The sequence below is a fragment of the Gordonia sp. ABSL11-1 genome, assembly GCF_030315685.1.
GTDB lineage: Bacteria > Actinomycetota > Actinomycetes > Mycobacteriales > Mycobacteriaceae > Gordonia.
Window position 1 is genome coordinate 1 of sequence record NZ_JASXSI010000012.1, and the last position, 115,343, is coordinate 115,343.

The 115,343-nt window shown below is 67.8% G+C and carries 106 protein-coding genes, 1 tRNA gene, 5 pseudogenes and 1 riboswitch (1 of these 113 running past the window's edge); of the genes and pseudogenes, 57 read left to right on the forward strand and 55 right to left on the reverse strand.

Annotation, left to right across the window (positions count from 1 at the left end; genetic code table 11):
- The first annotated feature begins 155 nt into the window (after positions 1–155).
- The 19 genes from QSJ19_RS14230 (at position 156) to QSJ19_RS14320 (ending at position 18,654) form a co-directional block, all read left to right on the forward strand.
- Positions 156–410, forward strand: a complete 255-nt coding sequence (locus tag QSJ19_RS14230) for a hypothetical protein (protein WP_286321307.1) — start codon at positions 156–158, stop codon at positions 408–410.
- Positions 353–2,374 carry an HAD-IIA family hydrolase gene (locus QSJ19_RS14235; RefSeq protein ID WP_286321309.1) on the forward strand — a complete coding sequence of 674 codons (2,022 nt, stop codon included), beginning with the start codon at positions 353–355 and terminating at the stop codon, positions 2,372–2,374. Before QSJ19_RS14230 ends, QSJ19_RS14235 begins: the two co-directional genes overlap by 58 nt.
- A gap of 13 nt (positions 2,375–2,387) precedes the next feature.
- The gene (locus QSJ19_RS14240; RefSeq protein WP_502876181.1) at positions 2,388–2,747 is read left to right on the forward strand and encodes a hypothetical protein; all 360 of its coding nucleotides are present in this window, start codon (positions 2,388–2,390) and stop codon (positions 2,745–2,747) included.
- Positions 2,748–2,761: 14 nt separating this feature from the next.
- Positions 2,762–3,661: a TlyA family RNA methyltransferase gene (locus QSJ19_RS14245; protein ID WP_286321311.1), complete on the forward strand. Its 900-nt coding sequence runs from the start codon at positions 2,762–2,764 to the stop codon at positions 3,659–3,661.
- Between the two features lie 17 nt (positions 3,662–3,678).
- The gene (locus QSJ19_RS14250) at positions 3,679–4,692 is read left to right on the forward strand and encodes an NAD kinase (RefSeq protein WP_286321313.1); all 1,014 of its coding nucleotides are present in this window, start codon (positions 3,679–3,681) and stop codon (positions 4,690–4,692) included.
- 1 nt (position 4,693) lies between these two features.
- Positions 4,694–6,481 carry a DNA repair protein RecN gene (gene recN / locus QSJ19_RS14255; protein WP_286321315.1) on the forward strand — a complete coding sequence of 596 codons (1,788 nt, stop codon included), beginning with the start codon at positions 4,694–4,696 and terminating at the stop codon, positions 6,479–6,481.
- Between the two features lie 115 nt (positions 6,482–6,596).
- Positions 6,597–7,784, forward strand: a complete 1,188-nt coding sequence (gene steA, locus QSJ19_RS14260) for a putative cytokinetic ring protein SteA (protein WP_286321316.1) — start codon at positions 6,597–6,599, stop codon at positions 7,782–7,784.
- Between the two features lie 3 nt (positions 7,785–7,787).
- On the forward strand, positions 7,788–8,723 hold the full coding sequence (locus QSJ19_RS14265; protein WP_286321318.1) for a copper transporter: 936 nt from the start codon (positions 7,788–7,790) through the stop codon (positions 8,721–8,723).
- 126 nt (positions 8,724–8,849) lie between these two features.
- Entirely contained in the window at positions 8,850–10,598 is a 1,749-nt protein-coding gene (gene pyrG, locus QSJ19_RS14270) for a CTP synthase (protein ID WP_286321320.1), read from the forward strand.
- Positions 10,595–11,272 (forward strand): NUDIX domain-containing protein, encoded by a 678-nt coding sequence (locus QSJ19_RS14275; protein ID WP_286321321.1) that lies wholly within the window; start codon positions 10,595–10,597, stop codon positions 11,270–11,272. Before pyrG ends, QSJ19_RS14275 begins: the two co-directional genes overlap by 4 nt.
- Positions 11,269–12,210: a site-specific tyrosine recombinase XerD gene (gene xerD / locus QSJ19_RS14280; protein WP_286321323.1), complete on the forward strand. Its 942-nt coding sequence runs from the start codon at positions 11,269–11,271 to the stop codon at positions 12,208–12,210. Before QSJ19_RS14275 ends, xerD begins: the two co-directional genes overlap by 4 nt.
- A gap of 110 nt (positions 12,211–12,320) precedes the next feature.
- Complete coding sequence (locus tag QSJ19_RS14285) at positions 12,321–13,259, forward strand: ParA family protein (protein WP_286321530.1); 939 nt, start codon at positions 12,321–12,323, stop codon at positions 13,257–13,259.
- The gene (locus QSJ19_RS14290) at positions 13,256–14,200 is read left to right on the forward strand and encodes a segregation and condensation protein A (protein ID WP_286321325.1); all 945 of its coding nucleotides are present in this window, start codon (positions 13,256–13,258) and stop codon (positions 14,198–14,200) included. Before QSJ19_RS14285 ends, QSJ19_RS14290 begins: the two co-directional genes overlap by 4 nt.
- Positions 14,197–14,970 carry an SMC-Scp complex subunit ScpB gene (gene scpB / locus QSJ19_RS14295; RefSeq protein ID WP_286321327.1) on the forward strand — a complete coding sequence of 258 codons (774 nt, stop codon included), beginning with the start codon at positions 14,197–14,199 and terminating at the stop codon, positions 14,968–14,970. Before QSJ19_RS14290 ends, scpB begins: the two co-directional genes overlap by 4 nt.
- Before the next feature lie 5 nt (positions 14,971–14,975).
- Positions 14,976–16,043, forward strand: a complete 1,068-nt coding sequence (locus QSJ19_RS14300; protein ID WP_286321329.1) for a pseudouridine synthase — start codon at positions 14,976–14,978, stop codon at positions 16,041–16,043.
- Positions 16,040–16,726: a (d)CMP kinase gene (gene cmk, locus QSJ19_RS14305; RefSeq protein WP_286321330.1), complete on the forward strand. Its 687-nt coding sequence runs from the start codon at positions 16,040–16,042 to the stop codon at positions 16,724–16,726. The genes QSJ19_RS14300 and cmk overlap by 4 nt, the downstream gene beginning before the upstream one ends.
- On the forward strand, positions 16,723–18,174 hold the full coding sequence (der, locus tag QSJ19_RS14310) for a ribosome biogenesis GTPase Der (protein WP_286321332.1): 1,452 nt from the start codon (positions 16,723–16,725) through the stop codon (positions 18,172–18,174). The genes cmk and der overlap by 4 nt, the downstream gene beginning before the upstream one ends.
- Before the next feature lie 43 nt (positions 18,175–18,217).
- Positions 18,218–18,481 (forward strand): GlsB/YeaQ/YmgE family stress response membrane protein, encoded by a 264-nt coding sequence (locus tag QSJ19_RS14315; protein ID WP_286321333.1) that lies wholly within the window; start codon positions 18,218–18,220, stop codon positions 18,479–18,481.
- 99 nt (positions 18,482–18,580) lie between these two features.
- A tRNA-Pro gene (locus QSJ19_RS14320) sits at positions 18,581–18,654 on the forward strand.
- Between the two features lie 158 nt (positions 18,655–18,812).
- On the opposite strand, the gene QSJ19_RS14325 is transcribed toward QSJ19_RS14320, so the two are convergent.
- The 22 genes and pseudogenes from QSJ19_RS14325 to QSJ19_RS14430 all read right to left on the reverse strand — a co-directional run bounded on the left by QSJ19_RS14325 (position 18,813) and on the right by QSJ19_RS14430 (position 33,332).
- Positions 18,813–19,136 (reverse strand): hypothetical protein, encoded by a 324-nt coding sequence (locus QSJ19_RS14325; protein WP_286321334.1) that lies wholly within the window; start codon positions 19,134–19,136, stop codon positions 18,813–18,815.
- Position 19,137: 1 nt separating this feature from the next.
- Complete coding sequence (locus tag QSJ19_RS14330; RefSeq protein WP_286321336.1) at positions 19,138–19,455, reverse strand: hypothetical protein; 318 nt, start codon at positions 19,453–19,455, stop codon at positions 19,138–19,140.
- 79 nt (positions 19,456–19,534) lie between these two features.
- A pseudogene (locus QSJ19_RS14335) lies at positions 19,535–20,368 on the reverse strand (phage major capsid protein).
- 135 nt (positions 20,369–20,503) lie between these two features.
- Positions 20,504–20,713 (reverse strand): hypothetical protein, encoded by a 210-nt coding sequence (locus QSJ19_RS14340; protein WP_286321337.1) that lies wholly within the window; start codon positions 20,711–20,713, stop codon positions 20,504–20,506.
- A 5-nt stretch (positions 20,714–20,718) separates the two neighbouring features.
- Positions 20,719–20,886 carry a hypothetical protein gene (locus tag QSJ19_RS14345; protein ID WP_286321338.1) on the reverse strand — a complete coding sequence of 56 codons (168 nt, stop codon included), beginning with the start codon at positions 20,884–20,886 and terminating at the stop codon, positions 20,719–20,721.
- Between the two features lie 15 nt (positions 20,887–20,901).
- The gene (locus QSJ19_RS14350) at positions 20,902–21,453 is read right to left on the reverse strand and encodes a hypothetical protein (RefSeq protein WP_286321339.1); all 552 of its coding nucleotides are present in this window, start codon (positions 21,451–21,453) and stop codon (positions 20,902–20,904) included.
- On the reverse strand, positions 21,450–22,826 hold the full coding sequence (locus tag QSJ19_RS14355; RefSeq protein ID WP_286321340.1) for a phage portal protein: 1,377 nt from the start codon (positions 22,824–22,826) through the stop codon (positions 21,450–21,452). The genes QSJ19_RS14350 and QSJ19_RS14355 overlap by 4 nt, the downstream gene beginning before the upstream one ends.
- Before the next feature lie 12 nt (positions 22,827–22,838).
- Positions 22,839–24,314, reverse strand: coding sequence for a terminase large subunit domain-containing protein (locus tag QSJ19_RS14360; protein WP_286321341.1), 1,476 nt, complete (start codon positions 24,312–24,314; stop codon positions 22,839–22,841).
- Positions 24,315–24,774: 460 nt separating this feature from the next.
- Entirely contained in the window at positions 24,775–25,062 is a 288-nt protein-coding gene (locus tag QSJ19_RS14365) for a hypothetical protein (protein ID WP_286321342.1), read from the reverse strand.
- Entirely contained in the window at positions 25,059–25,289 is a 231-nt protein-coding gene (locus QSJ19_RS14370) for a hypothetical protein (RefSeq protein WP_286321344.1), read from the reverse strand. The genes QSJ19_RS14365 and QSJ19_RS14370 overlap by 4 nt, the downstream gene beginning before the upstream one ends.
- Positions 25,286–25,489, reverse strand: coding sequence for a hypothetical protein (locus tag QSJ19_RS14375; RefSeq protein WP_286321346.1), 204 nt, complete (start codon positions 25,487–25,489; stop codon positions 25,286–25,288). The genes QSJ19_RS14370 and QSJ19_RS14375 overlap by 4 nt, the downstream gene beginning before the upstream one ends.
- A gap of 155 nt (positions 25,490–25,644) precedes the next feature.
- Complete coding sequence (locus tag QSJ19_RS14380) at positions 25,645–27,015, reverse strand: hypothetical protein (RefSeq protein WP_286321348.1); 1,371 nt, start codon at positions 27,013–27,015, stop codon at positions 25,645–25,647.
- A 163-nt stretch (positions 27,016–27,178) separates the two neighbouring features.
- Positions 27,179–27,409, reverse strand: coding sequence for a helix-turn-helix domain-containing protein (locus tag QSJ19_RS14385; RefSeq protein WP_286321349.1), 231 nt, complete (start codon positions 27,407–27,409; stop codon positions 27,179–27,181).
- A 234-nt stretch (positions 27,410–27,643) separates the two neighbouring features.
- The gene (locus tag QSJ19_RS14390) at positions 27,644–28,744 is read right to left on the reverse strand and encodes a tyrosine-type recombinase/integrase (protein ID WP_286321351.1); all 1,101 of its coding nucleotides are present in this window, start codon (positions 28,742–28,744) and stop codon (positions 27,644–27,646) included.
- A 330-nt stretch (positions 28,745–29,074) separates the two neighbouring features.
- Positions 29,075–29,869, reverse strand: coding sequence for a tyrosine-type recombinase/integrase (locus QSJ19_RS14395; RefSeq protein ID WP_286321353.1), 795 nt, complete (start codon positions 29,867–29,869; stop codon positions 29,075–29,077).
- Positions 29,859–30,203 (reverse strand): hypothetical protein, encoded by a 345-nt coding sequence (locus QSJ19_RS14400; RefSeq protein WP_286321355.1) that lies wholly within the window; start codon positions 30,201–30,203, stop codon positions 29,859–29,861. Before QSJ19_RS14400 ends, QSJ19_RS14395 begins: the two co-directional genes overlap by 11 nt.
- Positions 30,204–30,321: 118 nt before the next feature.
- Positions 30,322–30,537 (reverse strand): annotated as a pseudogene (locus QSJ19_RS14405) (IS21 family transposase); the annotation flags it as partial.
- A gap of 114 nt (positions 30,538–30,651) precedes the next feature.
- Positions 30,652–31,325, reverse strand: a pseudogene (locus QSJ19_RS26795) (aldehyde dehydrogenase family protein); the annotation flags it as partial.
- Entirely contained in the window at positions 31,238–31,855 is a 618-nt protein-coding gene (locus QSJ19_RS14415) for an aldehyde dehydrogenase family protein (protein WP_286321356.1), read from the reverse strand. The pseudogene QSJ19_RS26795 and the gene QSJ19_RS14415, both read right to left, overlap by 88 nt.
- Positions 31,856–31,892: 37 nt before the next feature.
- Positions 31,893–32,339, reverse strand: a complete 447-nt coding sequence (locus QSJ19_RS14420; protein ID WP_286321357.1) for a carboxymuconolactone decarboxylase family protein — start codon at positions 32,337–32,339, stop codon at positions 31,893–31,895.
- The gene (locus tag QSJ19_RS14425; RefSeq protein WP_286321358.1) at positions 32,294–32,506 is read right to left on the reverse strand and encodes a hypothetical protein; all 213 of its coding nucleotides are present in this window, start codon (positions 32,504–32,506) and stop codon (positions 32,294–32,296) included. The genes QSJ19_RS14420 and QSJ19_RS14425 overlap by 46 nt, the downstream gene beginning before the upstream one ends.
- Complete coding sequence (locus tag QSJ19_RS14430; protein WP_286321359.1) at positions 32,499–33,332, reverse strand: SDR family oxidoreductase; 834 nt, start codon at positions 33,330–33,332, stop codon at positions 32,499–32,501. Before QSJ19_RS14430 ends, QSJ19_RS14425 begins: the two co-directional genes overlap by 8 nt.
- A gap of 103 nt (positions 33,333–33,435) precedes the next feature.
- On the opposite strand from QSJ19_RS14430, the gene QSJ19_RS14435 reads away from it, so the two are divergent.
- Both QSJ19_RS14435 and QSJ19_RS14440 read left to right on the forward strand, forming a co-directional pair.
- Positions 33,436–34,242, forward strand: coding sequence for a helix-turn-helix domain-containing protein (locus QSJ19_RS14435; RefSeq protein WP_286321361.1), 807 nt, complete (start codon positions 33,436–33,438; stop codon positions 34,240–34,242).
- Positions 34,243–34,864: 622 nt separating this feature from the next.
- Positions 34,865–35,953 carry an amidohydrolase family protein gene (locus QSJ19_RS14440; protein ID WP_286321363.1) on the forward strand — a complete coding sequence of 363 codons (1,089 nt, stop codon included), beginning with the start codon at positions 34,865–34,867 and terminating at the stop codon, positions 35,951–35,953.
- Positions 35,954–36,069: 116 nt separating this feature from the next.
- On the opposite strand, the gene QSJ19_RS14445 is transcribed toward QSJ19_RS14440, so the two are convergent.
- Entirely contained in the window at positions 36,070–36,705 is a 636-nt protein-coding gene (locus tag QSJ19_RS14445; RefSeq protein ID WP_286321364.1) for a TetR/AcrR family transcriptional regulator, read from the reverse strand.
- Positions 36,706–36,821: 116 nt separating this feature from the next.
- Here QSJ19_RS14445 and QSJ19_RS14450 point away from each other — a divergent pair, with 116 nt between their 5' ends.
- Together QSJ19_RS14450 and QSJ19_RS14455 are read left to right on the forward strand one after the other, a co-directional pair.
- Positions 36,822–37,820, forward strand: coding sequence for an ABC transporter substrate-binding protein (locus QSJ19_RS14450; RefSeq protein WP_286321366.1), 999 nt, complete (start codon positions 36,822–36,824; stop codon positions 37,818–37,820).
- Complete coding sequence (locus tag QSJ19_RS14455) at positions 37,820–38,809, forward strand: amidohydrolase family protein (RefSeq protein ID WP_286321368.1); 990 nt, start codon at positions 37,820–37,822, stop codon at positions 38,807–38,809. The genes QSJ19_RS14450 and QSJ19_RS14455 overlap by 1 nt, the downstream gene beginning before the upstream one ends.
- Before the next feature lie 328 nt (positions 38,810–39,137).
- On the opposite strand, the pseudogene QSJ19_RS14460 reads toward QSJ19_RS14455, so the two are convergent.
- Positions 39,138–39,719 (reverse strand): annotated as a pseudogene (locus QSJ19_RS14460) (dihydrofolate reductase family protein).
- A 94-nt stretch (positions 39,720–39,813) separates the two neighbouring features.
- Between QSJ19_RS14460 and QSJ19_RS14465 the strand changes: the two are divergent.
- Positions 39,814–40,395, forward strand: a complete 582-nt coding sequence (locus QSJ19_RS14465; RefSeq protein WP_286321369.1) for a dihydrofolate reductase family protein — start codon at positions 39,814–39,816, stop codon at positions 40,393–40,395.
- A 46-nt stretch (positions 40,396–40,441) separates the two neighbouring features.
- Here QSJ19_RS14465 and QSJ19_RS14470 read toward each other — a convergent pair whose 3' ends face one another.
- Together QSJ19_RS14470 and QSJ19_RS14475 are read right to left on the reverse strand one after the other, a co-directional pair.
- Positions 40,442–40,744 carry a hypothetical protein gene (locus tag QSJ19_RS14470; RefSeq protein ID WP_286321371.1) on the reverse strand — a complete coding sequence of 101 codons (303 nt, stop codon included), beginning with the start codon at positions 40,742–40,744 and terminating at the stop codon, positions 40,442–40,444.
- A complete protein-coding gene (locus tag QSJ19_RS14475) occupies positions 40,741–41,319 on the reverse strand; it encodes a recombinase family protein (RefSeq protein WP_286321532.1) in 579 nt (192 codons plus the stop codon). The genes QSJ19_RS14470 and QSJ19_RS14475 overlap by 4 nt, the downstream gene beginning before the upstream one ends.
- A 172-nt stretch (positions 41,320–41,491) precedes the next feature.
- Between QSJ19_RS14475 and QSJ19_RS14480 the strand changes: the two genes are divergently transcribed.
- Together QSJ19_RS14480 and QSJ19_RS14485 are read left to right on the forward strand one after the other, a co-directional pair.
- A complete protein-coding gene (locus tag QSJ19_RS14480; RefSeq protein WP_286321373.1) occupies positions 41,492–41,674 on the forward strand; it encodes a hypothetical protein in 183 nt (60 codons plus the stop codon).
- Positions 41,675–42,369: 695 nt separating this feature from the next.
- The gene (locus QSJ19_RS14485) at positions 42,370–42,573 is read left to right on the forward strand and encodes a hypothetical protein (protein WP_286321374.1); all 204 of its coding nucleotides are present in this window, start codon (positions 42,370–42,372) and stop codon (positions 42,571–42,573) included.
- 32 nt (positions 42,574–42,605) lie between these two features.
- On the opposite strand, the gene QSJ19_RS14490 is transcribed toward QSJ19_RS14485, so the two are convergent.
- Positions 42,606–43,226 (reverse strand): TetR/AcrR family transcriptional regulator, encoded by a 621-nt coding sequence (locus QSJ19_RS14490; RefSeq protein ID WP_286321375.1) that lies wholly within the window; start codon positions 43,224–43,226, stop codon positions 42,606–42,608.
- A 70-nt stretch (positions 43,227–43,296) separates the two neighbouring features.
- Between QSJ19_RS14490 and QSJ19_RS14495 the strand changes: the two genes are divergently transcribed.
- Positions 43,297–44,169, forward strand: a complete 873-nt coding sequence (locus QSJ19_RS14495) for an alpha/beta fold hydrolase (RefSeq protein ID WP_286321377.1) — start codon at positions 43,297–43,299, stop codon at positions 44,167–44,169.
- 169 nt (positions 44,170–44,338) lie between these two features.
- On the forward strand, positions 44,339–45,358 hold the full coding sequence (locus tag QSJ19_RS14500) for an LLM class flavin-dependent oxidoreductase (RefSeq protein WP_286321378.1): 1,020 nt from the start codon (positions 44,339–44,341) through the stop codon (positions 45,356–45,358).
- A gap of 12 nt (positions 45,359–45,370) precedes the next feature.
- On the opposite strand, the gene QSJ19_RS14505 is transcribed toward QSJ19_RS14500, so the two are convergent.
- Positions 45,371–46,987 (reverse strand): FAD-dependent monooxygenase, encoded by a 1,617-nt coding sequence (locus QSJ19_RS14505; protein ID WP_286321379.1) that lies wholly within the window; start codon positions 46,985–46,987, stop codon positions 45,371–45,373.
- 182 nt (positions 46,988–47,169) lie between these two features.
- On the opposite strand from QSJ19_RS14505, the gene QSJ19_RS14510 reads away from it, so the two are divergent.
- Positions 47,170–49,554, forward strand: coding sequence for a Tex family protein (locus QSJ19_RS14510; RefSeq protein WP_502876183.1), 2,385 nt, complete (start codon positions 47,170–47,172; stop codon positions 49,552–49,554).
- A 64-nt stretch (positions 49,555–49,618) separates the two neighbouring features.
- Here the strand turns inward: QSJ19_RS14510 and QSJ19_RS14515 are convergent, their stop codons facing one another.
- Positions 49,619–50,974 carry a glycoside hydrolase family 183 protein gene (locus QSJ19_RS14515; protein WP_502876184.1) on the reverse strand — a complete coding sequence of 452 codons (1,356 nt, stop codon included), beginning with the start codon at positions 50,972–50,974 and terminating at the stop codon, positions 49,619–49,621.
- A gap of 141 nt (positions 50,975–51,115) precedes the next feature.
- A complete protein-coding gene (locus QSJ19_RS14520; RefSeq protein ID WP_502876190.1) occupies positions 51,116–51,508 on the reverse strand; it encodes an SRPBCC family protein in 393 nt (130 codons plus the stop codon).
- Positions 51,509–51,555: 47 nt separating this feature from the next.
- On the opposite strand from QSJ19_RS14520, the gene QSJ19_RS14525 reads away from it, so the two are divergent.
- Positions 51,556–52,371, forward strand: coding sequence for a shikimate 5-dehydrogenase (locus QSJ19_RS14525; protein WP_286321382.1), 816 nt, complete (start codon positions 51,556–51,558; stop codon positions 52,369–52,371).
- A 28-nt stretch (positions 52,372–52,399) separates the two neighbouring features.
- Here the strand turns inward: QSJ19_RS14525 and QSJ19_RS14530 are convergent, their stop codons facing one another.
- Positions 52,400–53,233, reverse strand: a complete 834-nt coding sequence (locus QSJ19_RS14530) for an arylamine N-acetyltransferase family protein (RefSeq protein WP_286321383.1) — start codon at positions 53,231–53,233, stop codon at positions 52,400–52,402.
- Here QSJ19_RS14530 and QSJ19_RS14535 point away from each other — a divergent pair.
- Together QSJ19_RS14535 and QSJ19_RS14540 are read left to right on the forward strand one after the other, a co-directional pair.
- Positions 53,232–54,191, forward strand: a complete 960-nt coding sequence (locus tag QSJ19_RS14535) for an alpha/beta fold hydrolase (protein WP_502876185.1) — start codon at positions 53,232–53,234, stop codon at positions 54,189–54,191. The two genes, QSJ19_RS14530 and QSJ19_RS14535, sit on opposite strands and share 2 nt — an antisense overlap.
- A 185-nt stretch (positions 54,192–54,376) precedes the next feature.
- Positions 54,377–55,441 (forward strand): fatty acid desaturase family protein, encoded by a 1,065-nt coding sequence (locus tag QSJ19_RS14540; RefSeq protein WP_286321537.1) that lies wholly within the window; start codon positions 54,377–54,379, stop codon positions 55,439–55,441.
- 54 nt (positions 55,442–55,495) lie between these two features.
- Here QSJ19_RS14540 and poxB read toward each other — a convergent pair whose 3' ends face one another.
- Entirely contained in the window at positions 55,496–57,232 is a 1,737-nt protein-coding gene (poxB, locus tag QSJ19_RS14545) for a ubiquinone-dependent pyruvate dehydrogenase (RefSeq protein WP_286321384.1), read from the reverse strand.
- A 164-nt stretch (positions 57,233–57,396) separates the two neighbouring features.
- Here poxB and QSJ19_RS14550 point away from each other — a divergent pair, with 164 nt between their 5' ends.
- Positions 57,397–57,546 (forward strand): hypothetical protein, encoded by a 150-nt coding sequence (locus tag QSJ19_RS14550; protein ID WP_286321386.1) that lies wholly within the window; start codon positions 57,397–57,399, stop codon positions 57,544–57,546.
- Positions 57,547–57,670: 124 nt separating this feature from the next.
- Here the strand turns inward: QSJ19_RS14550 and QSJ19_RS14555 are convergent, their stop codons facing one another.
- The 3 genes from QSJ19_RS14555 to QSJ19_RS14565 all read right to left on the reverse strand — a co-directional run bounded on the left by QSJ19_RS14555 (position 57,671) and on the right by QSJ19_RS14565 (position 62,934).
- On the reverse strand, positions 57,671–58,057 hold the full coding sequence (locus QSJ19_RS14555; RefSeq protein WP_286321539.1) for a PIN domain-containing protein: 387 nt from the start codon (positions 58,055–58,057) through the stop codon (positions 57,671–57,673).
- A 65-nt stretch (positions 58,058–58,122) separates the two neighbouring features.
- Positions 58,123–59,592 carry an FAD-binding oxidoreductase gene (locus QSJ19_RS14560; RefSeq protein ID WP_286321388.1) on the reverse strand — a complete coding sequence of 490 codons (1,470 nt, stop codon included), beginning with the start codon at positions 59,590–59,592 and terminating at the stop codon, positions 58,123–58,125.
- A 156-nt stretch (positions 59,593–59,748) separates the two neighbouring features.
- Positions 59,749–62,934 carry an ATP-binding protein gene (locus QSJ19_RS14565; RefSeq protein ID WP_286321389.1) on the reverse strand — a complete coding sequence of 1,062 codons (3,186 nt, stop codon included), beginning with the start codon at positions 62,932–62,934 and terminating at the stop codon, positions 59,749–59,751.
- Between the two features lie 82 nt (positions 62,935–63,016).
- Between QSJ19_RS14565 and QSJ19_RS14570 the strand changes: the two genes are divergently transcribed.
- Positions 63,017–63,376, forward strand: coding sequence for a VOC family protein (locus QSJ19_RS14570; RefSeq protein WP_286321390.1), 360 nt, complete (start codon positions 63,017–63,019; stop codon positions 63,374–63,376).
- Positions 63,377–63,388: 12 nt separating this feature from the next.
- Complete coding sequence (locus QSJ19_RS14575) at positions 63,389–63,955, forward strand: mismatch-specific DNA-glycosylase (protein ID WP_286321391.1); 567 nt, start codon at positions 63,389–63,391, stop codon at positions 63,953–63,955.
- Between the two features lie 7 nt (positions 63,956–63,962).
- On the opposite strand, the gene QSJ19_RS14580 is transcribed toward QSJ19_RS14575, so the two are convergent.
- The 5 genes from QSJ19_RS14580 to QSJ19_RS14600 form a co-directional block, all read right to left on the reverse strand.
- The gene (locus tag QSJ19_RS14580; RefSeq protein WP_286321392.1) at positions 63,963–64,259 is read right to left on the reverse strand and encodes a DUF503 domain-containing protein; all 297 of its coding nucleotides are present in this window, start codon (positions 64,257–64,259) and stop codon (positions 63,963–63,965) included.
- A 41-nt stretch (positions 64,260–64,300) separates the two neighbouring features.
- Entirely contained in the window at positions 64,301–65,548 is a 1,248-nt protein-coding gene (locus tag QSJ19_RS14585; protein ID WP_286321393.1) for a polysaccharide pyruvyl transferase family protein, read from the reverse strand.
- A 42-nt stretch (positions 65,549–65,590) separates the two neighbouring features.
- Positions 65,591–66,427, reverse strand: coding sequence for a polyphosphate kinase 2 (gene ppk2 / locus QSJ19_RS14590; protein ID WP_187582908.1), 837 nt, complete (start codon positions 66,425–66,427; stop codon positions 65,591–65,593).
- Between the two features lie 65 nt (positions 66,428–66,492).
- Positions 66,493–67,485, reverse strand: a complete 993-nt coding sequence (locus QSJ19_RS14595) for a malate dehydrogenase (RefSeq protein ID WP_286321395.1) — start codon at positions 67,483–67,485, stop codon at positions 66,493–66,495.
- Between the two features lie 59 nt (positions 67,486–67,544).
- On the reverse strand, positions 67,545–68,123 hold the full coding sequence (locus QSJ19_RS14600) for an META domain-containing protein (RefSeq protein WP_286321397.1): 579 nt from the start codon (positions 68,121–68,123) through the stop codon (positions 67,545–67,547).
- A 40-nt stretch (positions 68,124–68,163) separates the two neighbouring features.
- Between QSJ19_RS14600 and QSJ19_RS14605 the strand changes: the two genes are divergently transcribed.
- On the forward strand, positions 68,164–69,387 hold the full coding sequence (locus tag QSJ19_RS14605; protein ID WP_286321398.1) for a hypothetical protein: 1,224 nt from the start codon (positions 68,164–68,166) through the stop codon (positions 69,385–69,387).
- A gap of 36 nt (positions 69,388–69,423) precedes the next feature.
- On the opposite strand, the gene QSJ19_RS14610 is transcribed toward QSJ19_RS14605, so the two are convergent.
- Entirely contained in the window at positions 69,424–70,926 is a 1,503-nt protein-coding gene (locus QSJ19_RS14610) for a hypothetical protein (protein ID WP_286321399.1), read from the reverse strand.
- Positions 70,927–71,238: 312 nt separating this feature from the next.
- On the opposite strand from QSJ19_RS14610, the gene secA2 reads away from it, so the two are divergent.
- The 8 genes from secA2 (at position 71,239) to gcvP (ending at position 81,142) form a co-directional block, all read left to right on the forward strand.
- Positions 71,239–73,710, forward strand: coding sequence for an accessory Sec system translocase SecA2 (secA2, locus tag QSJ19_RS14615; protein WP_286321400.1), 2,472 nt, complete (start codon positions 71,239–71,241; stop codon positions 73,708–73,710).
- Between the two features lie 119 nt (positions 73,711–73,829).
- Positions 73,830–74,432, forward strand: coding sequence for a CDP-alcohol phosphatidyltransferase family protein (locus QSJ19_RS14620; RefSeq protein WP_286321541.1), 603 nt, complete (start codon positions 73,830–73,832; stop codon positions 74,430–74,432).
- Between the two features lie 41 nt (positions 74,433–74,473).
- Positions 74,474–74,878, forward strand: coding sequence for a glycine cleavage system protein GcvH (gene gcvH / locus QSJ19_RS14625; RefSeq protein ID WP_286321401.1), 405 nt, complete (start codon positions 74,474–74,476; stop codon positions 74,876–74,878).
- Between the two features lie 332 nt (positions 74,879–75,210).
- Positions 75,211–75,666, forward strand: a complete 456-nt coding sequence (garA, locus tag QSJ19_RS14630; protein ID WP_187582894.1) for a glycogen accumulation regulator GarA — start codon at positions 75,211–75,213, stop codon at positions 75,664–75,666.
- 4 nt (positions 75,667–75,670) lie between these two features.
- Entirely contained in the window at positions 75,671–76,396 is a 726-nt protein-coding gene (gene ftsR / locus QSJ19_RS14635; RefSeq protein ID WP_502876186.1) for a transcriptional regulator FtsR, read from the forward strand.
- Positions 76,397–76,524: 128 nt separating this feature from the next.
- Positions 76,525–77,034, forward strand: a complete 510-nt coding sequence (locus tag QSJ19_RS14640) for a bifunctional nuclease family protein (protein ID WP_286321405.1) — start codon at positions 76,525–76,527, stop codon at positions 77,032–77,034.
- A 263-nt stretch (positions 77,035–77,297) separates the two neighbouring features.
- A complete protein-coding gene (locus QSJ19_RS14645) occupies positions 77,298–77,945 on the forward strand; it encodes a MerR family transcriptional regulator (RefSeq protein WP_286321406.1) in 648 nt (215 codons plus the stop codon).
- Between the two features lie 51 nt (positions 77,946–77,996).
- Positions 77,997–78,098: riboswitch (glycine riboswitch) on the forward strand.
- Between the two features lie 164 nt (positions 78,099–78,262).
- Positions 78,263–81,142 carry an aminomethyl-transferring glycine dehydrogenase gene (gene gcvP / locus QSJ19_RS14650; RefSeq protein WP_286321407.1) on the forward strand — a complete coding sequence of 960 codons (2,880 nt, stop codon included), beginning with the start codon at positions 78,263–78,265 and terminating at the stop codon, positions 81,140–81,142.
- 261 nt (positions 81,143–81,403) lie between these two features.
- Here gcvP and QSJ19_RS14655 read toward each other — a convergent pair whose 3' ends face one another.
- The 9 genes from QSJ19_RS14655 to QSJ19_RS14695 form a co-directional block, all read right to left on the reverse strand.
- Positions 81,404–82,669, reverse strand: a complete 1,266-nt coding sequence (locus QSJ19_RS14655) for a type 2 periplasmic-binding domain-containing protein (RefSeq protein WP_286321408.1) — start codon at positions 82,667–82,669, stop codon at positions 81,404–81,406.
- A 126-nt stretch (positions 82,670–82,795) separates the two neighbouring features.
- Positions 82,796–84,961, reverse strand: coding sequence for a malate synthase G (locus QSJ19_RS14660; RefSeq protein WP_286321409.1), 2,166 nt, complete (start codon positions 84,959–84,961; stop codon positions 82,796–82,798).
- 115 nt (positions 84,962–85,076) lie between these two features.
- Positions 85,077–85,979 (reverse strand): 3-methyladenine DNA glycosylase, encoded by a 903-nt coding sequence (locus QSJ19_RS14665; protein WP_286321411.1) that lies wholly within the window; start codon positions 85,977–85,979, stop codon positions 85,077–85,079.
- Between the two features lie 4 nt (positions 85,980–85,983).
- Complete coding sequence (locus QSJ19_RS14670; protein WP_286321412.1) at positions 85,984–87,063, reverse strand: hemolysin family protein; 1,080 nt, start codon at positions 87,061–87,063, stop codon at positions 85,984–85,986.
- Complete coding sequence (locus QSJ19_RS14675; RefSeq protein WP_286321413.1) at positions 87,053–88,555, reverse strand: hemolysin family protein; 1,503 nt, start codon at positions 88,553–88,555, stop codon at positions 87,053–87,055. Before QSJ19_RS14675 ends, QSJ19_RS14670 begins: the two co-directional genes overlap by 11 nt.
- A gap of 3 nt (positions 88,556–88,558) precedes the next feature.
- Positions 88,559–89,992, reverse strand: coding sequence for a GMP reductase (gene guaB1 / locus QSJ19_RS14680; RefSeq protein WP_286321414.1), 1,434 nt, complete (start codon positions 89,990–89,992; stop codon positions 88,559–88,561).
- Between the two features lie 19 nt (positions 89,993–90,011).
- On the reverse strand, positions 90,012–91,481 hold the full coding sequence (gene gnd / locus QSJ19_RS14685; protein WP_286321415.1) for an NADP-dependent phosphogluconate dehydrogenase: 1,470 nt from the start codon (positions 91,479–91,481) through the stop codon (positions 90,012–90,014).
- A gap of 53 nt (positions 91,482–91,534) precedes the next feature.
- Complete coding sequence (locus QSJ19_RS14690; RefSeq protein WP_286321416.1) at positions 91,535–92,485, reverse strand: M56 family metallopeptidase; 951 nt, start codon at positions 92,483–92,485, stop codon at positions 91,535–91,537.
- Between the two features lie 71 nt (positions 92,486–92,556).
- Positions 92,557–92,955 (reverse strand): BlaI/MecI/CopY family transcriptional regulator, encoded by a 399-nt coding sequence (locus QSJ19_RS14695; RefSeq protein WP_286321418.1) that lies wholly within the window; start codon positions 92,953–92,955, stop codon positions 92,557–92,559.
- A gap of 313 nt (positions 92,956–93,268) precedes the next feature.
- Here QSJ19_RS14695 and QSJ19_RS14700 point away from each other — a divergent pair, with 313 nt between their 5' ends.
- The 8 genes from QSJ19_RS14700 (at position 93,269) to QSJ19_RS14735 (ending at position 99,665) form a co-directional block, all read left to right on the forward strand.
- Complete coding sequence (locus QSJ19_RS14700) at positions 93,269–93,727, forward strand: PaaI family thioesterase (protein WP_286321419.1); 459 nt, start codon at positions 93,269–93,271, stop codon at positions 93,725–93,727.
- Positions 93,724–94,971: a DUF6986 family protein gene (locus QSJ19_RS14705; RefSeq protein WP_286321421.1), complete on the forward strand. Its 1,248-nt coding sequence runs from the start codon at positions 93,724–93,726 to the stop codon at positions 94,969–94,971. The genes QSJ19_RS14700 and QSJ19_RS14705 overlap by 4 nt, the downstream gene beginning before the upstream one ends.
- Before the next feature lie 117 nt (positions 94,972–95,088).
- Positions 95,089–95,391, forward strand: a complete 303-nt coding sequence (locus QSJ19_RS14710; protein WP_286321422.1) for an urease subunit gamma — start codon at positions 95,089–95,091, stop codon at positions 95,389–95,391.
- Positions 95,392–95,407: 16 nt separating this feature from the next.
- Positions 95,408–95,737 carry an urease subunit beta gene (locus tag QSJ19_RS14715; protein ID WP_286321423.1) on the forward strand — a complete coding sequence of 110 codons (330 nt, stop codon included), beginning with the start codon at positions 95,408–95,410 and terminating at the stop codon, positions 95,735–95,737.
- Positions 95,737–97,458, forward strand: a complete 1,722-nt coding sequence (locus tag QSJ19_RS14720; RefSeq protein WP_286321424.1) for an urease subunit alpha — start codon at positions 95,737–95,739, stop codon at positions 97,456–97,458. Before QSJ19_RS14715 ends, QSJ19_RS14720 begins: the two co-directional genes overlap by 1 nt.
- Before the next feature lie 66 nt (positions 97,459–97,524).
- Positions 97,525–98,142 carry an urease accessory protein UreF gene (locus tag QSJ19_RS14725; protein WP_502876191.1) on the forward strand — a complete coding sequence of 206 codons (618 nt, stop codon included), beginning with the start codon at positions 97,525–97,527 and terminating at the stop codon, positions 98,140–98,142.
- A gap of 117 nt (positions 98,143–98,259) precedes the next feature.
- Positions 98,260–98,946 carry an urease accessory protein UreG gene (ureG, locus tag QSJ19_RS14730; protein WP_286321426.1) on the forward strand — a complete coding sequence of 229 codons (687 nt, stop codon included), beginning with the start codon at positions 98,260–98,262 and terminating at the stop codon, positions 98,944–98,946.
- A 5-nt stretch (positions 98,947–98,951) separates the two neighbouring features.
- Entirely contained in the window at positions 98,952–99,665 is a 714-nt protein-coding gene (locus QSJ19_RS14735; RefSeq protein WP_286321427.1) for an urease accessory protein UreD, read from the forward strand.
- Positions 99,666–99,689: 24 nt separating this feature from the next.
- On the opposite strand, the gene QSJ19_RS14740 is transcribed toward QSJ19_RS14735, so the two are convergent.
- Positions 99,690–101,147 (reverse strand): NAD(P)/FAD-dependent oxidoreductase, encoded by a 1,458-nt coding sequence (locus QSJ19_RS14740; protein ID WP_286321428.1) that lies wholly within the window; start codon positions 101,145–101,147, stop codon positions 99,690–99,692.
- Between the two features lie 131 nt (positions 101,148–101,278).
- Positions 101,279–101,920: a GNAT family N-acetyltransferase gene (locus QSJ19_RS14745; RefSeq protein ID WP_286321543.1), complete on the reverse strand. Its 642-nt coding sequence runs from the start codon at positions 101,918–101,920 to the stop codon at positions 101,279–101,281.
- 113 nt (positions 101,921–102,033) lie between these two features.
- Here QSJ19_RS14745 and QSJ19_RS14750 point away from each other — a divergent pair, with 113 nt between their 5' ends.
- Genes QSJ19_RS14750 through recD form a run of 4 tightly spaced genes read left to right on the forward strand, consistent with a single transcriptional unit; the run spans position 102,034 to position 111,221 of the window.
- Positions 102,034–102,465, forward strand: a complete 432-nt coding sequence (locus QSJ19_RS14750; protein ID WP_286321429.1) for an acyl-CoA thioesterase — start codon at positions 102,034–102,036, stop codon at positions 102,463–102,465.
- A gap of 22 nt (positions 102,466–102,487) precedes the next feature.
- The gene (gene recC / locus QSJ19_RS14755) at positions 102,488–105,904 is read left to right on the forward strand and encodes an exodeoxyribonuclease V subunit gamma (RefSeq protein ID WP_286321431.1); all 3,417 of its coding nucleotides are present in this window, start codon (positions 102,488–102,490) and stop codon (positions 105,902–105,904) included.
- Complete coding sequence (locus QSJ19_RS14760) at positions 105,901–109,296, forward strand: UvrD-helicase domain-containing protein (RefSeq protein ID WP_286321433.1); 3,396 nt, start codon at positions 105,901–105,903, stop codon at positions 109,294–109,296. Before recC ends, QSJ19_RS14760 begins: the two co-directional genes overlap by 4 nt.
- Before the next feature lie 50 nt (positions 109,297–109,346).
- Positions 109,347–111,221: an exodeoxyribonuclease V subunit alpha gene (gene recD / locus QSJ19_RS14765; protein ID WP_286321545.1), complete on the forward strand. Its 1,875-nt coding sequence runs from the start codon at positions 109,347–109,349 to the stop codon at positions 111,219–111,221.
- Positions 111,222–111,291: 70 nt separating this feature from the next.
- On the opposite strand, the gene QSJ19_RS14770 is transcribed toward recD, so the two are convergent.
- Entirely contained in the window at positions 111,292–112,047 is a 756-nt protein-coding gene (locus tag QSJ19_RS14770; protein WP_286321434.1) for a PIG-L family deacetylase, read from the reverse strand.
- Positions 112,048–112,199: 152 nt separating this feature from the next.
- On the opposite strand from QSJ19_RS14770, the gene htpG reads away from it, so the two are divergent.
- On the forward strand, positions 112,200–114,179 hold the full coding sequence (htpG, locus tag QSJ19_RS14775) for a molecular chaperone HtpG (protein ID WP_286321436.1): 1,980 nt from the start codon (positions 112,200–112,202) through the stop codon (positions 114,177–114,179).
- A gap of 24 nt (positions 114,180–114,203) precedes the next feature.
- On the opposite strand, the pseudogene QSJ19_RS14780 reads toward htpG, so the two are convergent.
- Together QSJ19_RS14780 and QSJ19_RS14785 are read right to left on the reverse strand one after the other, a co-directional pair.
- Positions 114,204–115,134 (reverse strand): annotated as a pseudogene (locus tag QSJ19_RS14780) (BadF/BadG/BcrA/BcrD ATPase family protein).
- Positions 115,135–115,188: 54 nt separating this feature from the next.
- A protein-coding gene (locus QSJ19_RS14785; RefSeq protein ID WP_286321437.1) for a hypothetical protein crosses the window boundary here: on the reverse strand, positions 115,189–115,343 show its 3' portion. The gene runs 283 nt beyond the window's last position; only the last 155 of its 438 coding nucleotides appear in the window; its start codon lies off the right edge, out of view — the gene reads right to left on this strand; it ends in the stop codon at positions 115,189–115,191.

Genomic DNA, 115,343 nt, shown 5'->3' on the forward strand with positions numbered 1-115,343 from the left:
CCAACGGCCCTGTATTCGATTTCGATCGGATACAGGGCCGTTGGCATTTCCCGGGACGAGTGCACGAAAGCAGTTCGTGCACTGTTGAACTCCTCGTGGAATCATTTGCTGACGACCTTCCCGCTCCAGGCATAGATTGGCTGTTATGAACGACCGTGACCGCAACCCGCGACGTGATGGCGCGCCCCGCCGCGACGGTGGCCCGCGACGTGACGGCGCGCCGCGCCGCGATGGCGGACGTGGCCGGGACGGTGGATTCCGCCGTGACGGCGGTCCGCGGTCGGATCGATCGGCAGGCGGCGCACGGCCATCGCGGGGTACAGGTTCTGCGGGCCGTCCGGACGAGCCCGCGTTGCCGATCGACGTCGCTGCGTCCGATCTCGACACCGACGTCCGTCGTGATCTGCTGACGCTGGACAAGGCGAACGCCGAGAACGTGGCCCGACATCTGGTGATGGTGACGCGACTGCTCGAAGAGGATCCCGGGCTTGCTCTCGAGCATGCGCGGGCTGCGCGTCGCCGAGCAGGTCGCGTAGGTCTCGTTCGCGAGACCATGGGTATCGCCGCCTACAACGCCGGCGAGTGGCAGGAGGCCGTCTCCGAGCTCCGGGCCGCACGTCGTATCACCGGCAACACCGCGCTACTTCCGCTCATCGCGGATTCCGAACGTGGACTCGGCCGTCCCGAGCGGGCCATCGAGATCGCGCGGAGCGACGACGGCCGAGCTCTCACCGGTGAAGAAGCCACCGAGATGCGCATCGTCGAGTCGGGCGCACGGATCGATCTCGGCGAACCGGAGAAGGCTGTCGTGACCCTGCAGGCCGCGGACCTCAAACCCGGTCAAAGCGGCACCGGCCCCGCGCGCCTCTACTATGCGTACGCATCTGCACTGCAGGCTGCCGGCCGTACCGACGACGCGATGACCTGGTTCATGAACGCCGCATCCGCCGACGTCGACGACGTCACGGACGCCGAGCTCAAACTGGTCGAATTGACCGAGGGTCCCGTCGACGGAGACGCCACTGACGCCGACGACAATCCTGTGACCGACAGTCTCGCAGCCGACAATCGTGCAGCCGACAATCGTGCGGCCGAGACCTCCGTGGCCGTGAGCGCTGCCGAGCAGTCGTCGTCGGTGACGTCGTCTGCACCGACGACGGTGTCCGATGAGGTTGTCGCTCAGGAGGTTGTCTCTCCGGCTCCATCGGTCGCTCCCGAGTCCCCAGAGCCGGCAGATGCTGCGCTCGCTCCTGAATCGACGCATACGGTGGCTGCTCCGGGCTCCGTGAAATCCATCGTGAAATCCACAGAGCCCGTACCGACGGCGGATTCCCCGTCGGAGCAGGAAACCCCCGTCAGCACCGACATCGCTCTCGCCTCCCGCTATGATGCGCTGCTGCTTGATCTCGACGGCACCGTCTTCGCGGGCCACAAGGCGCTGCCCGGCGCGCGCGAGTCTCTCGAGAAGACCACGGCTGCACGGTATTTCGTGACCAACAACGCCAGCCGCCGACCGGCGGAGGTCGTGACGCACCTCGTCGAACTCGGTTTCGACGCCACCACAGACCAGGTCGTGACGAGCGCACAGTCCGCTGCGCGTCTGCTCGCCGAACACCTCAGCCCGGGTTCTCGCGCTCTCGTCATCGGAACCGACGGACTCGCTCAGGAGGTGCGCGAGGTCGGTATCGGTGTGACGCGCAGCGCCGACGACCGCCCGGCCGCGGTGATTCAGGGCCATTCACCCGAGACCGGCTGGGCACAGCTGTCCGAGGCGGCCCTCGCGATCAATGCGGGTGCACTCTGGATCGCGTGCAACACCGACGCGACACTCCCGTCCGAGCGCGGCAAGCTCGTCGGCAACGGGTCGATGGTGGCTGCCGTGGCCAACGCGACAGGCCAGCAGCCGCTGGTGGCGGGCAAACCGGCCGCGCCGTTGATGGCCGATGCGATTGCCCGCAGCAACGCGTCCCGCCCGCTGGTGGTCGGTGATCGGCTCGACACCGACATCGAGGGCGCCCACTCTGTGGGAGTCGACAGCGCGCTCGTACTCACCGGCGTCAGCTCGGCGACCGATCTGCTGATCGCGCCGCCCGAACAACGGCCGGCCTTCGTCATGGGCGATCTCACCGGACTCTTCCACGACGTGGATGCCGTCCGGATCGCAGCTCAGCCGGACTGGCATGTGTCGTTCGACGGGGACACCGCCACCATCGACGGCGATGGTCGTACCGAGTCTCTGGTCCCGGCACTCGCCGCTGCCGTGTGGCAGGCCATGGACGACGATCAGATCGATCCATCGCTGCTGCGGGTGGTCGGGGCGAATCCCGAGATCAGCGGCGTGCTGGAGTCGGTCGGCGTCGGGCGTGTGCGCTAGCGTTGGGCCCAACATGACCGACCACCTCGACGAGCCGAACCGTGAGCGCGGACCCGGCGACGGCGGGCCCGTCCCGGGTCCACCGCGACCCGGTCCGAACATGATGCCGCGGACCACCACCGGTCCCCAGGCATCGGTGAACTCGGATCCGCCGGTGCCGTACCCGACCACACCGCATCAGGATTCGACCATCGGTGAGTCTGACCCGGGCACCGTCACCGACGCCGTCGTCGAGTTGCTCCGCCAGGTAGACGAGGTCCGGCAGTCCACCGGTGACACCTTCGATCTCGACGCGCTGGCGCGCCAGACCGAACTCCTCGAGCGCGCTCATGAGGTGCTGACGTCGGCTCTCGAGGACGTCGATCCGCGATGACGGACAGCTGACACGTGGCTCCACGTGCGCGCCTCGACGCCGAACTCGTCCGTCGCGGCCTCGCGAGATCGCGGGAGCAGGCCCGCACACTCATCACCGAGGGCCTGGTCAAGGTCAACGGGGTGGTGGCAGCGAAAGCGGCCACCAATGTCGGCCGCGACACGCCGATCGTCGTTGTCGAGACCGTCGGTGACGACTGGGCGTCACGCGGCGCCCACAAACTGCTCGGAGCTCTGGATGCGTTCGTGCCGGAAGGACTCTCGGTCGCGGGTCGTCGGTGTCTCGACGCGGGCGCGTCGACGGGTGGCTTCACCGACGTCCTGCTCCGACACGCGGCGGCAGAGGTCGTCGCCGTCGACGTCGGGTACGGGCAGCTTGTGTGGCGACTGCAGGCCGACGCACGCGTCCGCGTCCACGACCGCACCAATGTGCGGCGACTGACGCCCGATCAGATCGATGGCCCGGTCGACCTCGTCGTCGCCGACCTGTCCTTCATCTCGTTGGCTCTCGTCCTACCCGCGCTGGCGTCGTGCACCCGGATCGGCGGGGACCTGCTCCCGATGGTGAAACCGCAGTTCGAGGTCGGCAAGGACCGCGTGGGATCCGGCGGGGTCGTGCGTGATCCGCAACAGCGGGCCGACGCCGTCCTGGCCGTTGCCCGTGCGGCCGCGCGGCTCGGGCTCGACACCCGTGGAGTCATTGCGAGTCCGCTGCCCGGACCGTCGGGCAACGTCGAGTACTTCCTGTGGCTGCGCAAGGAACGCGAGGCCATCGCCCCTGTGCACGACCAGTCCGACGCGAACCCGCCGCCGCCGGATAGGGTCGATGTCCGGGCGGACTCTACCGGGGGCTCCACGCACGACACGTGGCTGATCGACATGATCGGCCACGCCGTCGAGAACGGACCCCGCTGACAGACGAAGGGACCACTGTGGCCAACGACACGGTCGCCGATCGGGCGGGGCATCGGGAGTTCTTGGTGGTCGCCCACACCGGCCGGGAGATCGTCACGCGAACGATGGATGCGATCGCGCGCCATTGCGCGGCCGTCGGCGTCCGACTCCGGGTGGTCGATCACGACACCAAGGTGCGCGAGGAACACGGCACCCACGTCGAGACCCTGGTCGCGGATCCTCAGCGGCCCGAGAGCCACCCCGTCGATCCCGAACACCTGCGCAGCATCGGGGCCGCCGTCGAGGTGACATCCGCCGTGCCGGCCTCGGCCGAAGGATGTGAGGTCGTCATCGTCCTCGGTGGCGACGGGACATTTCTGAGGGCCGCCGAACTCGCCTATCCCGCCCAGGTGCCGGTGCTCGGTATCAACCTGGGTCGCATCGGATTCCTGGCCGAGGCCGAAGCGAACCGTGTCGACGAGGTGATGCGTCAGCTCATCGACCGTGATTATCGGGTCGAGCCGAGGATGACTCTCGACGTGTCGGTGATCGACCCGGCGCGGCCGGACGAGACCCCGATCCAGAGCTGGGCGCTGAACGAGATCGCGATCCTCAACCGGACCAACAACGGCGTCCTCGAACTCGTCACCGAGGTCGACGGGCGTCCTGTCTCTGCGTTCGGTGCGGACGGTGTGCTGGTGTCGACCCCGACAGGGTCCACCGCGTACGCGTTCTCCGCCGGGGGGCCGGTGATGTGGCCGGACCTCGAGGCGATTCTGGTGGTGCCGAGCAACGCGCACGCACTGTTCGCGCGCCCGCTCGTGACGAGCCCCCGGTCGCGAATCGCCGTGGAGATCGACAAGGGCGGTCGGGCGGCGGTAGCACTGTGCGACGGCCGCAGACGGATCGACGTCCCGGCCGGAGCGCGCGTGGAGGTCGTACGAAGTGAACGATCGGTGCGCTGGGTGCGAATCGATTCCGAACCGTTCACCGATCGTCTGGTGACCAAATTCGATCTACCGGTGACAGGCTGGCGGGGGAGGCTTACCTGACGTGCTCGAAGAACTGTCCATCGAGGGCCTGGGTGTCATCGAGCAGGCCTCGGCGCAATTCCATCCCGGTTTCACCGTCCTGACCGGTGAGACCGGTGCCGGCAAGACCATGATCGTGACGAGTCTCCATCTGCTCTCCGGTGCCCGAGCGGATGCCTCGCGGGTGCGATCCGGCGACAGCAAGGCCACAGTCGAGGGGCGGTTCCGGCTGTCCGGGACGGCCGATGACGACGACCCGATCTCGGATCCGGTGGTGGCGGAGATCCTCGAGGCCTCCGGTGCCGACGTCGACGACGACGGATCCATGATCGCGGTCCGATCGGTCAACTCCGACGGGCGATCTCGCGCCCACCTCGGTGGCCGTTCCGTGCCCGTCGGGGTGATGGGTCGGCTCACCAACCACCTGCTCACCATCCACGGGCAGAACGATCAGCTGCGCCTCCTCAAGCCGGAGCACCAGCGGGCCGCGCTGGACACGTTCGCCGGGTCGTCGGTCGCGGGTGCGCTGTCGAGCTACCGTGCTGCGCGCGACGAATGGGTGGCGGTGCTCGATGACCTCGACGCGCGGCGGACGAACTATCGCGAACTGGCACAGGAAGCCGACCGTCTGCGTTTCGGCATCGACGAGATCGCTGCCGTCGACCCTGCTCCCGGCGAGGACGCGGAACTCTCCGCCACCATCCGGCGGCTCTCGGACCTCGAGACGATCCGCACCGCGGGTGCCCAGTCGCACGAGATCGTCATCGGCGACGGCGCATCCGTCGTCGAAGGTCTCGGTCAGGTACGCAGCATCCTCGAGGCCACCGCCGACGACACGCTCCGCGAGTTGCTGCCGCGCGTGACCGAGGCGCTGACCGTCGTCACCGACGTCGGCGAGGAACTGACGTCATTTCTCGCCGATCTGCCTGCGGACGCCGAGGAACTCGACAAGTTGCTCAACCGGCAGGCCGAGCTGAAGGCACTCGTCCGCAAGTACGCACCCGACATCGACGGTGTCATCGCATGGCGCACCTCTGCCGAGTCGAGACTGGCCGAGATCGATGACCCGCACCGATCGATCACCGAACTCGAGAACGCGGCGTCGGCCGCGCGGGAGAAGGTGCAGGAGGAGGCGACGAAGCTCCACAAGCGACGCGCCACCGCGGCCAAGTCCATGGCGACAAAGGTGTCCGCCGAACTCGCCGGCCTCGCGATGGGCGATGCTCTGCTCGCCGTCGAGGTCGGGCTGGATCCCGCCACCGACGACGACCGCCTGGCCATCGATCTCGACGGTCGCAACGCACATGCGGGGGCCGACGGCGCCGATCGGGTCGAGTTCGCCCTTCTCGCCCACAAGGGCGCCACTGCGCTGCCCATCGCCAAATCGGCGTCCGGGGGTGAGCTGTCGCGCGTCATGCTCGCGATGGAGGTCGTGCTGGCCGCCCCGACCAGCGGGTCGATCATGGTCTTCGACGAGGTCGACGCGGGTGTCGGCGGCCGGGCGGCCGTTGAGATCGGCCGTCGGCTCGCCGGACTCGCCCGCGCCCATCAGGTCATCGTGGTCACCCACCTCCCGCAGGTGGCGGCGTTCGCCGACAACCATCTCGTGATCGGCAAGAACACCGGCGGTGCCAAGAAGAACCGACCGAACACCAGTACCGTCCGAACCCTCGATCGCGACGAGCGGGTGGCCGAACTGGCCCGCATGCTCGCCGGTCTGGGAGATTCCGACACCGGCCGCGCGCACGCCGAAGAGCTGCTCGCGACGGCGGAGAGCGAGAAGTCTGTCGCTGCGCCGCCGCGCCGCTGACATGACCACCTGACACATCCAAGCGCTGCGGCTGGTGTTACTCGTGTGACAAAAGTTGCGGATGTTGCGGCGCGCCTCCACGGATCGGAACGTCGATCCGTCAATCATGGGCGTCATGAAGATGCCCGCCCTGCTTGCCCGTACGACTGACGAACTCCCTGGCGTCACCGGAATAGCCAGGATCGACAAGAACACCCGCCGGCTCCTCGACCGAGTCGGCCCCGGCGACATCGCCATCCTGGACGAGATCGATCTCGACCGTGTCACCGCGGACGCACTGGTTGCGGCCAACGTGGTCGCCGTCGTCAATGCGTCGTCATCGATCTCCGGGCGGTACCCGAACCTCGGACCCGAGGTGCTGGTGGCGTCGGGCATCGTCCTGCTCGACAACGTGGGCGACGAGGTCTTCAAGCGGGTCAAGGACGGCGCCAAGCTGCGCGTCCACAACGACCGGCTCTTCGTCGGGGAACGCAGGCTGGCGCTGGGGACCGAACTCGAGGAACGCGACATCGCGGACATGATGATCGAGGCGAAGACAGGCCTGGTCGATCATCTGGAGGCGTTCTCGGGCAACACGATCGAGTTCATCCGCAGTGAGTCCCCGCTGCTGATCGACGGCGTGGGTGTGCCGGATGTCGACGTCGATCTCGCCGGTCGTCATGTGATCATCGTCGGTGACGGTCCCGACCGCGTGGCCGATCTGCGGGCATTGAAGCCGTTCATCAAGGAGTACTCGCCGGTGGTCATCGGTGTGGGTGCCGGCGCGGACACCCTCATCAAGGCGGGGTACAAGCCCGCGCTCATCGTCGGTGATCCGGACGACATGAAGACTGCAACGCTGAAATCCGGTGCGCAGCTGGTCCTCCCGGCCGACACCGACGGTCATGCCCCTGGTCTGGCGCGTATTCAGGACCTGGGCGTGGGCGCCACGACGTTCCCTGCGGCCGGTTCTGCCTCCGACCTAGCCCTGCTGCTGGCCGACTATCACGGCGCCGACCTCATCGTCACCGTCGGATACGGCGGAACACTCGACGACTTCTTCGACAGGTCTCGTCGCGAGAGCAATCCGTCGACCTTCCTCACCCGCCTGAAGGTCGGACCGAAGCTCGTCGACGCCAAAGCCGTTGCCACGCTGTATCGCAGCCGGATCTCGGGGGCGGCGATCGCCTGCGTGATCCTGGCCGCGCTCATCGCGGTCATCGCGGCCGTGCTGCTGTCCAACATGGGACCGGAGGTCACCGACTGGGCTGTCGCGCAGTACCACCAGGCCGTCGAATGGGCCAAGGGCGTCTGGAACAGGTGATCGATGATCTCTCCACGGCAGCACGCGATCTCGCTCGTCGCGGTCTTCCTGGCCCTCGCGGTCGGTCTGTTCCTCGGGTCCGGGTTCATCGGTGATCAGGTCAACTCGCTCACCGGATCCTCCAGGGACCGTCTCGGCGACCTCGAGAAGCAGCGCGACGAACTCAACGAGCAGGTCAACGCGGCCAACAGTTTCGGAGCGGCCGTAGCGCCGCGACTGATCGACGGCACGCTGAAGGGGCAGTCGGTCCTGGTCGTCACCACCCCGGACGCCGCAGATCCCGACGTCGACGCGGTGAAGGAGTCGATCTCGTCCGCCGGCGCGCGGTTCTCCGGTCAGATCGCCCTCACCGACGCGCTGGTGCGGGACCAGAACGCCGAACAGTTGCGCACGATCGTCGACCAGACCATTCCGCCGGGCACGACGCTGCGGGCCGAACTCACCGACTCGGGTGGCCGCATCGGCGATCTCGTCGGTGCGCTCGCCCTCCATCGCGACGGCCAGTCGGGCGCCACGGCCGGTGACACCCGACTCGGTCTGCAGGCGCTGCGTGAGGGCGGATTCATCCAGTACGCCGACAACGCGGTGTCCGAGGCCGATCTGGTCGTCGTGGTCGGTGGCGATGCACTCCCCGGCGACGCCGGTGCCCAGGGCCAACTCGTCGGCCGGATGGCGGCGGCCATGGCGGCGCGTGGTCAGGGCGGCGCGCTCGTCGGTCGCACGGGCTCGGCGACAGGCGGATCCCCGATCGCGGTCGTCCGTTCCGACCCGTCACTCGGCAACGCGGTCTCGACCGTCGACAACGTGGATCAGCAGACCGGTCGGATCACGACGGTCTTGGTCCTCGCGCAGGAGTCCGACGGCAAGACCGGCGCGTACGGCACCGGACCGGGTGCCCGCGCGATCACTGTCGGCGGGGAGCCCGGCCCGGCGGCGTGAGTGCCCGTACGTGGCGTACGGCACGCCGCCGGTGTGGCGGCAGTGGTTCGTCCCCCGAGGTGTTACCCTGGAGTCCCGTAGGTAATCAGGGTTTTCTGGCCTGAATCGGCCGACGGGAGACGCATTTTGCGACCACTTCGTGTGCACACGGACACCAAACACATCTTCGTGACGGGCGGTGTCGCGTCGTCCCTGGGAAAGGGACTGACGGCATCGAGTCTCGGACAACTTCTCACCTCGCGTGGCCTGCGGGTCACGATGCAGAAACTCGATCCGTATCTCAACGTGGATCCGGGCACGATGAATCCCTTCCAGCACGGCGAGGTCTTCGTCACCGAGGACGGGGCCGAGACAGACCTCGACGTGGGGCATTACGAGCGGTTCCTGGACCGCAATCTGTCGCAGTCGGCCAATGTGACCACCGGGCAGGTGTATTCGACGGTCATCGCCAAGGAGCGCCGAGGTGAGTACCTCGGAGAGACCGTCCAGGTGATCCCGCACATCACCGACGAGCTCAAGGCGCGCGTTCTCGCCATGCGTGAGCCCGGGGCCGACGGCGAGGCACCCGACGTGGTGATCACCGAGATCGGGGGCACCGTCGGCGACATCGAGTCGCAACCTTTCATCGAGGCAGCCCGTCAGATCCGCCACGACGTCGGTCGGGACAACGTGTTCTTCCTGCACGTGTCGCTGGTCCCGTATCTCGCCCCGTCCGGGGAGCTCAAGACCAAGCCGACCCAGCACTCGGTCGCGGCCCTGCGCAACGTCGGCATCCAGCCGGACGCGCTGATCCTGCGTTGCGACCGCGAGGTGCCCGAGGGCCTGAAGAAGAAGATCGCATTGATGTGCGACGTCGACATCGAGGGCGTCATCTCGACTCCCGACGCCCCGTCGATCTACGACATCCCGAAGGTGCTGCATCACGAGCAGCTCGACGCGTACGTGGTCCGCAAGCTGGGGCTGCCGTTCCGCGACGTGGACTGGACCGAGTGGGGTGAGCTGCTCAAGCGCGTCCACGATCCACGGGAGACCGTGACTGTGGCGCTCGTGGGCAAGTACGTGGATCTGCCCGACGCCTACCTGTCGGTGACCGAGGCGATCCGGGCGGGCGGTTTCGCATGGAAGGCCCGCACCGAGATCAAATGGGTGCCGTCCGACGAATGTGCGACCCCCGAAGGTGCGCAAGCCGCACTCGGTGATGTCCACGCGGTGCTGATCCCGGGCGGGTTCGGCATCCGCGGCATCGAGGGCAAGGTCGGCGCGATCAACTACGCGCGCAAGCGCGGTGTTCCGCTGCTCGGCCTGTGCCTGGGGTTGCAGTGCGTCGTCATCGAGGCGGCCCGTGCCGCGGGTCTGGACGGGGCGAGTTCCACCGAGTTCGATCCGGACACCCCGTTCCCGGTGATCTCGACCATGGCCGATCAGGCCGACGCCGTCGCCGGCGAGGCCGATCTGGGCGGCACCATGCGCCTCGGCGCGTATCCCGCGATCCTCCGACCCGGCAGCGTCGTCGCGAACGCATACGAGACGACCGATGTGTCGGAACGGCACCGGCATCGCTTCGAGGTCAACAACTCCTACCGGGACAAGATCTCCGAGTCCGGCCTGGTGTTCTCCGGCACCTCACCCGACGGACATCTCGTGGAGTTCGTCGAGTACCCGGCATCGGTTCATCCGTTCCTGGTGGCCACCCAGGCCCACCCGGAACTCAAGAGCCGGCCGACGCGACCGCATCCGCTGTTCCGCGCATTCATCGATGCGGCGCTGAAATACAAGGCGGCCGAACGCCTTCCGGTCGATATCGGCGATTACGACCGTCCCGCGGTGACCGGCGACGAGGTGGTCCTCGAGGACTCCGAGGTACGCGGAGCTTGAGCGGCGCAACGCAGGATCCCGGAGACGAGCAGAGCACGCCCGAGGCCGCGGGCAGTCACGAGTTCGACGTCCACGAGTCCCGGACCGTCTACGACGGTGCGATTCTCACGTTGCGGGTCGACGAGGTCGCCATGCCCGGCGGCCGGGTCGCCGAGCGTGAGGTCGTCGAACACTTCGGTGCGGTCGCCGTCGTCGCGCGCGACGAGACGGGCCGGATCGCGATGGTCCGCCAGTACCGGCATCCGGTCGGACGCAGGTTGCTGGAGTTGCCCGCCGGACTGCTCGACGGCGGACCGGGGGAGTCCCCGCTCGAGGCCGCGCGCCGTGAACTCGCCGAAGAGGTCGATCTGGCCGCCGACGACTGGCGGGTGCTGGTGGACCTGGCGCTGTCCCCGGGCTTCACCGACGAGGCGTTGCGGCTCTACCTCGCCGAGGGCCTGCACGCGCTCGACGCGTCCGAGCGACACGACGAGGAGGCCGACATGTCGGTGGAGTGGGTCTCCCTCGATGACGCGGTCGACCGAGTGCTCAGCGGCGAGATCGTCAACGCGACCAGCGTCGCGGGCATCCTCGCCGTGGCCACCTCGGACGCCCGCGGCACCACGCTGCGCGGAGTCGACGCGCCCTGGACCGACGAGCCGGTCGCCTTGCGCGACCGCCGCTCTCGCGGATGACCGGGGTGGCGGTGTCCGCGGTGAATCCCGCCGAACACATGGACCGCTACCTGGATCACCTCACGGTGGAGCGCGGAGCCGCGGCCAACACGGTGAGTTCCTATCGTCGTGACCTCGAGCGCTATCGGCTCTACCTGACGTCCCGGGGGATCGACCGACTCTCCGAGGTCGCCGAGAACGACGTCCGCGAGTTCCTCGTGGATCTGCGGCGTGGTGACGCCGAGGCCGGCGTGACGCCCCTGGCGGACAGTTCGATCGCGCGGACCCTGGTGGCGGTGCGCGGCTTTCACAAATTCGCCTCGGCCGAGGGTGTCGTCGACGTCGACGTCGCCCATGCGGTCCGTCCGCCGCGCCCGGCCCGGCGACTGCCCAAGTCGCTGCCCGTCGACGAGGTCCTGGCGATCCTGGACTCCGCCGGCGCTGCGGATCATCCACGCGCGCTTCGTGATCGGGCCCTGCTCGAACTCCTCTACAGTTGCGGCGCGCGGATCTCGGAGGCCATCGCCCTCGACGTCGACGACATCGACACCGGCACCCGCGCGGTCCGGCTGTCCGGAAAGGGTGGCAAGGAGCGGGTCGTGCCGGTCGGGGGCCCGGCCGTCGAGGCCATCGACGCGTATCTCGTGCGGGGACGCCCCGCGCTGGCGAGCCGTGCGAACCCGGCGCTGTTCCTCAACGCCCGCGGTGGACGGCTGTCCCGGCAGAGTGCATGGCAGGTGCTGGTGGACGCCGCGCAGCGCGTCGGACTGGACAAGGCGGTGTCACCGCACACCCTGCGCCACAGTTTCGCGACGCACCTGCTCGACGGTGGTGCCGACGTCCGCGTCGTACAAGAACTGCTGGGCCACGCGTCGGTGACCACCACCCAGGTGTACACACTCGTCACCGTGAACACGATGCGTGAGGTCTACGCCACGGCCCATCCCCGCGCCCGGTGATCGGCGATCCATATCTGCCCGGTCTCTTCGTCGGCGATGCGCCACGGGATCAGGGCGTCGACGCACTACGCTGGGACCAGCAATTCGGCGAAGAAGGGAGCGGCGGACACGTGAGCACCCCGGGGGCACCGCGGTCTGCCGACGACCAGTACCGGATCTCGGTGACGCCGTCGCACGACGTCGACGAGGACAGCGGCACCGAGAACGAGATCGGCCCGACCGGCCGGCCCTACCGCGAGATCCCCGAGCCCACCCCACTCGACCGGCACGGTCCGGCGACGGTCGTGGCCGTGTGCAACCAGAAGGGCGGGGTCGGGAAGACCACCTCGACCATCAACCTGGGTGCCGCTCTCGCCGAGTACGGCAGACGGGTCCTGCTGGTCGACCTCGACCCGCAGGGTGCGTTGTCGGCGGGGCTGGGCGTCCCTCACCACGATCTGGAGCAGACGGTCTACAACCTGCTCGTCCCGCCACAGGTGGAGACCGACGAGGTCCTCATGCGCACCCGCGTCGAGGGTCTCGACCTGTTGCCCAGCAACATCGACCTGTCCGCGGCCGAGATCCAGCTCGTCACCGAGGTCGGCCGCGAACAGTCGCTGAACCGGGCCCTGCACCCGGTGCTCGACCGCTACGACTTCGTGCTCATCGACTGCCAGCCGTCGTTGGGACTGCTCACCGTGAACGCGCTGGCGTGCGCCGACACCGTGGTGATCCCGATGGAGTGCGAGTACTTCAGCCTCCGCGGGCTCGCGCTGCTCACCGACACCGTGGACAAGGTCCGCGACCGACTCAACCCGAGGCTCACCCTCGGCGGCATCCTCGTCACGATGTTCGACGCCCGCACACTGCACTCGCGTGAGGTCATGGCACGAGTGGTCGAGGTCTTCGGTGACGCGGTCTACGACACCGTCATCAGCCGGACCGTCCGGTTCCCCGAGACGAGTGTCGCCGGCGAACCGATCACCTCGTGGGCACCCAAGTCGGCGGGCGCGAAGGCCTATCGTGCGCTCGCGCGGGAGGTCATCGCCCGCGATTCACGTTCCACATGATCGAGTCCGACGACGCGAGTGTGCTCGCCGAGGCGGGCGTGACCGACTCGGACGCACCCGGGCCCGAGGTGGCCGACCCCGAGGTGGCCGACCCGGACGTGGGCACAGAGGCTGCCGAATCAGCGGTGGGGGAGGCCGAGGCAGAGGAGAAGCCCACCGGTTTCCAGGTCAGGTTGCGGAACTTCGAGGGACCGTTCGACCTCCTGCTCAACCTGATCAGCCAGCACCGTCTCGACGTCACCGAGGTGGCCCTGCACGAGGTCACCGACGATTTCATCGCCTACACGCGCGAGATGGGCGCGGAGATGGGGCTGGAACAGACCACCGAGTTCCTGGTGGTGGCCGCCACGCTGCTGGACCTCAAGGCCGCCCGGCTCCTCCCGTCCGGCGAGGTCGATGATCCGGAGGATCTCGCGCTGCTCGAGGCGCGGGACCTGCTGTTCGCCCGCCTGCTGCAGTACCGCGCCTACAAGCAGGTCGCTGCACTTTTCGGAGAGCTCGAAGCGGCTGCGCTGCAACGCTATCCGCGCGCGGTGTCGCTCGAGAAGCAGTTCGAGGATCTGTTGCCCGAAGTGACCCTGGGCGTCGATGCCGATCGATTCGCGCAGGTCGCTGCATCGGCGATGACGCCGCGGCCGATACCCAGCGTCGGCCTCGACCACCTGCACGACGTCCACTCGGTGTCGGTACCGGCGCAGGCGCGTCGGATTGCGGAGCTGCTGACACTCAGTCCGGGTACCTGGCTCACGTTCCACGATCTCGTCGCCGGATGCGAGAGCGGACTCGAGGTGGTGGGCAGCTTCCTCGGACTCCTGGAGCTGTTCCGTGAGCGTGCCGTCGCCTTCGAACAACCGGAGGCGCTCGGCGACCTCCAGGTGATCTGGACCGGCGACCGGGACGTCGACGAACTGACGATGGACAAGGCGGAGGACTACGGATGACCGAGGACACCGGGAACGCGGCGAGCGGGCCGGGATTCGACGAGGACACAGCGCCGGGACAGGGGATCCTGGAGGTCGATGTCGACGACGAGCTGGCCCTGGACGACGACCGGCTGCGGTCTGCGCTCGAGGCCGTACTCCTGGTGGTCGACACACCTGTCACGGCGGCCGAGCTCGCCACCGCGGTCGAACAGGACGTGGCGCGTGTCCGCACGATGCTTGCGCGAATGTCCGATGAGCTCACCGCCACCAACAGCGGCATGGACCTCCGGTTCGCCGGCGATGGTTGGCGGTACTACACCCGCGCCGAGTTCGCGCCGTACGTCGAGCGACTCCTCCTGGACGGCGCGCGTTCCAAGCTCACCCGCGCCGCGCTGGAGACCCTCGCGGTCATCGCCTATCGACAGCCCGTCTCCCGGGCACGTGTCAGCGCGATCCGTGGCGTCAACGTCGACGGCGTGATGCGCACCCTCGTCGCGCGCGGCCTGATCAACGAGGTCGGGACCGACCCGCAGACCACCGCCACGATGTACGCGACCACGGAACTCTTCCTCGAACGACTGGGACTCGCGTCACTCTCGGAATTGCCGGACCTGGCACCGTTGTTGCCCGATGTGGACGTCATCGACGATCTCGACGAGGAACTGTCGTCCGACCCGCGATTCGCCAAACTCGACCGTCACCGGTCAGACTCGACAGAGAACGATTCATCAGGATCGGCCGCCGACGATACGTCGGTACCCGTCCCGGACAACGACACACAGGACTGATCACCATGGCATCCGCTAGCCGAGACGGCACACCGGGCCCGCGCAAGAAGTCGTCGCGCGTGCAGAAGACCGGCAAGAACGCATCGTCACAGAGTCCCTCTGCTCGACAATCCTCCGGCAAGAAGCCGGCCGGCAAGTCAGGGGCGGGCAAGGGCGGAACCGGAAAGAACGCCGGCAAGGGCCGGGCCACCCCGCAGGTGGGCTCGACGAGGAAGCCGCACCGCAAGGGATCGTCGAAGCCGGACGTCACGTCGGGCAAGGTCCGCCTCAACAACGCCAAACTCGCACGACATCAGGTGCCCGACGGTGACCTCGGCGACTCCGGTGCCACCTATGTCGCCGACGGTGTCCGCCTGCAGAAGGTGCTGGCCGCCGCCGGTGTCGCCTCGCGGCGTGGCGCCGAAGAGCTGATCGCGGCGGGCCGGGTCGACGTCGACGGTGAGATCGTCACCGAGCAGGGGCTGCGCATCAACCCCGACACCGCGATCATCCGTGTCGACGGTGCCCGGGTCATCATCGACGAGAGCAAGCAGTACCTCGCCCTCAACAAACCCAAGGGCTGGCAGTCGACCATGTCCGACGACCAGGGCCGCCCGTGCGTGGGTGACATCGTCGCCGAGCGGGTGATGGCGGGACAGCGACTGTTCCACGTCGGACGCCTCGACGCAGACACCGAGGGCCTGCTCCTGCTGACCAACGACGGTGAGTTGGCACATCGACTGATGCACCCGTCCTACGAGGTCCCCAAGACGTACATGGCGACGTTGCGTGGCGAGATCCCGCGCTCGCTGGGGCGCACCCTGCGCGCCGGTGTCGAACTCGAGGACGGCCCGGTCGCGGTGGATTCCTTCACCGCCGTGTCGGTGTACGAAGGGCAGTCGCTGGTTCGAATCACGCTGCACGAAGGACGCAACCGGATCGTGCGCCGCATGATGGAGGAAGTCGGGTTCCCGGTGACCGCCCTCGTACGGACCCATGTCGGTGCCGTCGCGCTCGGTGAGCAACGACCGGGCAGCCTGCGGGTCCTCAACCGCAACGAGATCGGTGAGCTGTACAAGGCGGTCGGGCTGTGAGCGCGGCTACCCGCGTCATCGCCATCGACGGCCCCGCCGGCACCGGCAAGTCGACGGTGTCGAAGATCCTCGCCGACCGGGTCGGCGCACAATTCCTCGACACCGGTGCCATGTATCGGGCGGCGACGTTGGCGGTGCTGAATGCCGATGTGTCCCTGGATGATCCCTCGGCGATCAGCGACGTGGTCGACCGCGCCGACATCAACCTCGACGTCGCGGGCGGCGGATCGACGATCTATCTCGACGGCACGGATGTCTCCGCCGAGATCCGCACCGACGCGGTGACCACAGCGGTGTCCGCGGTCTCCGCGGTGTCTGCGGTGCGTACCAAACTCGTTGCGGTGCAACGCCGCGAGGCACAGGGTGCCTTCGTCGTGGTGGAGGGCCGCGACATCGGCACGGTCGTGTTCCCGGACGCTGATCTGAAGATCTACCTCACCGCGACACCGGAGGCACGTGCGATGCGACGTCACCGGCAGAACGTCGCCGCCGGCCGCGCCGGCGACGTCGCCGCGGTGCTCGCGGATGTCAATCGTCGTGATCATCTGGACTCGACACGGGCGGTGTCGCCACTTCGGCCCGCCGACGACGCCGTCCTCGTCGACACCAGTGACCTCACCCTCGACGAGGTCGTCGACACCCTCGGCGGTCTCGTGCGCGACCGGATCGGAGTGCAGTCGTGACCGAGCAGAACCTTCCCGGCTCGCCCGGGGACGACCTCGCCTTGCCAGGTGACGGGACATGGTCGGACGAAACCGATTGGGAACTGGTCGATGTCGATGTCGACGGGCAACCGGTCGATGCGACGCCGGTACCGGTGGTCGCGATCGTGGGCCGCCCCAACGTCGGCAAGTCGACTCTCGTCAACCGCATCCTGGGCCGCCGCGAAGCGGTCGTCGAGGACATCCCCGGGGTGACCCGCGATCGCGTCTCCTACGCGGCGAGCTGGTCGGGACAACGATTCACCGTCGTCGACACCGGCGGCTGGGAGCCGGATGCGAAGGGGCTGCAGCAGGCCGTCGCGGCGCAGGCGGAACTGGCGATGCGAACGGCGGACGCGATCGTGCTGGTCGTCGACGCCACCGTCGGTGCCACCGCGACCGACGAGGCCGTGGCGCGGGTGCTACGCCGATCGAAGACGCCGGTCATCTTGGCCGCCAACAAGATCGACAGCGAACGGGCCGAGGCCGAGGCCGCCACACTGTGGTCGCTGGGACTCGGCGAACCCCAGCCGGTGTCGGCGGCGCACGGTCGTGGTGCCGGCGACCTGCTCGACGTCATCCTCGCCGCGCTGCCGGAGACGCCGCGTGAGGCGCCGGCGATGGGTGGACCGCGACGGGTTGCGCTGGTGGGCAAGCCGAATGTCGGCAAGAGCTCACTGTTGAACAAACTGGCGGGCTCGGAGCGTTCGGTGGTCGACAACGTCGCCGGGACGACGGTCGACCCGGTCGACGAGCTCATCGAACTCGGTGGGAAGGCCTGGCAGTTCGTGGACACGGCCGGGTTGCGACGCAAGGTCCGGACCGCGAGCGGTCACGAGTACTACGCGTCGCTGCGGACACGCGCCGCCCTCGACGCGGCCGAGGTCGCGATCCTGCTCATCGACGCGTCCGAGCCGATCACCGAGCAGGACCTGCGGGTGCTGTCGATGATCATCGAGAGTGGTCGCGCGCTGGTCATCGCCTTCAACAAGTGGGACCTGGTCGACGAGGACCGCCGGTATCAGCTCGACAAGGAGATCGATCGCGAGCTGGCCCGTGTGCCGTGGGCACGACGGGTCAACATCTCGGCGAGCACCGGCCGTTCGGTGCAGAAGTTGGTGCCCGCCCTCGATGGTGCGTTGGCGTCCTGGGACAAGCGAGTCGCCACGGGCCGCCTCAACAACTGGCTCAAAGAGGTCATCGCGGCCACGCCGCCACCGCTACGGGGAGGACGACAGCCGCGGGTCATGTTCGCCACCCAGGCGGCGACCCGACCCCCGACCTTCGTGCTGTTCACGACGGGATTCCTGGAGGCCGGGTACCGCCGGTTCCTGGAACGCCGACTCCGCGAGGAGTTCAACTTCGACGGCTCACCGGTGCGGGTCAACGTCCGTGTGCGCGACAAGCGCGAGCAACGCCGCAAACGCTGAGGGGTACGCGATCTGAGTCGGCGGGCGTGCGATACTTCCACCCGTGCTCATCATCGGAATCATCCTGTTCGGAATGCTGATCGGCGCAGGCGCGCAACTGGTCCTCGGTCGAGGTGCCAAGGGAATCGACTGGGGCCTGGCGATCGTCGCGGGGCTCGTCGGCTCGTTCGTCGGCGGTCTGCTCATCAGCCTGCTCGCCGGTGACGGGCTGGATTTCCGGCCCAGCGGGATCATCGGTTCGATCGTGGGTGCCATCCTGATCACCGCGGGCTGGATGTGGGTCAAGGGTCGCTCGACCACGACCTGACCGCCGCGGCGTCGTCGTCGTGTAGACCGTTCTGACCAGGCGATTGGTTCGAATGGGCGCTCGTCGGCTACGCTCATCAACGCCCCGGCAACGGGGCAACGGGCTGTGGCGCAGTTTGGTAGCGCACTTGACTGGGGGTCAAGTGGTCGCAGGTTCAAATCCTGTCAGCCCGACGTTGTGACCAGTACTTATGTGCTGGATCAGGGTCACCGTGCCCACTACGTGCCCAATCAGCACATGACAGAGGCCCCGGATCTTCGGACCTGGGGCCTCTGTCAGCGTGGTGCGGTAACCTTCCGGCCTCCGCTTATTCGGTTATGGCTCCAGTATCTCAGCCAGACCCGAGCGACATCATCACCTCGTAGTGGTGCGGGGTGTTGCCGCTGCCGATGCGGTAGGGCATCGCTCGCCCTTCCAGCGTGTACGTCTGCGCTCGCCAGATGACGGTGGTCACCTGCTCGATGCGCGGATCTGTCACGGTGAGCCGGTACGTCGTGAGCGTGGTCGATCGGCCACGCTGGGCTTGCTGGTCGCCGGAGATTGGCGTGACCGATGCGCGGATCGGGATGTTCTGCGCCGGGATCGGGTCATCGTTCTCATCCCGGCCTCCGCCGATCTTGAGGGTGACGCTGTCCTTGAGTGGCAACCTGGGCACGTCAGGCTGCCTTCTTGCGGTAGCGGTCCAGGACGATGCGCTCGGCGAGCGTGAAGCCCTCGAATGCCTGATTGAACGTCACGACGCCGGTCGAGTATCGCAGACCTTCGGGGTTGGCGAGCATCCGCGCTGCCGACATCTGGACCACGGCATCGACGCCGGGACGTGTCGATCCATCGGCCTTGACGTGCTGCCCGCGGGTGTAGGCGTCGCACATGGCCGACGCCATGGTGATCGCCTGGCCAGCCTGGGCCATGAGGTCGATGTCGGTGGTCGGCTGCCCGAGCCACTTAACGAGATCCATTGGTTCTACTGCCATGTCGGCCTCCTGGTGAAGCGGCCCGGGGCTTGGGAAACCGTGACGAAACCCAAGCCCCGGACCACGATTGTTGGGACCGTCAGGCCGCAGTGAGGACGACGACACCTTCGGGGTGCAGGAGCCCGAGATCGAACCGCGCGACGACGCGGATCGCGGTCTCGTCGGTCGCCGCGTACAGCTCGGGGAGCAGGGTGACCGAGGGTGCGAGATCGCGGGCGATCGCCACCTGGTTGGTGTCGAGCAGGATCGCCTTGCCCAATGCCAGCTTGTTGGTCGGCGTCACCTGGATGCCGAACAGTCGATAGACGGCATCGGCGGTGAGGTCGGTCTCCAGGAGCTAGCGGCCCTGCGAGTCCTTCGCCTTGCGCAGCGCGATGAAATCCTGGCTGTTGATGAACCAGCGGTTGGGCGTGACCTCGGCCGCGTGCGCCTTGGCGATCGCGTCCAGGTAGCTGTCCGGGTTGTCGGCGTCGAGCACGCCGGTCTGGACTCCCGCCTGATTGACGATGCCCTTGATGGTCTTGGTGGCCCCGGTGCCCGACAGGAGCGCAGTGTCGAGCGCGTTGGCGACATCGGTCACCAGACGCGTCTTGAGCACGGCGTCCAGGCCGATCACGCTCTGCCGGATCAGCTCGTTGGTGAACCGAACGATGACCTTGAGCGACTTGAGATCCGAGGGCAGGAGCTTGACCTCATCGAACGACACGTCGCCCTCGGGGATCTGGGCACCCTCGGCGACGAAGCCGACCGATGCGCCGGAGGTGAGCCGGGGGATGCGCAGCGGGCTGGAGGTGTCGAAGATCTTCGGCGAGCTGGCCAGTACGACGGACTGGGCCTCCAAGGGCTGGACCAGGAGGCTGGCGACCTGCTCCTGGAGCAGAGTCGGATTGGCGGTAGTGGTTTCAGTTGCCACGGGATTCTCCAATGGTGAAGTGAATGAACGGGATTCACGCGATTGGAGCACCTGGCTCACTTAGCGGTCGAGCAGAAACGGCACCGGGCCTCATCCCACTATATGAGATGAGGCCCGGTGTCGGCAACGATGAGGTCACATGGTGTTGCCCTCGATGGACCCGAGTCGATCCTCGATTTTGTCGAGCTGCTTCATGAGCTTGGCGTGGTTGCTGTCGATAGGCAGCACGATGTTGTCGTGCAGCAAGGTGTACAGACCGTTGAGGTTCTCGTTGATCTGCCGCAATTCGTCCAGGATCTGGTTGTTGCTGGCCTCTTCGTAGTCGGGATTGATGTTCTCGCCCACCATGTTCAGTAGACCTTCCCGCCGGTGCCCTTGTGCGGTGGGTTGCTCGATAGTAGGGCGTACGCCTCGGCGTAGTCCTTGAGTGCGGCCGCAATGCCGCTCTCCGGCATTCGCGCCAAGATGTGCTTTCGAGCCGCCTCGTAGAGTTCGTCGATGTCGTCGGTCTCTGCCACGGTTTTCTCCATTTGTCAGACTCGGCCCTGCAACATACCGAGTAGGTTGACCTCCGCGGGTGCGGAGCCCCTATTACCTTGCCCGACATCTCCGACAATTCGGCGCGCTTTGAGGTGTGGCTTGTCGGCGAGCAACGCGCCGATCGCGGCCTGGAGCGCTTCGGGGGACTCCAGGTGTGCAGCGTCGAACGGCAGGTCGGCCGGATCGGCGAGCGCGCCGGTCTGCTCGACCTGGAGCCGGTGGAGCTGCTGTTCCAGATCGCGGACGCGGGTCCGGTATCCGGCCGACTCCTGTCGGAGTTCCTGCACGTACTCGCGTGAGAACGTGTCGGTGTCGCCGGATTCCGTTGTGTCCGTTGCGCCGTCAGTGTCTCCCAATGCCTCGGAATTGTTGGCCGCTGAGTCGCCCGCTGCCGGAGTTTCGAGGCCACCCTGGGGTGATTGGTCCCCGGATTCTGTGCCTTGCTGGCCGGTTTCGGCGTCGGCGGGGCTCTGGGTGCTGGTGGTCTCCGATGCCTCGGGAGCCTCGTCGGTGGGGTCCTGCTGGGTCTTGTCGTCGTCGGTCACGCTGCTGCCTCCGGGGTCGAGCTGGTGGTGTCATCTGCCGGTGTCGGACCGGCGGCCGGTGTGGTCGGGGCCGATGTCGGTCCCTGCTCCGGGTTGTCGATGCCCAATCGCGTACGGGCTTCGGTCGTCGTGATGATTCCGGCTCCATGGAGCTTGACCACCGCGTCCGCCTCGGCGGCCGCCGAGCGCGTCGAAGGGTCCGCCCACTGCACGCGCGGCGAGTAGTCGGCCACCTCTCCGCCGCGCTCGACGGCCAGGATCAATCGAGCGACCTGCTCCCACGTGCGGCCAAACACCGCTTGCCGTGCCTCTGCACGTGCCGTGAGAGCTGCCTCAGCGGCCCGGATCGCGTCCGCAGACGCCGGGACGGTCGAGTTGATCCCGAGGTAATGCCCTGGCAGGCCCGAGACTGCGCTCGCCTGCTGGAGCAGGACCCGGACCGCGGTGTCATACCCGGTGAGATCCGCGCCTGGGAGCTGGCCGAACTTGCCGTCAGCGGCCTCATTCACCATGAGTCGGGAGGTCTCCGAGATCGGATTGACCACCTCCATCACGGGGTCACCGTCCTCATCGAGCACAGGCTCCCCGTTGTCGCCGATCTTCGGCTGCTCCTCCAGCTCCAGGCCCGTCGCCCATCGGCGGGGACGTGCGCCGTACTCCGATGCCGTCAGCATGTCGGCCGAGATCTTGTTCAGGGCATCGACAATCGGGATCAAGTCCGTGAACTCGGAGACACCGAACGTGTCGAGCGGGCGGTCGGCATTCGTCAGCGCGACGACGGGGACCGCGAGGAGCGGATTGTCGATCACCTGAGTGATCTTCGCGCCGGTGATGCTGGCACCGTCGCCGATCAGGTGCTCGATGCGGTCCGGGCGATACACCACCCAACGCGTTTGCTTCTCGGTGCCGTCCGGCGCGAGATCCTGCCACCGCTTCACCGCAGCGACGGTCTCCCCGTTGCCAGCATCGCGGTATACGGCAACCTGTCGGCCGCTCTCGACGGTCGCCACCGCCTTACCGGCAGTGTTCGCCCAGACGATGACGGCCGCCTCACCGATCGCCAGGGCCTCCCGGTGCCCTGCTGGCGAGGTCTGGTCGAGATCCGAGCGCGTCCACGCCTCCCAGAGCGCGGTGTCCCGCTTGCCCTCGGCGTCGATGAACCCGGTGACCCGCAGCCGCTCGGCGATCGCCGACACGGCCAGCCGGGGGAGGTTGGTGGCGATCCGGTCGAACCGCTGCCCGATCGCCTTCTTGGCGTCGGGCGACAGGAACGCGAGCAGCTGCTCGCCCGCGTAATACTGCGAGAGCAGGTGTAGCCGCGCGGCGCGTACGTCGAGCGCGCGGTCGAGTTCGATGTTGCTGACTTCGGTCACTGGTGTATCTCCTTATGCTGCAAACGATCTGACACGGCGACGCTTCGGTTTCCGTGTTGCGCGCCAGGTAGCGCGGCTATGGGCCATGACCAGACACGCGGCGAGGTCGATCTTGCGGGCATTCCGACGCCGGGAGGCTTTGGCCAACCGCATACCGCGGCCGTCCTCCTGGATCACGGCCGCAGCAACGTGCGCAGCCAGTCGGGGATCTCCCGAGTGACTCATCCGCCCGTTCGTCGCCGCGCTGTAGAGATCACCTGTCGCCGCGGTGAGCCTGCTCGGCGAGTGCGGGAACTCGCAGATCGGCAGGGACTCCGCCTCCAATGCCTGCAATGTGCGGGTCCAGCGGAACGGGTCGGCGATGATCTCGACCACTCGCCACCGCCTGCACGCGTCCCGGATGGACTGCTCGACCTCGGCGACGGGTATTCGGTAGGACTCATCGCCGGTCGGACGCTCCCAGGTAGCCACGACATCGAAATGAGGTTCTTGACTCACGGTGCCGACCAGGATCGCGGTGGTGTCGTCAGAGAACGATCCGTCGAGCGCGATGACCACCTCGACGCCGTCCGGGACGCCGACGCCGGTCGCCAGGCCGTCCCACACGCCGCGGGGCAGGAACTCCCCGTCGCTCTCGGATGCGAACTGACACAACCGGGCACGCCGGAACGTACTCTCGCGGGTCTTGGGTGGCAGCAATGCGGCGAGCGCGTCCTCATGGAGAAAGTCGCCCAACGCCGGATTCGCCAGTCCCCAGCAATGTCGGCAGTCCACCGGGTGGTCAATGAACGCGTCGGCGGAATGCTCCCGCCACACCATCGACAGATCTTCGGGGTGTTCGGCCGCGTACTGCCGGAGATCGGCGAGTACGTTGTCGTGGGGGTCCGGCCCCGGCGTCCCGATCACGCACAAGGTGGACCGCTCCCGCTTGCCCTGCGCCAGGGTTAACACCTCGTAGGAGTCTCGACTCACCACGCCACCCTCATCGAGAATGGCGAACGAATAGTCAAGTCCCTCAAGCCGTTTAGGCTCGGCAGGGAGGCAGTGGAAATAGGAGTCGGTTGTCGGGTTGTAGAGCTTGTCCTTGAACACCTGGACCCGGTCGGAAAGTTCCTCATCCAACTCGACCATGCGCCGCGCGATGCCGAACACGATTCCGGCCTGCCGCTCATCGACGGCGACAACGCACACCACGGCACCCTCTCCATCGGTGAAGAACCGATAGAGCCCGTACGCGGCGACCAGCGTGGACTTGCCCTGCCCACGCGGAAGCATCCACCCGGCGGTGCGCGGCTGGTGCGCGGCATCTTCCACGCTGCCGATCAAGGCGAGCTGCCAGTCCCGCAGTCTCAGAGGCTTCTTAACGTTGGTGCCCTTGGGGACCTTGATGAACTTGGCCGCCCACGCCGCGAACCGTTCCGATCCCTTCTTACGGGACCGGAACGGTAGCGGTGTCGGGTCTACTGCACCCTTGGGACCTGCCTTCACGCTTCCACCTCCTGGTCTGAGTGTCCCACAATGTGAGACCCGCGTCGGTCATCGCTGTTCAGCGGTGTGTGACGCGTTCCGCGGCTAACCGGCGGAGTCCGGGAGGGGTCGGCGAGCGGGTGCCTCCCCTGGGGGCTGAGCGGTCCTCTCGCGGCCCCGCGGCGCGCGTTGCACCCTCGGCACACAACATCGACATCGCGGAGCCTGACAGCCAGCCCGCGGGCGATCCGGTCCCATGCCTCCGGCGAGTGGTCGCACGTGAGGTCATCGCGGGTGCCGCAGTCGGTGCAGAACGGCTGGAGTCGGCGTGCTTTGGCGCTGAGACGTTCCCAGCGTGCGTTGTACCCGCGCGAGGTCGCGGATGCCCTCGGTCGTCGTGCGTCTGCTGCACGTGCGCAGTCAGGACACCTGCCCGCTCCATGGTGGGGCTCACCGCAGACGGTGCAGGGTCGGGGAGGCATCAGTCACCGTCCTCATCGAGCCGGTGCTCACGTGCGGCGTCGATCAGTCTGTCGAGCGCGCCGACGTTCAGTGTGAGCATGTCGAGCCAGGCGAGTGGTCCACCCTCGACGGCCTGCTCGGCGAGCCCGAGCGCGTACGCGGTTAGGCAGTCGAGCATCCTCGGTGCGTCGCAGTTCTGGGCGATCGCCATTCGGCCGGCGGTGTCGCCGAGGACGGTCGCGCGCATGTACGCGAGTGCGTCCCTCATGTCGTCGGTGTCGAGTCGTCGGGGTTGTTGTGTGGTCACGGGTGTTGCCTCCGGTGTCGTAGGTGTTCGGTCTGTGCGCGGTGTTCTGCTGCCTCGCGTTGTTCCGCCTGCTGCTGTCGCAAGCGCTCGCGGCCGTCGAGCCAGTCGTCCAACATGTCGGCCAGCTCCAGGCACCACTCCCGAAGGGTGAGCACCTCCTCGGCTGCTGGATCTCCCCGATGCCGCAGACGCATATCGACGCCGGGGATTCGTGCCGGTGTGCTCATCGGTCGAGCACCTGCTCGGCGAGTGCCCTCGACTCGGCGGACCGGCCGCGTCGTCGGCGGGGCTTCTCGACGCCGAGCTGGTCGGTCAGCGCAGATCGGGATGACTCTCGGGGCACGGTTCCCGATGCCAGGTTGGCGGCGACCTTCATGGCCGCCCGTTGTGCGTTCACGGTGGTGGACTCCATCTGTTTGTCGATCAACGGATGTCGCTCCTCGGGTTGGGTTGGTGGTGTGCGGGGACCGGGGACATCGGGGACCGGGGACGGTGGGGGACGCGTGAATCGGAGAATCTGCCGATGCCGTATCGGTAAAACCCCAGGTGGGGAGGAAACAATGAGCCCACGCGTATACAGATTCATGAGGAGGCCCCGTCCCCGTCCCCGATGTCCCCGGTCCGGTACACCGGCGTCCCCCGTTGTGAGGTCCCGGCTTCGGTGATGACGCCGCGCTCCAGGAGCACCTCCACAACCCTGGGAGCAAGCGAGGCCTGGGTGGCGCGGATGAATGCCTTGCGCAGACTGTTGGCGGTGAAGGCCTTCCCGACGTTCTCCGGCTCCCGCAGGCGCTTGGTGATCCTGTCGGCGAGCGTCTCCGGCATCGTCTCCCGCAGCGAATCGGACGCCACCGAGGCGATGGTCCGCGAGATCGCGCGCTGATTACTCGCCTCCTGCTCGGCCTTGGCCAGCTCGGCACGAACCGACGCGCGTACCCGCGTCGAGTGCGTCATGAGCGACTCGGCCCATGTCCACGTTTCCGCCGTGATCTGCGTCGAGCCATGGAGCACCGCGCACGCGGCTGCCGCCTTGAGTTTCACCAGATTCCGGTGTGCGTCCTCGGTGCCCTTCCACCTGCCCGCGATGCGATCGGCGCGGATCTCGGCGCGTACCTCCGGCGCAACGTCGAAGTAGTGGACGGGGCCGTTGTCGCCGGGTGAAGCGATTCCGCGGCCGAAGTCGGGGAGCACGACACCGAGAGGCTTGCTGTCGGGATCTTCGCCGGGGTCCTCCAGGTCCGGGGTGTCGGCGGAGAGCCACAACATGCGCTGGAGAGTTCCTCCGGCCTCCTCGGCGAGCAGAGGAGCGCATCGGAGGGGTTGGGCCGCCACCGTGGTCACCAGACGATAGGAATGTGCGGGGACGGTAACCTGGTTGACCTTCACCTTGGTGTACGTGCCGACCGCGGCACTGCTCCAGCCCTTGCGCAGTTCGGCGGTCAGCGTCGCTCCCTGCCGACTGCCGATCGCGGCGAGCTGGTCAACCTCATCGAAGTCGATCCATGCGGCCTGCCGGATACGAACCGGGACGGTGATCTTGCCCTTGCCGTCGATGCCGGGAACCGATCGGTTCTCGGTGAACAGCGCGGCGATGCCCTCACCGGATGCCACCGTGATCGGAACGAATATGTCCGCGAGCCGCTGCTCTCCATCGCCGAGTTCAAACACGCTGGTGTCGGGCCAGGTGAAGATCTCCGCCTTGTTCGCACCCTTGCCGGACCCGGAGGCACCGGCGTTGACGTAGATCGCGTTGAGCGACGCGTCATCCTGCACGATCGCGGGCAGTCGCCAGTTGTACGGGGTCGCCAGTGCAGCACGAGCTAGTGACGCGCCGAGGAGCGTCCACTCGGAGACCAGACGGTCACGCGCCTCGGTGGCGATATGCCGGGTGATCTTGGAGTACCCGAACACCGTCCGCATGAGGTCGGCCGCATACGGGTTACCGGCGCTCATCGGCGACCACCCGCCAGACGGTGGGGGAGCAGGACGGCGACGCCGTAACCGGCCGGGTAGGCCAGCGCGGCCACGATGATGAGTAGAGCTGAGATTGTCACGGTTATGCCTTTGTGAGTAGGAAGACGAAAAACCTTGTTCGGGTTGGTGTTTCGTGTCCGCGTCACGCGGCGTCGGGGCCGATGCCCCCTGATGTCTGTGCAGCGGCGAGGAACCGCTCGACTTCGGCGGGCTCGATGCGGATGACGCGCTCGGAGAGCCGGATTGCCTTGAGCCGACCCTCGGCGATCCACCGCCGGACAGTGCGATCGGACACGCCGAGTTCCTCGGCGAGCGTGGTCGGGGTCGAGAAACTGCGCCGCTTGGTCGCGGGGGTGAAGTTGCGAGAGGCCACGATAAGAACTCCTGAGATCACGAAGGTAGAAATCACTCCGTGGTCCCAGGGATTGCCCTGGCCCATTTTACGGCGCTGCGCTGCGGTGAACCTCGTCTTCTCCGAGTCTTCCAGCCCGATCGCGGAAAGCGATGAGCACGACGGTAGCCGACGCGTCCGATCGAGTCAAACATGACGCATCGAGAACCGTTGCGCCCGTGTTGACTTCACGCGTCAACACGCTAACGGGGAGGGTTAACTCCAGAGGCCCTGGACCAGCCCGCGGGTCCTGCTCTCGGTGCTGTGTGTGTACCGCGCTGACATCGACGCCGAGGTGTGGCCCATCAGCACCATGTGATCGGCGAGCGTCGCACCGGCCTGCGCGAACAGGGTGGCCGCAGAGTGTCGCAGATGGTGTGGGGTGAGATCCTGCTTGCCGATCGCCTCGGCGGCGCGCTGGAAGCTGTACCGGAACGTCGCGGCGAACACTATGGCCCCGCTGGTGGTGGTGAACACCAGACCGTCGCGGCCGGTGACGTATGTCTTGAGGTGCTCCTCCATGGCGGGCCGCAGTCCCTCGGGGAGGGGAACGGTCCGCAGCGCGGCGCGCGACTTCGGCCGATCGGTGACGAACTTCCCATCGACGCGGACCACCGCGCGCCGGACCGTGACGGCCAGGCCGTCCTTGCTCATGTCGATGTCCGATCGCCGGAGTGCGGTGAGTTCGCCGAAGCGCAGCCCGCTGAAACCACCGAGCAGGATGAGAGCCTTGTACCTCGGCGTGATCTTCTCGGCCAATGCGCGGATCTCGTCCGGGGTGAGTGCGACGGGCTCGCTCTTACGGTGCTTCACAGCGGCGCGCTTGATGCGTGCCGGGTTGGCATCGAGAATCTCGTCATCAACGGCCTGATTCAGGATTGTCCGTAACAGGCTGTAGGCGTTGGCATTCCGCGTCGGGTAGTCCTCCAAGCCCGCGAACCACTCGCGGATGTCGGAGACCTTGAGGGCCTTGAGCCGGTGGTCTCCCAGGCCGGGGAGGATGACGTTGTCGAGATACCCGCGATTGAGGGCTCGGGTGCGGGGCTTGTGCCGATTGACCGTCTCGTCATGCCACTTCTCCGCGTACGCCTTGAGGGTGAGGCCTCCGGTGACCTTCTCCTCGGCACGCGTCGTCGGTGGGGTCCACTCGTCGCGCTCGATGAGACGCCGCTCGGCGGCGAGCCACGCCTCGGCGTCGATCTTCGCGGTGAAGGTGGTCGGTGCCGCATGGCGCGCGAGGTCCGGGCCGACGTAGCGGGCTTGAAACTTCTTGCTCGGCAACTTGCGGATGCTCCCGAACGACCGTTGTCCTGCCATGCCCATGCCTCCGATTCGTGCCCACTACGTGCCCAGTGAGCTTACATCGGTGCCGCTCACGTGCCCCTATGTCCGTTCGGTGTTCGCCTGGTACAGGGCATAATTGGGCGATAAACGGCAGGTCAGAGACGGTTTTAATGCCCAGATTCTGGACAGGTTCAAATCCTGTCAGCCCGACAGAAAAGCCCCGATGAGAAGCCGTTTTCATCGGGGCTTCGTCATGTCTGGCGACGGTTTGTTGTTGGTCCCCTCGCCGCGGACCCCGTGCGTCTCCTGGGGCTGCGGCGGGCTGTCTCAGGTGCTCGAGGGCACCATCTTGTGGATAAGGGATCAAAAAGGGGACCAGAGGGGCGGCACGGGCGATCTCGTACACCTACAGTGACTGTGGAGCCTTGCTGCGAGGCGAGTCCCCCGGCCTTCGCCGAGCGGGCGAGGAAGGCGTTCGCCTGCTCTGCGGCTGATGCGAGGTGCCGGTCGTCGGGGTGCAGGTAGCCGCGGGTGGTTTCGACGGAGGCGTGGCCGAGGATGTTCCTGGAGGACGTGCAACGGGATGCCCGCGTCGGCCATCCACTTCGCGGCGGTGTGCCGGAGCCCGTGCAGGGTGAGATCGGGTAGTCCGAGATCCTCGGCGATCTGGTCCCAGTTCGTCGCGTCCCGCACGGTGGCGGTGGTGAGCGCCCCGCCTTTCGGCCCGACGAGCAGGTGGTCCTCCGGCTCCTTGCCCTCGGTGAGGCGATCAAGGATCGGTCGTAGCTTGTCGAAGATTCGGCGCTCCTTGCGGCCCTTGGTCTGCTTGGTGATGAGACCGCCCTTGCCGGGGTAGGTCTGCCGGGCGATGACGACGGGGTTCTTGTCGAAGCGCACGTCTCCGGTCTGGAGTCCGGAGACCTCGGAGGATCGCGCTGCCAGGAGCGCGGCGAGCATCACAAGTCCGAGTAGGACTGGTCGATTCTGCCGCAGGCGTCCGCGAGCTTCGTCAAGGTGCCCATATCGGGGATGGCGTGCGCGCGGCGATGCCTGCTCGGCAGGCTGGATTCGGAAGGCGTTGCGGTTCAGGCTGCGCTTGGCGCGGTTCTTGGCCGGGTTGATCGGGATGAGCCCATCGCGGACCGCTTCATCGAGCACGCGCGCGAGCGGGGCGATGGAGTTCTTGATCGTCGAGTCCCCGTGCCGCTTCTTCCAAGGCGTCGATCGTGCGGTCGATGACCCCGGCGGTGATCTGCGTGACCGGCAGGTGCCCGAGCGCGGGCAGCACGCGGAGCTTGAGCCCGTACCCGTAGGTCTCCCCGGTGGAGGTCGGGTCAAGCCCCCGCGCCCAGCGGTCGCCGATCGCGATGACGAACTCGGTGGAGATCTTCACACCGACCGGCGGGATGGGCTTGGGCTGCGCCCGCGGGAGCGGCTCAGCCTTCCGGGAGCCGGGGTCCTGCGGCGTCGAGGACGCGAACCGCGCACTCACCGGGGCGAAGATGCGATGCCCGCCCGGAAGCGGTGATCGGCCGAGCGCCTTGCACTGCTCGTGTCCGGCAAGGTAGGTCCGCTCGGGCGCCGTCCTGCGCCTCCTTCCATCGCCATCGCCCGTCGCCGAAGTCGTACTGCAGCCACAATCCCGGTCCACTCACCCACGGGCGGTGCACCCGCGTATTGCCCAGTCGCCATTGGGCTTTGACTTCCGCGACCGCACGCCGAGTGCTACGTTCAGTGCCGGTGAAACCGAGCGCAACGAGTTTCTCGTGAGCCTTGTCAGCGCGGATCTTGCCTTTCGACGTGCTCACCCAACGCTCGATCTGCGGGCTTGTCGGCGGACATGAAAAACTGCCCATGGGCGGGCACGAAAGTGCCCGCTGATGGATGGCGTCGTCCTCGTCGTCGTAGGGGATGACGGCGAGCACGGGACCGAAGACCTCGTCCTGCGCGATAGCGTAGTCGGGGTCGACGTCGGCGATGATGGTCGGCTGCACGTAGAAGCCGCGTTCGAGGGTGGGCTTGCCGCCTCCGGCGACGACGCGGGCGCCGTCCTTCTTCGCCTGCTCGATCATCGCCAGGATCCGATCGCGCTGGGCTGCGGAGATCTGCGGTCCCTGTCCGCAGTCTGGATCGAGCGGATCGCCGGGCTTGACCGCGTTGAACAGCTCGGCGGCGAACTGGACGCCTTCCTCATAGTGCTCGCGGGGCAGGAGGATCCGGCTGGGCAGCCCGCAGGCCTCGCCGGCGACCATGCACGACAGCGCGGCCGAGGCGGTGATTGCGGCCTTCCGGTCGCCGTCGGGCAGCACGATGTTCGCCGACTTGCCACCGAGCTCGAGCAGCCCTTTCTTGATGGTGTCGGAGGCTGCGCCATGATCTGCCGCCCGACCTGGGTGGAGCCGGTGAGGGTGACCATGTCGACGCGCGGGTCCTCGCTGAGCTGCACGCTGGCGGACCGGTTACTGGAGGTGACAACGTTGACGACGCTGGCCGGGATGTCGGTGTGCTCGGCGATGAGCCGGCCGATCAGGATCGACCCCACGGTGCCTCCGGCGCCGCGCGCACGACGACCGTGTTGCTGGCCGCGAGAGCGGGGATGACCTTGGTGGTCCACAGCATGAAGCCGCAGTTCAAGGTCATGATCGCCGCGACGACGCCGATGCCCTCACGCTGGAGGATTCCGACACCATCGGGCAGCGGCTGCTCGTACTCGTAGGTCTCGGCCAGCTCGGCCAGCTCGGCCAGCTCGGCCAGCTCGGCCATCTCGCGGACCCGTGGCAGGTGCGGGTCGAAGGTGCCGCGCAGGCTGGGGACCGGGAACCCGATCTCAGCCGTGTCGATGCGGCGGAGCTCGTCGGCGGCCGCGAGGATCGCGTCCCCGAGTTGCTCGATGCAGCGCCGGCGGAAGGCATGATCGGTCGCCCAGTCGGTCCCGTCGAATGCGCTCCGCGCTGCGGCGATCGCCCGGTCGGCATCCTCGATGCCCGCGTTGGCGGTGACCCCGAGCACTTCCTCGGTCGCCGGGTTGATGTTCGGGGAGGTGTTGCCGGATGCGGCGGCGACCAGCTGGCCGTCGATGAGCATCCGCTCTTCCCCGATCACCGGGGTCCGAGAGGAGACAGCTGTCTCTAGGGTGTCACTCATTTTCTTTCTCTCCGTTCTTGCCGGCCCATTCCGGCGGTTAGAGGTCTGCGGTGCCGCTCGGCGCCGAACGTCGCGTCGCGGCGGTGCTGACGGCGGGACCGGCGGGACCGGCGGGACCGGTTGGCTCGTCTGCCTCGATCCGCACGGCGGTCATGACCCGGCCGAGGGCCAGGTACTGGGTCGCCACCATCGCGATCTCCACGATCTGTCGCTCGTTGAAGGTGGAAGCCAGCCGGGCGAAATCCTCATCGTCGACCTCGCCGTCGCGGACGAAGTCGATGACGAAGGACAGCGCCGCGGACTCCGCAGGACTGAACGCGGAGACCCGATCGCCGCCCGCGATGCTGGCGATCTGCTCCTCGCTGACGCCGAAGTGCCGCGAGAGCGGGACGTGCTGGTCCCACTCGTAGCGCTGCACGAGCGTGCCGACTTGCAGGATCACGAGTCCGCGCAGCGCTGCGGGGATCGAGAGGTCATAGACCACATCGCCTGCCCCACCCGGTTCCACTGGAGGAACGTCCCGGGTGAGGCGGCCATCAGTCCGTAGACCTTCAGCGGCGGCAGCTGTCGCATGGTCTCGGCGATCCGTGGGTCCGCCGTCTCCGGCCGGACATAGTCGATCCGAGCGGCGGGGGCGCCCGCCTCAGTCATCGGCGTCCGTGCGCGCGGCGCTGTCCTGCTGCGGCAGGATCTGCGCGAGGCGTTCCTGCAGCTGCGAGACGATCCCCGCATAGGAGTCGCTGCCGAGCACCAGGCGCAGCGGTGCCGGATCCTGGTCGAGGGTCGCGATCACTGTGGCGGCCATCTTCGCGGGGTCGCCGATGATCGGGATGTTTCCGTCCTTGAGGACCCGCAGGAACGAGGCAGGGGTGCCGTCGTAGGCGGTCATCGGTTCGGCCAGCTGCAGGCTGCCGTGCGCGAACGAGGTCCGGGCGCCGCCAGGCGCGACAATCGTGACCTCGATGCCGAACGGGGCGACCTCCTCAGCGAGCGCCTCGGCGAAGCCTTCCACGCCCCACTTGCTGGCGTGGTAGATCGACCCTCCGGCGTTCGCGATCAGGCCGGCGACTGAGGAGAACTGGATGATCCGGCCGCCGGCCTGTGCGCGCAGATGCGGCAGCGCCGCCCGCACGGTCCAGATCGATCCGAGCAGGTTCGTGGAGATCTGCTGCTCCACCTGCGTGTCCGTGAACTCCTCGGCTGCCCCGAACAGGCCGTAGCCGGCGTTCGCGACCACCGCGTCGATGGGCCCGAGGGCAGCGAACGCCGCGTCCACGACCGAGCGGATCTGCGCGGCATCGGTCACGTCGGCGTAACCGACCCACAGCGCGTCGCCGTACTGGCCCTTGAGGTCGTCGACCGACCCGGCCCTGCGGACCGTGCCGGCGACCCGCCCCCCGCCGGCGAGGATCTGCTCGCTCAGCTGCCGGCCGAAGCCGCTGTTGATACCCGTGATGAACCAAGTGCGCTCTGTCATGAAAGCATCGTCAGGCGCACGTGGGCGCGCGCGGCAGACCGGGATTATCCCTGGTAAAAACGGGGCCCCTGACGACGACCCCACACGATCTACCGTGGGAGGTATGGACAACGCACTCGGCGACTTCCTTCGTGCCCGCCGCGAACTGGTCACCCCGCAGGAGGCGGGCCTGACGGGTGGCGGGGTGCGCCGTGTCCCTGGTCTGCGCCGTGAGGAGGTTGCGATGCTCGCCGGGATCAGCGCCGAGTACTACGCGCGCCTCGAACGGGGCCGAGACCGCACGCCCTCGCCACAGGTCGTCACGGCGCTCGCACGTGTCCTGCATCTCGATGCGGAGAGCACCGAGTACCTCATGGGGCTCGCGGGTCGCACCCAGACTTCGAGCGTCGGGTCAGCGGAGGGGCCGGTGCCGCACGGACTCGATCAGCTGCTGCGGACGCTCAGCATCCCGGCGATGATCCTGAATCGCTACTGCGACGTGCTCGCCGCGAACGCCGCCGCACAAGCGCTCTCGGCCGGCATGCGTCCGGGCCTCAACCGGATCCGCTGGGAGTTCCTCGATCCTGAGGCGCGTCGCAGCAACCCCGACTGGCAGCGGTCCGCTGCGGCGGCGATCGCGCATCTTCGTGCGCAGACCCGCACCGGTATCTCGGACGATCGCTTCCACCAGCTCGTCGGCGAGCTCACTGTTAACAGCGATGACTTCCGGCGGCTCTGGGCGCGCCACGACGTCCATACCGCCACCGGCGGAGTCGTCACCATCAACCACCCCACCGCAGGGCCGCTCCGACTCCTCACCGAGAAGTTCGCCTACACCGGCAACGGTGGCCTCGAACTCCTTCTCTTCCACCCGGAGGCGGGAAGCCGCACCGCCAAAGTGGTCGCCGCACTCATCGAGCATCAGGACTGAGTGCGACCAAAGGCGGGTCAGAGCCTCTCGTCAGAGTCTCGATCACCGAAGCAGCCGGCCCTGCGACGCGTGCGGTAGCCGGTGCAGGCCCACACAAATGCACGCGTTCGGCGTCGTCGGCCTGGCCGGCGGCTTGGCGTAACGCCCCGGGCGAGGTGTGATGGACGGCCGGGTAGGCGGCCGGCGCGTTGCAGTGGCTCACCCGTGCGTTCCGGGGCCAGACAGGCGGATTTCAGTCGCCGCATGGTGCGCCTGTCGATTGATGGGCTGTATGTCATCCCTTCGCCGCACTGAGCAGCGGCCACACGTGGCCGACCATGGGTAGCTGACCTGGCGCAATGGACACAGCCGCTGTCTGTGCGCCGACTGCGGGTTGCTCGGCCCCGTTGAACGGTCATGTTGCTTCCGAATGAACAGATGAGTTGTTGCTCAAGTGAATGTCTCCCGACCAAAGGTGGCCTGGGCAGCCATATACCTGGCTCCCAGGTTAGTGAGAGCGCGCTCGCGGGTGAGCCCGTCGGTGTTGCGGCTCGGTGCATGGCAGCCGGTGTACCGTAGGCCTTTTTCGATACCTTTGATGAAAGTAGATCGCTGGTGGATGGAAGCACGTGGAGGAGCGTCAATGGATGAGATGGCCATCCGCAACGTGCGTGTATTCGACGATGGTGTGCTCGGGCCGCCGACCGATGTCTTCATTGCGGACGGGCGGATCGTCTCGTTCGGCGGCGGGAGCGCGAATGACGCGTCGGAGGGCGGCGTACTCCTCCCTGGTCTCATCGACACACATGTGCATGTGAGTTCGAAGCAGCAGTTGCTCGCCTACGGCAGGTGGGGGGTGACCACGGCGCTCGACATGGGAACGCCGGACTGGTCGATGACGCGCGCACTCCGCGACGAGGGCGGAGTGGCTTCCCTCCTCAGTGCCGGCGCTGTCGCCTGCGCGCCAAGGGGGACAGCTGTTCGCAAGATGGGCTACCCCCCGTCGAGTGCGGTGTCAGGTCCGGGTGACGCTGCCCGGTTCGTTGCTGAGCGCGTCGCAGACGGAGTCGATTACATCAAAGTCGTGCTCGAGGACAAGCGGCTCTTTTTCCAGCCGGATCCGCTGGATGAGACAACGGTGACGGCGATCGTGGGAGAGGCACATCGAGCAGGCCTTCTCGTGTGCGTGCACGCCACCTCGGTCAATAGTTTCGGTATCGCGGCTCGTTCCGGCGCTGACGTGCTCACCCATACCCCCGTCACCGACCAGATCACGAGCGCACTGGCTGCCGATCTCGCGGAGCGGGTCATTGCCGTGTCACCGACCCTGATCATGATGAAGAAACTCGTCGAACGTTTCCCGCTACCCGTGAAACCGAAGAGCATCCGCTATGCCAACGCAATCGCGTCGGTGGTCGAACTTCACGCCGCCGGCGTGGCCATCCTTGCCGGCACCGATGCCAACAGTGATCCGGCAGCCCCGAATACCATTGAGCATGGAGCGGGGATGCACGAAGAACTTGCCCTCCTTGTCGACGCTGGCCTCTCCCCGGCGGAGGCGCTGCTGACCGCCACCGCTGCTGCCGCCGACACCTTCCGCCTCTCCGACCGAGGCAGAATCCGCGAGGGCCTCCGTGCCGATCTGCTGCTCGTCGACGGAGATCCCACTCGAAACATCCTCGATACACAGAACATCCGCGGCGTCTGGGTCGGAGGTCGGGAAGTCCGTTGACGGGCAGCCCGACCCGGACCCGTCTCGGTCCCCAAGGACGGTAGATGCACTTCCGGCGTCTCGATCGTCCACCCGCTGCGCCCTCGCCGCCTTCTTCACCGTCACGGGCGTGGGCATCAGTGCCGGACGACAGCAATTTCGTCGAGCATGGACGCCATCCCGTCGAGGAACCCGTGAGGATCGTCGAGGCCAAACGCCGTGCGTTGCAGCACGAAGCCGTGGAGAAGGGCCATGACAACCCGCGTGGTTTGTTCAAGGTCAATGCTGTTGGCCACGTTTCCTTGCTCTTGTCCGCGGCGTAGCGCTTCGATCATCCGACCGCGCATGGCTTCGAAGCCTTGCTCGGCTCGGCTTCGCAATGTCTCATTGCGCAACAACTCGGCCCAAGCCTGTACCGCGCAGCGCAGTAGCTCTTCGATGGGAACCGCGTCTCCTGCGGCATCGACGCTCACCGTGTCGCCGGCGCGCGAGACCGCGGCGCGGATCAGGTCCGAGACCGCGAGAGCTTCTCCCTGCTCGACGGCGCGCTCCAACGGCTGGAAAATCACGTGGAAAGCGTCTCCCGCGATCTCGAGGATGATCTCTTCCTTGCTGGAGAAGTAGCGGTACGGAGCGCCGATCGAGACGCCCGCTTCGGCGGCGATATCCGGCATGGAGCTCTGGTGGAACCCATCCCGCGAGAAGCATCGGCGCGCGGCCGCGACGATCTGTGCGCGCCGGGCGGCCCTGCGTTCGTCGGTGAGTCTTGGCATCCGTTCCTCCTCAACCCCATCTTCTCATAGGTGAACGGACGTTCGCCTTGACATCGGCGGGAGACGCGCTCAGGCTCTTTGGTGAATGAACATTCGCGGAATGAGAGGGCACTGAGATGAATGAGCTGCCACTACGCATCGGGGGTTACCGCTACGAGCACACTCGGGCGTTGTTCGATGGAAAGATCCCTATCGACGGTGTCCAGCCGACGTTCGTGTCGTCGGCGTTGATCTCGGATGTGTTCGAGCAGATGGCCGGCGGCGAGCTGGATGTCGCGGAGTACGGGTTCACGTACTTCTTGCGGAGTTGGGACACCCCGGAGTCGCCGTTGGTCGCATTGCCGATCTTCCCGAACCGCAATTTCCGGCACGAGGCCTTGTTTGTGTCCGAGCGCAGCGGCATCGGGCGCCCCGAGGACCTCGCTGGGAAGACGATCGGGGAGTTTGCGCTGTGGGGCCATGATCCGGGCGTGTGGATGAAGGGCATCCTCGCGGACGAGTACGGCGTGACGCCGGAGCAGTGCCGATGGGTGATCGGGGGCACGGACTTCCCGATCCCATCATTCGACTGGATTCCCCAGCCAGTGCCGGACGGCGTCGATGTTCGGCATGCGCCAGAGGATGCCACCCTGGCGGACATGCTGGAGTCGGGAGAGATCGACGCGCTTCTGTCGGTCGACGTTCCGAAGGCGTTGCTGAACGGATCGACGACGATCCGGCGTCTCTTCCCCGACTATCCGAGCGTAGAGCGCGATTACTACCACCGCACCGGCGTCCACCCGATGATGCATGTGGTCGCGATTCGCCGTGAGATCGTCGCTGAGCATCCCGAGGTCGCGCGCGCGCTCTATGACGCCTACTGCACCGACAAGGATCGGCTTCAGGACTATTACCGCGACCAAGCGTCGAAGCAGCACATGGGTGTCATCACTCCGTGGTTCAGTGCCTTGTTCGAGGAAAACCGGCGCGTGCTGGGTGAGGACTGGTGGCCGTACGGTGTCGAACGCAATCGCAAGGCCGTCGACACCTTCCTGCGTTATCACCACGAGCAAGGCCTGTCCCGAACGCTGCTCACCAGCGATGACATCTTCACCCCCACCCTCTTGGACACCTGATGCGCGTCATCGCCCTCGAGGAGCACGTTGCAACGGCTGAACTGCTGAACGCGTGGTCCCGGCTCGCATCCTCGGATCGCGATCTGGCGTATCAGCCGGCCAAACAGGGAGAAACTGCGCGCAGGCTTCTGGACACAGGCGACGTTCGACGGGCTGCGATGGCCGCATCAGGTGTCGACGTCCAGGTGCTCTCTCTTACGACACCTGGGCTACAAAACCTCCCCGTCGTCGATGCCCTCGCACTGCAGAGCTCAACGAACGAACGCATCGCCGACATGGTCCGCGGCGACCCGACGCACTTCCAGGGGCTGGCAGCGCTCGCCACCGGATCGCCAGTCAAGGCCGCGGCGGAGCTGGAGCGAGCGGTCCGAGAGCTTGGACTGGACGGCGCAATGCTCTACGGGCGCACAGGCGAGATCAGCCTGGATGATCCTGCTCTGGAGCCCATCTGGTCCGCCGCCGAAGCTCTGAACGTACCGTTGCACCTGCATCCGCAATCGCCGCCTCGCTCGGTGCGGGAGGCGTATTACTCCGGATTCGATTCCGCGGTCTCGGCCGGACTTGCCACCCACGGCATCGGATGGCACTACGACTCCGGGTTGCAGTTCCTGCGCATGGTGTTCGGCGGCGTCTTCGACCGACACCCTCACTTGCAGCTCGTGATCGGGCACTGGGGTGAGCTCGTGCTGTTCTACCTGGAGCGAGTCCAGCACCTCGCCGAAATCGCGGGTCTGCAGCGGTCACTGACCGAGTACGCACGCACCCACCTATATGTGACCCCGAGCGGAATGCTCAGCAGCCGGTACCTCGCCTGGGCAACCGAGGTAATCGGCACCGACCGGATCCTCTTCGCCACAGATTATCCCTTCGAGCCAGCCTCGCAGTCCGGCGCCCGAGCCTTTCTGGAGACGTCAGCGCTCCCGATCGCCGCACGCGAGGCGATCGCGTCCGGGAACTGGGAGCGGCTGCGCGCGGAAATGCGACGATGAACTCGACCCCACTGCGCTTCGGTTCCACGGCACACGAGCACCTCGCGGACCTCATCGACGGCCACATCACCATCGACGGATCACCGGTGCAGTACACGAGCTCGACCTTGGCCACCGAGATCTTCGTATCTGCATGTGAGCAGAGGGACATTATCAGTTGGCGCCGACAAGGGGACGATTTTGCTAGCGACTGTTACCTTGCATCCGAGAAGGTGGGCTTGCCATCCGATGAGCACCCGCTGTGGAGTCGACCTACCCGCGATGTCGCCTGATCACAGTTGGACACATTCAGTAATAGCTCACTGGCACGCAGGCGGCGGTCGTCCGCTCATCGGCGCACCCGATAGCGCAGATGCAGCACGCGATCACCCCGGATCACCTCGTCGGGGTCGTCCAGCAGATGTTGTCCCCCAGCCGATCCGAAGTAGCGCTTGCCAGACCCGAACATCACGGGCACCACATCCATACGCACCTCGTCGATCAGACCCGCCGCGAACACCTGGCCACCGACGTCTCCGGCGGCGACCTCGACGAGGCGATCACCCGCGAGCGCCTGTGCTGTGGTCATTGCCTCGTCGACGCTGCCGACGAAGTGAAATGGCATCGACGGGTCCCAATCCAGCCGTGCCGGTCGGTGTGTCACGACGACCACGTGATCGACGCCGCCCGGCGGCACCCCATCCCATCCGTCCGTCAGATCGAAGACGTGGCGGCCGACGACGGTGACCCCGATCCGATCCCAGTACGGGCGGGTGTAGTCCTGGGACGCCTACGACACCGTCAACGCGCCGCTCTCGTCGAGTGGCACGTCGCCGCTCAGCAACCAGTCGAACAAGGGACCGGGCTGGTCGTCGTCATCCGCGATGAACCCGTCGACCGATACCGCGCCGTACATCACCGCGTGGCCCATCGCGCTCCTCTGCTGGGGTGCATTCAGGTCAGGGCCTTCGGTTCTCCCACGGTGGCACTCCGACGCGGTGCTCCGCCCGTGTCAGGATGACGTCGTGCGCAAACTCGTCTACTACGTGGCCACGACCCTCGACGGTTTCATCGCCGGGCCCGACGGCGGCGATCCTTCAGGAAACGAATTCTTCCCCGTCACCGACGACGTGGTCCGGTTCATCGTCGACAACCATCCCGAGACGCTACCGGCACCGGCCCGTCAGGCCCTCGGCATCGACGGTCCCGGGATCGTGTTCGACACCGTGGTGGAAGGACGTGCTTCCTACGAGGTGGGGCTGGCCGCCGGAATGGACGACGCGTATACCCACCTACGGCATCTCGTCGTCTCTCGAACGTTGGACCAGGTGCCTTCTGCCGCAATCGAACTGGTTCGCGCAGATCCCTGTGAACGGGTGCGCGAACTCAAGAGCGACGACGGCCTCGACATCTGGTTGGTGGGTGGCGGCACGCTGGCCCACGCGCTGCTTCCCGAGATCGACCGGCTGATCCTGAAGGTCAATCCGGCCGTCATCGGGGACGGTATCCCGCTCTTCGCCGGGCCGTTCACACCGGCCTTGTTCACTCCGGTGGACGAGACCGCGCTGCCGGCTGGCGTGCGTGTGCTGACGTACGACCGGCGGTGACCCACTGACGCTTGTCCGGTTGTATCCGGCGTGGCAGCCGGGGCGCTCAGTCCCGACCGTGCCGTAGATGCCCGTACAGCGCGGCGCGGTACCCGCGTGTGTAACTCGGCTCGTCGTCGTCCGGGTCGGGAGGGCACGCCATGATCGTCGACGCGTGGTGCCGGGCCCACGACGACGGCATCTCCTCCAGGCTCGTGAGCGCGTCGGTGAAGCCCTGCTGGAACAGATCGGGGTCGAGGTGTGCGTCCAACTCGGCGTCGTAGATCGGGAAGGACGTCGGGAGGCGGGTGACGACGCCGTGCGGCGTGACGATGTCGAGCTCGGGAAGGTCTGGATCGATGGTGGTCAACGGACCGAACGCCTTTCGGCCAAGGTGCGGTACAGCGTCGCGCGACTCACACCGAGCGCAGCGGCGATCGACGGAACGGGTTGGCCGGCGGCACGCATGCGCTCGGCCACGTCGATCTGATCGTCGTCGAGGGCCCGCGGCCGTCCGACGGTGGACGTGGAGTCCGTGCGTGGCCTCGCGGTCGACCGTCGTTGCCCCTCGATCTCCGCGTCGAGTTCGGCAAGGGATGCGAGAACCCCGACGATCATCGCTCCCGCCGGGTCGTCGGTGTCGAGACCCTCGCGGAGAGAACGCAGTCCGATCCGTCGCCCGGACAGTTCACGCGCAGTGGCGAGGACCTCCGGCGCGTTCCGCCCGAGACGGTCGATCCCGACGACGACAGTGGTGTCGCCGGGACGTGCATAGTCGAGCAAGGCGGTCAGTCCCTGTCGTGGGGGAGTGGACGACACCGATTCCGGATTGTCGGCCGCATCGGTGTAGATCCGCGCCGGATCGACCCCGGCGCCGGTCAGGGCGTCGATCTGCGGGGACAGCGGATGCATCCCCGCGGTCTCGCGCGCATAACCCAGGGCCATGCCGGCCCCGGTCGTCGCATCGGATGTCATGCACGTGATTGTATCTCAAAAGTCTCGAAATAACGATCACCACGTCCAACGCTAATGAGATTATGAGATGACCGGAACAGTAGAGATTATGAGTTCAATGTGCGTTGATCAATGTCGTATCTCAAAAGGTGCGAGTTCTGCAATGAGTCTACAGAATATCGAGATACTGGGCGGGGCCAGATGCGCGAATGCCGGCGCACCCGCGAAGGGCATCGCGAAACCCGTTTGCGCGGGATCGGCCGCCGGCCCGGCGGCCGCCACCGGGAGGGCGGCGAGCGACATCAGGCCGGTGGGGACGACCGCCGCCATCGCGACTGCCCGGTGACGTCGCCGGTGCGGATGGCGGTGGAGTGCATCGCGTCGGCGCGTTCCGGGCTCGCCGGGCTCCGTGATGGTGTGCACTGGCGCAATCTCTCCGCGGCAGGGCGAGTCGGTCGGACTCGTGATCGGTTCCCTTGCCCCGGTCGGTGGGGTGTCAAGGCGTCCGGTTGTCCGGATCTCGGCCGCATCGTCGTCCGTTCGTCCTCGGTGTCTCGAATCGCGCGTGACGCGAGACCCCGCGGCGATACCACCACCGAGATCAGTCCCGGACCCAAGGACTCCCGCCATGGCACGGAAGAGCGCCGGATCGCCCGATCTCACCCCACAGCATGCCGACACACCGTAGGTGTGCGCAGGGCTTTCCCGCGCTGACCGGTGACGCCCACAACGACGTCACACGCTTCACCTATGGTTTCGTCGGCTTCGTCTACGCCTTCTTCATCGGTTCATCGTGTCCGCCATGTGGGGTGAGATCAACACCGCAGACGCCAACGCCAGGGCCGCCGACCACACCCGTTCCGTCCGGGCCGACGCCGCTCTCATGCGACTGCGGGCCGGCCGCCGCGACGTGCAACCCGCCACGGACCTCGAGAAGTCCACGCTGACAGCCAGTATCGCCAACCTGGACAAGCTGGGTCAGGCCGGACGATCCGACTGCTCACCGCACAGAACGATGTCGGCCCACCGTGGCCGCTGTGGGTGGTCATCTACCTGACCAGCACCATGGTGCTCGGCACGATCATCATCTATGGCGCGGAACGTCCCGCCCTGCATTACCCAATGGTGGTGATCGTGTCGATCATCGTCGCCACCAAACCTGTTTCTGATCCTCGAGTTGTCGCGCGTTCATCGGTGACATCGCCACGAATCCGGATCCACTGCACGAGGCCGTGTGGGACCTGACCAACACGCCATCGTGAGTCGCGACGAGGCCGTCAGGGCCCGGCGGTCCCGTCGCGCATACTCGTGCGGGCCTGGGCGACAAACCATGCCTCCCACTCGGATCCGGACCAGCCGCGGTCGCCCACCAATCGCAGCCAGACGGATCGGGCAGCCAACGACCAGATCTCGTCAACCAGGCGGTCGGCCGGTTCGGCCCCGAGGACGAGTCCCACCGCGAAACGGATCTCGTCCCAGCGGTTCGCCTCACGCTGACGGAGTCGTTCGGCGGCTTCTGGATCGGTGACCGCGGCCTGATCGAGCACGTGCTGGATGACCGCCGACCTCTCATGCGCCCCGCGCAACCAGTGCGCGCCGGCAGCGAGACGGCGATCGAAGGCGCCGTCGGCCATGGCCCGGTACTCGGGTAGTTCGCGGACGCGCACCCCTCGGCCTGCCGACAGGGCGTTGTCGATACACGCGTCGAGCAGCGCGAGTTTGCCGTCGAACTGCTGATAGACGGTCTGTCGGGTCAACCCGGCTGCAGTCGCCACCGCCGACATCGTCGTCGGAACCCAGCCGTCGGTACAGAAGAGCTCGGTGGCGGTCGTGACCACGAGCGCCCGATTGGCACGCGCCCGGTCGGCGCGCAGTTGCGAGGAATAGGCCCGTGCCACGAACTGAGTCTAGACATAATTCGTTTTACGCTGTGTAATGTTAATGAATCGTCTTCCCGGAGGAGTGACCATGCACGAGTTCCGCGTACCCACCGACCTCGGCCGACTGTCCGTGCGGGAGGTGGGCGACGGCCCCCCGGTCGTCCTGTGGCACAGCATGTTCGTCGACTCACGCAGCTGGGACCGGATCGTGCCCGATCTGGCCGCCGACCATCGCTTGTTCCTCGTCGATGCGCCGTCGGCCGGTCGGAGCGACGCGTTCGAACGGCCTGCGGACATCTCGGCGTGTGCGCGAGCAGCCGAACACGTCGTCGACGACATCCGCCGACGAACCGGCCACGACCGTGTCCAGTGGGTGGGCAACGCCTGGGGCGGCCACGTGGGACTCGACCTCGCCGCGACGCGTCCCGACATGATCTCCGACCTGGTCGCGATCAGCGCCCCCACGCATCCCATCGAGCGCGCCCTACGCCGCAAGGTTCGCCTCCTGCTGCCGTTGTATCGGATCCTCGGAGCGCGCGGGCCCGTGCTCTCGGCGATCGAGGACACCTTGTTCACCGAGCGGACCCGACGCGAGGACGTCGAGGCGATGGGCATCCTGCACGATTCCCTGTCCACGTCCGGGCGGTCGATGATCGCCGCCGTCGAGACCGCGATCCTCAATCGCACCGACCTCGGATGGGCCGCGGGTCGAATCGCGGCACCGGTCGCGTTCGTCACGACCGACGACCGCGGCGAGTGGACACCGGAGGAGGCGCGAGCCGTCGCGGCCACGATGGTCGATGCCGTTGAAATCACCGTCTCCGGTGCGCGAGTGATCCCGGCGCTCGAACGTCCGGGGGCCACCGTCGGCGCGATCCGTTCGTTCTGGGCCGACGTGGACCGGCGACCTTCCGCCCGCCGGCCCGAGCGCGAACCCGAACCATCGCCGATCGTGTCCTGAATTTCATCGAGCGTGCCCTCGCTGGGCACGCTCGATGAAATTCAGGACACGATCGGCGAGAACCGGGCGGCTGCAAGCCTGTTCGGTGGCGCGCGGCCTCCCGGCTTTCCGGATGTCATACTGGCCCCTGTCCACACGCCGGTTCACACGCCGGTCCCCGGGAGGTCATGTGCCACGTCCAGGCGAGCCCCTTCACAAATTGGGTTTCCTGACCATCGGTCGGTTCGATGGGGCGGATCCCCGTCCCGGACACCTCGAGACGCTGTCGGTGATCGAGCGCGCGGAGGACCTCGGGTTCGACAGTGTCTGGTTGCGGGATCGCCATCTGCAGTTCGGGATCTCATCGCCGGTCGCGATGCTCGCGGCGGCTGCCGTCCGGACCTCCCGGATCGAACTGGGTACCGCGGTCATCCCGCTCGGACTGGAGAATCCGTTCCGCCTCGCCGAGGACCTTGCCACCGTCGACGTGCTCTCCGGAGGCCGGCTGAATCCCGGGGTCTCGGTCGGCACGCCCATGCGCTACGACGACTACCGCCATGCGCTGTACCCGCAGACCCACGATCTCGAGGACTTCTCGAAGAACCGGGTCGTCCGTCTCCTCGACAACCTGCGCGGCAACCCGGTGAGCTCGTTCGAGGGAACGATCGGCATCGAGACGTATTCAACTCGCGTGCAGCCATATTCGCCCGGACTCGCCGACCGCGTCTGGTACGGCGGCGGACTCGCGTCGGCGATCTGGGCCGGACAGCAGGGGCTGAACTATCTGACGTCGTCGGTGGTCAGTATCGAAGGCACCGCCTCGCGCGATTTCGCCTCGATCCAGGCCGAGCACATCGACGCCTATCGTGCCCATCACCCTGACCCCGGGCGTGCCAGGGTGTCGCAAGGACTCGTCGTGATCCCGACCGACTCCGCTACCGCCGAACAGGTCCGCAGGTACGAGAAGTATGCGGAGTCACGCCTGCCGCGCACCGCCGGGCCCCAGGGACCGCGCGGCATGATGTTCTCCCCGGACCTGGTCGGTCCGTCCGACGAGTTGGCAGCGAAACTATACGCCCACGAAGGTTTTCGGCGCGCGACCGAGGTGACGTTCGCTCTGCCGTTCTCCTTCGAGGCGAATGATTACGCCCAGATCATCGCCGACATGGCGTCCGCGCTGGGGCCCGCCCTCGGATGGTCGCCGGCCTGAATGAGGCTCACGTCAGGCGAACGTCGATGCGAGGTGTTTGCGCATCGACTCGATATCGGCCAACGGGCCGCGATAGCCGAGATAGCCATCCGGTCGCAAGATGAAGACCGAGGAACCTGCCGGCCGATACTGCTGCGCGAATGTGCCTGCCGCATCGCGGATGAGGGGGAGTCCCACGCTGCCCACCTGCGCCTCCGGTGACTCGATCACATAGGTGTGCAGTCGGCCCCGGGCAGCGGACACCGCCTCTGCGGCCAGTGATTCGAGCGCCGCGATGTCACCGGCTCCGGCCGCATCGTCTGCATAGATCAGCGCGGTGTGACCCTTGCGGTCCAGGAGGGAGAACAACCTGATGGGGAAGTTGAGTGCCTCGCGGATCAGGCCGGTGGCGTCGGGGGCGCGCTCGCCGGGACGGGGTCCCGGTCCGGCGTCGGTCCCGGTGACGATCGGACTGTCGGCGTAGCTGATCAGCAGTTGGGCCTCACGGCGGGTGATGAAATCGGGATCCGAGGAGTCCGCTCCGATCCCCTCGCGAGCACTCTTGACCGTCCGGCCGACCACCTCTTCGCCGACTGGACGTCGTTCGGCGTCATAGCTCGCGAGCAATCCGTCGGCTGCGATTCCGTCGACCGCCAGGGCGATCTTCCATGCGAGGTTGTGGGCATCCTGAATCCCTGTGTTCATTCTCTGGGCACCGGTCGGCGGGTGGATGTGGGCCGCGTCCCCGGCGACGAACACCCTTCCGCGCGAATAGGCGTCGACGATCCGATGGCTGATCCGGAAGACCGACGACCAGCGGAGGCCGGACACCGTGGCCGGCTCGGGCGACAGCCGGTCGACGACCGCCTGGATGTGGGACAGCTCCGGAGCGCGGTTGCCCCCGAAGCCGTGTGCGACACCGTCGCCGGACGACGGCGGGGCGGCGGCCAGTTCCTCGGGCACCAGCATGGACATCCGATACCGTCCGTTCCCCGGCAGCGGGATACAGACCAGGAGATCGTCGGTGGTCCCGTCTGACTGGTGCATCGAACGGATGCTGTATCCGCGGGGTTGCGACCAGTCGACCACCACGTCGCCGAGCATGTACTGCTCCTCGAAGGCGGCACCTTCGAAGCTCAGTCCGAGCGTTTTGCGCACCGTGCTGTGGGCTCCGTCGGCTCCCACGACATATCCGACGTGGGCCGTCTCGGTGCCTTCCGGACCTTCGAGGGTGACCGTCACGCCATTCTCGTTCTGCTCGAATCCGGCGAGTCGGGTGCCGCGTTCGATCGTCGTGTCGAGTTCGGTGAGGCGTTCGCGTAACACCCTCTCGGTCTCGTATTGCGGGATGCAATGGAAGCGGAACGGGATGTCGGCGGGTACCTCGAGATCGATACGGCCGACCTCGGCCCCGTGGACGAAGATGATCTGACCGCGCATCTCGACGCCGGCATCGAGGATCTCCCGCAACACCCCCATGCCCTCGAAGATCTCCAGGGTCCTCGGTTGCACGCCCACCGCCTTGGCGTACTGAGGCGGCTCCTCGAGCGGGTCGACGATCCGCACCCGTACGCCGCGCCGCCGCAACTCGATCGCGGCCGTCAGCCCGATCGGTCCTGCGCCGGCGATCATCACATCGACATCGGTCATGGTGAGCGCCCCTCGGTGTCCGGAATTGCGGATCGACAATTGCAGATCGATTATCGCCACCGGACCGCACGGCCGCGCTGTTCGGCACAAATCGGCATCGAAAGGTGGCGTTCGTCGGAACCGCCTGCGCCGAGGTGTCGGTTTCCTTCGGTAGGGTCCTCCGAGTGAATCCGAGCTCATCCGTGAAGTCCGTGAACACGCGAATCGCCGAAGAGTTGTCCGTCGGCGAGGAGCAGGTCGCCGCCGCCGTGCGGCTGCTCGACGACGGCTCCACCGTGCCGTTCATCGCGCGCTACCGGAAAGAGGTGACCGGAAGCCTCGACGACGCCCAACTGCGCACCCTCGACGAACGCCTGCGGTACCTCCGTGAGCTCGACGAGCGACGCGACGCGGTCATCGCGTCGATCGAGGAGCAGGGCAAGCTGACCGACGATCTGAAGGCGGCCCTGCTCGCGGCCGAGACCAAGGCTCGCGTCGAGGACATCTACCTCCCGTACAAACCCAAGCGGCGCACCAAGGCCCAGATCGCCCGCGAGGCGGGCCTGGAACCGCTCGCGGACCGTCTGCTTGCCGATCCCTCACTGGTCCCGGACGATGCGGCAGGGGAGTTCGTCACCGCCGACGTCGCCGATTCCGCCGCGGCGCTCGACGGCGCGCGGCAGATCCTCATCGAACGCGCTTCGGAGGACGCCGAGCTGGTCGGCGCGATCCGCGAGAAGTTCTGGACCGACGGGTCGATGCGCACCGCCGCCCGATCGGAGGCTGCGTCGACATCGGCCGCGGCGCAGAAGTTCCGCGACTACTTCGAGTTCTCCGAACCGCTCGACTCGATGCCCTCACACCGGGTGCTCGCCGTGCTCCGGGGCGAGAAGGAGGAGGCGCTGACCCTCTCGCTCGACGGCGGCGAGGACGAACCCTACGAGGCGATGGTGTCGGCCACGCTCGGCATCGACGCGTCGCGCCCGGGGCCGGGTACGACGTGGCTGGTGACCACCGCGCGCTGGGCCTGGCGGACAAAGCTGATGGTCTCGGCGTCCATCGAGGCACGGGTCCGGCTGCGCCAGCGGGCCGAGGCCGACGCGGTCGGGGTGTTCGCCACGAATCTGAAGGACCTGCTGCTCGCGGCGCCGGCCGGCACATGTCCCACCCTGGGTCTCGATCCCGGCTTCCGTACCGGCGTCAAGGTCGCCGTCGTCGACGGCACCGGCAAGGTGCTCGACACGTGCGCGATCTACCCTCATCAGCCGCAGAAGCAGTGGGATCAGGCCAAGGCGACACTGGCGGCGCTCGTCGCCCGTCACGGGGTCGACCTGGTGGCCATCGGCAATGGCACAGCGTCGCGTGAGACCGACGCTCTGGCAACGGAACTGGTCAACGACATCCGCGCTTCCGGGGAGCGTGCGCCGGCCAAGGCGATCGTGAGTGAGGCCGGGGCGTCGGTGTACTCGGCGTCGGAGTATGCATCGCGGGAACTCCCGCAGCTCGACGTGTCGTTGCGCGGCGCCGTCTCCATCGCCCGGCGGCTCCAGGATCCGCTCGCGGAGCTGGTCAAGATCGACCCCAAGTCGATCGGTGTCGGTCAGTATCAGCACGACGTCACCCCCGGCACACTGGCGCGCAGTCTGGATGCGGTGGTCGAGGATGCGGTGAACGCGGTCGGCGTCGATCTGAACACGGCCTCGGTTCCGTTGCTCTCCCGGGTGTCCGGTGTGACCCCGACGCTCGCGGCGGCGATCGTCGCGCACCGGGACAAGGCCGGACCGTTCCGCAGTCGTGCCGGCCTGCGTGACGTCGCCCGGCTGGGTCCCAAGGCTTTCCAGCAATGCGCCGGATTCCTGCGGATCCGCGACGGCGACGACCCACTGGACTCGTCGGGCGTCCACCCGGAGTCCTATCCGGTGGTCCGGCGCATCCTGGACCGCTCGGGCCTGGCGATCACCGAGCTGATCGGCGACTCCCGCGCACTGCGCACACTACGTCCGGAGGAGTTCGCCGACGACCGGTTCGGCATTCCCACGGTCACCGACATTCTCGCCGAACTCGAGAAGCCCGGACGGGATCCCCGTCCGGCATTCGCCACCGCCACGTTCGCCGCCGGGGTGGAGAAGGTCGCCGACCTGCGTGCGGGCATGGTTCTCGAAGGCGTCGTCACCAACGTGGCCGCGTTCGGTGCGTTCGTCGACGTCGGCGTGCACCAGGACGGTCTCGTCCACGTCTCCGCGATGTCGGACCGGTTCGTGTCCGATCCGCACGAGGTGGTTCGTTCCGGACAAGTTGTGCGGGTCAAGGTGATCGACGTCGACGTGGAACGTCAGCGCATCGGCCTGAGTCTGCGGCTCGACGACGAGCCGGCTTCCGGCGGGCGCGGCCCGGCGTCGAAGAAGAGCGGTGCCGGCGGGCAGTCCGGTGGTCAAGGGTCCCGGGACCGGACGGGCAACCGTGGCGGACAGCGTGGGGATCGCGCCAACCGTTCGGCGAACGGCCGCCGCGACGCCGGCCGGGGCGACCGCAGTCAGCCGAGCGGATCGATGGCGCAGGCATTGCGCGACGCCGGGTTCGGGAAGTGACGTCCGGCCGGGTGCATTCCCATGTGCCCGGCCGCCGGCCGTCCCACCCGGCGACACCGACCGGTCATCTCACCCGGCTGAGGTCGGTGCGCAGCAGCATCACGTTGTAGTCACTCCATCGGGATGCATTGAAGTACAACTCCTTCCCGTCTCCCCGGAGGGCAGGGGAGTCGGGCAGCATCATGGGGCCATAGACGACGACGGCCCCCGGCGGGACGAGCGATTTCGGTCCGCTCCACGGACCTTCCGGGTGGTCGGCGGTGCGCATACGGACTCCGTTGTCGCCGTCGAGCATCACGTACTTCTTGAGGTATGGGCTCCACGCGACCGACAGTTCGGTCACGGGCGCGGGAACGACGATCGCGGAGCCGTCGTCGGGAATCTTCGTGATGTCGTCCACCCAGCCGCGTGCCTGTCCGGCCCAGTACTCATGGCGGTCGAGCGACAGGATGTCCTCAGGCGCGAACCGGGCGAGGAACGCCGCCCCGAATCTGCCGTTGGGAGTGCCGAATTGGTAGACGTATCTGCTGTCGGTGGCCGAATCCGGGCGACCCTTCACGTAGGCGCCTTGCTGGAACTTGCCGTTGTTGTACTCGACCGGCGGAAGGTTGCCCGGCAGCGCCAGCGACACCGGCGCGTTGATCAGGATGGTGTCGGTGTCTGTGGTCCAGGTCTGACCGTTGTTGTCGGAGTGGGCGATCGCCGAGAAGTTGGTGACCCAGTGGCCGGCGCTGCCCCATGATCGCACCGACATGTAGTTGATGAACTGCCGGAATCCGCCGCCGGGCTGCGGCAGGGAGATCGCGGTCGTCGGGATGGTCGTCACCTCGACGTTGCTGATCCCGAGAGACGGGATGAGTTGTTGCGCGTAGTTCGGTTGGCCGGGCGCGATGACGGTGCCGGAGTTCACATCACCCGCGACACCGTTGGGAACGCTGATGCCGTCGGAGAGTCTGTCATCGGTCGTCCGGAGCAGGACGTTGTGTCGCCACTGCTGACCACCTGCGTTGCAGTTGCCGAAAGTATCTCCGAATGCCATCAGAGTCTGGCCTGTTCCGTTGTCCCAGCTGATGCCGAGGTCTGTGCCGGTGATGCCGAACCGGCTGTAGGTGCGGTTCGGGCTGATCGGCCCGGTGACCCAGGAGATCGTCCGTGTGTTCGTTCCGACGAACGGCACCAACGGACCCTGCGGCCCCAGACTCGGGATGTCGGAACTGCCCGACGAGCCGCTCGATCCCGAGGACCCCAGCGAACCCGACGACCCGAGGGAACCGGTATCGAGGAAACTCGATCCGAATCCGCCGTTGCCGCATGGAGCTGCCTCCGCGGTCCCGGCTCCCTGGGTCAGCGACAGAACCGACGCCGACACCGTGATCGCACCGGCGAGCGCGAGGCGCACGCCATTCCCGAGACGACGCACCCCAACCTCCACGGTTTGCTGTTACTCATGTGACCTGTGGGGCCATTGTTACCTATGAGGAAGCTGTGAAGAAGCTCGGAGGGGTCACGATCCGGTATCCACGCGTCGTCCCAGAGCCCGCACGTGCGCGAGGGCGTCGACTCAGGAACGCTCGGTCACGACCTGGCGCAGGGCCTCGAGATCGCCCTCGACGGCGGCGCAATCTGCCTCGAAGTCATCGTCGGACAGATCACGCTGGCGCACGGTGAAGACGACCTCGGCGCCGTCGGGATGCTCGATGACGCGAAGCGGGTTGGCGACCACGGTGCCGTCGGGCAGCGTGACGTCGTGATCGAGGATGCCGAACGGGTTCGGCAGGGCGAATCGCACGGTGACCTCACCCATCGGTGACTGTGTGATCAACAGATCGCCCTCTTGCCGGATTCCGGAAGCCAATCCCGCGGCCCAGCGGGGAAGGTTGTCCGCATCGGCGGCGAACGTGTAGACCTCGTCCTTCGTCGCCGCGACCACGACGGAGATGTGCCGGCTCCGCATGTCACCCATGCCGCGAGCGTACTCGCGCAGACACTAGGGTGAGTCCCATGCCGATCCTGAACAAGGACATGACGTTGTGCATCTCGTTGGCCGGGCGGCCGTCGAACATCGGGACTCGATTCCACAACTTCCTCTACGACGAGATCGGCCTGAACTTCATCTACAAGGCCTTCACCACCGACGACATCGTCGGCGCCATCGGCGGTGTCCGAGCACTGGGTATCCGTGGTTGCTCGGTGTCGATGCCGTTCAAGGAGGCCGTCATCCCGCTCGTCGACGTGATGGAGGAGTCGGCGGTGGCGATCGAGTCGGTCAACACGATCGTGAACGACGACGGACGACTGACCGCTGCCAACACCGACTACGAGGCGGTGGCCACGCTCATCGCCGATCACGCGCTCGATCCCGGCTACTCGGTGGCGATCCGCGGGTCCGGCGGGATGGCGAAAGCTGTCGTCGCCGCGTTCCGTGGTGCGGGTTTCGACGACGTCACCGTGATCGCCCGCAACGAGGAGACGGGGTCGGCGCTCGCGGCGAAATACGGCTACCGGTATTCGGCCGCCGCATCCGCGCCGTCGACGTCGGTGCTGGTCAATGTCACCCCGCTCGGGATGCGCGGAGGCGACGGAGACCGGTTGTCGTTCGACCGCACCGAGATCGCGGCGGCCGACGTCGTCTTCGACGTGGTCGCATTCCCGGCGGACACGCCGCTCATCCGCGTCGCCCGTGAGGAGGGCAAACGACTCATCACCGGCGCCGAGGTGATCGCCCTGCAGGCAGCACGTCAGTTCGAGCGGTACACCGGTGTCGAGATCAGCGCTGATCAGGTGGCACGGGCGTCGGAGTTCTCCCGCGCGGGGTGACGCCGATCGTCCCCGACCGTCGGTTCGCTCAGTGGCCGAGCACCTCGTTCACCCGGCGCTCGAGACCCTCGATCGACGAGACATCGACCCCGAAGCGGTCGGCGAGGACGTCGAGGATCTCGCCGGCGGTGGAGAGTTCACGTTTCTCGCCGGAGCCGTCTGGACGATGGATCGCCAAGTGCCCATCCCGTAGGTTCCACCGGGCGTCGTCGATGACCATGCAGGCGCTGAGCGTGGTCCGGAAATGCGATCCCGGAAAGGTCGAGGCGAACCAGCTGCCGACGACGCTGTCGATCTCGGGACGCGGTGCGGTGGTGAACAGATACAGCGGCTGCCAGCGGCCACCCACCTCGGACTCCATCACGTGGAATCCGTCGTCGGCGAGACCTATCCGGAATCGCTCGAGGTCCGTGTCCTGCTCGTCGTCGGGGACGAGACGCAGCGGAGCGGTCGGCGTCTGTCCGCCGAATCCGACGTCGACGAGGTAGTGATCGGGATCTCCGGGGACGGACACCGACAACAGCTGGTGGGTCTCGGCGGGTAGTGGCCCGGAGTCCTTCATCCACACGACACGGCCGGCGAGCGGCGCCGCGTCGAACCCGAGTGCGATCAGGACGTGGCGGAACAGTCCGTTGTGCTCGTAGCAGAAGCCGCCACGTCGACGGTCCACGAGCTTGTCCTGCAGCCCGGCGGGATCGAGGTGGGTGATCGGGATCCCGGTCAGCGGGTCGAGATTCTCGAAAGGGATGTGACGCACATGCGCGCTTATGAGTTGTCGCAGCGTGTCCAGGGTGGGGGATCGATCGCCGGTGTATCCGACGCGCCGCGCGTACCGATCCACATTGACCTCGCTCGTGCCCATGGCCACAATCGTGGCATCCCGTCTGCAGAACACGCTGCCCGGATCCTCGGGGAGCGCCGGACACCTGACCTACCACCCGTGGGGAGTGACGTCGGTGACGCACGAGTACGAGTATCTCGACCTGCACGGCGATCGCGTCGCTTATCGCGACGTCGGCACCGGCGACGCCCTGCTGTTGATCCACGGCATGGCGGGAAGCTCGGCGACCTGGGACGCCATCATGGCCCCGCTGTCGAGGCGCCATCGCGTCATCGCGCCGGATCTGCCCGGCCATGGTGACTCGGACAAGCCGCGCGGCGACTACTCGCTGGGGGCGTTCGCGGCGTTTCTGCGGGATCTGCTCGACGAACTCGATGTGCGGTCGGTGACCGTCGTGGGCCAGTCGCTGGGCGGGGGGATCGCGATGCAGTTCACCTATCAGCACCCGGACCGATGTGAACGGCTGGTACTCATCGGAAGCGGCGGACTCGGGCGGGACGTCAACTGGATGCTGCGTCTCCTGGCGGCGCCCGGTGCCGAGCTGGTCCTGCCGGTCATCGCTCCGGGCCCGGTCCTGCGGGCCGGGGAGAAGGTCCGGTCGTGGGCGTCGTCGGCGGGGATCCGCTCGCCGCGTGCCGACCAGACCTGGCGAGCGTATTCCTCTCTGGCCGATGGGGATACACGCCGTGCCTTTCTCCGGACGCTGCGATCGGTGGTGGACCATCGCGGGCAGGCGGTCAGCGCACTCAATCGCCTCTACCTGAATGCCGAGTTGCCCACCCAGTTGATCTGGGGGGACAAGGACAACATCATTCCGGTCGACCACGGCATCGCCGCCCACAAGGCCATTCCGGGCAGCCGCCTCGAGGTGCTGCCGGGGATCGGGCACTATCCACACGCCGAGGCGCCGGACGAGGTGGTCCGCATCCTCGACGATTTTCTCGCCACCGCACCCGCCCGAGCCCGCCGTCTCAGCTGACACATCGCGCGGTCGGCCTCCACCTGCGTCGATGGCGCGTGGGCTGCCCCGGACCGTGCGGTCTGGAACACTGGGGTTGCCGACGTGATGCATTGCTGTCAGCTGGTCGTGACTCTCGTAGGGCGCTCCTCTCGGATCTCACTCCGTGGCGCCGGGCTCTACACAGAAGGCTCAGAGGCATGTCCATGTCGGACCCCAACAGCTCGACTCTTCCGCGCAACAGTGTGGTGAGTTCCTACACCGACCTCGTCGCCGAGGTCCGCGAGTCCGGTCTCCTCGAGCGGCGTCGCGTCTTCTACATCTCCCGCATCGGGCTGACAATCGCGGCGTTCCTCGGCGTCTGGGCCGGGGTGGTGGCGATCGGCGACTCGTGGTGGCAGATCCCGCTCGCCGCGATCCTGGCCGTCGTCAGTACCCAGTTCGGTTTCCTCGGACACGACGGCGCGCATCGCCAGATGTTCTCCTCGGCCCCGGCGAACGAGTGGACCGCCAGGATAGTCGCGGGCGCCTTCGCCGGGCTGTCGCTACACTGGTGGCGCGCCAAGCACAACCGACACCACAAGGCGCCCAACATGATCGAGGAGGACCCGGACATCGCGCCGGGACCGTTGGCGTTCGTCCCGGCGGAGGCGCAGGGTCGAACCGGCTTCTACCGCTGGTTCACCCGCAGGCAGGGATGGCTGTTCTTTCCGCTGGTCACCCTGGAGGGGGTCGCCCTGCACATCGCGAGCATCCGCGGACTGCTCGGATCAGCCCCGGTGGCGCATCGCTTACTCGAGCTGGCACTCATCGTCGGGCGCCTGCTCTTCGGCCTGGTCCTGCCGCTGATGGTGATGTCGTTGCCGATCGCAGCCGTCTTCATCGTCACCCATCTCGCACTGTTCGGAATGCTCCTCGGCGAGAGCTTCGCGCCCAATCACAAGGGGATGCCATTGGTGCCCAAGGGGATGCGGGTGGATTTCCTCCGGCGGCAGGTACTGATGTCGCGCAACATCCGCGGTGGTCGGTTCACCGATTTCATGATGGGCGGGCTCAACTACCAGATCGAGCATCACCTGTTCCCGAACATGCCGAGACCGAATCTGTCGAAGGTCCAGCCGATGGTGCGGGCGCACTGCGCCCGCCATGGTGTGCCGTACACCGAGACCAGTCTCATCGGTTCCTACGGCATCGTGATCCGATATCTCAACCAGGTCGGGCTCGCCGAGCGCGATCCGTTCACCTGTCCGCTGGTGAGGATGTATCGCTGAGGATGTATCGCTGACCCAAGCGCGCCCGGCTGCCCTGTCGGACAGCACATTCGGTCAGTCGAACAGACGACGGAAGACGTTGGTCTCGGCGAGGTCGACGAGTTCGTCGCCGCGACCCGACATCACCGTCCGCAGCGCGTACAGGGTGAAGCCCTTGGCCTGCGCGGCGGTTACCGTCGGCGGGATGGACAGCTCCTGGCGGGCGGTGACGACGTCGAGCAGGGCCGGTCCATCGTGGGCGAGGACCTCACGCAACGCGCCGTCGAGATCGTCGGGCTGTTCCACTCGCCGACCGAGGATGCCGACCGACGCGGCGAGATCGGCGAAGTTCGGATTGTCCAGCCCGGTACCGTAATTGACAAATCCCGCCGCCTTCATCTCGACCTCGACGAAATTGAGCGACGAGTTGTCGAACACGATGATCTTCACCGGGAGCTTGTTCTGTGTCAGGGTGAGGAGCTCACCCAGCAGCATCGCGAGACCTCCGTCGCCGGCCAGTGCGATCACCTGTCGGCTGGGGTAGGCCGACTGTGCCCCCACCGCCTGCGACAGTGCGTTCGCCATCGAACCATGTGAAAACGAACCGATCAGGCGGCGACGCCCGTTCATCCGGAGATAGCGAGACGCCCACACCACGGGCGAGCCGACGTCGGGGATGAACACGGCGTCGTCGGTGGCCAGATCGCTCACCAGGCGCGCCAGGTACTGCGGATGGATTGGGCGTCGATTGCGGTCGTTGACGGCGAGTTCGTCGAGACCTTCCCGGGCTCGCCCGTAGTGCCGACGCGCGGAGTCGAGGTGATCGGAGTCGCGGTCGGCATCGATGAGCGGGGTCAGGGCCGGGATGGTGTCCGCGACCGTACCGACGAGGCCGAGGTCCACGGGTGTGCGCCGACCGATCTGCTCTCCGCGGACGTCGAGCTGGACGATGCGGGCATCGGATGGATAGAACTGCTGGTAGGGGAAATCGGTCCCCAGCATGAGCAGGGCGTCGCATTTCTCGATCGCACGGTAGCCCGACGAGAAGCCGAGCAACCCGGTCATCCCGACGTCGTACGGGTTGTCGTACTCGATGAGCTCCTTGCCCCGCAGTGCGTGCACGATCGGCGCCCGCAAGGTACGGGCCAACTCCACTACCTCGTCATGCGCGCCGGCGACGCCGGCGCCCGCCAGGATGGTGACGCGCGCGGAGCCGTTGAGGATGTCGGCGGCCGAACGTAACTCGGCGTCGGAGGGGCGGATCACCGGATCGGCGCGCCGGATCGGCGCGCCGGCCCGGCGGCGGGACGCCTTGGCGAGAAAGATCTCGCCGGGGATCACCAGTACCGCGACATCGCGGCGCTCGACCGCTGTCCGGATCGCGATGTCGAGGAGGCGAGGGAGCTGTTCCGGGGTGCTCACCATCTCGCAGTAGGCGCTGCACTCGCGGAACAATTGCTCCGGATGAGTCTCCTGGAAATACGTGCTGCCGATCTCGGCGGCGGGGATGTGTGCCGCGATCGCGAGGACCGGGACCCGGCTGCGATGCGCATCGAACAGTCCGTTGATGAGATGGAGGTTCCCCGGCCCGCAGCTGCCCGCGCACACGGCGATCTCGTCGGTCAGAGCGGCCTCGGCGCCGGCGGCGAACGCGGCGCCCTCCTCGTGGCGGACGTGCTGCCAGGCGACGGTGCCATCGCGTCGAAGTGCATCGGTGAATCCGTTGAGGGAGTCGCCGGGCAGTCCGTAGACGCGTTGTACGCCAGAACTCTTCAGACGTTCGATGATGACGTCTGCCACGGTCGTCGCCATTGCCGGTCCTCTCCGTCGCCGAGTCGGCGCGTGTCGGCGTCTCTCGTCCGATCGAACTGGTCGTGCCGATGCTACCCGAGTAGATCCGGTCGGCGGGCCGGTCGCGCGCCGCCGCGTACGCTGGAGCGCGGCCGAAGATCTCCGTCAGACGAAAGGTGGCCGGGATGGGCAAGATCCGGGTGACGGGCAAGGTCCGGGTCACCGGCAAGGTGCGGGTCACAGGTCTCGATCATCTCAGGAAGATCGTCGACCGCGGCCGCGACGGATCCGGGAGGCGTGCACCGCGGTCGGACGATCCGCGTACCGCGGGCTGAGGCGAACCGGCAGTCGCGGATCATCAGTTGCGGGCGCCGGAGGCGTTCCGAGCGCTCCAGATATGTCGAGCGCTCGAGATGGGTAGCGCTCCAGATGGGTCGAGCGCTCCAGATGGGTAGAGCGCTACAGATGTGACAGCGCCGACGGTCCGACGACTCGCGCCCCGAGGTCCGTGACGCGCTCGCGGAGTTCGCGGTCGGCGGTCACGACGATCACGTCCCGTCGGCCGACGTGGTCGGCGACGAGTTCGACGATGCGATCGTCGCCGGAGCGCGGCGCGGCGACCGCGGTCACCGTTTCGCCCGAGGCGACGTCGCGGGCCCGACCTTCGACGACCAGGTTCACCTCGACGGGTCCGGCCATCCCGGGCAGACCGGCGGCGGCGACTCCGCTCAGGCGGTCACGTAGTCGCTCGTTGGCGCCCTTGCGATCTCGCCACCAACCGTCCGGCCGGGACCCGACGACGTTGGCTGCGTCGACCACGAGCAGTGGGACCTCCGCGTCATGCATCTCGTTGTCGCTCACGGCCGACGGCCCCGGTGGGTCATCCACCGAGGCTATCGTCCGGACACACCTCAGGCGAGGGTGATCCCGTGGCAGAACCGGTTGCCCGGGTCGAGCGCAGCCTTGATGGCCGCGAGCCGGCGACGATTACCGTCGCTGAACGAACTCGCCGACCGCGCGGTCTTGTCCTCGCCCTCGACGAAGTTGAGGTAGGCGGCACCGGTGACGTAGGGAGCCAATGCCTCCCGGGTCAGGCGAAGGGCCGATTCGATGGCCAGGCCCACATGCGGATCGGGCACCACCGAGGCCATCTCGAGTAGGAACGTACCGTTACGTCCCAGGTCGTTGGGTGAGTCGGCCGCGCCGTGTGCCACCGCTCCGCCGCCATGCCGCAGTTCGGCGAACAGGACGAGTGGCATCGAACCGGGCTTCGGTTGAACCCGTGTGGTGAGGATGTCGATCACCTCGTCGGGAAGGGTGTCGAGCCACTCGGTGGTCACCATCGCGGGCATCGGATCGGTCGGGTCCATGCTGATGGCGTCGGCGGCGGCGAACGGCATCTCGGACCACATGTCGATCTCCGGGGCCTTCCACTCTCGCCACTGGTCGATCGTGGCGCGGCCTTCGTCGAGGTCGCCTGCCCAGCATCCGCGGATGAGGGTGAAGCTCCTGCCGCGCAACGGTTCCGGAACGGCATCGAGAGGTGGGAAGTTCATCAGGCACACCGAGGACGTGAGATCCTCGGACTGCTGAGGTGCCCACTCGCCGAAACGGCGCAGGATCTCGGTCGCGTCGTCGGCGGGATAGAAGAGGTTGCCCGCGTACACCGTCGACACGGGGTACAGGTCGATGACGACACCGGTGACGACGCCGATGCTGCCGGCGCCGCCACCGCGCAGCGCCCAGAAGATGTCCGGATGACTGGTGGCACTGACCCGCAGCGGATTCCCATCCGGTGTGACCAGGTCGAACGAGCGGACGGCGTCGGAAGAGAGGCCGTGCTTGCGACCGAGCCAGCCGAAACCGCCGCCGAGGGTGTAGCCGACGACACCGACGTCGGTGGTCGATCCGAGCAGGGGAGCCAGTCCGTGTGCGGAGGCCTGGGCGAGCACCGGACCCCACTTGGCGCCCGCACCGACCGTCGCCGTCCGGGCGATCGGGTCCACCGTGACATCGGTCATCGCGGACGTGTTGATCAACAATGCGCCGTCGGCGGCGGCGCCGGGCCCGTGCCCGGTTGCCTGGATCGCCACGCGTAGTCCCTCGTCGGCGGCGAAGCGGACGGCTTCGACGACATCGAACCGATTCACCGGCACGGCGATCACGGCGGGTCGCTGCTCGGCGAGCAGATTGAATCCACTCCGCGCCTCGTCGTAGCCGGGGTCGCCCGGCCCGTGGACCTCGCCGGTGATCCGGGCGGCGAGCGCGGACAGCACCGACGTGCGGGGGCGGACGGCGATGGCGTCGGCGTCGGATCGGGTGGCCGAGTCGATCGCGCTGGTGGTTTCTGACTGGACGGTGGTGTCGGACTGGATGGTCATCGGGGGCTTCCTCATGTGTCGGCCGGCGTGTCCGGCGGTGTCGGGTTCCGGCTGGACCGGATGAGGAGAACTCTCGTCGCGCCCCCTTGAGAGCGACTTGGAACCTGCTTGGACCGCCTCCGGCGACGGTGTAACGATCCCAGGTCGGAGCCGGTGTCAGCGCGAGTCGGGGCGATAGCCGTGGGTGTCTGCGAACGCGTCGATCCGGGCAGCGAGTGCTCGTGATTCCTGGGCGTCGGCCACCCGTCGGGCCTCCCGCACGGTGTCGACGACCGTCATTGCGGGGTGCCCCGCCGCATGCTGGAACTCGGCGCACACGAGCAGCCGATGGGCGTCGGGATAGCGCTGGCCGGTGCGCTCGGCGAAGTCGTTCGCCTGTTCGAGAAGGCCCGCCACCTGATCCAGTCGGCCGGCGGCGATCAACGCCTCGGCGTACAGCGCGAACCAGAAGCCGATCCCGGTCCGCTGGGGAGGGTCATCGAGGTGGAGTTCGTGGACCCGATCGAGTGCGTCACCGGGTGAGTCGCCGACGGCACGGGCCCACCAGTAGATCCGTTCGCCACCTCGGCGGAGATATTCCAGTGCACGGTGGTTCGCAGGAGTCATCAGCCGTTCGCCGGCCTCGCACACCCAGTCGACGTCGCCGACCATGGCGGCTGCGGTCACTGCGAAGATGCCCACCCCGAGGTGGGTCGTCGGATCCTCGGGGCCCACGTCGATCTGATCGAACACGCGGCGCCCGGCGTACGGACCGACGTGCAAGGTCGTCGCCCAGGCACGGAATCCCCGCGCCAGGACGATCTGGTCGGTATGCAGACCCGGGACGTCGGAATCGAGTGGTGCGAATCGCACGAGCAGGCGGTGGGCGACACCGATGTTGCCGCGATCGAACTCGTCGATCGCCGCGAGTTGCATACCCAGGTGCCGTACCACCGGGTCGACGGAGCCCTCGGCCCGGGCACGCAGGTCCCGGGCGACGCGGTGGGCGGGACGCGTCTGGGCGAGCTGGGCGTGTGCGGCGCCCCGCGCATAGTCCAGGTTGGCCAGCAGCGCGGCGTTGTCGGTCGATTCTCCCAGTTCCCGCGCGCGGACGAGCAGATCGTGATCGGCGGCGAAATAGCCGCTGCGCGCGACATCACTGAACAGGCGCGTGGTGATCGCCGCGAGTTCGAGCTCGGTGTCACCGGCGGCGAGGGCGAGTCGTGCCGCGTCCGCGAGTTGCCGTTCGGCCACCTCGAAGTTGTATGTGCGCATCGCGATCTCACCGGCCGCAAACAACGCGTGTGCGGTCTCGCGGCGGTCGGCGAGGGGGCCGGCGCCCCAGAGGTGCCGGGCGCGTTGGGCGACGGCGTTGGGCCCGCGGTGTCGTTCGAGATGGCGGGCCACCGCCAGGTGTATGCGCCGCGCACGACTCGGCCCGACCTGGTCGGCGACGGCCTCCCGGATGAGGTCGTGATCGAACGAGAAGGTGAACGGATCCTCACCGACGTCGACGAGGCCCGCGGCGTGTGCCTCGTCGAGCGCGTCCAGTGCGGTATCCACCGTCTGGCCCGTGGCGGCCGCGGCCAGGGCCAGATCCACCCGCCTGCCTATCAGCGCGGACGTCTCCAGCAGGGCGACCGTGTCGGGACCCAACGGGCGCAACCGGTCCCGGACGACATCACGCACGCCCGCCGGGACGGAGCTGTCGGCGATGGAGCCGCGATCGGCGAGGATGCGGGCGAGTTCCCGTACGAAGAAGGCATTTCCGCCGGTCCGTCGGGCGATCGACGTCGTCGTCCCGGCGGCCGGCCATTCGCTGGTCTCGCGACGCACCATCTCGGAGATGTCGTCGTCGGTGAGCGGACCGAGGGTGATGCGCCGGTGTCCCGGTGAGCGCGCGAGATCCGCGAGGGTCTGGGCCACCACGATCCGATGGACCGACGATCGCAGCGACACGAAGAACGTGACCCCGCTGGCGTGGCGAGCGGTCATGTGTGCCAACAGTTCCAGCGACGCACTGTCTGCCCAGTGGAGATCGTCGAGGACGATGATCAACAGGTGGGTGCGAGCAATGCCCTCGAGGAGATCGGCCGCCTGATCGTAGAACCGGAACCGGGCGGTCGCATCGGGCATCTCCCGTGGCGGTGGGATGACGGTGTCGCCCTCGGTGACCATCCGGCCGAGGTCGCTGTCGAGCAGCCGTGATCGCCGGTCGTCGTCGATCTGGGGGAGTGCGGCACCGAGCACCTGTACCCACGGCCACATCGACGGCGCCGCAGCGTCGTCGATGCAACGGCCCCACAGCACCTGCAGGTCGGCGGCGCCCGCGGCCCGCCGCGCTGCCTCGTCGAGCAATGCGGTCTTTCCCGCACCAGGTTCGCCCTCGACGACGACCACGCCGCCAGGGCCGTGCAGCGAGCCCAGGACCGCGCGATGCAACACGCCGAGCTCGTCCACCCGGCCGATCAGTGCCGCGCGGATGTCCGGCGCTGCGTCGGTGGGGCCGCTGGTCGTGGCGGCATCCTCGCCCGAGATCGTCGCGGCGCGCTCAGCGCTCGACGAGACCTGAGCCGTGACCGGCCCTCTTGGTACGTCGAGCGAGGGCGCGTGGTCCAGGATGTCGCGCTCGAGTGCACGCAGGCGAGGTCCCGGATCGACTCCGATCTCGTCTGCCAGCACCCGCCGGGCCTCCGCGATGGCCGCCAGCGCCTCGGACTGGCGACCGAGTCGATACCGGGCGGTGGCGAGCAGGACCCACAGTCGCTCGTCGAGCGGTGAACGGCGCACTGCCTGTTCCAGTTCGGCGACCAGGGCGCGATGTTCGCCGAGGGCCAGTCGTACCTCGTAGGACAACTCCTGTGCCTCGGCCATGGTGCGTTCGAGATGTGCGGCGGCCTCGTCGCGGAAGCGCAGGCCCTCCAACTCGGGGAGCAGCGGCCGATACTCGCTGAGAACCGACTGCAGAAGTGTCGCGGCGGCGACGTGTTCCCCGCCGCGCTGTCGGTCATGGGCGGTGGCGATGTCGGCGAGTAGCCGTCGGAGGTCGATGTCGGCGTCGTCGGCGACGAGCGCGTAGCCGGCGCCATGGGTCGCGACGACCGACGACGGGCTCCTCGGTGCGCGGTCGGGTTCCAGTGCCTTGCGCAGTCCGGAGACGTACGCCTGCACCGACACCTCGGCACGATCCGGCGCCGACGATCCCCAGATGCCGTCGATCAACCGATCGACACTGACCGGGTCGCCGCCGGCCAGGATGAGCTGCGCAAGGACCGCCCGCTGCTTGCGCGTGCCGAGTTCGACGGTCTCGGAATCGATTCGCGCCCCGAGGCCGCCCAGAACGCTGTACACGGGCCGTGCCATCGTGGCGAGTGTAGACGGATTCATCGCGCGCCGTCCGGCTTCGACGCCGCGCCCGACGACCACGGCGACTAACGTGTCCTGCATGAGTCCCTCGGTCGCGATGATCACCATTGACACCACTGATCCGGTCGGGCTCGGCACATGGTGGGCGGCGCAGACCGACGGGCGGGTCGTCGCCGAGAACGACGGCTTCTTCGTCGTGATGACCACGGCGTCCGGAACGGTCCTGTCCTTTCAAAAGGTCGACGACCCGACGCCGGGGAAGAACCGGATTCATCTCGACCTCACCTCCGACGATCCGGCGGCCGAGGTGCGACGGCTCACGGCGGCCGGCGCCACCACGATCGCGGAGCAGGAGATGTCCGGGTTCGCCTGGGTGACGATGGCGGATCCGGACGGCAACGAGTTCTGTGTGTCCGGCGCGCATGCGGCGGCTGTCTGAGCCGGTTCGCCGATGACTCCGAGCCGGGACGAGTTGCTCGCCTTCCGTGATGTGGAGGTCCCCGATCTCGTCGGACCGGGCTGCCGTCTGTTGTTCGTCGGCATCAATCCCGGACTGTGGACGGCTGCCGTCGGCGCACACTTCGCGCGTCCGGGCAACCGGTTCTATCCCGCTCTGTATCGCGCCGGCATCGTCGACCGCGTGATCGACGCATCCCGGGGGATGTCCGACGAGGATCGTGATCTGTTGTACACGAGGGGGATCGGCATCACCAATGTCGTCGCCCGCGCCACCGTGGCGGCGTCCGAGCTGTCCGCGGACGAGTTGCGCGAGGGTGCCCGACGGCTGCGGGACACGATCGCCACGGTGGCTCCGACGGTTGTCGCGATCGCCGGGATCACCGCCTACCGAACGGGTTTCGACCGGCGTGACGCTGTCGCCGGACAGCAGCCGGAGACCTGGGACGGGGCAGCAGTCTGGGTGGTGCCGAATCCGAGCGGGCTGAACGCCCACGAGACGGTCGACTCGCTTGCGACCGCGTACGCCGCCGCTGCCCGGACCGCTGGGATCATCGCGTGAGATGTCCTCAGACGTCGGTCGACGTCAGAATGCGTCGACGGACCGAGAGCAGTTCGACCTCGGGCCTTCCGGCGGCGAGACGTTCCACGGCATCGAGGACGTCGGTCACATGGGTGCGGTCGGCGGCCACCACGCTCACGCCGATGACGGTGCGTCGGTGTGCGTCGAGGTGATCGACCTCGGCCGCCGACACGGAGTACCGGTGGCGGATCTCGGCGATGATGGGCCGCACGATCGACCGCTTGTGCTTGAGCGAATGGACATCACCGAGGAGGTAGTCCAGTTCTGCGAAACCGATCCACATCGTGTCACCACCCTACCCGTCCGCGGGTCGTCGGCGGACGGTCAGCGCCGTCGGCGTGGGTAGAGGCGATGGGCGAGCACCCGTTTCGCCGCCACCGCACGGTCGCGGTCGTCGGCGGAGAAGCCACCGGCGGTGGGACGCGCGGGAACCACGTCCGGGTCGTCGATGATGGTCCAGCGAGAACCGGCGGCGGCCAGCGAGCGGTGTTTGGTGGCGTAATAGTCGGGCCGGGGGATGATCGCGACCCCGGAATCGCCTGCCGCGGCGGCCACGAGGTGCGGATGGAATCGGGTGCTGATCCAGGTGTCTCCCCGCCCGACGGGCAGCCCGGATCGCCAGATGTCGATGAAGGGGACGATCGTCGCTCCCTCGAGTCGGTCGCCGAGGCGGCTCGGGATGTCGAGATCTCCGCCGGGGATGCCCTCGACGACGGTGACCGCGGAACCGGGCACCTGCCAGGCGTCGAGGATGTCCTCGACGACGCGCGCCAGTGCGTCCGGCCCGGTCATCCCGTGCGCGGTGAAGTCGTCGGTGAGGTCGGACTGCAGGCAGAGCGTGACCCCGTCTCGCGTGGTCGGGGACGGGTCCGGGAGCCCGCCGGGTCCGGCCGGCCGATCCAACGCGAGCCAGGCGTCGTCACCTGTATGCCTCCTGGACCCGACACCCGACAGCGCGAACGACGACGCCTCGTCGCGGACGTCGAACACCGTGAATGCCGCCGCTGCGTCCCGCAGAGCCGACCACGCCGGGCCGTCGACCCGGGGAATCAGGCCCTGGCCGCTGGCGAACGCGGTCACGCCGGTCGTGCGGACCAGCTCGGCAGCTGCGACGACGAGTGAGACATGGTGCGGCCAGACCTGATTGACGTAGCCACCGCCGAGAAGGTGGACCGAGGAGGCGTTGAGGAAGGCGTCCACGCCTTCGGCCAGCCGCGGCGCAAGGCCCAGTTCGGTGGCCGCTCGCGCGACCCAGGTCCACGGCTCTGCAGGGTCGGGACCGTCGGCGCGCGTCGTGTCGGACGCGTAGTGCGTCAGCTGCCACAACGTGTCGACGAACACCGCATGCGGATGGATGCCGTGCAGCAACAGGCCTGCCTGGCCTGCGGTGTGGCTGTCGAGAATGACGGTGGCGTCGGGCCGGGTCCGGGCGAGATGCTGCAGCCATGCCCGGGCGATCAGTTCGTCACCGTAGTTCGGATGGCCCGACGGTGCGATCAGGTAGACGACCTCGTCGTCGCCCACGCCGCGACGACGACGGCGCAACGAGGGGAGACGACGGGGCACCTTCACCCACGGGATGTTACCGACCGAACCTGGAGGTCTCCGGTGGCCTCAGTGGTCACCGCCGGTGAGTGCCGCCACGTGATCGGGGACGTATTTCGACAGGGAACGGGGTGGCCGGCGGTAGTTCCCGGAGTCGATCGGCTTCTTCGGGAGATCGACCTTGGGTCGTGGGACATCCTCGTAGGGGATGGTCGACAGCAAGTGCGAGATCATGTTCAGCCGCGCGTGTTTCTTGATGTCCGACTCGACGACATACCACGGGCTCGTCGCGGTGTCGGTGTGCACCATCATCTCGTCCTTGGCCCGGGAGTAGTCTTCCCACCGGTACACCGCTTCGAGGTCCATCGGACTGAGCTTCCACTGGCGCACCGGGTCTTTCATGCGAGAGCGGAATCGCTTGAGCTGCTCGTCATCTGACACCGAGAACCAGTACTTGCGCAGCAGGATGCCGTCGTCGATGAGCATCTGCTCGAAGATCGGTGTCTGCCGGAGGAACCGGGTGTGCTCGGCGGGCGTGCAGAACCCCATGACCTTTTCGACCCCGGCCCGGTTGTACCAGGACCGGTCGAACAGCACTATCTCGCCCGGCGCCGGTAACTGCGCGACGTAGCGCTGGTAGTACCACTGACCGCGCTCGCGGTCGGTCGGCGCGGGCAGCGCGGCCACGCGGCTGACCCGGGGGCTGAGATATTCGGTGATCCGCTTGATCGTGCCGCCCTTGCCGGCGGCGTCCCGACCCTCGAAGATCACCACCACCCGGGCACCCGTCGTGCGTACCCACTCCTGAAGCTTCACCAACTCGGTCTGGAGGCGGAAGAGTTCCGCCTCGTAGACCTTGTTGGGGATCTTCTGCGGACCGTCGCCGCCCTTCGACTTCTTCGACATGGACAGAGCTTACGGTTCTCCGTGACCGGGTGGGGTCAGACGCGGCGAGTCAGGTCCACCCCGGGTCAGGTGGGCAGGAGGTCGCGGACGGCGGCGATCTCGTCGGCGACTTCGGCGACGGATGCGTCGATGCGGAGGCGGGAGAACTCGTTGATCTCCAGCCCCTCGACGATCTGCCACCGGCCGTCGACCGACCGGACCGGGAAGGAACTGACCAGCCCCTCGGGGACTCCGTACACGCCGGGCGACGGCATCGCCGCCGACGTCCAGTCGCCGTCGGGGGTGCCGAGCACCCAGTCGTGGATGTGGTCGATCGTGGCGCTCGCGGCCGAGGCCGCCGACGACGCCCCCCGCGCCTCGATGATCGCGGTGCCGCGCGTGGCGACGGTGGGGATGAAGTCGTCGACCAGCCAGGCGCGGTCGTCGGCGAAGTGCGCGCCGGGGAGATCGCCGACGACGGCGTGGAAGATGTCGGGGTACTGAGATGCGGAGTGATTGCCCCACACCGACACCCGGCTGATGTCGCGTGCCGGTCGGTGTGCCCGGTGGGCCAGTTGGGCGATCGCGCGATTGTGGTCGAGGCGCGTGAGTGCGGTGAACCGGTCCCGAGGGATGTCGGGGGCGTGGGCGGCGGCTATCGCCGCGTTCGTGTTGGCCGGATTGCCGACCACGATCACCCGGAGTTCCCCTCCCGCAACATCGTTCAGAATTGCCCCCTGCTCGGCGAAGATCGCCGCATTGGCCTGCAGCAGGTCGGCCCTTTCCATGCCCTTGCTGCGGGGCCGCGAGCCGATCAGCAGCGCGAAGTCGGTGCCGTCGAATGCGGCGCGGGCATCGTCGAAGATGTCCACCGAGGTGAGTTGCTCGAACGCTCCGTCGTCGAGCTCCATGGCGGTGCCCACGGCGGCGGACACGGCCTGCGGGAGTTCGAGAAGACGCAACCGCACCGGCCGGTCGTGTCCGAGCATGGCGCCCGCGGCGATGCGGAACAACGCGGCATATCCGATGTGACCGGCCGCGCCGGTGACGGTGACGACGGCAGGTGAGTTCGCGGGCATGGGATCCTTTCGCGGACAGGCAGGTCGAAGGCAGGTGATGTCCGGCGGCGCCGAGGAGGTCAGCGCATCGGGGTGCGCTCGGTGAGGATCACCGTCTGCCGGGGACTGGACAGGGCCAGGACCGGACCCACCCGGTGCCAGGTGAGCGGCTCCGAGGCGAACCGGGCCAGCCACCGGTCGGCGCCCGAACGTGGTGACGGACAGGCCATCATCGTCGAAATGAGCGACCCGATCCGCAGTCGGTCGCCGACGGTCGTCGCGCGGCCGCCGTGCTGATTGCATCCGGCGTCGAGGCCGACGCGTTGATCACGGCCGAAAGTGACGGTCAGCGGGCCGCCACCGGGGATCGCGCCGCCGACGACGCCGACCGAGGTGAAGGTCGTGTCCGCCAGGAGCGGGGACAGTCCGCCCGGTTCCGTGGGAGGTGGTGCCGGGGCCGGCCGGATGGGTGCCGGGGGGATCGGAGCCGGGGCCGCCGCGGAGAGACCGGGTCCGGTCGTCGTGAGCGCGGCGACGACCAGGGTCGCGACGCCGAGGAGGATCCGAACGCTCGGCGACCCGCTGAGCCATCTCATCCGGTGTCGCGGGATGACATGATCAGTGCGGTACGTGGTCGCTTCTCCGCCGGTGAAGGACATGGACCCACGGTAGCCGAGCCGGCGGAACGGGCGGTGAACGATGACGGAGACACAACTGTCGACGGTCGCGGTGACCAGTCGCACCGAATACCTCGGGCGGCGTCACATCGTCGCGGCGCGCGTGGCCTCGGTGTGCATGGTCGCCGGGCTTGTCGCACTGGTCGTGTGCAACGCCGCCGGGTTGCCCGGCGGCGTCACCGCGACGGTGGTGGCGGTGCTGCTCCTCCTGTGTCTCGCCGCGACGGCGTTCGGGCGGCTCGGACGACGAGGCGCGGCCCTGCTCACCGTCGACTCGGACACCGTTTACCTCGGTGACGAAGGACGGAGCATCGACAGTCACCCGCTCGCCGGCCTGCGATCGGTCTCGTTGGGCTCGATGGCCGAGGTGACCGGGGCGGCAGGATCGGTGCCGCGGGACCTGACGATCAAGGGAGTGCGCACACTCACCGTGGAATTCGATCCCGCTGCGGAGTCGGCGGACGCCACCCCGGTCCGCTGGCGGATCGGGGTCGTGGAGAGCGACCCGGCAGCTGCCGAGGTGATCAGCCGACTGCGCACCCGTGCGCCGGCACCCCGGAGGCGGCAACCGGAGCCACACGCCGACCTCTCGGCCGACGAGATGCCCGATGACGACACCGCACCCGGTCCGCTCCCCACCACGGACGGTGGCGGTGATCCGTCCGAAGAGCCGCTGTCGTCGACCCCGCGGGTCGCGGACGCCGGTAGCGACGAGGCGGCCCAGCGACTCTGGGAGGAGGCCACCCGTCGGCACGATTCGATCCTGCGCGACTACGGCACCTACGAACTACAGCCGGACATGATGCTGCGGTTCCCCGGCGTCACCGACGTGACCCTCGCACACGTCCAGGTCTTCCACGACGCGCTCGACACGGCCATGGCGCTGCGGACCGACACGTGTCCCCGTGAGCGTTCCCGCGCCGACGCCTATCAGCAGTCCGTGTTCGCGCTGCGGCGGGCGTGGATCGCGTGCGAGAAGGACGGACGCAGGCTGGGCACCTCCTACCTGGAGACCGCCGACCAGGACGATCTGGACATGGCGCTGAAACTGTTCGCACATGCGCAGAGCAGCACCATTCCTGCCGAACAGGCCAGCTACTACACGCGCGTCCACGACATCGTCACCACGCTCACCGATCAGGGTCGCCTGCATCCACCCGAGCCCGCGGTCGCCGAACTGAAAGCCGCCACACGCCGCGCGATCGCGGCCCGCCCCCCGACGTCCCCACGCCGACCGGATCGTTAGGGTGCATCCGTCAGGTCGCCGTATGGGCCCTCCCGGTCAGTAGCCGCTCTCCAGGAACTGCCCGGACATGGAATAGGTACCGGCGGAGGCTGATTCGCGTGCCAATTCCACCTTGATGACGGGATCGCCGCCGTGCTGGAAGACCGAGGTCGCCTCGATGTCGACCGCCGATCGGTCGAACGGTTCGATCGCCCCACGCGTCATGGCCTGGGTCCGCACCGACTCGAACACGCCCGGTCTGACCTGGTCGAAGCTGAAGTCGCCGGCCGAACTGCGACCGCGATAATCGGACAATGCGGGGAACTCGCCGGGGACGACAGTGAGCGTGCCGTGGCGGACCGGCGACGTGAATTCCATCAGCACACCACCGCTGTTCTGGATCTGTCCCGCATACATGATGGACGTGTTGTCGGCGGTCCCGCGGATCTCGAAGCGCCGCAGGTTCGGCTGATCGGTGGCCAGGCCGGCTCCGGTGAACGCGTCCCGGGCGAGCCGGAACGACGTGGTGAGATCACCGGGATCGAAGAACTCCGCGACCTGCCCGTCCGGGCGGCCCTGGATCTCGACGTCGGGTGTGCTGTCCGCACCGAACTCCCCGACCAGCAGCACCGGTTCGCCGCGAACCGGCCGATGAATTGTCATGTCGGCGTATCGGAGTCCGGGCCGGATCGCTCGGAGCCGCGAGTCCATCGTGGAGGTCAACGCGCCCAGGTCGGTGGCGGCGATCTCGTCGGCACGGAAGGTGTCCGGCCGTCGTTTGGTGGTCGTGCCGCGCCGTGGTTCGTCCCAGCCGCGTCCGCTGTAGTTCGACAGGGTGATCGCTTCGCCGGTGGCGGGGTCGTAGACCTCCGCGCGCGTGGTGTCGTCCTCGTCGAGGTCGATGGACAGGATGTTCGACGACGCGGTCGGGCCGAGTCGCGCGATCTGGTCGAGTGCTGTGCGCTTCCGGTCGTCGAGACCGGCCGTCGCGTCATCGGATCCGGACTCCCCACCACCGCCGGACATCCCCGACACCGACGGCATCGACACGTCGATGTCCCAGGCCGAGCCGGGCACTCCGAGGAGTACCACGCCCGCGGCGACGACCGCTGCCGCAGGATAGGCGATCGCCCATCGCCCGGGCTGGTCCCCGAACTCCGGTGTCCTCGCCGGGGCACGGTCCGGGAGTGCTTCGCCGGGAACCGTCGTGAACGGACGGTCGACGACGCTGTGGAAATGGCTACGGCTCATCGACGAGATCCAACGACCGCGGTAGGCGGTGTCGTCAGGTGGACGGATGGTCGCGGTCAGCATGGTCGGCTGCATCTCGCCGGCGGCCAGGCTGCTGCGGGTGATGGCCTCGACCTCGATCGGCACAGCGCTGGTGCTCGTACCCCGGCGGAACTCGGGCAGCTCGGAGACCCGTGAGGGCCGCGGCAGCACGGCGATGCCCACCACGATGAGTGGAACCCCGATCACCAGGGCGACCCACCAGGCATTGAAGGCTCCGAGGCCGACCCCGGCGGCGACCATCACACCGGCCACGCCTGCGCGGACCACGCGCCTGACTGCTCGGTTCCCGGCGGTCCGATGCATGCTGGTAGCCCCTCCCGAGCGGCCACGGCCGCTGCCCGATCGCAGTGGGATGATCATAGGGTCGCCACGGCGACCCGGGTAGTCGTGTGCGACGGTCGTCGTGGATCGGTGCGGCACCCGATGACCCACCGCGTACCGTGGACGGCGACCTCGGGGCACCCGCGGTCGGATCGGGCCGGTCGCAGCAGGTGGGACCGGGTCGCATGCCGTGGCCGCGGGGGCGACGCCCCGTCCAGTACACATGCCCGACAGGCGCGAGTCAGGAGAAGTGTTTCGGTGGGAAAGCTGACGAACAGCATGTGGCGACTTCTGGGTTCCCAGTCGACGCGTAATCAGTCGAAGTCCGTGTCGCTGATCAAGGATGCGGACGCCCACACCGCGTGGGCGGAGAAGCTCGACGACGACGCGTTCGCCGGTGAGGCAGAGAAGCTCGAGATCGCATCGAACAAGCACGATCGCGCACGATTCCTCGCGCTCGTGCGGGAAGCCTCCGACCGGACACTGGGGTTGCGGCCCTTCGACGTCCAGTTGCAGGGGGCGCTGCGCCTGCTCGAGGGCGACGTCGTGGAGATGGCCACCGGTGAGGGCAAGACGCTCGCCGGTGCGATCGCTGCGGTCGGACACGTGCTGCAGGGCCACCGGGTCCACGTCATCTCTGTGAACGACTACCTGGCCACGCGTGACGCGGAGTGGATGGCCCCGCTGTTCACCGCGTTCGGGATCGTGTCGAAGGCCGTGTCGGAGAACTCCGACCGCGAACAACGCAAGGCCGCGTACGCCGCCGATGTCACCTATGGCTCGGTCAACGAGATCGGGTTCGACGTGCTCCGCGATCAGTTGGCGCTGTCGACCGACGATCTCGTCTCACCGAAACCCGATGTGGCAATCATCGACGAGGCGGACTCGGTCCTCGTCGACGAGGCCCTCGTCCCACTCGTGCTGGCCGGGTCGACCGAGGCCGTCGTGCCCGACCAGAAGATCCACGACGTCGTCGCCCGGATGAAGAACAAGCACTACGAGATCGACACCGACGGCCGCAACGTCACTCTCACCGAGGAGGGGGCGGCGTTCGTCGAGGACGAGCTCGGAGGCATCAACCTCTACGACGAGGAGCACGTCGGGACGACACTCGTCCACGTCAATGTCGCGATGCACGCGCAGTACCTGCTCGAGCGCGACATCCACTACATCGTCCGCGACGGCGGCGTCCACCTGATCAACGCGTCCCGCGGCCGTGTCGCCCAGCTGCAGCGGTGGCCCGACGGTGTCCAGGCTGCGGTGGAGATCAAAGAGGGTCTCAGTCAGACGGATTCGGGCGAGATGATCGACACGGTCACCGTGCAGGCGCTGCTCGGCCGCTATCCCACCGTGTGCGGGATGACCGGAACGGCCCTGGCCGCGGGCGAACAGTTCCGTCAGTTCTACGACCTGCTGGTGTCGCAGATCCCGCCGAACACACCCAACGTCCGCGTCGACGAGCCCGACCGCGTCTACGACAGCAAGGCCAACAAGGTCGAGGCGATCGTCGCCTACGTCGCCGAGGTGCACGAGACCGGTCAGCCCATCCTGATCGGCACGCACGACGTCGCCGAGTCCGAGGAGCTCGCGTACTTCCTCGACAAGGCGGGTGTGAGCTGTGTCGTGCTCAACGCGAAGAACGACGCCGAGGAGGCCAAGATCATCGCCGAGGCAGGCGCACTCCGGGCGGTGACGGTCTCGACGCAGATGGCCGGTCGCGGTACCGACATCCGGCTCGGTGGCTCCGGGGAGGACGAGAAGGCGCGGGAGGAGGTCGTCGAGCTCGGCGGACTGTGTGTCATCGGGACGGGGCGACACGACACCGAGCGCCTCGACAGCCAGCTGCGCGGGCGCGCGGGACGACAGGGTGATCCGGGACGGTCCGTGTTCTTCTCCAGTCTCGAGGACCCCGTCGTCACCAAGAACCTCGCGTTCAAGCGGGATCCGGTCTCTCAGTCCGAGGACGGCTCGATGGGCGCCAAGGGCATCGACCTGATCGAACAGGCCCAGCGCGTCGCCGAGGGGGTCATGCTGGAACTCCACGCGAACACCTGGCGATACAACAAGCTGGTCAACCAGCAGCGCGACATCGTCGTCGCCCGCCGCATGGAGATCCTGACGACCGACACGGCCCTCGACGAGCTCAAGGAAGCCGAGCCAGATCGCTACGCCGAACTGACCGGGGCGGCGAAGCCCGCGACCGATGAGGCCGCGACCGACAAGGCTGCGGACACGGACGAGACGCAGACCGACGAGACGCAGACCGACGAGGCGCGGAAAGCCGAGGCGGAGGCCTCCGCCGAGACCGGACCCGCACTGTCGGAAGTCGATGCGACCGGGCAGGATTGCCCGGTCGAACCGGTGGATGAGAAGGTGCTTGCCCAGGCGGCCCGCGAGATAGTCCTGTTCCATCTGGACCGTGCGTGGGCGGACCATCTCGCCTTCGTCTCCGATGTCCGCGCCAGCATCCACCTGCGGTCGCTGGGCAAGGAGAGCCCGCTCGACGAGTTCCACAAGCTGATCCTGGATGAGTTCTCGACGCTGCCGACCGAGGCGTTCGCGAACGCGCGCACGACGTTCCGTGAGGCGACGATCACCGCCGACGGTGTCGATCTCGGTGCCGCCGACCTGCACCGGTCGACGACCACCTGGACCTACATGGTCCATGACAACCTCTTCGCATCGGGCGGGGCGAAGACCCTGCAGGGCATCATCGGCATCTTCCGGTGATCGGCATCTTCCGGTGATCGGCCTGTTCGGATGATCGGCCCCTTTCGTCTGATCGGCAACGACCGGTGACCTCCGACGAGCGATCCTCGACCGCAGACGATTCCGGACACGATTCCGGTTTGTCGGCCGCCGACGCTCCCGATCGCTTCCTCACCGTGCCGAACGCGCTGAGTGTGCTGCGGCTGGCGCTGATCCCGGTGTTCGTGTGGCTCCTGTTGGTCCGGGAGGCAGACGGCTGGGCCTTCGCGATCCTGATGTTCTCCGGCTTCTCGGACTGGGCGGACGGCAAGATCGCCCGCTGGCTCGACCAGTCGTCGCGAATCGGGGCGTTGCTCGATCCGGCGGCGGATCGGCTCTACATCGTGATCATTCCGATCGCCTTCGGGATCCGGGAATTCGTGCCGTGGTGGCTGATCGCGGTGATCATCTGCCGGGATCTGGCATTGTTCGCCACCGGTCCGGCGCTGCGATCGCGTGGACTCCTCGCCCTGCCTACGCTGTACATCGGCAAGGCCGCGACGTTCGCGCTGATGAGCGCGTTTCCGTGGCTCCTTGCCGGACAGCTCGATTCGGTGGTCGGGATGATCTGTTATCCGATCGGCTGGGCGTTCATGATCTGGGGTGTCGCACTGTATCTGTGGTCGTTCGTCCTGTACGCCTACCAGACGGTGCTGGTGCTGCGGCGGATGCCACCGCACAAGGCCGTCGGCAACGTACCCTAAAGTCGCCGTAGAGTCGTCCGCAGAATGAGAAAGGCGCGACAGTGACCGAGACCAATGTGCCCGCAGCCCTGCGCTATACGGCCGAACACGAGTGGGTCGAACGGCTGAGCCCGACGACGGTGCGGGTGGGCATCACCGACTTCGCGCAGGACGCACTCGGCGACGTGGTGTTCGTCCAGCTACCGGCTGTCGAGGACGCGGTGGTGACGGGGGAATCGTTCGCCGAGGTCGAGTCGACCAAGAGCGTGTCCGACATCTTCGGTCCGCTCGACGGGACGGTGGCGGAGGTCAACACAGACCTCGAGTCCGCCCCGGAGCTGGTGAACTCCGACCCGTACGGCGAAGGATGGCTCGTGGTGATCTCGGTCGCCGACGAGTCGGCCCTCGATGTGGCCCTCGGGGAGACACTCGACGCAGCCGGATATCAGGCGGTGACCGACGGCTGATCGGTGCCGACCACCCCGGAATCCCGACCGGGGAGTAACAAGCCGACAACACCGACCCGTTGGCGGCGGTCGCGGCAGGCGCTCCGACTATGATCGGCGGTGTCCTGATCGACGCGACCACCCGTCCGACGGCCATGACACGGTACGGTTGCTCACAGCAGAACCGGTTCGGAATCCGACGATCGTCGGCCGGACCGGATGTCCGAGGGAGCAGTGTCCGAGGACGGCATGGAGTACCGGCATCACCAAGCGCGGTCACGCGGGTCGCGTGTCCGTCGGGGCCGGCAGGAACAGGGCCGAGACCGACGGGCACCGAGACAGACGAAGGAGAAGTGGTGAGCGAAAACGACAAGGATCTTGAGGCACCGGTGGAGACCACCTCGGTTTTCCGGGAGGAGTTCATCTCCGAACTCGATTCCGGCGCGGCCGCCTCGAGTGAACCCGCCGACACCGGGGTGGAGAGGCTCTCGCCCGGCACGGCGCTGCTTGTCGTGAAGCGGGGTCCCAACGCGGGATCGCGCTTCCTGCTGGATCAGCCGACGACGTCGGCCGGTCGGCATCCGGACAGCGACATCTTCCTCGACGATGTGACCGTCAGTCGTCGTCATGCCGAATTCCGGCTCGGCGACAACGAGTTCCAGGTCGTCGACGTGGGCAGCCTGAACGGCACCTACGTGAACCGTGAACCGGTCGACACCGCGCAGCTGAGCAACGGAGACGAAGTCCAGATCGGCAAGTTCCGCCTGGTCTTCCTGAGTGGACCGCGCGACGGCCAAGCGGGCGCCTGACCCCGTGACGGCATCGTCGGCAGGTCAACGCGGCGAGGGGTCGATGTCGATCGGCTCCGTTCTCGCGTTGCTGCGCGAAGATTTTCCGGATGTCACGATCTCGAAGATCCGATTTCTGGAGTCCGAGGGCCTGGTCACGCCGGAGCGGGCGCCGTCGGGATACCGGCGGTTCAGCACCAAGGACTGTGAACGTCTGCGCTTCGTGCTCACCGCTCAGCGTGATCGGTATCTGCCGCTGAAGGTCATCAAGGAACAACTCGAGGCCATCGATCGTGGCGAGGGTGGGGCCGGTACCGGCGGCACGCGACTGCTGTCGTCGGCGCGCGGCACGGTGGCCCCGGCCACCGACTTCGGGACGCGCGCCGGACGCGTCTCGCGCGAGACCCTCATGGACCGGACCGGCGTCGACTCCGCGTTCGTCACCGAGTTGCAGCGCAACGGTCTGCTGACCCCGGGGCCGGCGGGCTTCTTCGACGAGGACGCGGTACGACTCGTCGAAGCCGCTGCGGCGCTCGCGAACTACGGACTCGAGACGCGTCATCTGCGGGCGTTCAAGGTGTCCGCCGACCGCGAGGCCGGGCTGGTCGCCCAGATCGCCAACCCGATCGCCAAGGGCAAGGGGACCGGGGCGCGTGACCGGGCCGAGGAATTGGTCCGGGAGATCGCCGCTTTGTCGGTCACGCTGCACACCCAGTTGGTCAAGGCGGCGGTCCGCGGGGTCCTGGACTGATCGGTCATCGCTCGGCCGCGCGCCGCTGCGGCGCGGTGTAGCGTCGTTGACAACGAGAACCATCGGCGCCGAGCAGGTGAACCGATCGGGTCGAGATGACATCCGGAGATCAAGGAAGCGGGTGCTAGATGGGCGAGATGCGAGTCGTGGGCATTCGGGTCGAGCCGCCGCAGAGTCAGCCGGTGCTACTGCTCCGGGAGATCGACGGTGAACGCTATCTCCCGATCTGGATCGGCCAGAGCGAGGCGGCGTCGATCGCGCTGCAGCAGAAGGGGATCGAACCCCCACGTCCCCTGACTCACGATCTGATCGTGAACCTCATCGCCGAGTTCGGACAGACCTTGCAGGAGGTCCGGATCGTCGACATGCAGGAGGGCACGTTCTACGCGGAGATGGTCTTCGGTGACGATCTCCGTGTGTCGGCGCGGCCGTCGGATTCCATCGCCGTCGCCATGCGCGCCGGCGTCCCGATCATCGCCGACGAGACCGTGCTGACCGACGCCGGTCTGCTCATCCCCGAGGAGGAGGGTGAGGAGCCGGGCACGTCGTCGAACACGAAAGAGGACGAGGTCGAGAAGTTCAAGGAGTTCCTCGACAACGTGTCCCCGGACGATTTCAAGGCGAGCGGCGGGGCCTGACGCGGCTGCGATCGCGTGGCGTCCGGTAACGGAACGGCCACCGCGAGGTCACCGTTTGCTCGATCTCAAGTTGAGGTCGAGGTTTCACCGCGCGTCGCATTGATCGGTGGTCACCGCCGACCTACCGTCGACACGTCGCCCGATTTCAGCGGGGACGGAGAACGATCGACCGTCAGGCGCGTACTGTTGAAGCAGTCCTCGAGACGACTGCTCGGGGTTTCGGTGTCTGTCGAGTCGATCCAGGCGTTGCGAGGGAGTCTGCAGTGGGCGATCAGCCGTTCGACGACGAGGTGACGTCAGCGACGGACACGGCATCGGATCAAGGCGACGAGGGCGTGCGCCCACAGACCGCGACCCAGGGCAGTCTCGACGACATTGCACCCGGCTTGTTCCCGAACGACACCGTGCCCGACGATCTGGTCGGGTATCGGGTTCCGAGTGCGTGCCAGATCGCCGGCATCACCTACCGTCAGCTCGACTACTGGGCACGGACGTCGCTGGTGGTCCCGTCCATCCGTGGCGCTGCCGGATCCGGCAGCCAGCGGCTGTACTCCTTCAAGGACATCCTGGTCCTCAAGATCGTCAAGCGGCTGCTCGACACCGGCATCTCGTTGCAGAACATCCGGGTGGCCGTCGATCATCTGCGTCAGCGCGGTGTCGAAGACCTCGCGCGCATCACCCTCTTCTCCGACGGCACCACCGTCTACGAATGCACGTCCGCCGAGGAGGTCGTCGACCTCCTGCAGGGTGGCCAGGGCGTCTTCGGTATCGCGGTGAGTGGGGCCATGCGCGAATTGAGTGGGACCATCGCGGACTTCCCCGGCGAACGCGCCGACGGCGGCGTGACCGAGACGGCTCCGGAGGACGAACTGGCCGCACGTCGCAAGACCCGGACCCGCCGCACCGGCTAGTGCGGGCGTCGAGCTGCAGAGACTTCCCCTACCCGTATACTGGGTGAACGCCGCTGCGTCGCGGGAGAGAGTCACCGTTCGGGTTCGAGGTGGCCGCCGAAGGAGCAACACCTCCTCGTCAAACTCTCAGGCACCCAGGACCGTGATGTTTGACGGCGTCTCTGGAAAGAGACCTGGGGTGACCCGGGTCCGCCCACGGTGAAAGGTCCCGACGCCCGGTGTCGACGGCCGAATCTCTCAGGCGCCCACGGAGTCCGTTCGCGGACCCGGGCATGACAGAGGGGGAGGGCCGCAGACCGCCGAGAGGTAGACCTGTCATGCCCACCACTCCTGTGTCCGGATCCACCGCGCGCGACGTCTTCGTCGACCGCCACGTCGGTCCCGATGCCGACGAGACCCGCAGAATCCTCGACACGCTCGGTGTCGCCTCGCTCGACGACCTCGCCTCCCAGGTTGTTCCGGCCGTCATCGCGGATGCGCCGGGAGACAACGGACTCCAGGCGCTGCCGGCTGCGATGGACGAACATGCGATCCACGAGCGGCTTGCCGCTCTCGCCGGACGGAACGTGGTCGCGCGATCGATGATCGGGCTCGGCTATCACGACACGTACACGCCGCGGGTCATCCTGCGCAACGTCCTCGAGGACCCGGCCTGGTACACCGCGTACACGCCGTACCAGCCCGAGATCAGCCAGGGCCGCCTCGAGGCACTGCTCAACTTCCAGACGATGGTCGCCGACCTCACGGGCATGGAGGTGTCGGGGGCATCGATGCTCGACGAGGCGACCGCGGCCGCCGAGGCGATGACCCTGATGCGTCGCGCCGGCAAGGCGACCTCGCCGCGGCTCGTCGTCGACGCCGATCTCTTCCCGCAGACGCGTGCAGTGCTCGAGACCCGCGCCGAGCCGCTCGGCATCGAGATCGTCGAGGCGTCCCTACACCCCGGACTGCCCGGATGTGGACTGCCCGACGGTGACTTCTTCGGCGCGATCCTGCAAGTACCGGGCGCATCCGGCCGCGTGCTCGACGTGGCGCCGATCATCGACGCCGTGCACGAGCGTGGTGCACTCGTGTCGGTCGGCGCCGATCTGCTGGCACTGACCCTGATCACCCCGCCCGGCGAGCAGGGCGCAGACGTCTGCTTCGGCACGACCCAACGATTCGGTGTCCCGATGGGATACGGCGGGCCGCACGCCGGCTATCTGGCCGTTCATTCCGCGCACGCGCGGCAGCTGCCCGGGCGGCTCGTCGGCGTGTCCAAGGACGTCGACGGCAACCTCGCATATCGGCTCGCGCTGCAGACCCGTGAGCAGCACATCCGCCGGGAGAAGGCCACCAGCAACATCTGTACGGCGCAGGTCCTGCTCGCCGTCGTCGCCGCCATGTTCGCGTCGTATCACGGCGCCGAGGGACTGCGGACGATCGCACGGCGCGTCCACGAACACGCGGCGCATCTCGCCGACCGCCTGAGCACGGCGGGATTCTCCGTCGCCCACGCGTCGTTCTTCGACACCGTCGTCGTCCGCACACCGGGTCGGGCGGACACCGTGATCGCCCACGCCAAACGCGACGGCAACATCAACCTCCGCCGGGTCGACGCCGATTCGGTGGGCATCGCCTGTGACGAGACGACCACCGACGCCGACATCGACGCCGTCCTGCGCGCGTTCAGCGCCTCCGGTGCTCGCCGTCAATCGTTCGCTCAGCCCATCGAGAACAGGCACAGCGACTTCCTGACGCATCCGGCGTTCAACCGGTACCGCACCGAGACGGCCATGTTGCGCTACCTGCGTGCGCTGTCGGACAAGGACATAGCCCTCGATCGCAGCATGATACCGCTGGGGTCGTGCACGATGAAGCTCAACGCGACTGCCGAGATGGAACCGATCACGTGGCCCGGGTTCGCCCGACTCCATCCGTTCGCGCCGGCGTCGGACACCGTAGGAATCCGCGAATTGATCGCGACGTTGGAGAGCTGGCTGGTCGACATCACCGGATACGACCGGGTCAGCATGCAGCCGAACGCCGGCTCGCAGGGCGAGTTCGCCGGACTGCTGGCGATCCGGCGCTATCACCTCAGCCGCGGCGACGATGCACGTGATGTGTGTCTGATCCCCTCCAGCGCCCACGGCACCAACGCGGCGTCGGCGGTCATGGCCGGCCTGCGGGTGGTCGTCGTCCGCTGCCGTGAGAACGGTGATGTCGACGTCGACGACCTGCGGGCCAAGATCGAGAAGCATCGGGATGCGTTGGCCGCCATCATGATCACGTATCCGTCGACGCACGGGGTCTTCGAGCACGACATCGAGGACATCTGTGCCGCCGTCCACGACGCGGGCGGGCAGGTCTATGTCGACGGTGCCAATCTGAATGCGCTGGTGGGCGTGGCGCGCCCGGGGCGCTTCGGCGGGGATGTCAGCCATCTCAACCTGCACAAGACGTTCTGCATCCCGCACGGCGGGGGCGGACCCGGCGTCGGTCCGGTCGCCGTGCGTGCACATCTCGCCGAGTTCCTGCCGGGCCACCCGCTGGCCGACGATCTGCCGGCCGACGGCACGGTGTCGGCGGCCCCGTACGGGTCGGCGTCGATCCTGCCGATCACCTACGCCTACATCGCGATGATGGGTGCCGACGGCCTGCGGCGCGCGACACTCACCGCGATCGCGTCGGCCAACTACATCGCCCGGCGCCTCGCCGACCACTTCCCGGTGCTCTACGCGGGCGAAGGCGGCTTCGTGGCGCACGAGTGCATCCTGGATCTGCGACCACTGACGAAGGCGACCGAGATGACCGTCGACGATGTCGCAAAACGTCTGGCCGACTATGGTTTTCACGCGCCGACGATGAGTTTCCCGGTGGCCGGGACGCTCATGGTCGAGCCGACCGAGAGCGAGAACCTCGACGAACTCGACGCCTTCTGCGATGCGATGATCGCGATCCGCGCGGAGATCGACCGGGTCGGCGCGGGGGAGTGGCCGGTCGAGGACAATCCGCTGCGCGGCGCTCCGCACACCGCTGAGACACTCGTCGGGGACTGGGATCATCCGTACAGCCGGGAGATCGCGGTCTACCCCCTCGGCCTGCCGTCGGCGGGTGGCCGGACCAAGGTGTGGCCGGCGGTGCGGCGCATCGACAATGCCTTCGGTGACCGGAATCTGGTGTGCAGCTGTCCGCCGATCGAGGCATTCGGCAGCTGACAGCCCCCTTCGAGCCGGTCCGGATCGCGCCGACCGTGTCCAGAATTCTGCCGACCGTGTCCGGGCTCATCGTCGATCGGGTCGCGCAAGTCGGCAAGTGTGCCCGCATCCGCCGACGTCTCTGGACCGCGACGCGAATCCGGGCACGATCGGCGGAATTCTGGACACGGTCGGCGAAATACAGGGCACGGTCAACGCGGTGGGACGAGTTGGGCCGGGACGAGTGGCGCGGGCGGATATGGGCAGCCGCCTCGATACAGGTCAGCCACCCGACGCCGGGCTGGTGGCGCCCGTCGCGGGCGGCGAGGTGACCGGGGCGGGTGGACCGCTGTCGGGTCCGAAGACGAGCCGGTTGATGGTCACGGTGGCCGCAGGTTCCGGAGTCGGCATCGGGTCGTCGGTCACCGGGAAGGTGACGGTCGCCGTCGGGGCGGGCATCGGCGCGTCGGCGCGGAATCCGAGCGCGGTGAGGGTGGCCAATTGTGCCGGGTCGGTGACGAATTCGAAGAACTCAGCGATCGCGTCGGTCTGTTCGGGGCTGACCTGCGATCCGGCCATCCGGATGATCGGATAGTCGGCGATCGGCGTCGGCCCGCCGGGAACGACCTCGGTCAGGCGGGCGGTGGTGTCGGTCCGGGTCAGCTGATACAGCGCCTGTTCGGTGATCGCCACCGCGTGGATCGGCGAGGCCGCCGCGTTGCCTGCCTCTGCGATCGACCGAGCCGCCCCCACCGGCGTGCCGTCAGGTGACTGCGGGGCACCCGATTGCATGGCGTCGATGCTCGACGCCACGCGTGGCGAACTCGCGTCCTGCTCGGTGAGCGTCCCGTTGGTGCGGGTGACCCCCATCGCCACGGCCTGAGCGGACAGTGCGGTGGCATCGGATTGCGCGCCGGTCGGCATCGCCAGTCGCAGCGATCCCCAATCGTCGAGGCCGACGGTGGAGAGGCTCCCGTTGCGGCGCTGCAGAGTCGGCAGTTGCTGCCAATCGAGCTCACCGTCGAAGGCCTTGGCCAACGGCGGGGCGGTGGCCAACACGACCGGGGACCTGACCAGCGAAGTCGGTCTGCCGTCGACGGCTGCGGGACGGGCGGTGGTCAGGTCGTCCGCCCAGATCGACGACTGGGGAATCCACGCGGCCGGATACGGACCCATGGACCGGGTATCCCAGGTACCGGATGCGATCCCGTCCAGGGTGATCTTCGCATCGCCCGGACGAACGGCGATCGTGACGCAATGATCACGGACCACCGGCCCGGTCTGTGCATACTTCTCGGCGATTGTGCTCAGCGCGCCGGCCACATCGGGATCGGCGATCACCGGGACGGTGGTCTTGCCCTCCACACAGTTTCCTGCGGCCTGATCACCCTGGCGATCGATCCGATCACCGAGTTGCGCCCAGACCACGACGAGTGCTGCGACGAGGACGATGGCCAGCAACGATCCGACCAGCCCACGGCTGACCCCGCGCGGCCCACTTCGCCGACGCGCCCCCGTGTGACCGTCGGAACTCCGATGGTGTGCCAACCCCCTGCCTCCCGCCGCTCGCGTCGTGGACGCCCCGGTCAGGCGACCGCGGCGACAACCGAGACGATAGCGGAGAACAATCCCGCCGACATCACTGCATGGGCCGCAGGGGTGGCCGGCGGTCGATCAGGCGTTGGCGGCCTTGTACTCGCGCCGCTTGCGATGCAGGATCGGCTCGGTGTAGCCGCTCGGCTGCTTCGCACCTTCGAGGATAAGCTCCTTGGCCGCCTGGAAGGCGATGTTCGAGCCGAAGTCCGGGGCCATCGGCCGGTACGTGGGGTCCCCGGCGTTCTGCCGGTCGACGACGGGTGCCATGCGTTCGAGCGCGGCGGTGATGTCGTCGGCGGTGACGATCCCGTGATGCAGCCAGTTCGCCAGCAGCTGGCTGGAGATCCGCAGGGTGGCGCGGTCCTCCATCAGGGCGACGTCGTGGATGTCGGGAACCTTCGAGCACCCGACGCCCTGATCGATCCAGCGGACGACGTATCCCAGGATCGACTGGCAGTTGTTGTCGAGTTCCTGCTGCTTCTCCTCGTCCGACCAGTACGTGCTCGGTGCGAGCGGGATGGTGAGGATGTCGTCGACCGAGGCGGGATCACGCTTGGCGATCTCGTCCTGCCGCTCGAACACGTCGATCAGGTGGTAGTGCAGTGCGTGCAGGGTCGCCGCTGTCGGGGAGGGCACCCAGGCGGTGTTCGCGCCGGCCTTCGGGTGGCCGATCTTCTGCTCGAGCATGTCCGCCATCAGGTCGGGCATGGCCCACATGCCCTTGCCGATCTGGGCCTTGTGCTGCAGTCCCGCGGCCAGGCCGGTGTCGACGTTGAAGTCCTCGTAGGCCGCAATCCACTTCTGCTGCTTCATCTCGCCCTTGCGGACCATCGCACCGGCCTCCATGGAGGTGTGGATCTCGTCGCCGGTGCGGTCGAGGAAGCCGGTGTTGATGAAGACGACCCGGTTCTCGGCGGCCTTGATGCAGGCCTTCAGGTTGACCGTGGTGCGTCGTTCCTCATCCATGATGCCGACCTTGAGGGTGTTCTCGGGCAGTCCGAGGACCTGCTCCACGCGACCGAACAGCTCCACGGTGAACGCGACCTCGTCGGGGCCGTGCATCTTCGGCTTGACGATGTAGATCGACCCGGTCCGCGAGTTCTGCAGTCCTTCGGAGGACATCCCGTGGATGCCGATCAAGGACGTGAACAGACCGTCGAGGATGCCCTCGGGGACCTCGTTGCCGTCGGCGTCGAGGATCGCGTCGTTGGTCATCAGGTGACCGACGTTGCGCACGAACAGCAATGAACGTCCGTGCAGGTCGAACGACGTCCCGTCGGGTGCGGCGTAGTCCCGGTTGCCGTTGAGGACGCGGGTGAAGGTCTTGTCGCCCTTGGTGACGTCCTCGGAGAGGTCACCCCGGTTCAGGCCCAGCCAGTTGCGGTAGCCGAGGACCTTGTCGTCGGCGTCGACGGCGGCCACGGAGTCCTCGAAGTCCATGATCGTCGTGATCGCCGATTCCACGACGACATCCTTGATGCCCGCCGGGTCGGTCTGCCCGATCGGCGATGCCGGATCGATCTCGATGTCGAGGTAGAGGCCGTTGTGGCGCAAGAGGATCGACGACGGTGAGGTCGGCTCGCCGCGGTAACCGGCGAACGCCGCGGGGTCGGCCAGGGTCGAGGTGGAACCGTCGGCGAGGGTGACCTGCACGGCGCCGTCGACCACGGCGAATGACGTGACGTCGGTGTAGCTGCACTGCTCGAGGGGGACGGCCTTGTCGAGGAAGTCCTTGGCGTAGGCGATGACCTTGTCGCCGCGGACCTTGTTGTAGGACGAGCCCTTCTCGGCGCCGTCGGTTTCCGGGATGGCGTCGGTGCCGTAGAGCGCGTCGTAGAGTGAGCCCCAGCGCGCGTTGGAGGCGTTCAGCGCGAATCGTGCGTTGAGGACGGGAACGACAAGCTGCGGGCCGGCGGTCTCGGCGATCTCACGGTCGACGTTCTGGGTGCCGATCTGGAAGTCGGCCGGGACGTCGGCCAAGTACCCGATGTCGGTCAGGAACGCCTTGTAGGTGGCGAGGTCGGCGTCCTTGTCGGCGCGATGCCAGTTGTCGATCTTCGACTGCAGATCGTCTCGAACGGCGAGCAATTCGCGGTTGCGGGGGGCCAGGTCGGTGATCACCGACGCCGCACCCGACCAGAAGCTGTCCTGGTCTACGCCGGTACCGGGCAACGCCTCGTTGTTGATGAAGTCGTACAGGACGGAAGCGACCTGCAGCCCGTTGACGGTGATCCGGTCAGACATGACAGCCTTTCTCCAGCGGTGAATCGAGAAGGTCGATAATCGACACAGTCATGCTACTCGCCGGTAATCCCCCGTCGTACGGGTGTCCCGGCCAGGTCCGGGTCTGTCCGGACGGTCAGGTGCCGACCTCGATCGAACCCGCGGCACGCAGCAGGTGCTCGCATCGTCGGGCCACCTCCTCGCGCAGGTCGGCCCCGTCGTCGGCGATCAGGGACTGCTCGCGCACATACCGTGCCCGCCCGGTGGGCGTCTCGATCGCGACGGCCGGATAACCGAGGTCGCTCAGGTCGTACGGCCCCGCCCGCATGTCGAGTTCGCGTGCCCGCAGTGCCAGCGCGAACGCGCGCAGGGTCAGATCGGAGTCGATCAGCGGTGTGAGCGAGAAGCAGGCGCGATAGAGGTCCATGGTCGCGTGCAGGCACCCGGGTTGCTCGTCGGCCATCTGGTCATCGCGGGTGAGTACCGTCTCGTTGCGCGGACGTGCGTCCGGCGTGAAGAACCGGAACGCGTCGAAGTGGGTGCACCGCAACGACATCGAATCGACGACCGCATCGGTGTCGCGCGCCCCGAGGCGCAGTGGTAGATCGTGCCGGGTATCGTCGGTCCGGTAGACCATCGCCCACTCGTGCAGTCCGAAGCAGCCCAGCCGCGCGGGCCGCGAGGCGGTTGCGCGCAGCAACGCGGCGGTCGCGCCCAGCGCCCCGATCCGATCGCGGAGATGGGTGGGATCGACCGACACGCCGTGATCGGCGCGGTGATAGCCGCGCAGACCGAGGAACTCGTCGGCGTCCTCGAGGACGACATCAGGTCCCGGATGCCACCGCAGTACGTGTGCCGGACGCGACGAGTAGTAGGTGAACAGGAAGTCGATCACCGGGTGCTTCACACCGCGACGGCGGTTCCGGAGATACGGTCCGATGAGATCGTCGACACGCTCGCGGTGCCGGTCGCGCAGTCCGCGCCATTCGTCGGGACACAGGTGAGTCCGGAGCGTCGTCGGGGAGGATGAACCGCTCACGACGTCACACCCGGTGCGTCTCGTCGCGGACAGTGCCGACGAACTCCTCGACGAGATCGGCGAGGGCGACGACACCCACGGTCCGTCCGCTGTCGGCGACCACCGCGCCGAGGTGGGCGCTGATCCGACGCAACGCGCCGGTGGCCTCGTCCAGCGGTGTCGTCGAGGCGATGACGGGCAGGGGCCTGATCTTGTCGATGCCGATGATCGTGTCCGGTCCGACACGCTCGTCGAGGATCTCGTCGAGTACGTCCTTGAGGTGGAGATATCCGGTGAACGTGCCGTCGGGGCCACGGACCGGGAACCGGGAGAAGCCGGTGTCGCTGACGGCATGCTCGACGGCACCCAGTGTCGGTCCCACCCCACCGGTGGCACTGTCGACCTCGACGGACACGCTGCGCATTTGATCGAGCGGGATCATGACCTCGCTGACGGTGCGGCCGACCGACTGCAGGGCTCGGGTCAGGCGTTCGTGTTCCTCGGCATCGATCAGGCCCTCCTGCTTGGACTCGACGATCATCTGGGCCAGCTCGCCGGGCGAGACGCTCGACGCCAACTCGTCCTTCGGATGCACACGCATCAGGCGCAGGGAGATGTTCGCGAGCCAGTTGTAGAACGCGATGAGGGGACGCACGAGCCGGATGAACATGAGATGTGCGGGTACGAGCAGCATCGCCGACGACTCGGGTCCGGCGAGCGCGATGTTCTTCGGGACCATCTCGCCGATCAGGATGTGCAGCACCACCACGAGGGCCAACGCGATCGCGAACGAGATCGGATGCAGCAGTCCGTCGGGGACCCGCGCGAGATGCAGCGGCTCCTCGATGAGGTGCGCGACGGCGGGTTCACCGACCCGACCCAGCAGGATCGAGCAGATCGTGATGCCGAGCTGGGCGCCGGCGAGCATCAACGACAATCGTTCCCCGGCACGGATCACCGTGCGGGCCCGCTTTTTCCCGGCTTCCTCGAGGGCCTCGAGACGATCGCGTCGCGCCGAGATCAGCGAGAACTCGGCCCCGACGAAGAACGCATTACCCGCGAGCAGGACGAGGGTGAGGACGACTCCCCAGATGTCACCTCCCATCCTCGGCACCTCCTGTCCGCGGCGGACCCGACTCCGCACCCTTCGCCTCGGTGCCTCCTGACCCGGCGTCGCCTGCCGTGCTGTCGCCGGGATCGCGTGTGTCGTCCGCGTCGGAGGGTCGTGGTTCCGTGGCCGGTCGCAGCGAGACCACGTCGATCCGCCGACCGTCCATGTGGGTGACGGTGGCGCGCCACTGGGTGTCGCTGCCGGGCGGCAGGCCGTCGTCCTCGTCGTCGCCGTCGAGCGGGGCCGTCCGGTTCGGCAGGTCGACGGTGTCGCCGACCTCGGGGATGCGGCCGAGGCAGTACATGATCAGGCCACCCAGGGTGTCGTAGGAGCCCTCCGGGGCGCGGTAGCCTGTCGCCGAGGTGACCTCGTCGATCCGCAGCAGTCCCGAGCACAGGTATCCGTCGCCGTCCTCGGCGATGTCGGCGCGTTCCTGGTCGTGTTCGTCGGTGACGTCGCCGAGGATCTCCTCGATCAGATCCTCCGTGGTGACGATGCCCGCGGTACCGCCGTACTCGTCGATGACCACACACAGTTCCATGCCGTCTGCCCGGATTTGTTCCATCAGCGAGTCGCCGTCGAGGCTGGCCGGGACGCGGGGGACCGGGCGGGCGATCGACTCGACGGTGGTGCCGGCCGCTCGCTCGGGCGCCACGGTGAACGCCTGCTTGATGTGCACTACACCGACCAGGTCGTCGAGATCGCCGTCGATCACGACGGGGAACCGGGAATGCCCGGTCCGCGACGACGCCATGACCAGATCACGGATGGTGTCCTCTCGGTCGAGGCACTCGACGGTGACCCGCGGGGTCATCAGGTCCTCTGCGGTGAGTTCGCCGAACTTGAGCGACCGGTCCACGAGCGCCGCGGTGTTCTCGTCGATCGAGCCCTGCCGCGCCGAGTTCCGCACCAGCGACACCAGCTCCTGCGGGGAGCGGGCCGACCGGAGTTCCTCGGCGGGTTCGATGCCGAGCCGGCGCACGAGCCAGTTGGCCGAACCGTTCAGGCCGTTGATGGCCCATCGGAATGCCGCCGAGAAGATCGTCATGGGCCCTGCGGTCGCACGGGCGACCGCGAGTGGTTTCGCGATGGCGAGATTCTTGGGGATCAGCTCGCCGAGCACCATCGACAGCGAGGTGGCGATGACCAGCGCGAGCGCCAGTGAGGTGCCCGACGCGACCGACTCGCTCAGCCCGAGGCCGCTCAACGCCGGGTCGAGGATGCGGGCCAGGACCGGCTCGGCGATGTAGCCGGTGATCAGCGTTGTGATGGTGATGCCGAGTTGAGCACCCGACAGCTGGAAGGACAGGGTCGAATGTGCGCGCTGGACCAACCGCGATCGACGGTCGTCCCGGGTCTCGACGTCGTCGGAGATCGTCGAACGCTCCAGCGCCGTGAGTGAGAACTCCGCCGCGACGAACAGCGCCGTACCCAGCGTGAGAGCGACGAATCCGACGAGACTGGCGACGAGGAGGAGGGTCTGCACCCGTCACCACCCGCCGGGCAGCGGCCGTCCTTCGGCGAAGCCGGCGGCCGACTGCACGCCCAGCACGACCTTGTCGTGCAGCTCACGCAACGTTCTCGCGCCGGTGTAGGTGGCGGTGCTGCGCACACCCGAGCAGATGTGGTCGACGAGGTCCTCGACGCTGGGCCGCTCGGGGTCGAGACGGATTCGCGAACTCGAGATCCCTTCCTCGAACAACGACTTCCGCGCCCGGTCGTAGGCGCCGTCGTTGGCCGACCGCGCCGCGACGGCCCGCTTGGACGCCATCCCGAAACTGACCTTGTACTTGCCGCCGGCGTCCTCGTGCAGGTCGCCGGGGGATTCGTAGGTTCCGGCGAACCAGGAGCCGATCATCACGTTCGACGCACCGGCCGCGATCGCCAGTGCGACGTCGCGGGGATGCCGGACGCCACCGTCGGCCCAGACATGTGCGCCGCGCTCGCGCGCCACTGCGGCACATTCGGCGACCGCCGAGAACTGCGGTCTGCCCACCCCCGTCATCATGCGGGTGGTGCACATCGCGCCCGGGCCCACGCCGACCTTGATGATCGACGCGCCCGCGTCGAGCAGGTCCGTGGTGCCCTGAGCGGACACGACGTTGCCGGCCGCGATCGGTACGCCGGGGTCCGCCGCGGCGACGGCCTCGAGCGCGGAGAGCATCTTCTCCTGATGGCCGTGTGCGGTGTCGATGACGAGCAGGTCGGCGCCGGCCTCGGCCAGTGCCTTCGCCTTGCCGACGACGTCGCCGTTGATCCCGACCGCCGCCGCTATCCGCAATCGACCCTGCGCGTCGACGTTCGGCTCATAGATCCCATGGCGGAGTGCGCCGACCCGCGACAGCACACCCACCAGGCGGCCGTCGTCGTCGACGAGGACGGCGAGGCCGAGGTGAAGATCGCCGAGAGCCTCGAACACCTCACGCGGGGGTGTGGCGGCGTGCAGGGTGACCACATCGCGGTCGACGACATCGCGGACTCGGGAGAACCGGTCGACGTCGTGGCACCGTCTCTCGGTGACGATCCCGATCGGACGCCCTTCCTCGACGACGACGGCGGCACCGTGCGCCCGTTTCGGGATGAGCGCCAAGGCATCCGACACCGAGTCCTCGGCGGTGAGCGTCACCGGGGTGTCCGCGACGAGGTGACGGGACTTGACGTGGTCGATCGAGTCCGCGACCGCAGATATCGGCAGATCCTGCGGCAGGACGACGAGACCGCCCCTGCGGGCGACCGTCTCGGCCATCCGTTTGCCGGCCACCGCCGTCATGTTCGCGACCACGATCGGGATGGTGGTGCCGCTCCCGTCGACGGTCGACATGTCGACGTCGAAGCGGGAGACGACATCCGACCGATTCGGGACGATGAACAGGTCGTCGTAGGTCAGATCGTGGGTGGGCCGGTGGCCCTCGACGAATCTCACAGTGGTCTGTCGACCCCTCTCACTCCGTCACTTCGGACCGGTCACCGCTCCACAGGGTGTGGAACGTGCCGGGCTTGTCGATGCGCTGGTAGGTGTGCGCGCCGAAGAAGTCGCGCAGGCCCTGCGTCAGTGCCGCCGGAAGACGTTCGGATCGCAACGCGTCGTAGTACGACAGCGATGACGCGAAGGCCGGGACCGGGATGCCCATCAGGGTGGCGGTCGACACGACCCGTCGCCAGCTGTCGACGGCGTCCTCGACGGCACTGCGGAAGTACGGGGCGAGCAGCAGGCTCGGCAGGTCGGGGTTCTCCGCGTAGGCATCGCGGATGCGATTGAGGAACTTCGCGCGGATGATGCAGCCGCCACGCCAGATGGTGGCGAGGTCGCCGGGTTTGACGTTCCAGTCGTATTCGGCGCTGCCCGCGGCGATCTGGTCGAATCCCTGGGCGTAGGCGACCACCTTCGACGCATACAGCGCCTTGTTGATGTCGTCGATGAAGGTCGTCGCGTCGGTCGGGGCAGCGGCGAGGGTGCCGGATTCGAGGACCTGGGCTTGCTTGCGCTGATCGGTGGCGCTCGACAATGCGCGCGCGAACACCGCCTCGGCGATGCCGGTGGTCGGGATGCCCAGGTCGAGTGCCGATTTCACGGTCCAGCGTCCCGTGCCCTTCTGGCCCGCGGCATCGACGATGACATCGACGAGTGGCTTGCCGGTCTCGGCGTCGACCTGCGAGAGCACCTCGGCGGTGATCTCCACGAGGTAGCTGTCGAGGTCGCCGGAGTTCCACTCGCGGAAGACGTCGGCGATGTCGGCGACCGGCATGTCGAGGGCCTTGCGCATCAGGTCGTAGGCCTCGCCGATGAGCTGCATGTCGGCGTACTCGATGCCGTTGTGGACCATCTTGACGAAGTGTCCGCTGCCGTCGGGGCCGATGTGGGTACAGCACGGTTCACCGTCGACATGTGCGGAGATCGACTCGAGCAGCGGGCCGAGGGATGCGTACGACTCGACAGGTCCGCCGGGCATGATCGACGGCCCGTTGAGGGCACCCTCCTCGCCACCGGAGATGCCGGCGCCGACGAAGTTGAGACCGCGCTCGGACATCGCCGCCTCGCGACGGATGGTGTCGGTGTAGAGCGAGTTGCCGCCGTCGATGATGATGTCGCCCTGCTCCATCAGGCCCGCCAGCTCCTCGATGACCGCGTCGGTCGGGTCGCCGGCCTTCACCATGATCAGCACCCGCCGCGGGCGCTCGAGCGCGGCGACGAACTCCTTCATCGTCTCGGTACGGATGAACGATCCCTCGGAGCCGTGGTCGGCGATGAGCGCGTCGGTCTTGGCGATGCTGCGGTTGTGCAGCGCGACCGTGTAACCGTGGCGCGCGAAGTTCCGGGCGATGTTGGAGCCCATGACGGCCAGACCGGTCACACCGATCTGGGCCTTCGTCGAGTCAGGAGAGTCGGAACCGGACACGGGGGAAGTGGTCATGGCACAAGCCTATTGCCTCGGCGATCGCGCCACGAGCGGGAGGGTGCGGAGAGTCACGCCGCCGAGATCAGCCGGCTCAACTCGGTCAGCCATGGGATCGCGACGGCTGTCGTCGGGACGACGAGGATGGCCGCCGCCCCTGTGTAGGCCAGGATCGCGATCAGTCTGGTGGGCCGTTCGTCGCGGAGTCGGTGCACACGGGCGAGGGTGGTCGGTCCTCCCACGGCCATCGCGCCCCGTGGTGCGACGGCGTCGGCACATGCGACGAGCGCACGCCCGAGGGTCGTCGGTGCGGTCGCACGGACGGCCTGGTCGTCGGCGAGGGCCTCGACCAGCAGCTCCACCGCGCCCAGCGCGGAACTGCTCCGGACGAATCGCGGGAACGCCTCGTGGAAGGCGATGAAAGCCTCGAGGACCAGGTCATGACGTGCACGCAGGTGTGCACGTTCGTGGGCGAGTACAGCGGTCAACTCGTCGCGCGACAACCGGGCCACGACGCCCTCGCTGACGACCACCCGCTGGCGCAGGCCGGGCAGGCAGTAGGCGAGCGGCTGCTCGACGTCGATCATGCGCACGTCACTCGCGAACAGCGGGTGCGTCGCGTCGCTGCGGTCACAGCGATCGAGGATGTCGATGAGTTGCCGGTGTGCGTAGCGCCGGGCGCGGGTGCGGACACCGACGCGGATGACGGTGTACATGAGTCGTGCGCCGACCAGGAGGGTGAGCGCGAACACGCCGACGAGCGCCAGCCACACGGGCAGGCCGAGTCGCTCGATCTCATGCAGCGGGTTGGTGGTCGGCGTCCCGTCCGCTCCGGGGGCGAGCAGGTTCGCGGCGATGGCGAGACCGCAACTGAAGGCGGAGAGAACCCCGGCGAGGGCGATCGCCTGCCACAGCGTCATCGCTGCCCGTGGAGCTTTGATCGGCCAGGACGCGCGGGACAAGGCCTCTGCGGCAGGACCGACCAGTACCAGGGTCAGGATGCCGAAGAAGAGCGCGGTCATCGAAACTGTCCTTGCGGTGGGCTGTGTGTGGGCGCTGGGGTGGAGACGCTTGGGAGTCGTGTGGGGCGAATCTATCCTGTCTCGCCCGTTCCCCGGGCGGCTTCGAGTTCATCGAGCGCGTGGCGCAGCGCGGCGGCCTCGTCGGCGCCGACCCTCCCGACGAAGGACACGAGGGCGGCGTGCCGCGAGCCCGGCGCGTCCGCCTCGCTGAGCGCGTCGACCATGAGGCTGGCGACGAGGTCTTCCCGCGGGTGCGTCGGCACGTACTTGTGCGCGCGGTCGTCGCGGATCTGGGTCACGAGATTCTTCTTCGCCAGACGCTGCAGGACGGTCATCACCGTCGTGTAGGCCAGCGACCGGTCGCGCGAGAGGTTCTCGTGGACCTGTCGCACCGTCTGGGGCGTCGGACTCTCCCACAACGTGTCCATCACAGCGCGTTCGAGGTCGCCCAGCCCGTTCATTCTTCGCATTTTACTTCCGCTTCTCCTGCTCGCACATCTCGCCTGCACTTCGTGTTCCCGGCCTGTTCACGTCGCTTTTTGACAACCCCCTTGACAATGTTGGTAAGGCTACCCTACATTGAGAGTCACGTCGGACCGAGCGAGAGTCCTGAGGGCTGCAGAGACCCCCGGTCCACGCCGCGATAGGCCCCATGCTGCTAACGCAGCGTGGGGCCTATCGGTTCCTCGGGGAAGGTTTGTGCGCAGCGAGCGCGGATTCCCGGACAGTTGTACCGAGGCCCTTGTCGCGCCCCGGCGGGACAGTCGTGACAATCTCGTGGGTATGACCGTTGAGAACGAACAGTTGATCAAGGAGACCTTCGGCCGGGGCTTCGACAACGCACTCGGACTGCGTCTGCTCGAAGTCGGCGAAGACCGGGTGGTGGCCACCTTGGAGCTGTCGGCGACACACCATCAGCCGTTCGGCATCGTGCACGGCGGTGTCTACTGCGCGATCGCCGAGAGCACCGCGAGCATCAGCGCGTTCACCTGGCTCCAGGCCACCGGGATCGGCGGCACCGCGGTCGGGGTCAACAACAACACCGACTTCATCAAGTCGGTCAGTACGGGCACGATCACGGTCACGACCTCACCGGTGCACCGCGGCCGCAGGCAACAACTCTGGCGGGTGGCCATCACCGACGCCGACGACCGTCTGATCGCTTCCTCACAAGTGCGGCTGCAGAACATCGAACTGCCCGAGGGGGCCGGGTTGCCGACCGCCCCGACATCGGGCGCATGACGATCCGCGCGATCTCCGACGACGAGCGCTCCCGTCTCGACGAGCTTCTCGCACCGGTCGATGCGGATCTGGCCGTGCACTTCCCGGGCGATCGCGCCGCAGGTCAGCCGGTGCACACCGCGTACGTGAGTGCCGCCGACATCGCGGTCGACACCCCGGCTATCTGGGGCGAGAGCGCCCTCGCCGTCGCCGACTCGGCCGCCGATGTCCTGGCCGAACTGGCGGGCGGGGATGCGACCGTCGTCGACCTCGCGCGAGCCCGATTGCGGGACAACCCGATCGACGATCTGCGGATCGACCTCGAGGACGGCTACGGATGGCGTGACGACGACGTGGAGGACGCTCACGCGCGTCGGGCCGGTGAGGTGCTGGCGGCGTGGACCGGGCGGCGACCGCACGCCCCGCGTTGCGCCGGTGTCCGGGCCAAGGGCCTCGGTGAGCGTGAACGGGCACGGGGTCTGCGCACCCTGGAGCTGGTCCTCGACGCGGCCGGCGGCGTTCCCGACGGCTTCGTGTTCACGGTGCCGAAGCTGCGCGACATCCGACAGGTCGATGCGGTCAACCATCTGTGTGGCGCGTTCGAGCGCGCGCACGGTCTCGACGAGGGAGCCCTGCGGTACGAGTTGCAGGTCGAGATCCCGCAGGCGGTGCTGGGTCCGGACGGACGTGCGACCGTCGCCGAGGCGATCCATCGCGGACGCCCGCGCCTGTCCGGATTGCACTACGGCACATACGATTACAGCGCCGCTTGCGGAATCGTCTCGGCGCAGCAGTCGTTGGCCCACCCAGTGGCCGACCACGCCAAGGCCACGATGCAGGCCGCAGCGGCGCAGACCGGTGTGTGGGTGAGCGACGGTTCGACGCAGGTCGTCCCGGTCGGTTCCGCCGACCAGGTCGCCTCGGCCCTCCGGCGGCACCACGCGCTCGTGATCCGCTCGCTGGAGCGGGGAATCTATCAGGGCTGGGACATGCATCCTGGGCATCTGGTGACCCGGTGGTCGGCGGTGATCGGGTTCTTCCGGTCCGCCATGCCGACGGCGGCGCAGCGGCTCCAGTCGTACTTCGACCGCCGCAGCGGTGATGTCGTCGACGAGCCCGCGACGGCGATGTCCCTGGCGCTGGTGCTCGACCGCGGTCTCGCCGCGGGTGCGTTCACCGCGCAGGAGGTCGTCGGCGTCGCGCCGCTGTGCACCGCCGGCCGGCTGGGCGAGCTGCGAGCGGCGGCCGGGGGTCTGCGCGCTTGACGCGCCGCCCCGACGGTGGCGTGGCACTATGTCCCTACGACAGCGCCGGGTCAGGGTGCGCGTCGTCCCGGATGGATACCGGCGTGAACCGGATCCGTGTCGCTAGGAGAGTATCTGGTGCGTCTGTCACCGCATGAACAGGAGCGGTTGCTCATTTCCTATGCCGCAGAGCTGGCGCGACGTCGGCAGGGCCGCGGCCTGAGGCTCAATCACCCCGAGGCGGTCGCCGTCATCACCGACCACGTGCTCGAAGGGGCCCGGGACGGACGGTCGGTCGCGGAGCTGATGTCCTCGGGGCGTGAGGTTCTCGGTCGCGACGAGGTCATGGACGGTGTGCCGGAGATGCTGCACGACGTGCAGGTCGAGGCGACGTTCCCGGACGGTACCAAGCTGGTCACCGTGCACAATCCGATCGACTAGCCGGCGGAGGTCATCGATGTCGAGAACACAGCCGCCGGTCGTGCCCGGGGAGATCTTCCCCGCCGCAGGCACGATCGAGCTGAACGACGGCGCAGACGTGATCACGCTCGCCGTGGTCAACACCGGGGACCGGCCGGTGCAGGTGGGCAGTCACGTCCATTTCCCGCAATCCAACCGCGCGTTGGACTTCGACCGGTCGGCGGCGCGCGGCCGTCGCCTCGACATCCCTGCGGGAACCGCCGTCCGGTTCGAGCCGGGCATCGAGATGACAGTCTCGCTCGTCCCGCTGGGCGGAACACGCGAGGTCCACGGCATCTCGCTCGACGCACCGGGAAGGCTCGACTGATGGCGACGCTGGGACGTGACAGGTACGCGCAACTGTTCGGGCCGACGGTCGGCGACCGGATCCGGTTGGCGGACACCGATCTGCTGATCGAGGTCACCGAGGATCGGTGCGGTGGACCGGGACTCGCCGGCGACGAGGCGGTGTTCGGCGGCGGCAAGGTGATCCGGGAATCGATGGGTCAGAGCCGGGCCACCCGTGCCGACGGGGCGCCGGACACCGTGATCACCGGCGTGGTCGTCCTCGACCACTGGGGGATCATCAAGGCGGACATCGGTATTCGTGACGGCCGGATCACCGCGATGGGCAAGGCGGGCAATCCGGACACCATGGACGGGGTACACCCCGACCTCGTGATCGGGCCGTCGACTGAGATCATCGCGGGCAACGGGAAGATCCTCACCGCGGGTGGGATCGACTGCCACGTCCACTTCATCTGCCCGCAGATCATGGACGAGGCGCTCGGGAACGGCATCACCACCCTCATCGGGGGCGGGACCGGACCGGCCGAGGGCAGCAAGGCGACCACGGTGACCCCGGGCGCGTGGCACCTGCGCTCGATCCTGGCGGCCACCGACCACTGGCCGATGAACATCGCACTGCTGGGCAAGGGCAACACGGTCTCCGCCGCGGCCATGCATGAGCAGATCCGCGCCGGCGCATCGGGTTTCAAACTGCATGAGGACTGGGGGAGTACCCCCGCCGCGATCGACGCGTGTCTGCGCGTCGCCGACGAGACCGGCGTTCAGGTGGCGTTGCACTCGGACACCCTCAACGAGGCCGGGTTCGTCGAACAGACGATCGGTGCCATCGCGGGTCGTAGCATCCACGCGTACCACACCGAGGGCGCCGGAGGCGGACACGCGCCCGACATCATGACCGTGGCCTCGCATCCCAACGTGCTGCCGAGTTCGACCAACCCGACCAGGCCGCACACGGTCAACACCCTCGACGAGCACCTCGACATGCTCATGGTCTGTCACCATCTGAACCCGACCGTGCCCGAAGACCTGGCGTTCGCCGAGAGCCGCATCCGTCCGTCGACGATCGCCGCCGAGGACCTGCTCCACGATCTGGGTGCGATCTCGATGATCGGTTCGGACTCGCAGGCGATGGGTCGGATCGGGGAGGTGGTGCTGCGGACCTGGCAGACCGCGCACGTCCTCAAGGTCAAACGAGGTCCGCTCCCCGGCGACGGTGTCGCCGACAACACGCGCGCACGACGCTACATCGCGAAGTACACGATCTGTCCGGCGATCGCGCACGGTTTCGATGACGAGATCGGGTCGATCGAGACCGGCAAACTCGCCGACCTCGTCTTGTGGGATCCGGCGTTCTTCGGTGTCCGGCCGGATCTGGTGATCAAGGGCGGTGCCATCGCGTGGGCCGCGATGGGTGACGCCAATGCCAGCATTCCCACCCCGCAGCCGGTATTGCCGCGACCGATGTTCGGCGCCGCCCCGAAGACCGCGGCTGCGACCTCGATCAGCTTCGTCGCACAGGGTGGGATCGACGCGGGCCTCGAGGAGACACTCGGACTCGATCGCCGTCTCGTCGCGGTGCGCAACACCCGCGGGATCGGCAAAGCCGACATGATCAACAACTCCGCCACCCCGGACATCACCGTCGAGCCCGACACGTTCACCGTCCGGGTCGACGGCGAGGTCTGGGACAGCGAGCCCGTCTCCGAACTGCCGATGGCGCAACGGTACTTCCTCTTCTGAAGATGTCACGTCGACACCGGAGACCACATGGATTCCCTGACTGATTCCCGATCGCAGCTAGCGATGATGCTTACGCTGGCCGACTCTCGTCTGCCCGTCGGCGGACACGTCCACTCCGGAGGGGTGGAGCAGGCGGTCGCCGACCGCATCATCGTGGACGCCGATTCCCTGTCGGTCTTCCTCCGGCGCCGGGTGCTCACCACCGGCCTGGTCGCCGCCTCGATTGCCGCGGCCGTCGCTGATGGCACACTCGATGTGCCTGCCGCTCAGTGCGAGACCGATGCACGCACCCCGTCGGCGGCAGCGCGCCGGGCGTCGTTGGCGCAGGGGAGGGGAATGCTGCGACTCGCGCGGCGACTGTGGCAGCATGCCGAGTGGGACGAGCATGTGCCCAGAACGCATCAGCCGGTCATCACGGGTGCGGTCGGTCGTGTCTGCCGACTGTCCGGGTTCCACACCGCGCTCATCCTCGCCTACACCACGATGAGCGGCGCGGCGACGGCGGGCCAGCGGCTCCTGGCACTCGATCCGGCCGACGTGGCCGTGGTCATCGCGGACTTGGGCGTCGAATGTGAACGGGTCGCCGCAGCCGCCGCGGTGGGGCTCGCCGACCTGTCGGATCCCACCTTCGACGTCTTCGCCGAGCGACACGAACGACGAGAGATGCCCTTGTTCATGTCCTGACCACCTACGATCCGTGTGCGTTGTCGTGACACGTCCTGTCCGGCAGGCGAACCCGGCGCAGACGCCCCAATCCATTTCGCGCAGCCCGACTGCAACCCACCCGAGAGGACGCACCGCATGCCCCCGCACCTGATCGACGGACAACCCCACGGCCATGACCACGGGCGCCCGCGCCGACGCCGGGAGCCGGGTGAGGCCCTGCGCATCGGAATCGGTGGACCCGTCGGATCCGGCAAGACCGCGCTCGTCGCCGCACTGTGCCGACAACTGCGCGACGAACTGTCGGTGGCGGTGTTGACCAACGACATCTACACCACCGAGGACGCCGACTTCCTCCGCAGGCATGCGGTGCTGCCCGACGAGCGGATCACGGCCGTGCAGACCGGCGGATGCCCGCACACCGCGATCCGTGACGACATCACCGCGAACCTCGACGCGATCGACGACCTCGTGGCCGGGAACCCGCCGCTGGATCTCATCCTCGTCGAATCCGGCGGGGACAATCTCACCGCGACGTTCTCGACCGGGCTGATCGACGTGCAGATCTTCGTGATCGACGTCGCCGGCGGCGACAAGGTGCCGCGCAAGGGCGGGCCGGGTGTGACCTACTCGGACCTGCTGGTGATCAACAAGACGGACCTGGCCGAGCAGGTCCACGCCGACCTCGAGATCATGCGGACCGATGCCGAGCGGGTTCGCGAGGGCCGTCCGACGGCGATGATCTCGCTCAATGACGATCCGGCCGCGACCGACGTGCTCTCCTGGGTGCGTCGACAGCTGGCCGAGGTCGCGGTCGTCGGCTGAGGACGGTGCACACCGAGATCGCGATCGTCGCCCGTGCGGGCCGCTCGCCGCGGGTGATCGCATCGGGCGGACTGGCCGTGCGGCAGACAGGGATCGACACCGTTCACCTCATCAGCACCGCGGCCACGCCGCTCGGCGGGGACACGATCCATATGCGGGTTGTCGTCGAGGCGGGCGCGTCGCTGCACGTGGAGACCGTCGCAGCGACCCTTGCGCTGCCTGCCCGGCATCGCATCGACTCGACGATGACGTGGACGATCGAGGTGGCCGACAACGCGCGGCTGTTCCTGAATCCCCAGCCTACGGTCGTCGCCGCCGGCGCGGATCACCGCACGGTGACCAGCGTCGCCGCCGCCGCGACATCGACCGTCATCGTCGCCGAACACGCCCAACTGGGTCGTCTGGAGGAGACACCGGACAACGCGTCCCGGGCCCGCTGGCGTGGGTCGTTGCGGCTCGACGTCGGCGACGCACCGATCCTGCGACATCAGCTCGCCCTGGGCGGTCCCGACAGCAGCGGGCACCGCGCGGTCAGCAGCGTCCTGCGCTACCCGGACGAGCGTCCCGGGGATGTCTCACCACACGCGTATGCCGCCCGGCTGGAGCTCCCACGGCCTGCAGGTGTCGTCGGCGCGACGCTCACCAGCGGCCTCGCGTCGTCGGCGCGGGCGGCGCGCCTCCTGTGTGACGAACTCGATCTCGCGCCGACCGCCGTCTGACGGCCGGCGCTTCGACGGATCGCCTCAGCCGGCCTCGGCCTTCGACGACGGGACCGCTTCGGAGCCGACGGCTTTCGTCGACGGGATGGCACCGGCCGCCTCGGCCTCGGCTTCCTCTTCCGGTTTGCCCTCCAACGCCGACAGCGCACCCAGAGCGGTCCGTGCATAGACCTGCTGCTCGGTCACCGCGAGCTGCGTACGCCCACGGGTACTGAACGCGAAGAACCAGTTCACCAGGGTGTTGAGGCGATTACGGAAGCCGACGATGTAGATGAGGTGCAGTGCCAGCCATCCGAGCCAGGCGAAGTAGCCCTCGGTCTCGAACTTCTTCGTGGTACCCGGGATCGGCACCTGCATCACGGCGCTGAACCGCGACACCGTGGCCATCGATCCCTTGTCGTAGTAACTGAACGGCTTGCGCTGCTCCTGCGCCTGGCCGTTGAGTCCGGCCTTGATCGCGTCGGCGGCGTAGCGACCGCCCTGGATGGCACCCTGCGCCACGCCGGGCACACCGTCGACCGCCATCATGTCGCCGACGACGAAGACGTACGGATTCCCCGGGATCGAGAGGTCGGGCAGGACCTTGACGCGGCCGGCACGGTCGAGTTCGACGCCGGACTGCTCGGCGAGTTGTTTGCCGAGCGGGCTGGCCTGGACGCCCGCCGACCACACCTTGCACTGCGACTCGATCCGGCGGGTGCTGCCGTCCTTGTCCTTGACGACCAGACCGTCGTAATCCAGGTCGACGACCATCGCGTTGAGCTGTATCTCCACGCCCAGCTTCTCGAGGCGGTCGGCGGCCTTCTTGCCGAGCTTCTCCCCGAAAGGCGGCAGTACGGCCGGAGCGGCGTCGAGGAGGATGACACGCGCCTCGGTGGGATCGATGTTGCGGAATGTCCCCTTCAGGGTCTTGTCGCTCATCTCGGCGATCTGGCCGGCGAGCTCGACGCCGGTGGGCCCGGCGCCGACGACGACGAACGTGAGTAGCTTCGCGCGCTCCTCCGGGTCGTCGGAGAGTTCGGCCTGCTCGAACGCGCCGAGGATCCGGCCGCGGAGTTCGAGCGCGTGGTCGATGGTCTTCATACCGGGGGCGTACTCGGCGAAATGATCGTTGCCGAAATAGGACTGGTCGGCGCCCGCGGCGATGATCAGGCTGTCATACGGCGTGACGGTCACCCGCTCGAGGAGCCGTGAGGTCACCGTCTTGCCCTCGAGGTCGATCGCGAACACATCGCCGAGCAACACTTTCGTGTTCTCCTGCTTACGCAGGACCACACGGGTCGCAGGGGCGATCTCACCCTCGGCGATGATGCCGGTCGCCACCTGATACAGCATCGGTTGGAAGAGATGATGGGTGGTCTTCGCGATCAGGGTCACGTCGACGTCGGACTTGGCGAGGCGCTGCGCCGCGAAGAGTCCGCCGAATCCGGACCCGACGATGACGACGTGCGGGCGCGCCGTGGTCGGAGTGGGGCTGCTCATGGTGAGAACATCTCCTGTCGCTGAGAGGTCGGGCTGCTGCCGCGCTCTCCCTAACGGTAGTCAATCTCGCGCTCCGGGTCGCGACGAGGACCCCACGCGCGTCGCGCGGTGTCGCCGATGTCCGATCCGGGTCAGGCGGTCAGGCCTCGAACGCGGCGGTGACGGGGCGCCCAGCTCGCCGGCGCGGTCGGCGACCAGGGGCGCGATGTGCCCTCCGACCAGCGCATCGTCGTCGTCTCCCAGTGGCTGCGGAGCAATTCGTACTCGACCTCACCGCCGCCTGCCGACGACACCAGTTCGTCGTCGCTCATGTGGATGGCCGACAGGCGCATGCCGATCTTCTCCATCACCCGGCGCGAGGGCGTGTTGACCGCCATCGTGCTCGCGAAGACCCGTTCGGCGCCGATCTCGGAAAAGGACATGGTGAGCAGGGCGTGCGCGGCCTCCGTCGCCAATCCGCGTCCCCACGCGTCGCGGCGGAGCCGGTAACTCAACTCGAGTTCGGATCGGTTGCTGTGGCGGGGGGTGCGCAGGGCGAACCACCCGAAAAAGGCCGTGGAATAGCGGTCCTGCGCCGCCCACATCCCGGTCCGGTGGGCGCGCTGCTCGGCCTGCGCGCGGGGCACGACCCACTCCTCGATGACCTCGCGCGGGGTCGCGATGCCTCCGCTGACGTACCGCATCACCATCGGGTCACTGTCGAGGTCGACCATGGCGTCGACATCCGACACTGCGACCGGACGCAGCCGCAACCGCACGGTGTCCAGGATCAACATCTCCCCCTCGCCTGACTTCCCTGCGGTGAGTGTACGGTCTGGCCCGCCCCGGCTCGGCCGCATCGGCGCGCGTGTTGCCGCGTCGGTACCACGCACTAGGGTTTGCGAACGTGGCCGACCAACATCTCGATGTCCCCATCCAGCTGCGCTTCGGCGACATGGACATCAACAACCACATCAACAATGTGGAGTTCGCGCGGATCTTCGAGGAGAGCCGCATCCGCTCCTTCGCGGCGTGGTTGCCCGACCGCCCGGAAGGCTTCTCGGTCCTCGTGGCGCGGCAGGACATCGTCTTCACCGCCGTCCTCGAATACTCGCTCGACCCGGTGACCGTGCGCTCCTGCGTGAGCAGGATCGGGAACACCTCGTTCACGTTGTCGCTGATCCTCATCGATCCGGACGGGGTCACCTGCGCGGTCGCGGAGACCACGATGGTGTCGGTCGCCCCGGACACCGGCCGCCCGACGCCGGTGCCGGACCTCGTACGGGACTCACTCGGCGCGCACGTGGTCGAGGGCTCCGGCATCCCGGCGCGGGCCTGACGAGACCGGCTCGCGACGCGCCATGTTCCACCTGCACCGCGCCGAACGCACGGACACCCTGGCCGACGCACTCGCCGATCTGCTGATCGTGCCGCCGGCCGACCCGATGGCCTCCGAGGTCGTGGCGGTACCCGCGCCCGGTGTGGAACGGTGGCTGCAACAGCGTCTGGCCACCCGACTGGGCGCCACGGACCGGGGGCACGACGGGATCGCGGCCAATCTGGACTTCGACTCGCCGGCGCTGCTCACGGATCGGGTCCTGATCGATGCGATGGCATTCGACGCCGGACGCGTCGCCCCGCGAGTGCACGGCCGTCCGACGGCCGGGGACCGGTGGCGTCCGACGGCGATGACCTGGCCGGTCCTGCGGGTCCTCGACCGGATGATCGACGACCCGCGACTGGCCGTCCTGGCCCGCCACGTCGGCGCCGGCACCGACACCTCCGACGACGATCACCGGCGGGGGCGGCGCTACGCAACCGCACGGCAGATTGCCGGTCTGTTCGACACCTACGCACGGGCGCGTCCGACGATGCTCAGCGAGTGGGCGACCGGCGACGACACCGACGGCGCCGGCTCGGCGGTCGCCGCCGACCTGACCTGGCAACCCGAGGTGTGGCGCGCGGTGCGCGAACTCATCGGTGAGCCGCACCCGGCGGAATACCTCGCGCGTGCCTGCGCCGTGCTGCGGGAGTCGCCGACGGCCGGCGGCCTGCCCGACCGGCTGTCGGTGTTCGGCCCCACCCGGATCACCGAGTCGCTCCTGCAGGTGCTCGGCGCGCTCGCCGTGCACCGGGATGTGCACCTGTTCATGCCGCACCCGAGTCCGGCGCTGTGGACAGCGATCGAGACCGCGGAGGCCGCCGGAACCCACGGACGACGACGATCGGCGCACCGCCCGCCCGCGCTCGAGCACCCGTTGCTCGCCGGCCTCTCCCGCGACGTGCAGGAAATGCAGCGGCGCGTGGCGCCGGTCGCGGATCGCATCGTGCATCATCCCGCGAGTGCGGTGACCACGCCCACGGTGTTGTCGGCACTGCAGGCCGGCATCCGCGACGACACCGTCGTCGCGGGAACCGTGCCCGCGGATCCGTCGGTCGAGGTGCACTCGTGTCATGGGTCCGAACGGCAGGTCGATGTCCTACGGGACCGACTGCTGCACCTGTTCGCCGCCGACCCGACCCTTCAGCCGCGCGACGTGCTCATCATGTGCCCCGACGTGGAGACCTTCGCGCCGCTCATCCGGGGAGCGTTCGGGCAGCCCGGGCTCGGGCACCCCGCGTTCGAACTCCGGGTGCGACTCGCGGACCGCGGTCTCCGGCACACCAACGCAGTCCTCGACGTCGTCGCCGCCGTCGTCGAACTCGCCGCAGGCCGTGTCTCGGCGGGCGCGGTCCTCGACCTGCTGCTTCGCACCCCGGTTCGGGAACGCTTCGACCTCACCGACGACGACATCGACATGATCCGCGAATGGTTGGTGGGCAGCAACATCCGGTGGGCCATCGACGACACCCAGCGATCTCGCTTCGGTCTCGCCGGTTTCGGTCAGGGGACTTTCGACGCCGGACTCGACCGCATCCTGCTCGGCGCGGTCGCGGAGGAGGCCGACGGCGAGTGGCTGGACACCGCGCTGCCGCTGGCGGGGGTCGAGAGCACCGAGATCGATCTCGCCGGTCGATTCGCCGAGTTCGTCGCGCGTCTGTCGGGAGCCCTCGCCGCCATGAGCGGTGCACATTCGTCCGCCACCTGGGTCGAGGTGCTCGTGGGGGTCGTCGGCGCACTCACCAAGACCGGTCCCGACGACGAATGGCAACGTGCGCAGGCGGTCCGGTCGATCGCGTCGGTCTTCGACACCCATGGTCCGCACGACGAACCCCTCGTCCTGCGGCTGGGTGACATCCGAGACCTGATCGCCGGGCTCGTCGCCGCCACCCCGACCCGCGCCAATTTCCGCACGGGCGAACTCACGGTGTGCTCCATGGTCCCGATGCGGTCGGTGCCCCATCGGGTGATCGTCCTCCTCGGCGTCGACGCCGACGCCTTCCCACGGGCCACTCGCACCGACGGGGACGACATACTCGGACGATCACCGTTGATCGGCGAACGCAACCCACGCGACGAGGACCGACAGCTGTTCCTCGACGCCGTCTGCGCCGCGCAGGAGAACCTCATGCTGTTCTACAGCGGCGCGGATCCGGTGTCCGGACAACGAATCCCACCCGCAGTCGTGGTCAGCGAGCTGATCGACTCGGTGCACACGCTCACCGGCTTCGACGGTGCCGACGCGTCGTCGTGTCTCCGGCAACACACCCTGCACGCCTTCGACGAACGCAACTTCCGCCCCGGTGTCCTCGCCGGTGTGAATGGACCGTTCAGCTTCGACGAGGCCCTTCTCGCCGGGGCGCGAGTGGTCGGCACCGTCGGGTCGGACACCCCGCGGATCGCCGACATCCGGCTGCCGCCGGCCGAGCCAGCGGACCTCGACCTCGATTCGTTGATCTCTTTCCTCACCAATCCGATCGAGGGATTCGTCCGTCAACGTCTCGGTGCCCGGGTGCCGGCCGAGGAACGGCCTCGTGCCGACCAGCTCGACGTGCACCTGGCTGCGCTCGACAAGTGGGGCATCGGTGATCGGTTCCTGTCGAGAATGTTGTCCGGCAGCGATCTGGCTGCATGCCAGGCCGCCGAGCTGCGGCGCGGCACCCTGCCGCCGTTCGCGTTCGGAACCCACGAACTCCAGGACATCTCGGTCGACGTCGACGCGGTCTTCGCCGCTGCCGCCGCGGCGCGCACCGGCAGTCCGTCGACCGCGGACGTGGTAGTGCCGCTGCCCGACGGCCGTCGCCTGTACGGCACGGTCTCCGACATCTTCTCGGGCACCATCGTGACGGCCACCTACTCCAAGCTGCGCGCGAAACAACGGCTCGTCGCGTGGATTCGCCTCCTCGCGGTCGCGGCGACCGCACAGACCGGTGGTGCCGCTCCGGTGCTGGCCGCCGCCGTGGTGGCCCGTCGACCGCGTCGCGGCGGTGGAGTCGCCCGATCGTTGTTCGCCGTCCCCGACGATCCGCTGCAGATCCTGACGAGACTGGTCGCGGTACGCGATATCGGCCTCACCCGGGCGCTGCCACTCCCGCTGGACCCTGCGGCCGAGTTCGTGGATCACCATCTCCGGACCGGGCGCGTCGATCGCGCTCTCCCGGCCGCGCGCAAGTCCTTCGAGGGTGACTTCGGCGCGGGAGCGGATCGCTACCTGCGTCTGGTGTACACCGGGGACGTGACGTCACCCGTGGATTTCGATGCGTTGGTCGCCGACTCGATCCCCGACGACGGGCCGCAGGCCTTGACGACACTGCCGGGCGAGATGGGTGATCCGCTGTTCACCGGACTCGCCCGACTGATCTGGGGGCCGCTCATGGACCACGAGACCCTGTCATGACCGCATCCGAGGGCGCAGCAACGGACACGAGGGGGGCCGAGGGGACCGCGCCGCGCGCGGGCGTCCCGCAGGCCTTCGACATCACCGCGCCACTGCCGTCGGGCACGACCGTGCTCGAGGCGAGCGCCGGCACCGGCAAGACCTACGCGATCGTCGGGCTCGGAGCCCGGTTCATCGCCGAGGGTGTGCCGATCGACAAACTGCTGCTGGTCACCTTCAGTCGGGCCGCCACCGCCGAGCTGCGCGAGCGGATGCGCGAGCGTGTCTCGGAACTCGTTGCCGCGCTGTCGGACCCGCTGGTCGCCCGGGAGTCGGAGGACCTCCTGGTGCGTCATCTCGCGGCCGGTGGGCCGGCCGAGGTCGGTCTGCGTCGCGAGCGGTTGGTGCGTGCGCTGTCCGACTTCGATGCGTCGACCATCGCGACGACCCACACGTTCTGCAATCGCATGCTCGATGCGCTCGGCTTTCTCGGCGAGCGTGAGCTCGTGTACGAGATCGTCGAGGACGTCGATGATCTGGTCGACGAGGCCGCACTCGATCTCTACCTGCGTGGCTACGCGGGCGCCGACGCCCCGGAGATCTCACTCTCGGACGCCACGACGATCGCCCGGGATGCCGTCCGCCAGCCCGCGGCCGCGATGGCGCCGTCCGCGGATGACCTCGACGGTACGTCGGGACCCGACGCGACGATCGCCGGGCGACGTGTGCGCTTCGCCGCCCGCATCCGCGCGATCGTCGAGGAACGCAAACGTCTCTCGCGCGTCCGGACCTACGACGACCTGCAGATGATCCTGTACCGCATCGTCACCGACGCGGTCGTCGGACCGGCCGCTTGCGAACGAATCCGGGGCTTCTTCGACGCCGTGCTCATCGACGAGTTCCAGGACACCGACCCCCAGCAGTGGGAGATCGTGCGGCGCTGCTTCCACGGGCACCGGACACTCGTCCTCGTCGGCGACCCGAAACAGTCGATCTACGGCTTCCGCGGTGCCGAGGTGCTCAGCTACCTGCAAGCTGTCGGGTCGGCGGATGCGTTGCGGGCGCTCGACGTGAACCGGCGATCCGACGGCGCGCTGGTGGATGCGCTGGGACGACTCCACGGCGGTGCCGAGTTGGGGCACCCGGAGATCGTCGTGCACGAGGTGACCGCGGCCCGACCGGGGACCCGCATCCACGGGGTGCCGCCGGTCCGGCTGCGTGCCTTCCCGCGACGCGCGTTCCCGGTCACGGGACCCAGCGGCTTCGCCGCAGTCGGAACCGTGCGGGATCGGGTCATCGCGGATGTGGCCGCCGACGTCGCGGGCCTGCTCTCCTCGGGCACCTCCATCGAGGTCGACGGTGTGACACGGCCGGTCGAGCCCGGTGACATCGCGGTGCTGGTCACCCTGAACAAGACGATCCAACCGCTGCAGCAGCATCTGCAGGAACACGGAGTGGCAGCGGTGATCGGCTCGGGCACCAGCGTGTTCCACACCGCGGCGGCGCGGCAGTGGCTGTCGGTGATCCGCGCGCTCGAGCAGCCCGCGCGGACCGACCTCGTCCGGTCGGCGGCGTTGAGCCCGCTGATCGGATGGTCTGCCGAGCGACTCGCCGACGACGACGGCAGCGACATCGCACGCCTCGCCACGACCCTGCAGTCCCTGGGCCGGGTCTTCGACGAAGGCGGTTTCGCCGCGATGTCCCAGCGGCTGATGAGTACTTCCGCTGTGGCCGAACGTGTCCTGGCCACTCGGGATGGGGAACGGTCGATGACAGACCTGCTGCAGGTGGCGTCGCTGTGCACCATCGAGGTGATGGAGACCGACTGCGGACTCACCGGTGTCGGCGAGTGGCTGGCCGAGCGAATCGCGGACACGACCCGCTGGCAGCGGCATCAGGACCAGACCCGACGGCTCGACCGCGACACGCAGGCCGTGCAGATCATGACGGTCCATCGCAGCAAGGGTCTGCAGTTCCCGATCGTGTACGTCCCGTTCGCCTGGGACGGCACGAGGAACTCCAACCGCGCCACCTTCACGTTCCACGACGATAACGGCGGACGAATCCTCGACGTCGGCGGCAAGGAGGCCCCGGGATATCGGTCGCGCTGGCGCCGCCACGAGACCGAGTCGGCGGGAGAGGAGCTGCGTCTGCTCTACGTCGCGCTGACCCGCGCCCAGTCGCAGGTCGTGCTGTGGTGGGCGCCCGCGTATTTCACCAGGAACTCGGCGCTGCACCGGTTGTTGTTCGGGCGACGGCCGGATTCGGCGGAGGTACCCGAGTCCTTCGACGTCCCCGACGACGACACCTGCGCGCATGTACTCATGGGCTGGGGACACCGCGACGGACCCATCCGCGTCGAGGTCGCCGGGCGTGACGGGGACCCCCGGATCGCGCCTCTTCCCGCACGGACGCCTGCGGCGGGGCTGTCGACCTCGCATTTCGACCGAACCGTCGACCAGAGTTGGCGGCGCACATCGTATTCGGCGATCGTGGCGGCAGCAGGGCATGGACATCCCGTGATACTCGAATCCGGTAGCGAGACCGACGAGGACCTCGTCACCGACGAGCCCGTGGGGGAGCCCGACGACGATCTCGTCCCGGCGGAGTCCACGGGCACTCCGTCCCTGATGAACGACATGCCGTTCGGGGCGGCGTTCGGCACGCTGGTGCACGAGGTGCTGGAGTACGTGGACACCTCGGCGCCCGACATCACCGATCACGTTCGTGAACTGTGCGTCGATGCGATCGGAAGCCGGCTCCTCGACGTCGACGTCGAGCGGCTCACCGCCGCGCTGGTCGGGGTGCTGACGACACCGATCGGTTTCGGTGATCTCTGGCAGGTCGGTCCGCGGAACCGTCTTGCGGAACTGGACTTCGAGTTCCCCCTGGCCGAGCAGGAACCGTCGGCCGGCAACCGCCATCGGTGGGTCACCATGGCGTCGGTGGCCGATCTGATGGACCGCCACCTGGGCGCGGACGACCCGTTGGCCGCCTACAGTGGCCGCCTCCGCGACCTACCGGCGCAGCGATTCCGCGGGTATCTGACCGGGAGCATCGACTCGGTGTTGCGGACTCCGGACGGCAGATTCGTCATCGTCGACTACAAGACGAACAGACTCCGTCCCGGCCGGCTCGTCGCCGAGGACTTCGACCGCGCCGCGATGGCGGCCGAGATGATCGCGGCCAACTATCCGCTCCAGGCGCTGCTGTATTCGGTGGCGCTGCATCGCTACCTGCGATGGCGTCTGCCCGGCTACCGGCCCGCCGACCATCTCGGTCCGGTGCAGTATCACTTCGTGCGCGGGATGATCGGGCCGCAGACACCGCACGGATGCGGGGTCTTCGACTGGTCGGTTCCGCCTGCGCTGGTCGAGGAACTGTCCGAGTTGCTGGCGGAGGGACGATCGTGACGGCCGCGGGACAGGGCTCGACGACACCGGTGGCGGCGGTGGCGGCGGAGATGCCGCGCCGCGACGACCACGACGCGCGCGTCGTCGCGGTCGGCGGGGGACTACTGGCAACACTCAACGAGCTCGGCGTGCTCGATGCCGCCGACGTCCACGTCACCGAGCGGTTGGCACGCCTGTCCGGCGAGGTCATCGACGAGACGGCTCGTATCGGAGCGGCGCTCGCCGTCCGTGCGGTCCGATTCGGCTCGACATGCCTGGCCATCTCGCGGGTGGCCGAACTGGTCGGTGAGGATCTCGCCGCGGCGATCCCCGCACCCGACGAGTTACGAAGCGCGTTGGCCGAGAGCGTCCTCGTGCGTGGTGCCACAACCGGGCCGTTGCGCCCGCTGGTTCTCGCCGACTCCGCCGACGGCCCACTTCTCTACCTGCGTAAATACTTCCGACAGGAGGAGTTGATCCGATCGGTGCTCGCCGTTCGCGGGGAGCGGCGACCGGACGTCGATCCGGCGGCCGTGGCCGCCGCGGTCGCCGAGGTGTTCGGCCCACCTGACCCCGCCGAGGTCGACCTGCAGCGGGTCGCCGCGCAGCTGGCGGCGGTCAGCTGGACGTTGGTCGTCGCGGGTGGGCCGGGCACCGGCAAGACGTACACGGTGGCCCGTATCCTGGCCGTGCTCGATCGGTTGGCCGGCGGGAACGCACGGATCGGGCTGTGCGCCCCGACCGGGCGCGCGGCGGCACAGCTGCAGGCGGCGGTGTCGTCGGACCCGGCCGCGCCGTCGTCGGTGCGGGCGGTCACCGTGCACTCGCTGCTCGGGTGGCGGCCGGGGTCGGTGCCGCGGCACAACCGCGGCAACAAGCTGCCCTACGACGTCGTCGTCGTCGACGAGACGTCGATGTTGTCGATGACCGCGATGAGCAAACTCCTCGACGCCGTACGTGCCGACGCTCGTGTGATCCTGGTCGGCGATCCGCATCAGCTGGCCTCGGTCGAGGCCGGAGCGGTGTTGGCCGATCTCGTCGAGCGGGAGGTCGCCGAGCCCCCGACGTCCATCGCCGACGGCGTCATCGAGCCGTCGGTGATGGCGCGGCTCCCGGACCGCGACCGCGTCGACCACGGGGTGGTGACGCTCCGCCGCGGTCACCGCTTCGGAGGTGGGATCGCGATGGTCGCGGAGGCGATCAACGCCGGCGATTCCGATGCCGTCGTCGCGATGGTCACCGATCCGGCGTTCACCGATGTCGTGCTCGAGGCGACCGACGATCTCGACGGCGTCCGCGCCGACGTGGAGGCATGGGGCGTCGCGCTGGACGCCGCCGCGCGTGACGCCGATGCCGCAGCAGCGCTCGATGCGCTCGATCGCCACCGTGTGCTGTGCGCGCATCGCGAGGGCGGCTGGGGTGTGCAGGGCTGGTCGAGACGGGTCGTCGAATGGCTCGCGCAACTGCCCGGTCAGCATCACCTCGATGCCGATTCCACCCTGCTGCACCCCGGGCGCCCGCTCATGGTGACCGCCAACGACCGTCAGAACGCGATCTTCAACGGGGATTCGGGCGTCGTCATCGGCGCCGAGGGGTCGGCCGAGGTCGTCTTCCGCCGCGGTGCGGACGTCCGCCGCGTCCACCCGACCCAGCTCGCCGACGTGGTCTCTCTGTACGCGATGACGATCCACCGCAGTCAGGGCAGCCAGTTCGACGGTGTCACCGTCGTGCTGCCCCCCGAGGGCTCCGAACTGCTCACCCGCGAGCTGGTGTACACGGCCATCACCCGCGCCCGACGCCACGTCCGCATCATCGGCTCGCCCGAGGTCCTCGCGGCCGCTGTCACCCGGCGCGTGCAGCGTGCCAGCGGGCTGCGCTCACCGATCCGGGTCGCCGACACCGACGTCACCCAGCCCGGAGCCGGCGGCCGACCCCACCTCACCTGACGGGGACCGGTTTCTCGCCCATCATGCCCAGCTTCCCGCCGACCGGGTTCGACGCTGCCTCGGTCGGGTCTCAGACGATGTCGACCCCGCCGGGCACCAGGTCCCGGCGGAGGAAATTCTCGGTTCCGAGGAGTCGTCCACGCCGGTCGGGCGGCAGCGACATGAGCGCCTGCATCGTCCGACTGCGCTTGAGTTCGGTGCGGTGCGAGGAGATCCCGGCCGCCTTGTGATCGTGCCATTCCGCGACGTCGAGCGTCAGGTCGATCGCCGACTCCGCCGTGCCGGGCAGGTAGTCGCGCGGTGTGCTGGCGAACAGATCTCCCTGCACGTCCTCGACCATCCACTCCGCGATAGTCACGAAGTACAGCGACCGGGTCTGCCAGGCGTCGCCCTCGGAGCGGTACAGGCGCGGACTGGCGGCCGCATCGGCGGCGGCGGCGGCGAGTCGATGTGCATGGATGTGATCGGGATGGCCGTAGATGCCGATCGGGTCGTAGGTGACGATCGCGTCCGGGCGGAACTCACGGATATGCGACACGACGCGCCGGACCTGGTCGTCGAACGGCACGGTGCAGAACCGCTGCGCGTCCGGGGCGGACTCGGGAACCCGGTCGTCGGCGTACCCGAGCATGATCGGGGGACGGGGGAGCCCCAGGGCGCGGGCAGCATCGACCAGTTCCGCATGTCGGGTGGTGCCCTCCGCCCAGGTGCACATGATCAGGTCGGCGTCGCCGCCGTGTGCGGTGTGACGGGCGATGATCCCGCCCGTCCACAGTGACTCGTCGTCCGGGTGCGCATGCACGAACAGCAGACGGGGAGGGGGCATTCACCTGCCTTCCTGTGGCGGCGTCGGCCGGATGCCGGACGCCCGATGGAACTCGCGACGTACCGGGCAACGGAGCGACCCACTTCAGAGTAGCCAATCCGCCGATCGGTAATATCCGGCTCCGGCAGTGACACGCAGTCGGAGGGTCAGATATGAGTGGTCAGACAGAGGTTCGCGAGTTCCAGGCCGAGACCCGGCAATTGCTGGATCTCATGGTGCACTCGGTGTACTCGAACAAGGACAGTTTCCTACGGGAGCTGATCTCCAACGCATCGGACGCCCTGGACAAGATCCGGCTGGAGTCGCTGCAGGACAAGGACCTGACGGTCGACACCACCGATCTCCACATCGAGCTCGTCGCGGACGCCGATGCGCGGACCCTGACCGTGCGCGACAACGGCATCGGCATGTCGCGCGACGACGTCATCGGATTGATCGGCACGCTGGCCCGCTCGGGCACCGCCGAGCTGCGCCGCACACTCGCCGAGGTCAAGGACTCGGCGGCGTCCGAGGAATTGATCGGGCAGTTCGGCATCGGGTTCTACTCGACGTTCATGGTCGCCGACAAGGTCACCCTGGTGACGCGCCGTGCCGGCGAGCCGACCGGCACGCGTTGGGAGTCGACCGGCGACGGCACGTATACGATCGACGACGTCGACGACGCGCCGCAGGGGACGTCGGTGACCTTGGCCCTCAAGCCCGTCGACACCGACGACCACCTGTACGACTACACCGATCCGACGAAGCTGCGGCAGCTGGTCAAGCGGTACTCCGACTTCATCGCGTGGCCGATCCGGATGGACGTCGAGAAGCCGGTGGCGTCCTCGGGCGAGGATTCCGACGACACCGCCGACGGCGACGAGCCTCGGACCGAGATCGTCAGCGAGGTCATCAACTCGCGGAAGGCGTTGTGGGCCAAGTCCTCCGACGAGGTGACCACCGAGGAGTACCACGAGTTCTACCGCCACATCGGGCACGCGTGGGACGAACCGCTCGAGGTCATCACGGTCAAGGCCGAGGGCACCTTCGAGTACCAGGCGCTGCTCTTCATCCCCACCCAGGCGCCCTTCGACCTCTTCATGCGTGAGCGCGCATCGGGCGTCCAGCTCTACGTGAAGCGCGTCTTCATCATGGACGACTGCGAAGAACTGATCCCGGAGTACCTGCGCTTCGTCAAGGGGGTCGTCGACGCCGCCGACCTGTCGCTGAACGTCTCGCGCGAGATCCTGCAGCAGGACCGGCAGATCCGCGCCATCCGGCGTCGCCTCACCAAGCGGATCATCTCCACCGTCTCGGAGATGCGTGGTGCGCGCCCCGACGACTACGCGACGTTCTGGGAGAACTTCGGCCGCGTGTGGAAGGAGGGGCTGGTCAACGACCTCGACAACCGCGACGCGCTGTTGAAGGCGTCGTCGTTCGCGTCGACCGAATCCGAGGACGGCCTGACCACCCTCGCCGACTACATCGGACGTATGCGCAGCGGGCAGGACACGATCTACTACATGACCGGTGAGTCCCGGCAGCAGATCGAGAACTCCCCGCATATCGAGGCGTTCCGCGCCAAGAACATCGAGGTCCTGTTGCTCACCGATCCCGTCGACGAGATGTGGGTCGGCAGCGGGGTCGAGTTCGACGGCCGGTCGTTCACCTCGATCGCCAAGGGGGCAGTCGACCTCGACGACCTCGAATCGGATGATTCCGGCGACGGCGACAGGGCCAAGGCGGACAAGGAGAAGCGTTCCGACGAGTTCTCCGGGCTGCTCGGCTGGCTGGCCGAGACCCTGACCGACGACGTCAACGAGGCGCGGCTGTCGTCGCGTCTGACGGAATCGGCAGCCTGCCTCGTCGGGGACACCTTCTCGATGTCGCCGCAGCTGGAGAAGCTTTACCGCGCGTCGGGTCAGGAGCTCCCGAAGACCAAACGGGCCCTGGAGCTCAACGCCGATCATCCGCTTGTCGCCGGCCTCAACGCTGCCTACGGCGCCTCCGACGACCACGCGGCCCTCGTCCCGACGGCCAAGCTCCTGTATGGCATGGCCGTGATCGCCGAGGGTGGCGAGCTCGGTGACCCGGCTGAGTTCGCGCGACTTCTCGCCGGCACCCTGACCGAGTCGTTGTCGGCGCAGGACTGAGTTCTCACCTGACGTCGGTGCCGGTCAGGCGCGATGGACCTCGGCCGCCAGCGGATGGTCCCGGGGAACGTCGAGTAGCAGGCCCACGCCGTCGAGTGACCCGCCGAACGGCTCACCGACGGTGACCCCGGGATGCGTGTGGGTGACCAGTTCGACGAAGCGGTCGCGGATCTGATCGTTGTGCGTGAGCACGTTGCCCATCCAGCTGACGCGTGCGCCGGAACCGGCATCGTGGCCGCTGCGGACCAGCGCGGCGTGTACGGAGTCCGCCAGTTCGGCGGCGGCCGCGGCGTTGATGGCCGAGGCGACGGCGTCGCCCGCCCGGGCGAGATCGGCGACGGCGCGGGCGAACCCGGCTGTCCGGGAGACCCGATCGGGGTCTGTCTGCAACACCATGTAGAGTTCGGGGAGAGCGCCGAACTCGTCGACGGCGGACTCCTCGAGTCCGGTGGCCGGGCCGCGTCCGTCGTAGGCGCAAAGCGGCGTCGAGACCCGCGCGGCCGATCCAGTAGGCGCTGCCCGCGTCGCCGACGAGATGTCCCCAGCCGTCCACCCGGGCGGTCCCCGAGCGTCCGACCCCGAGGGTCACCACGCCGGTACCGACGGCGACGACGGCACCGAACTCGAAACGGTTGGCTGCCAGGTAAGCCGAGATCGAGTCATGGGCCAACGCCACCGACCGGATGCCGAGTGCGCCGACCGCGTCCCGCAGATCGGCGGGCCGGGTGGCCTCCGGGGTGAGACCGGAGACGCCTGCGGCCAGCTCGCGGGCCGACAGGCCCGCTCCGGTGATGAGTTCGCTTGCCGCCGTGGCGATCTGCGGGACCACCGGCCGGTCGGTGTGGATGGGGGCGCTCTCGTGGTCACCCTGGGTGCCGGCGTCGGTCCCGCCGACGATCCGCAGACGGGTACCCGTCTGCCCTCCGTCGACCAGGACGCGACCGCCGATACCCATGTGTCCTCCCGTGTCCCCGCCGCCGCGAGTCCAGGCGCCGCCGCTGATTGCGAGTCAAGCGGCCGCATCGGCGATCGTCAAGGCCACGAGCTCGCTGTCGTTGGCGCGATGGATCGGATGCAGGCGGACCCCGTGTCGTCGTGCGTCACGGGTCAGCATCTGCGCCCAGGTCATGTCGTCGGCGGTGACGCCGTCCCGTCCCGGGCGGG

Bases quoted from the DNA above. Each gene is read 5' to 3' on its own strand.
- ppk2 (WP_187582908.1), bottom strand. From the start codon at position 66,427: ATGTCGAAGAAGTCGAAGGGCGGCGACGGTCCGCAGAAGATCCCCAAC.
- QSJ19_RS14475 (WP_286321532.1), bottom strand. From the start codon at position 41,319: ATGGCCCTGGGTTATGCGCGCGAGACCGCGGGGATGCATCCGCTGTCC.
- QSJ19_RS14540 (WP_286321537.1), top strand. From the start codon at position 54,377: ATGTCGGACCCCAACAGCTCGACTCTTCCGCGCAACAGTGTGGTGAGT.
- QSJ19_RS14440 (WP_286321363.1), top strand. From the start codon at position 34,865: ATGGATGAGATGGCCATCCGCAACGTGCGTGTATTCGACGATGGTGTG.
- QSJ19_RS14720 (WP_286321424.1), top strand. From the start codon at position 95,737: ATGGCGACGCTGGGACGTGACAGGTACGCGCAACTGTTCGGGCCGACG.
- QSJ19_RS14525 (WP_286321382.1), top strand. From the start codon at position 51,556: ATGCCGATCCTGAACAAGGACATGACGTTGTGCATCTCGTTGGCCGGG.
- QSJ19_RS14435 (WP_286321361.1), top strand. From the start codon at position 33,436: ATGGACAACGCACTCGGCGACTTCCTTCGTGCCCGCCGCGAACTGGTC.
- QSJ19_RS14330 (WP_286321336.1), bottom strand. From the start codon at position 19,455: ATGGCAGTAGAACCAATGGATCTCGTTAAGTGGCTCGGGCAGCCGACC.
- QSJ19_RS14600 (WP_286321397.1), bottom strand. From the start codon at position 68,123: ATGTCCTTCACCGGCGGAGAAGCGACCACGTACCGCACTGATCATGTC.
- recC (WP_286321431.1), top strand. From the start codon at position 102,488: ATGTTCCACCTGCACCGCGCCGAACGCACGGACACCCTGGCCGACGCA.
- QSJ19_RS14555 (WP_286321539.1), bottom strand. From the start codon at position 58,057: ATGCATGACGCGGAGGTCCCACTGCTCGTGGTCGACGCAGCCAACGTC.
- QSJ19_RS14580 (WP_286321392.1), bottom strand. From the start codon at position 64,259: ATGTGGATCGGTTTCGCAGAACTGGACTACCTCCTCGGTGATGTCCAT.
- QSJ19_RS14450 (WP_286321366.1), top strand. From the start codon at position 36,822: ATGAATGAGCTGCCACTACGCATCGGGGGTTACCGCTACGAGCACACT.
- QSJ19_RS14300 (WP_286321329.1), top strand. From the start codon at position 14,976: ATGGCATCCGCTAGCCGAGACGGCACACCGGGCCCGCGCAAGAAGTCG.
- QSJ19_RS14695 (WP_286321418.1), bottom strand. From the start codon at position 92,955: ATGCGAAGAATGAACGGGCTGGGCGACCTCGAACGCGCTGTGATGGAC.
- QSJ19_RS14560 (WP_286321388.1), bottom strand. From the start codon at position 59,592: ATGACCATCCAGTCCGACACCACCGTCCAGTCAGAAACCACCAGCGCG.
- QSJ19_RS14640 (WP_286321405.1), top strand. From the start codon at position 76,525: ATGGGCGAGATGCGAGTCGTGGGCATTCGGGTCGAGCCGCCGCAGAGT.
- QSJ19_RS14660 (WP_286321409.1), bottom strand. From the start codon at position 84,961: ATGTCTGACCGGATCACCGTCAACGGGCTGCAGGTCGCTTCCGTCCTG.
- gnd (WP_286321415.1), bottom strand. From the start codon at position 91,481: ATGACCACTTCCCCCGTGTCCGGTTCCGACTCTCCTGACTCGACGAAG.
- QSJ19_RS14705 (WP_286321421.1), top strand. From the start codon at position 93,724: ATGACGATCCGCGCGATCTCCGACGACGAGCGCTCCCGTCTCGACGAG.
- QSJ19_RS14570 (WP_286321390.1), top strand. From the start codon at position 63,017: ATGAGTCCCTCGGTCGCGATGATCACCATTGACACCACTGATCCGGTC.
- QSJ19_RS14565 (WP_286321389.1), bottom strand. From the start codon at position 62,934: ATGGCACGGCCCGTGTACAGCGTTCTGGGCGGCCTCGGGGCGCGAATC.
- QSJ19_RS14550 (WP_286321386.1), top strand. From the start codon at position 57,397: ATGGGCAAGATCCGGGTGACGGGCAAGGTCCGGGTCACCGGCAAGGTG.
- QSJ19_RS14520 (WP_502876190.1), bottom strand. From the start codon at position 51,508: ATGCGGAGCCGGCACATCTCCGTCGTGGTCGCGGCGACGAAGGACGAG.
- QSJ19_RS14760 (WP_286321433.1), top strand. From the start codon at position 105,901: ATGACCGCATCCGAGGGCGCAGCAACGGACACGAGGGGGGCCGAGGGG.
- QSJ19_RS14770 (WP_286321434.1), bottom strand. From the start codon at position 112,047: ATGCCCCCTCCCCGTCTGCTGTTCGTGCATGCGCACCCGGACGACGAG.
- ureG (WP_286321426.1), top strand. From the start codon at position 98,260: ATGCCCCCGCACCTGATCGACGGACAACCCCACGGCCATGACCACGGG.
- QSJ19_RS14690 (WP_286321416.1), bottom strand. From the start codon at position 92,485: ATGACCGCGCTCTTCTTCGGCATCCTGACCCTGGTACTGGTCGGTCCT.
- QSJ19_RS14535 (WP_502876185.1), top strand. From the start codon at position 53,232: ATGGCCACAATCGTGGCATCCCGTCTGCAGAACACGCTGCCCGGATCC.
- QSJ19_RS14370 (WP_286321344.1), bottom strand. From the start codon at position 25,289: ATGAGCACACCGGCACGAATCCCCGGCGTCGATATGCGTCTGCGGCAT.
- scpB (WP_286321327.1), top strand. From the start codon at position 14,197: ATGACCGAGGACACCGGGAACGCGGCGAGCGGGCCGGGATTCGACGAG.
- QSJ19_RS14480 (WP_286321373.1), top strand. From the start codon at position 41,492: ATGAGTCTACAGAATATCGAGATACTGGGCGGGGCCAGATGCGCGAAT.
- QSJ19_RS14725 (WP_502876191.1), top strand. From the start codon at position 97,525: ATGCTTACGCTGGCCGACTCTCGTCTGCCCGTCGGCGGACACGTCCAC.
- QSJ19_RS14425 (WP_286321358.1), bottom strand. From the start codon at position 32,506: ATGACTGAGGCGGGCGCCCCCGCCGCTCGGATCGACTATGTCCGGCCG.
- QSJ19_RS14380 (WP_286321348.1), bottom strand. From the start codon at position 27,015: ATGAGCGCCGGTAACCCGTATGCGGCCGACCTCATGCGGACGGTGTTC.
- QSJ19_RS14240 (WP_502876181.1), top strand. From the start codon at position 2,388: ATGACCGACCACCTCGACGAGCCGAACCGTGAGCGCGGACCCGGCGAC.
- QSJ19_RS14430 (WP_286321359.1), bottom strand. From the start codon at position 33,332: ATGACAGAGCGCACTTGGTTCATCACGGGTATCAACAGCGGCTTCGGC.
- QSJ19_RS14715 (WP_286321423.1), top strand. From the start codon at position 95,408: ATGTCGAGAACACAGCCGCCGGTCGTGCCCGGGGAGATCTTCCCCGCC.
- xerD (WP_286321323.1), top strand. From the start codon at position 11,269: ATGACCGGGGTGGCGGTGTCCGCGGTGAATCCCGCCGAACACATGGAC.
- QSJ19_RS14740 (WP_286321428.1), bottom strand. From the start codon at position 101,147: ATGAGCAGCCCCACTCCGACCACGGCGCGCCCGCACGTCGTCATCGTC.
- recD (WP_286321545.1), top strand. From the start codon at position 109,347: ATGCCGCGCCGCGACGACCACGACGCGCGCGTCGTCGCGGTCGGCGGG.
- steA (WP_286321316.1), top strand. From the start codon at position 6,597: ATGAAGATGCCCGCCCTGCTTGCCCGTACGACTGACGAACTCCCTGGC.
- QSJ19_RS14670 (WP_286321412.1), bottom strand. From the start codon at position 87,063: ATGGGAGGTGACATCTGGGGAGTCGTCCTCACCCTCGTCCTGCTCGCG.
- QSJ19_RS14700 (WP_286321419.1), top strand. From the start codon at position 93,269: ATGACCGTTGAGAACGAACAGTTGATCAAGGAGACCTTCGGCCGGGGC.
- QSJ19_RS14445 (WP_286321364.1), bottom strand. From the start codon at position 36,705: ATGCCAAGACTCACCGACGAACGCAGGGCCGCCCGGCGCGCACAGATC.
- QSJ19_RS14530 (WP_286321383.1), bottom strand. From the start codon at position 53,233: ATGGGCACGAGCGAGGTCAATGTGGATCGGTACGCGCGGCGCGTCGGA.
- QSJ19_RS14505 (WP_286321379.1), bottom strand. From the start codon at position 46,987: ATGACCGATGTCGATGTGATGATCGCCGGCGCAGGACCGATCGGGCTG.
- QSJ19_RS14455 (WP_286321368.1), top strand. From the start codon at position 37,820: ATGCGCGTCATCGCCCTCGAGGAGCACGTTGCAACGGCTGAACTGCTG.
- QSJ19_RS14390 (WP_286321351.1), bottom strand. From the start codon at position 28,744: ATGGCAGGACAACGGTCGTTCGGGAGCATCCGCAAGTTGCCGAGCAAG.
- gcvP (WP_286321407.1), top strand. From the start codon at position 78,263: ATGCCCACCACTCCTGTGTCCGGATCCACCGCGCGCGACGTCTTCGTC.
- QSJ19_RS14415 (WP_286321356.1), bottom strand. From the start codon at position 31,855: ATGAGTGACACCCTAGAGACAGCTGTCTCCTCTCGGACCCCGGTGATC.
- QSJ19_RS14595 (WP_286321395.1), bottom strand. From the start codon at position 67,485: ATGCCCGCGAACTCACCTGCCGTCGTCACCGTCACCGGCGCGGCCGGT.
- QSJ19_RS14265 (WP_286321318.1), top strand. From the start codon at position 7,788: ATGATCTCTCCACGGCAGCACGCGATCTCGCTCGTCGCGGTCTTCCTG.
- QSJ19_RS14290 (WP_286321325.1), top strand. From the start codon at position 13,256: ATGATCGAGTCCGACGACGCGAGTGTGCTCGCCGAGGCGGGCGTGACC.
- poxB (WP_286321384.1), bottom strand. From the start codon at position 57,232: ATGGCGACGACCGTGGCAGACGTCATCATCGAACGTCTGAAGAGTTCT.
- QSJ19_RS14495 (WP_286321377.1), top strand. From the start codon at position 43,297: ATGCACGAGTTCCGCGTACCCACCGACCTCGGCCGACTGTCCGTGCGG.
- htpG (WP_286321436.1), top strand. From the start codon at position 112,200: ATGAGTGGTCAGACAGAGGTTCGCGAGTTCCAGGCCGAGACCCGGCAA.
- QSJ19_RS14575 (WP_286321391.1), top strand. From the start codon at position 63,389: ATGACTCCGAGCCGGGACGAGTTGCTCGCCTTCCGTGATGTGGAGGTC.
- QSJ19_RS14605 (WP_286321398.1), top strand. From the start codon at position 68,164: ATGACGGAGACACAACTGTCGACGGTCGCGGTGACCAGTCGCACCGAA.